Source organism: Pedobacter nyackensis, from assembly GCF_900176505.1.
In the GTDB taxonomy this organism is placed as follows: Bacteria; Bacteroidota; Bacteroidia; order Sphingobacteriales; family Sphingobacteriaceae; genus Pedobacter; species Pedobacter nyackensis.
This window is the reverse complement of record NZ_FWYB01000002.1, coordinates 428,937-544,279: the sequence shown is the minus strand read 5'-3', so window position 1 is coordinate 544,279 and position 115,343 is coordinate 428,937. Positions and strand designations below refer to the sequence as shown.

Genomic DNA, 115,343 nt, shown 5'->3' with positions numbered 1-115,343 from the left:
CGCGAAATCTGGGCAACTACGAGGTGAAACTGGTGTTGTTATCACTCAATACTTCTGATAATACAAGTGATCTGGAAGAGTTTTACAGGTTCCTAAATTACAATGGTTACCTGCTAATTGGGGTAAAGTAGTCAATTCTTGTTAGCTTTGCAGTATGCTGAATTCAGAAACTGCTAACCCCGCTGAGCTTGCGGCCAGATTTGTAAACTATACCTCTAAACATATTTTCCTTACCGGAAAAGCGGGTACGGGTAAAACTACTTTTCTTAGGCGTTTAATAGACCTGACGCATAAAAAGGCTGTAATTGCTGCGCCAACAGGTATTGCTGCCATCAATGCAAACGGGGTAACCATTCACTCTTTATTTCAGCTTCCCTTTGGGGCTTATTTGCCTAAGCAGCCTGCTGCTGATGGCGACCATTACAATCAGCAATACAATACACCTAAGTCAATTGTGCGCCATTTAAACATGACTGCTGCCAAGCGTAAAGTGTTGATGGATATGGAATTGTTGATTATTGATGAGGTCAGTATGCTTCGTGCGGATCTGCTGGATGCTATTGATATGGTGCTGCGGTACATTAGAAGAAACAATACAGCAAGCTTCGGCGGTGTGCAGGTTTTGTTCATCGGCGATTTGCACCAGCTACCCCCGGTAGTGAAATCTAATGAGTGGACCATGCTTGCTCAGTTTTATAATAGTGCTTATTTTTTCGATGCGCATGCATTACACCATGAGCCACCAGTTTATATAGAGCTGGAGAAGATATACCGACAAGCAGATAATGTGTTCATTAATCTGTTGAATAATTTAAGGAACAATGAGGTGACAGCTGAGGATGTGGCTTTGTTGGAAAAATATTATCAGGCTGATTTTAAGCCTTCCTTAAATGAGAAATATATTACGCTGACTACGCATAACAATAAAGCGGATACCTTGAATAAGCAGCGCCTGGAAGAGCTTAAGGATGTCGCTTATCTGTATATGGCTAAGGTTGAGAATGAGTTCAGCGAATATGCCTACCCGGCAGAGCATATCCTGGAGCTTAAAATAGGCGCTCAGGTGATGTTCATTAAGAACGACCCTACAGGCGAACAGCGCTTCTTTAATGGTAAAATTGCAACTGTTGTTGCGCTTAAACCGGATATGATTGAAGTGCAGACTGAAGGTAACAATGAAAAGATTGTACTGGAAAAATATAAGTGGGAGAACATCAGGTATACTACGGATAAAGTAACAGGTGAGATCAAAGAAGAACTGATCGGTACTTTTACGCAGTATCCACTTAAATTGGCCTGGGCCATTACGGTGCATAAAAGTCAGGGTTTAACATTTGATAAGGCGATTATAGATATTGGCAATGCTTTTGCGCCCGGACAAATCTACGTGGCACTATCCAGGTTAAGATCTTTAGATGGGTTGGTACTGACCTCCCTTATTTCGGGCTCCGGCATCAGGCAGGATCAGAACGTAACGTTTTTCTCCAAGAATAAACAGGACCCATCAGCGCTGGAAGGTAGGATTCAACATGAAACGGAAACTTTTTTGAGGTCTTACCTGCTTCAGTGTTTTGACTTAACTCCCCTTGATAATTATGTATACGAACACGTGCATTCTTATACAAAGGATATTAATAAATCGGCCAAGCAAAAGCATGTAAAATGGGCTGCGCAGCTGTTAAAAGATCTGAGTGAAGTAAAGGGAAATGCCAATAAGTTTTTAGCGCAGATTAGGAGGTTGTATGAGGATAAATCTGAAGCAGGCTTACAGACCCTGCTCGACAGGGCAACTGCTGCCGAGAATTATTTTAATCCCTTGCTTTCGGGGTTCTCTAGAAGGATATTTGAGCGTATGGAACTGGTAAAACAGGATAAGCAGGTGATTGCCTTTTTAACCGAGTTACTGGAAATGGAAGCCTTATTCTATGAACAAGTGAAGAAAATCCGCAAGGCTACCGCTTTACTGAGTGCCACCATTAGCGGGAAAGAGTTCACCAAGAAGGATGTAAATGCCTTGTTGAGTCAGGCAGAAAGGGCTGCACAGATGGAGACCGTATTTGCGATGCCGGGTAAGCTTGATTTTACGGAGAAAAAGGGTAAAGCCACTAAATCCGGGACAGCTGCTAAAGCGAAAGCACCAAAGAAAGAGAAGGAGCCTAAGGTAGATACCAAAGAACTGTCGTTAACGCTGCTTAAAGAAGGGAAGACCATTCAGGAAATTGCGGAGGAACGCAAAATGGTGGTTGGAACGATTGAAGGGCATTTGGCACATTATGTAGCGCAGCAAGAGATTTCGGCCAAAGATATTATTGGCGCTAAAAAACTGAGCAAGATTCTTGACGCCATAAAGGAATTAAAAACCCTGCAGATGAATCCTATAAGGGAGCGTTTAGGCAGGGATTATTCATTTGGCGAAATTAAGATCGGTGTGGCAGCGCATCTGGCCGAAAGAGATTAAAGGTTGGGGCTAACCTAAATGGTTACCTCTCCTTCAAAAACCTTTTGTGCGGGGCCGCATAAGAATACATGGGTAAATTGCTTGCCATCGTAATCGAACTCAATGCTTAAATCGCCACCTAATACTTTTACCGGGGTTTTTATGTGTCCGGTTTGGTTTTTATGTTGCGCCATGGATAGGGCTACAGCAGTAACCCCTGTACCGCATGCATAGGTTTCATCTTCAACGCCACGTTCAAAAGTGCGTACAAAGAGATGATCGCCTTTATCTTCTACAAAATTGACGTTAATGCCTTCTTTTTTATAAGTGTCGTTATTCCTGATGGTTTTTCCATGATGGAAAACATCATAATCCTCTAGTCCATTCATTTGAGCAACATAGTGTGGCGAACCTGTGTTCAATACAAAGGCCTCTCCGTCTTTGTTAATGGTATCTATGTCGATCATTTGTAGGTCTACCCAGTCCCCTTTTTCAGAAATTTTGGCATAATGTGGACCGTCAACGGCCAGAAAGTCAGTCTCTTGGTTGATAATGCCCAGGTGTTTGGCAAAGGCGACAATACATCTCCCCCCATTGCCACACATACTGCCCAGATTTCCATCAGCATTAAAATACAGCATTTCAAAATCATAATCAGGGTGATTTTGTAACAGCATCAATCCGTCGGCTCCAATTCCGAAACGCCTGTGGCACAGTTGAAAAACTGTGTTTTTGTCCGTATCTTTAAAAGAAAGATCGCGGTTGTCTATCAAGATAAAATCGTTTCCGGCGCCCTGGTATTTAGAGAAGTGAATTTTCATAGTTTTTTAATGAGCTTAGTCATTTAACATTTTTTAACAGTATTCGTGACTTACTACAGATGCAAATATCGTTGATATGGTATTAAATTTGAACATATCAGTGAAAGAAAATAGCAGGTAGCTAGATAAGTAAAATAAATTTAAACTAATATATAAATGAAAAGGATAGGATTAATAGCGTTGGCTGCATTTATAGGTGGTGCAGCTGCAATTGGTGGCTATAAATTGTTAGAGCCGAAAAATGACGGATTACTGTCATTTGCCGATCAGCAAAAGGTAATTTTTGCGAATAACCCAAAAATCTCTTCAGCGGGAGCTGTGGATTTCGTGGAAGCTGCTGCGGCAGTATCGCCAGCAGTAGTTCATATTAAAACATCATATACAGGTGGTGGGGAAAGCGCAACTAGAGGTCGTCAGTCATCTCCAATGGACATGTTTGAAGATTTTTTTGGTGGCGGTGGTCGCAGGATGCAACGTGCTCCAAGAGCAGCATCAGGTTCTGGCGTGATTTTAACCCCTGATGGTTATATCGTAACGAATAACCACGTTGTAGATAACGCAGATAAAATTGAAGTGATCTTATCTGACAGACGTAAAGTAAGTGCAAAAGTGATTGGTAAAGATCCGAATACGGATTTGGCTTTGATTAAAGTTGAAGCAACTGATTTGCCGGTGGTGAAAATGGGTAACTCTGATAATGTTCAGATTGGTGAGTGGGTATTGGCAGTAGGTTTCCCGCTTGATTTGCAGACTACCGTTACCGCGGGTATTGTGAGTGCAAAAGCACGTAATATAGGTATCCTGGCCAGAGATCAGCAACAGCCTTCGCAAGAAGACTTTGAAGAGTATCAAAGAACAGGAAAAATGCCTGCACGTGCAGCAAATACCAGTATTGAGTCTTATATACAGACAGATGCGGCGATAAATCCAGGTAACAGTGGTGGTGCATTGGTAAATGCTAATGGTGAGTTGATTGGTATCAACGCGGCGATTGCTTCTCAAACAGGTACTAACGTAGGTTATGGATTTGCTATTCCAGTTAACCTGGCTAAAAAAATATTGGATGATTTTAGAAAATTTGGAACGGTTAAACGTGGTTATATCGGTGTAACTTTCTCTGCACTTGATGCGGATGTTGCAGAAAAACTAAATATACAAGATAATTCAGGCTTGTATGTTAATGAAGTGCTTCCTGGTAGTGGTGCAGCAGCAGCAGGTATTCAGAAGGGTGATATCATTAAAAAAGTTGAAGGAAATATCATTTATGACTCTCCTGATTTGCAAGAGAAAATAGGCCGTTTAAGTCCTGGCGACAAAGTACAGCTTACTTATTTAAGAAATGGGCAGATGAAAGATGCGCAGGTGACTTTGAAAGGTGAGGGAGCTACAGTGCAGCCAAATGCAGTGGCAAAAGTAAACAAAGGTGCCAGTATAGAAAAGTTAGGCGCTTCGTTTGCTCCAGCTTCAGCAGAACTTAAAGGTAAGTATGGTGTAAGAAGTGGTGTGGTTGTAACGGGTGTTCAGCAAGGCAAGATCTTCGATTCTTTAGAAATTTCTAAAGGTTTATTGGTTACCGCTGTGAATGGCAGACCGGTAAACAGTGCCAAAGATGTTGAAGCTGCATTGCCACAGTCGAGAAACGGTATGACTACCATTTCAGGTATAAATGAGGAAGGTAAATTTACTTACTCGTTCTAAGCTTTAAATAAAATTTATAAAAAGGCCAGTGTCATCGTGACACTGGCCTTTTTTCATTTTTGCAACCCCCTTAGAGATTTATCATAATATTGTAATCTTAGAATGTTTCTAAATAGCTTATTTATGGATTGAATTAACCGATTAATTCTTTTATTAAATACTTTTGCACATAACAGAAATAAAAAAAAACAATCTAATGGCAAGTTTCGGAAACGCTTTTTCCTCATCAATAGGAAAAAAATTAATAATGGGCATTACGGGCCTGTTTCTCATTTCATTTCTCTTAGTGCACTGTTTTATCAATGCGTTGATATTTGTGAATGACGGCGGGTTAACTTTTAACATGGGTGCACATTTTATGGGTACTAACTGGTTAATCAGGGCTATGGAAATCGTTTTATTCGCAGGCTTACTTGCGCATATTATCCAGGGTTTCAGGTTGGTATTTCAAAACCAGGCAGCACGTCCGGTTAAATATGCGGTTACCAATGGGGCTGCAAATAGCAAGTGGTATTCCCGTTCAATGGGTTTATTGGGTACTTTGCTTTTGATCTTCTTAATCGTCCACATCAACAAGTTCTGGGTAATGTCTCGTTTTACAGGTATCCCTACAACAGATGCAAATGGTAATCACGACTTATTTGCAGTGATGGTTGAAACCTTTAAAGATCCATTGCTGGTTATACTTTACGTATTGGCGATGGTTTCATTGGCTTATCACTTATTGCATGGTTTCTCTTCAGCATTTCAAACTTTAGGCTGGAACCACAAGAAGTATACACCACTAATTAAATCTCTTGGCGTGTGGTATTCAATTATCATTTCTTTGCTGTTTGCTTCTATGCCAATTGCAATGTACCTGGGCCTTATTAAATAATTTTAGATCTTAAAGTTTAAACAACATGGCAGAAATAAATGCTCATATACCTGAAGGAGAGTTAACAGAGAAATGGACTAAATTACGTTCTTCTATGCCATTGGTTAATCCGGCCAATAAAAGAAGCATAGAAATCATCGTAGTCGGTTCTGGGCTGGCAGGTGCTTCGGCAGCAGCAACCCTTGCTGAAATGGGTTATAAGGTTAAATGTTTTTGTTTCCAGGATTCACCTAGAAGAGCGCACTCTATCGCGGCTCAGGGTGGTATCAATGCAGCAAAAAATTATCAGAATGATGGCGATAGTACTTATCGTTTATTTTATGATACCATAAAAGGTGGTGATTACCGCGCACGTGAAGCTAACGTACACCGTTTGGCTGAAGTAAGTGCAAACATTATAGATCAGTGTGTGGCACAAGGTGTGCCTTTGGCCAGAGAGTACGGAGGTTTGTTAGACAACCGTTCTTTTGGTGGTACACAAGTTCAACGTACATTCTACGCTGCGGGTCAAACCGGTCAGCAATTGCTTTTAGGCGCTTATAGCGCTTTGGAGCGTCAGGTAGGTATGGGTAAAGTTGAAATGTTCACCCGTCATGAAATGCTTGAGGTTGTAACAGTGGAAGGTAAAGCACGTGGTATCATTGCCCGTAACTTGCTTACCGGTGAATTGGAACGTCATTCAGGACATGCCGTATTGCTTTGCAGTGGGGGGTACGGAAACGTATTTTACCTTTCTACAAATGCAATGGGTAGTAACGTAACAGCAGCATGGAAAGCACATAAAAAAGGAGCTTTCTTTGGTAACCCTTGTTATACACAAATTCACCCTACTTGTATCCCGGTTTCCGGCGATCACCAATCTAAATTAACCCTGATGTCTGAGTCGTTACGTAACGACGGACGTATTTGGGTTCCTAAAAAGAAAGATGATACGCGTAAGGCTTCGGAGATCCCTGAGGATGAAAGAGATTATTATTTAGAGCGCAGGTATCCTGCTTTCGGTAACCTTGTACCTCGCGATGTGGCTTCTCGTGCCGCAAAAGAGCGTTGTGATGCAGGTTACGGAGTTGGTAACTCTAAATTAGCGGTTTATCTTGATTTTAAAGCCAATACTGAGCGTTACGGTCGTATTGAAGCCAATGTACAGAACATCCATAATCCTGATAAAGAAACCTGCATGCGTTTAGGCCGTGAGGTGATCAAGGAAAAATATGGTAACCTGTTTGATATGTACGCACAAATCACTGGAGAAGATCCTTATGAATTGCCAATGCGTATCTATCCTGCGGTTCACTATACCATGGGTGGTTTATGGGTAGATTATAACTTGATGACAACTGTACCGGGCTTATACGCTTTGGGAGAGGCTAACTTCTCTGACCATGGTGCTAACCGTTTAGGTGCTTCTGCATTGATGCAAGGTTTAGCTGATGGTTATTTTGTAATTCCTTACACTATTGGTGCTTACTTATCTAAAGAATTGTCTACAAAACCAATTCCTCAGGATCACCCTGCATTTGCAGAGGCTGAAGCTAGTGCCAGATCAATCATTGATAAGTTCTTCGCGATTAAAGGAACAAAATCAGTTGATCATTTCCATAAGAAATTAGGAAAGATCATGTGGGAGAAATGCGGAATGGCACGTAATGCTAAAGGCTTAACTGAGGCAATTGCTGAAATTCAGGAACTGCGAAGAGAGTTCTGGAGCGATGTTCGTGTACCAGGAGAAGCGAATGAGTTTAATCCTGAGCTGGAAAAAGCTGGTCGTGTGGCCGACTTTATAGAACTTGGCGAATTGATGTGTATGGATGCATTGAATAGAAATGAGTCTTGCGGTGGTCACTTCAGAGAGGAATACCAAACTGAGGAAGGTGAAGCAATGCGTGATGACGAAAACTATGCATACGTAGCAGCATGGGAATACAAAGAAGGTGTGAAATTTGAGCTGCATAAAGAAGAGCTGAAATTTGAAAACATTAAGGTCGCACAAAGAAGTTATAAATAATAGCTAAGTACTAAAATCTCAATATCATGAGTACAGGAAATATGAATTTAACGCTGAAAATCTGGCGTCAAAAAAATACCAAAGCCAAAGGTAATTTGGTTGATTATAAACTATCAGGGATCTCTCCTGATATGTCCTTCTTAGAAATGTTTGACGTATTGAACGAAGACTTAATTTCTAAGGGCGACGAGCCTGTTGTGTTCGATCACGACTGTAGGGAGGGTATCTGTGGTGCCTGCTCTATGTTTATCGATGGCAGACCTCACGGACCAAAAGACGGAATTACAACTTGCCAGTTGCACATGCGTTCATTTAAAGATGGTGATACCATCGTTGTTGAACCATGGAGAGCAAAGGCTTTTCCGGTAATTAAAGATTTAACTGTAGATAGATCTGCATTTGATAGAGTTATTGCTGCAGGAGGCTTTATTTCTGTAAATACAGGGAATGCACAGGACGCTAACAACCTTCCAATTCCAAAGGTACAGGCTGATTCAGCTTTCGAAGCTGCTGCTTGTATTGGATGTGGTGCTTGTGTGGCTACCTGTAAAAATGCTTCGGCCATGCTATTCGTGTCTGCAAAAATCTCTCAGTTGGCACAATTGCCTCAAGGACAGCCAGAACGTTACCGCAGGGTACAAAGTATGGTTGCTCAGATGGATGCTGAAGGATTTGGTAACTGTACCAATACCGGAGCTTGTGAAGCTGAATGCCCTAAAGGAATTTCTTTAGAGAATATTGCACGTATGAATAGAGATTTTTATTCTGCAAAATTTGTATCTGAGGAAGATATTTAATAGTTTTATAGCTCGAGACAAGGTATTACACGAAGAAACCCGGCCAAATAGGTCGGGTTTCTTTGCTTTTAGGATTTATGGTTATTGCTACTTTTTCTCTTTTGTCTCAGCAGCTTTTTCAGTTCCTTTTCCTGCCTTTGTTGTGATAATGATTACGCCATTGGCTCCTTTTGCACCGTATATCGCTGTAGCACCGGCATCTTTAAGTACAGTGATAGATTCAATGTCATTTGGTTTTATATCCGAGATACCCTGATTTTCCATTATTTTTCCGTCTATTACATAAAGTGGTTGATTTGCTGTGGTGCCGTCGGCAGTTTTTATTTTCCCATTTTCGTCCATAAAGCGGATACCTAAGTTTCCCTGACTAGGGCCTTGGGGTGTTCCGGGCTTGCTTAAGCTGAAGGTGATTGGGATATTGTATTTTACACGTACTGCTTTGCCATTCTGCATCCCCGGAACCCATTTTGGTGATTCAGCTAATACTCTTACGGCTTCTTCATCTGTGCCAGAACCTAAGCTTCTTTCAACTTTAATATTGCTTAGATCACCATCAACTTCAACAACAAAAGAAAGGAATACTTTGCCTTGAACATTATTCTTTTGCGCCTCAATAGGATATTTTACGCTTTTTTGCAAATAGGAATAAAAATTTTGCATCCCACCTTCAAAGCCAGGTTGTTTATCTATGGAAACAAAGTCATAGACTTTTGTTTCATCGTTTGTGCCGTTAGCTACTGTTGGATTTCCTCCATAACCCATTATGACAATGTTATTCAATGCTTTATAACCTTTTACTGTGGGAAAATTCTCGTTCCTTTTAGGCGTATCCGTTTCACTAAGTAAAAAAGTAACCATTAATGTATATTCGCCGTCTTTAATATCCTTATAGTTTTGATAGCTAACAATTACTCTCATTACCTCAGCATCACAACCGCCGCCTAATTTGGTGACAATCGCTGTGTTATCTACCAAACCATCAATCACTTTAAACTTAATTATGGTATTTCCTTGTAGCTTGGCGTCGTGGGCTGCTGCAGGATATCTAATGGATTTTTTTGCATATCTGTAAAAGTCTTCCCAACCAGCTTCAACTATGCCTGTTGTTTGCGCCGTAACGCTGGCCTTTTTTAAAGCTTGCTTTGTAACTGGTGTGTTCATTGACTCCTGCACTACTTCCTTAACCACTTCCAAAGGATTGTTTAAAGGGATTTCATCAGCGATTTCCTTGATATTTTTATTGTTTCTGATGGTGGCTGACGACATCGTTAATGCGATGGCAAATAGCGGAACAAACAGGCCATACTTCAAGATGGCTGCTTTTCTTGATCTTGGTTTGTGCAACATAAAAATTCTTTTTTTGATGAGTGATTTATTGAAAAAACTGTTTGTTAAAGTATTTGCAGGCACACCAAAAGTTGTGCTGAGGAGCAATAAGGCATATTGTTCTTTGTCGCCCTGAATCTTCGCTGCTGCTTCATCTGCCAGATATTCGTGGATGTATTTTATCGAGTTTTTATAGCCATAAATGATGGGATTGAACCAGGTAAATATGGCCAGTACTTCAAATAGGAGTATATCCAAGGTATGAAATTGTTGTATGTGGACCTCTTCGTGTTTATGAATGGTTGGCTGCTGAGGCAAATTGCTGTCCACCCTTTTTTGTCTAAAAAAGGAGAATGCAGCGCCTTTGTGGGTTCTTTCTAATCGTCGGACAACCGAAAATAGCTGCCAGATGAACTTTCCGAGGAAGAATAATACACCCAGGAGGTAAATGAATACAACGACATTGCCTGCACTAAATCTGTCGGTAGGGGCGTCGCCTATCATAACCTGGGTCATCAGGTCGTTTAACTGTTCGGCACCTGCATATAAAGGCTGCGTGGCTTCTTGTTCGGTAAACCATTCGAACCGTAAAAAGGGAATGGCCAGTGAGCAAAGACCGGCTAAGAGCAGATAGATGCGATTCAGGGTGAAATAAGTTTCATTGTCTAACAATAACTTATAGAAGCCATAAAATACCAGGAGGTAAATGTTGACTTGCAGGATGTAATGTGCCCAACTCATCTTGGTCTGTTTTTAATTTTGTTAATCATCTTAAGGATTTCATCCACATCACTCAGGTCTAACTTCTCTTCTTTAACAAAGAAGGAGAACATGCTCTCTACTGAGTTCTCGAAGTAGCCATCTAATAGCTTTTCTGTAGCATGTCGCTTGTAATCATCTTTACTGATGAGGGGAAAGTATTGATGTGATTTGCCAAAAGCTTCGTGGCCTACGAAACCTTTGGTCTCGAGAATACGGATGATGGTCGAAACCGTATTATAAGCTGGTTTTGGCTCTGGTAAAAAGTCCATCACTTCTTTCACAAACCCCTTTTCTATTTGCCAGATGATTTGCATGATTTGTTCTTCAGCCTTGGTTAGATCTTTTAGTTCCATATTAAATTTCGATCAGACGTTGATAATGATTTGTTATTCCGTTTCGTGCGCACTTGGCAGTATAACTAAAATCTTAGTATGAAGTTATAACTAATATTTTAGTTTTCAAAATATTTAGCACTTTTTTATTGAGAAGCTTTTTGGGAGGATATTAAAAACAGGGTGGATGTGGGTATTAACAACAAAAATGGCGGTATCCACCGCCATTTTTGTATTATTAACTAAACTGAAATTTATATGCTGATTACCACTGGCCGGAAGCCAGGAGTAAGGAACAGCCATTTGCTGAGGTAAATGTTACCTGGAAAATGAATTTACTACTTTGGTAAAAGTATTCTTCATCGCTGGAGCTTTTGAAGCCATATTGTCATTTTGCTGATCAGAGCCAGCTGTAACAAATGTCAATAGTATAACGATGAATACCGGAACCAGCAGTAGTAAAAATGGCGATGTATTTGCTAACCTTTTCATAAGTTGGTGAATTGTTTCTTTTTGATGAAACAAATAGAACAAATAAAAACAGGCTGCTAAAATGTTTTAGACCAAGGGGATATTATCCTAGATAAACGGTTAATTCAGGTAGTCTTACCCTAAACCAAGCTAATTCGGGATTTCGTAGAAGAAAAATGCCAGTTTGTCGAAAGTCTGCCTGCTAAAATAATTAGATTTGTGTAATTTGATGGATGACATTTTAGTTTATATTGATGAAAAACAAAGGCCCTTTAGCTGTACACCTCTTTTTTTGGCTGCTTATATTAATCGTATTGCTTTGGGATACATTTAGTGCAGGACAAAAGCCTTCCACATACGAAGTGATGGTAAAGTTTGGTTATTTCGCCATTATCAACCTTTCCATTTTTTACATCAACTATTTCCTGTTGATTCCAATACTGGTGAAGCAAAAAAAGCGATACGGGCTTTACATGGCTTCTATTTTTATGCTCATCGCTATTATGGTGGTCATAAAAACGATAGTAGCCAGCTTAAACAGAGATTTCTTCTTAACTTATTTTAGCGAAGAGACCGGAAAGATCGCATATGTGGAGCTGACCAAGTATGTCGTTTTTGCTATTTTCGTTTCGGGCTTTTTTATAGTGGTAAGTGCGCTTTTAAAGTTTGCTATAGACTGGTCGGGCAGTGAAAGGATACAGCGCGACCTGGTGAGCGAGAAAAGGGATATGGAGTTGCAGTTTTTAAAATCGCAGTTAAATCCTCATTTTCTGTTCAATTCTTTAAACAATATTTACTCACTAGCCTATCAAAAATCGGATAAAACACCTGATGCCATTTTGAAACTCTCGGAGATTATGCGTTATATGATCTATGAAAGCAATGATAGCTGGGTATCATTGCGCAAAGAGATCACTTATGTACAAAGCTATATTGAGCTGCAGAAGCTAAGGTTTAAGGATGGGGCTGCTGTTGAGTTTACCTTGCATGGCGAGATAGACGACCAGCAGGTGGTGCCCTTGATTCTGATCTCTTTTGTTGAAAATGCATTTAAGCACGGGGTGGCCAATGATCCGAAAGATCCCATCAGGATCAATATCATTGCCAACCAGAAAATAATAAACTTTAGTGTAACCAATAAAAAGAGTAAATATAATAAAGATGCAATGGGTGGCGTAGGGCTTAATAATGTGGAGCGTCGCTTGCAATTGCTTTATCCCGACCGGTATAAATTAAATATCGTAAATTCGGCAACTCATTATACTACTGAACTAATGCTAGACCTATGATAAAGTTAAAATGTATAGCTGTTGATGATGAACCTCTCGCACTCGATATCATAGAGGATTACGTCTCCAAAGTGCCATTCCTTGAACTCGTTAAGCGTACCGAAAATGCCATCGAAGCATTGCAAATGGTGCAGGCGGGTGGGATTGATCTGGTGTTTCTGGACATTCAGATGCCGGAACTTACAGGAATACAGTTCTTAAAGATTGCCAACGGAAAAGCCAGCTATATATTAACCACTGCCTATTCTCAGTATGCATTGGAAAGTTACGATCTGAATGTTTCCGATTATTTACTAAAGCCCATTGCATTCGACCGCTTTTATAAGGCTGTAGAAAAGGTGCATAACCAATTGAAAGGTGGCAGTTCAGGGGCGTCCACTATACAGCCTTTAATGGCCGCTGCACCCGCTCCGCAACCGGTTAACCCTATACAAGACTTCATTTTTGTAAAAACAGAGCATAAAATTCAAAGGATAGAACTGGATGATATCCTTTACATTGAAGGACTTAAAGACTATATATCCATCTTTACTAAAACAGAGCGGGTAATTACTTTGCAGAATATGAAAAAGATGGAAGAAACCTTACCTAAGGGGCAGTTCATCAGAGTTCATAAGTCGTACATCATTGCGCTAGATAAAATTGAAAGCATCGAACGTAGCAGGATATCTATATGCGGTAAAATTATCCCGATAGGAGATACCTATAGGGATGAATTTTTTAGACATATTGACAATAAGAATATTTGATTAAGCCGGTTTAACCTGGTTTAACTTTACTCTTATTGCATTTTCGACTTCAAGTACAATCTCTTCCGGGTTTTTATTTGCCGGGTCGATTGGCGACAAAACCGTCCACTTTAACTTCTCGCCGAAGCTTAAAGGGTAAGCGCCGTACTGTACAAGTTTCCATGAGTTTTCAATAGCTACAGGCACAATCAATGCATTGGGAATGATTTTTAACATGGTTGCGATACCGCCCACCTGGAAGGGCTTTATTTGGCCGTCTTTAGCACGTGTGCCTTCAGCAAATATCATGGCCGACCAGTTATGCTCTTTCATTCTGCGTCCAAGCTTTATCAGCTCAGAAACGGCCTGTTTGCTGTCTTTACGGTTTATATTTGCGCCACCTCCGTATTTCAAATTAAAGGAAATAGAGGGAATACCTTTGGTCAACTCAATTTTGGAAATGAACTTTACGTGATATTTTCTAAGGAACCAGATCAAACCCGGAATATCATACATACTCTGGTGATTGGCTACAAAGATGATGGGTTGGTCGGATGGCAGATTCTGATCATTTACAAAAGTAATAGAACTGCCCAGCAACAAATCAGAATAGGTTAAGAAGAAATTAAGCGCATCTACGGATGCCTTATGTGCCTTGTATCCGAAAAACTTGTAACAGATCCATTGTATAGGATGGAAGATAACGAGAGATAACCCAAAGGAGATGTAAAATAATGGACTGAATATATATCCAAAGAACTTGTTCATAGTTTACTGTGCGTGGATGAAAAATTATAAATGACCTTCCAGGATTAATATTTTGGTTTTTAAAATGGCGGCAACGCTCATGCTGTCGGTAATTTCTCCATTGACTACCATCTGATAGGCTTCATCAAAAGGGAGTTTACGTACCACCAACTCTTCTGTTTCTTCAGGCGAGGATTCCCCATGGGTTAATGCTCTTGCCATGTAAATGATGCCAAGCTCATTACTTACAGAGTTAGACAGATGCATGCGCTGTATTTCTATCCATTCAATTGCAGTAAGCCCGGTTTCTTCCAGCAGTTCACGCTGTGCACTCTCCAAAGGATCTGATTCAAGTGGACCTCCGCCTTCTGGAATTTCCCAGCTGTATGCTTTTAAAGGAAAGCGATACTGACCAACGAGCCAGGTGTTGTGGTTTTCATCCAGTACCATGATGCCAATGGCATAGTTTTTAAAATGGACCTCACCATATATGCCTTTGCCGCCTGAAGGGTTGATCACATTGTGTTCAGTTAACCCAATCCAGTTGTTTTCGTAGATTTTATGGCTTTCGATCGTTATCCAGGGATTATGCTCTTCCATGCCCGCAATATACGAATTTCTGATTTCAGCAGAGCTAATTGGCTTTAGGCGGTGTTGGAACTTTTTTAATTTTCGTAAAGCGGTAATTCAAACTCATGGTAACATTACTGGTATTACTGGTCGAGTAGCTTTGCAGACGGAAGTTAATTCCTTCACTAAACAGGGTGTTATTGCGACTGCCAAAAGGATCGGAAATGGTTATCCTGGCGCTCAGCCTGTTTTTTAGGAAAGCCTTTCTCGCGGCCATACTACTCGTTATAGATCCTTTGGTGCGGCCCTGCGCATTCGCATTATTCGCGTAGTTTATATTGGTTTCGAAAGCGGTTCTAAGCGGCAATTGCATGGATAGGCCTAGTGCACTACGTATGCTCAACCCATCTCTGTTTAGTGCACTGTTTAATGAGGAGGTATATTTGCTCTGTGTGAGCGTAAAATTGACGTTGGCCGACAGCTTTTTGCTTGGTCGGTAGTTTCCAATCAATACTATTCCGAAAATATCATTCGAGCCAACATTGAAATAGGTGGTCTCGGAAGTCGCAACTCCGTTTACAACATTTACTGAACGATAACGTTCAATCACGCCGCTACTGGTAGAGTAAGATAAACGAGGGGTGAAAGACCATTTTTCGCCGAATGCACCAAAGCTGATGTCCATCTGATGGGTATAGGCAGGAACAAGCCCTGGATTACCAAATGAGACATTTAGCGTGTCGTTGTTATTGATCTGCGGATTTAAAGCATTTTCTCTTGGTCTGTTTACGCGGACACTGTAGGTGGCGCCGATATTGTATCTTTTCTTAAAAAAATGATTGATCGAAATATTGGGGAATAAGCTTAGGTAAGGCTTGATGTTGTAGCTGTCGCCGGTCGACAAGTCGAAATCTACATCTGTTAACTCTGCCCTGATGCCTGCTTTAACGCCAATGCTTTTCCCTTTGTAGTTGTATGAGGTGTATCCGGCAATGATCCGCTCATTGTAGAGGAATCGGTTACTTAGCTTCTCCGCAATTACATATTCTTGTGTGGCGAAATTAAAATCCCTAACCAGCATGTCGTTGTCGTTCTTGCGCTGATTGTATAAGATGCCTGCCTCAAACTGATCTCGTTTATTAAAAACGGGCCTGTCGTAATCCAGGTTAAAGTTAAGGCCATTGTTGCCTACAGCATCGGTATTTTCACGTAGCGACGGCTTAAGCGTAGTTGGTAAAGTGTAATGCTGATCCAGTAACCTTAAATTATCATTGGCGCTATTGTTATAAGTCAACCCAATAGTTAGCTTGTCACCGCTTTCTTTTCCCTTCAGACTATAATCAGCATTAAACACTACATTATGACTGCTTCCGTTGCTCGTACTCAGTTGGTTACGTACCCGTTTTAAGGCAAGTTCTTCACTTAAGAAATTAAAATCAGTACCGGCGTTATTATGACTGTTGTTGGTGTTGAAATTGGTGCTTACGCGAAGGTTCTGCTGGGGGGTAATGTCCCAATCCAGGCCTCCTCTAAAATTCCCTCCATTACTATTGCTTCTGTTGCGGCCGTAATTGTCGTAGTAAAAGGTGGTGTCTTTAACCAGGTCGAAGTTTTCCCTATAGGAGTGAGACGTGCTTCTGCCAATATTAGTTCTGTAAGCTGCACTACCGGTTAGCGAGTAGTTTTTGCTACGGTAGGAAGCGTTGGTGTTTGTATTGGTGTTACCTTGTAAACCAGCCGTGATACCTGCATTACCATTAAAGCCAATTGCAAAACCTTTTTTCATGACAATGTTGATGATTCCTTCGCCATCGCCGGAATATTTGGCCGGCGGATTGGTCATGACTTCAATCTTCTCAATCGCATCGGATGGCAGAACATTCAAAAGGTCGGAGATATTGGAAGTCATATAATCTGATGGTTTACCATCAATAAATATCCTGGTCGACCGCTTCCCTGCGATAGTAGCTTTACCATCAATATCCACCTGTACCATGGGTACATTTTTTAGAATGTCTGTTGCAGTGCTTCCTTCGGCCAGAATAGATTTATCTACGTTATAGGTGATCTTATCGGCAGCAAACTCTATCACAGGTTTTTCGGCTGTAATGGTCACTTCACTCAGGTTGTTCTGTTCGCTGCTCAGTTTCAGTGTGCCCAGGTCACGTTCAAAGTCCTTTTGCGTAAGGATAACCTCCTTAACGGTGAGACTGGTAAAACCGACATAGCTTATTTTTACCTTATACGTGGTCAGCTTTAGGGCATTAAATTTGAAAAAGCCATTCTCATCTGTCGACGTGGTAAGGAAAGGGCGTTCAGAATCGGCCTCGTAAACAGCTACAACAGCAGAGGGGATAGGTAATGCCCCTACTTCTTCAATTACTTTACCTGTGATGATACCTTTTTCGGCAGCCGCATATAAATCAGTGGTACTGATGAGTAGGAGCAGACTAAAAATGAGTGTTAATTGTTTTTTCAATGCCTGGTTATGTTGGTGATGGTGTGTTTAAAATGATTCTTCGTCAGAACGCATTTCCTGATCGGATTTTTTACTTTTTTTCTGGAAGGTTGTTTTTCCGAAACGATAAGAGAAGGTAAGGTTTCCTACAGGACCGTATCTTCTTCTTTGAAATTCTGTTTTGGTATTATCATCATCAAACTCCATACTCCATTTACGGGTATTGAAGACGTCTCTTACATTAAAACTAAGGGATGCTTTTTTACCAGGGAAGTCATATTTTGCACCTGCATCTGCAGACCAGTTGGCATTTCTCTTTCCCTGAGCCATTACCTCATCAGATTCGTATTCACCCTTAACCTGTAGTGTAATGCTGTATGGTAGGACAAAGTTGTTCGTTACATTGGCATTCCAGCTAAAGCCTGAGTTGCCCCTGATATTGTAAGCTGGGACAGCAGCGATATCACTATGGTATACATTCACATTTGTGGTGAAGTTCCAGGCTTTCAGGACATCCACTTTACTTATAAATTCAAATCCACTCGATAGCTCTCTTGTTAAATTCTGAGGCGTGGTGATAATAACTCCTTCATCATTCGCGCTTGATCTTACCCTTTGAATCAGGTCATTTGTACGACGCATATATGCTGTAGAAATTAAGGTTACTTTAGGCCAGAACTTGCTATAGCTCAATTCAAAGGAATGTACGTCTTCTGGAAGCAGGTTCGGATTACCACGGCGCCAGTTAAATCGGTTGGAATAGTCTGTAAATGGATTGGTATCCCAAGCTCGGGGTCTGTTCACTCGTCTGGAGTAACTTCCCTGTAACTGCTGTTCTCCTTTAAATTTCTGAGTCAGGTAAATGCTAGGATATAAACGTTGGTAAGAGATTTTTCCAGGTGTATAGCTGATATTCCCGTCGTTGTCGTATCCACCAGAGTTGGTGTTCAATAATGCATCTTCTCCTCTGAATCCGATCTGGTAGCCAAAGTTTTTATACTGGTTCTGATAGTTTAAGTATAAGGCATGAACCTGATCTTTGCTATCGAACAAATTAGACAGGGCATAATTTGCGTCATACATGCCTGTGCTGCTGTTAAACTCAGTAGCTTGCGAATTATTATCTGAATAGCGTATCTGACTGCGGTAGCCGGCCTCCATTTTTCCTAACTTACCCAGTGGCAATGTATAGTCGGTTTGGATATTGTAGTTGCTATTGTTACCATTATTAATATTTCTCAGCAATTCAGTCTCTTCAGAAACGGGTATTCCTCCACGATCATAAACAGATGTGCTGTAATCCTGAAATCTATCATTATTACCAGTAGAATAACCGAAGTTGAAGGTTAATTCTTCCCCTTGCGTTTTAAATTTATGGCTGTAATCGAAGTTCAGGTCGTAGCTATTTCCGGAACCAGAGTTACTGGTGTTTCTGGTGCTGAATTCAAGCGGGTTTCTTTGCGGTCCATATTCGTAAATCATGGCCAGGTCACTTTCTGTCTGATTTCTGCTGTTGAAACCTCCTGATAAGCTTAAAATGTCTTTTGCGGTAAGGTAATAATCAATACCTGCTTTAGCATTGTGACTTTTGTCTAATCCTGCAGACTCCATTGTCTGATCGGCGAAGGTCAGATTCGTTATCGAATTAGGCTTTTTATAAGTAATGTTGTTAAATCCACCTCCTGGTCGGTTACCATAGCGGTAGCCATAATTTCCATAGAGATTAACTTTGTTATTCTGGAAGCTTATGCTGGCGTTGCCATTGTAATTGTCCCTATTGCCCGCTGTTAAGCCTACATTGCCATTTAAACCAAGTTTCTTATTTCTTTTTAACACGATGTTGATGATACCCGATTGCCCTTCAGCATCATATTTTGCTGAGGGGTTAGTGATAACTTCCACAGATTCAATAGAACTTGCCGGTATAGATTGGAGGATCTGCGCAATGTCGCCACCCGCAATTAATGAGGGTTTACCGTCTATCAGAACTTTCACCCCGGTAGATCCTCTTAAACTTACATTCCCGTCTACATCGGTCTGTATGGAGGGCACATTCTGTAAAAGATCTGATGCTGAGCCTCCTTCAGATACCAGACTCTGATCTACCGAGAATACTTTTTTATCTATACCCAGCTGCATCGTACTTTTTTGCGCGGTAATGGCTACTTCCTTTAATGCGGTTCCCTTAGCTGGTTTCATTTTAACAGTACCCAGGTTGATGGCGTTTTGCGCAGCGGAGATAGAAACGGAATCTCTAACCATGGTTTGGTAGCCCACATAACTCACTTTAAAGGTAAACACGCCATTTGGCAAGCCTGTTATGGCTAAATTTCCATTTACATCAGCTTGTATACCTTTTACAACAGCTTTGGTCTTACGGTCTATGACAATGGCAGAAGCAAAGGGAATGGTTTCATTATTTTGAGCATCTGTAACCTTTGCGGTTATCTTTCCATCGTTAGTGGTTTGTGCATTGATTTTTACAGTCGTAATACAAATAATAAGGGTTAAAAGCAGTACTTTGTAGTAGAAATTAGTCATTAAGGAATTCTTTTGTGTGTGGTTTGTTTTAGTTTGGACAAATAAACGACTAGGAAGTTTAAAAAACGTGGCGTAACTATTTTATTACAGGGAATATGGTCAATTATAACAATATTTTTAATACCGAAGGATTGAGCTATTCAGCTTATAGAAACTTAATAGATGAGCTTTTGGCAGCAGGTAAAACTACTGGGGTAGATCATTCTGATGCGATGTTACATTATACCAAGATGAACGTGCAGAGAATGAGTCGGCTAGATAAAACGGTTCATCTTCGTAAAGAGGTGTTATGTGCTTTAGATGCCGTACGTGATAGTTACCGTTTGCTGGTAATTTCTGAGGGATGGTGTGGTGATGCTGCGCAGATTGTGCCTGTATTTGATAAGGTTGCAAGAGCCTTCCCCACTAAGCTTGAATTGAAATTTGTGCTGCGGGACACCAATCTTCCTCTAATTGATCGGCATCTTACTAACGGAGGTCGAGCAATCCCGGTATTATTGGTGTTGGATAGTAATGGAGATGTTATCGCTAAATGGGGACCAAGGCCGCAATTGTTACAAGAGCTATTGGCAGAATGGAAAAGTGCAGAAAGTGATCCGATGGCACTTGCAGAAAAACTTCACGGATGGTATGCTAAAGATAAAACCCTAACCACACAGCAGGAACTTGCTGTATTGTTCGGCAATGGGAAAATAAAATAGGAAATTTTAAAAGGGTTATTCTACAGAAACGGTTAACCCCTCCTGTTTTAAAATCTTGCGATACACTTCCATTTCAGTAAAAGAGCCCTCAAGTACTGCACATTTTCCTTTATTGTGCACTTCCCATGCAATTTTCTCGGCCTGACTTTCGGAATAATCCAGGTATTTCATCATGCAATGAATTACATGATCAAAAGTGTTCACATCATCGTTCCAAAGTATTAAACGATGAACAGTTTTTAATGAAGTAAGTATTTCTTCTAGTGTAAATGTTTCCTCTTTTGTTTCTGTGGACATCCCGCAAATTTAAGCTAATTTCAAAATAATGTTGTAGTTAAAGTTATTTTTGCTTAAAATTATTCATAAAGCCAAGTATTATGCAGCGTTCAAAGATTGCCGGAATAGGTTATTACGTTCCCAAAAATGTTTATACCAATACTGATTTGTCGCGTTTCATGGAAACTAGCGATGAATGGATACAGGAACGCACCGGAATTAAGGAGCGTCGGTTTGCTGATCGTTTGGGTGAAACCACGACGACCATGGGAATCGAAGCTGCAAAAATTGCTATCGAACGGGCAGGCATTACAGCTCAGGATGTTGATTTTATCATTTTTGCCACGCTAAGTCCGGATTATTATTTCCCAGGATGTGGCGTATTACTTCAACGCGAGATGAAGATGAAAGAAATAGGTGCATTGGACATTCGTAACCAGTGTTCGGGATTTGTATACGCTTTATCTGTTGCCGATCAGTTTATCAAAACCGGTATGTATAAAAATATATTGGTTGTTGGGAGCGAGAAGCATTCCTTTGCTATGGATTTTGAAACGCGTAGCCGCAATGTTTCTGTGATTTTTGGAGATGGTGCTGGTGCTGTGGTACTACAGCCAACGCAAAAAGAAGGACAAGGTATTCTGAGTACGCATTTGCATAGCGATGGAGCAGATGCAGAATTACTGGCTATGTTTTACCCGGGTTCAAATGCTAATAAATGGTTAAAAGATAAGCCCGGTTATCCGGATCAGGAGCTTGGCGGGTTATTCATGACTGCAGAGCAACTGGAAGGTGGTGCTGCATTGCCTTATATGGATGGACCAGCAGTATTTAAAAAGGCTGTAGTGAAGTTTCCTGAAGTGATCAATGAAGCTTTAAAGGCGAACAATTTAACTGCTGCCGATATTGATCTCTTAGTGCCACATCAGGCCAATTTGCGGATTAGTCAGTACGTACAACAATTGCTTGGACTGCCTGATGAGAAGGTGTTCAACAATATTCAGAAATACGGTAATACTACTGCTGCTTCGGTACCTATAGCACTTTGCGAAGCCTGGGAATCGGGCAAAGTAAAAGAAGGCGACCTGGTTTGCCTGGCCGCCTTTGGTTCTGGTTTTACCTGGGCTAGTGCCTTAATCAGGTGGTAAATATTAACTTCCTTTAGCTGATCGCGTCATTTGCTCAAAAGCATCCCACATCTCATTAGGTATGGCTTCGAGGCCATTAAACTGACCTGCACCCTGTAGCCATTCACCGCCATCAATGGTGATGACCTCGCCATTGATGTAGCCTGAAAAATCGCTGACCAGGAAGGCGGCTAAATTTGCCAGTTCCTGATGCTCGCCAACACGTTTTAGAGGTACACGGTTTTTAAAATCGAACTTTTCAGCCAGATCGCCCGGTAATAATCGTTCCCATGCTCCTTTAGTAGGGAATGGTCCAGGTGCAACAGCATTAGTACGGATCCCATACTTGCCCCATTCAACCGCTAAAGAACGGGTCATGGCCAATACACCTCCCTTCGCACATGCCGATGGCACTACATAGGCCGATCCGGTAAAGGCGTAAGTGGTTACTATATTTAAAATGCTTGCCGCTTGTTTTTCTTTTATCCAATGCTTGCCAAAAGCCAGTGTACAATTCACAGAACCTTTCAATACAATGTCGATAATGCTGGAAAAGGCATTGGCCGATAAGCGTTCGGTAGGTGAAATGAAATTGCCGGCTGCATTGTTCAATAGGCTGTCGACTTTACCAAAAGCTTTTATACTTTCTGCAAGCACATGTTCTACCTGTTCGTACTCCCTTACATCACAAGCTACGGCAAGTACTTTACCTCCGGTTGCCTGCTCCATTTCCAATGCTGTTTTTTGCAGCACATCAAGTTTTCGGCTGGTAATAACCAGGTTGGCACCTAATTGAAGGAAATAAGTGCCCATTGCTTTTCCAAGCCCTGTACCGCCACCGGTAATTACAATGGTTTTACCTTTTAAGGCGTCGTCTCTTAACATCGGTTGATTAAACATGGCTTATTTCTTTTGCAGGTTATCAATAATTGTCTTTAATATATTCCTGGTTGCAGGTGCCCACCATTGTTTTAGCATAACCGCCAGGGCTTCGCTTTGATCGGCGCTGGTGCTCGCAATCAGATCTTTTCGGATACTTAATTTGCTTTGTTCCCAGGTATTGCGTTCCATAGCCATGTACTTTCTAATTTTGCGCTCTGCTGCGGTAAGGATGCTTGCCGGATTTACCAGCTCGTCTACCAGACCTACCTGTAGTGCTTCGTCCGGGCTAAAAAGTTTTCCTTCTAACAAGCTGCGGGTAGCAGCAGCCTGGCCAATCCAAAAGGCATATAGGTTGAAGATGCTGTTGGGCACAATGATACCTACAGGCACTTCATTTAAACCAATGATATATTTGCCTTCAGCCATTACGCGGTAGTCGCAGGCCAAAGCAATTACGCAGCCCCCGGCAGGACTATGCCCGTTTATTGCCGCTACCAAAGGTTTTCTAAAAGAGGTAATATTGGCTACGAAATTTAAAAACAGGTGCCAAAAGGATTCTGCTTCGGCTTCATTGTAATTGTAGAGTTCTATAAGGTCTAATCCGGCCGAAAAGAAAGGTTCTTTTCCTGTAATGATCACTCCCGCGATGTTTGGGTCGGAAGCTATGTTGTTCAGCATATCATTCAGCTCAGTGATCATCTCCCTGTTCAGGGCATTAGATTTACCTCTGTCTAAGGTAATCAGGCTTAAGTTGTCTTTTATGGTAACTTTTATAGTATTCATTAGTCGATGTTTATTTTACTTCATAAGTGTATACGGCTCTTGCAAGGTGGCCCATTACGTCAATACCTTCCACAACCACCCTGTAGGTTCCTGCTTCATCAGTATTGAAAAAGCTGAATGCGGCCTTGCCTTCAGTGTTGGTAACGATGTTTGGCTGCCAGTATACGGTGCTGCGCAGATCAGGTTGGGTACCAGGGCTTGTAGCGTCGTATTTTGGAGAATAGAATTCGCGGATGAGGTTGTAGCCTTTAGGATTATAGGTGATGATACCAGGTACAAAACGGGATCCTGAAGCACCGTTCCCTGTTTTGGTGGTGATCACTAATACGCCACCGCCGCCTTGTGAGCCATAGATTGCCGTATTTCCAATAGATTTTAAAACCTCAATACTTTGCACATCAGTAGGCATGATATTATCCAGGAAGTCGGGTTCCACGCGCATCCCATCTAATATGATCTGCATGGGCTGCTTTCCGCCGAGAGACATGCTTCTCATCAGGTAGGCTGTCCCATTTTCTATCATTAAGCCCGCTATCCTGCCTTGTAAACATTGGGAAAGGGTAACGCAGTTTTCCAACATCTCTGCAGTTACCACAAAGTCGGCCCTACCAGAGCCATTTAAGTTTGCCGAATTCGGTACAGCGTCCCTTTTTTTTACAATATTTACCTCATTCAGAATGATACTGCGCTCCAGCAAGCCGCGTTTGGTTAGTTCATCAAAATAATTATTACTGCTTTTTAAATATCCCGATAAGGCTTCATTAACGTTTATTTCTATATCGCCGGTGTTTTTGTTTTTTGTTACAATCTGCCCGGGTACAGCATCCAGTTTAATCTCTACATTTTTTTTGTTTTTAGCGGTTCTCCCTTGTACCAGAAACTTAGTGCTGTCGGTAAAGATCAGGTTATCGAAATTAAAACGTCCCTGAGCATCAGTTAAAGTATCGATAGCAAAAAAGCCACCCGAAGAAGAAAATAAGGATACTTTACTGTTTGGAAGTGGTTTGCCCCCATAACTGGTTAGGGTACCGCTGATAGCCAGAGATTTTTCTGCTTTAAATGGAGCGGCCGGCATTGAATTGTTGATGACATTTTTCCATGAAAATCTGCGCCATCCCTGAGTTAACAAGAGCTCGTCCAGATCTTGAGCTGTTTGCGCGTCATTTTTAAGAAAATAATGGTTGGGTTGCTCTACGTATCCGGCAAGGTCGGACTTAAGTAACATGGTGCTAAGAATGTTGGTTTCATTTTCAGGATCCGGTTTTACCACTGCTGTATTGGTAACGGCAACAGAAAAGCTGCCCCGGGAAACTTTATTGTTAAACTGGCTATTTAGGTTGATATCCACCTTTCCTCTTTTTGCATAGCTTGGCTGTAAGTTTTCTATGGTCGTTTTAATGCGGTCTTCTATATTGTTCACAAATGCCAGTCTTTCACAAACCGGTACATTGGCGCCATTAAATAAGGTAAATTGTATGATGCCGGAAGGCAATTCTTTTTTAGGAATGGAGGCGGTAATGATTTGTTTTTGTGACGCTGGCTTGGTTACAAAATATACGGTTCCACTATGTTGTGCCACTAGTTTCAATTCCGTAGGGCCTGTTAAATCAGGACTCATCATTATTTTAAGACTAACCTTTTCAGGGTCTTTGTTGTTTACCGATAAAATATAACCACTCAGCTGCGTTTTGGGTAAGTTGAAAGTTTGTGTTGAGCCATCTTTAAACTGAACTTTTGCTACATAGGTTTTGCCCGGTTGCGGATTGATGATAAATGTTCCCATACCCAGATGTCTGCTTTCAAACCGGTTTACTTCTGTACCGTCGCTATCTGCGATTGTTCCCGTTACGTCTACACCAAGGCCTGCGGCATTTACAGCTTTTATGGCAACCTTATTAGGTAGCGACTCAATGAGGTTACCTCCCTCAGGGAAAAATTGTACATCAATATTGTTCGATGCAGCTGTGATAGGAATGCTTTTTACGATTTTTTCTTTGTTGTTCAACGTAATTGTCGCAATGATTTTTCCTGATTTGTAGAGGGCAGGCTGGGGATTGGAAAAGTTGATGCTCACTTCGCCATTGGCATTGGTGGTTGCTTTGCCTTTGTCTATGTTTTTGGCGTTCATCTGAACTTCATAACTTACCTCACAATTGGGGTATGGCTGATTGTTTTTGTCAGTGAATTTAATTTGAGCACTTACACGATCAACAGTTTTTTCTTTACTATAATTATAAGTGGTCGCAGCAAAAACTTTATTGGCCCATGAGTTCCCTATTTTGATGGTTTTATCGAAGAAGTATTCCGGGCCTGCATTCCGCATCAATTGGGTGTAAGCGCGTATGCGGTAATTTCCTTCGGTTAAGGTATCAGGTAGTTTGAAATCTCCCCAGGTTATTCCCCCGCTCATGGGTAATTTTAAATGAGTTTTTACTGCATCTTTTTCATTAATCAGGTCAACATATAGTACTTTACTAATATCAGTTGGCTCATTGGTTTGCGTGTTGATGATATAGCCTTTAAACCAGACATCGTCGCCAATAGCATAGTAAGGCTTGTCGAGATGCAGGTGTACCTTTTCCTGAGGATGGTTTTTGTTATATTCCTGTAAGCGGTTGATTAAAATGGTAAAAGGATCGTCGGCTAATTTATTGATGAATGAAAAGCAGATGCAAAGCATCAATAAGGCAGGAACGATAAGTTTAATTTTCATAGTGTGAGCATAAATAACAAAGCCTCAATATACAAATATTGAGGCTAAATGTTATAAATTAATAACTTACACGATGTTGTTAGAATTTATTCTTCCACATCATACTTTCAACCGGTTTGGTTGTTTTGTTATTGTATTTCGCATTGTTTTTTGCGTTGTACATGGTTTCGATACTACCTTCAACAACAAAATAGATCAACTGGCCTATAGGCATACCTGCGTAAATACGGACGGGCTGTGCGCAGGAGATTTCGAGGGTCCAGGTGTTGCAGAAGCCGACATCGCCTTTTCCGGCGGTAGCGTGGATGTCGATACCCAAACGACCGGTGCTTGATTTACCTTCCAAAAAAGGCACATGAGCATGAGTTTCCGTATACTCGAGCGTTACACCCAGGTATAATGTGCCAGGTTGTAGTACATAACCATCTTTAGGGATCTCGAAATGTTCAATCTTATTGTGTGTTTTTGCATCAAGTACTCTGTCTTTATACGTAGCAAGGTATTTACCCAGGTGAACATCGTAAGAGTTGGTTCCAAGGCATTCAGGCTTAAAAGGTTCAATTATTATTGTGCCTTTATCTATTTCTTCTAAAATTCGTTTGTCAGACAGGATCATTATTATAATTAGTATTTGGACGAAATTATGATTAATTTAAGATACTTTTGCATTGTTTTCTAAAATAGAGATGCCTGTAGTTTTTAATAAAAATATCGACGAGGATACCATACTAGCAGTATGGAAAATCGAGGAAACTGAAGAGCAGCTGCTTTCAGCCTTACAGCTGAAACAACATGAGCTTGATGTGATCTCTTCCTTAAATAATGGCAAACGCCTACTGCACTGGTTAAGCACCCGGGTCCTCCTTAGGACGATGTTGAACACCTCTGAGTATATTGATTGTCAGATGGATGAACACGGCAAGCCCTATCTCCCTAATCTTGGGTATCATATTTCCTTAAGCCATTCTTATGATTATGCTTCAGTGATTATTGGCAAGACCAAAAAAGTAGGGGTTGATATTGAATTGATCAAGCATAAGATAAAAAGCATTAAGCACAAATTTCTTTCAGATATTGAGTTGGCACAACCACAAGTTGGCGATAAGATTGACGGTTTATATGTTTGCTGGTGTGCCAAGGAAGCTATTTTTAAATGGCATGGTCGTAAAGGCCTGGAGTTTAAAAGGGATATTTATATCAAGCCCTTTAAATTGAAAAACGAGGGTAAGCTAACTGCTCTGGTGTCGTTGCCTGAAGGTAATCAGGAACTAACTGTTCAATATTTTAAAACCCAGGATGGTTATATGTTGGGTTACGTGGTAGGTTAATTGTTTCAAAAATGAATAAGAAAGTTGAATTTATAGATTGGGGTCTTGTGGATTACCAGGAGGCATGGCCTAAACAGGAGGTTATTTTTGATCAGACTGTTGCGCTAAAAACGCAGAACCGTACCAATAATACTCAGCTTGAAACTCCTAATTACCTTGTTTTTTGCGAACACCCGCATGTGTACACACTGGGTAAAAGCGGTAAACCCGAAAACCTGTTGCTTGATGAACAGGCATTATTGAATAAGCAAGCTACTTATTATAAAATTAATAGGGGTGGCGACATTACTTACCATGGCCCCGGGCAAATTGTAGGTTATCCGATTTTAGATCTTGATAATTTCTTTACAGATATTCATTTGTATTTGAGAACCCTGGAGGAAGCTGTTATTTTAACACTTGCCGATTATGGCATTGCCTCAGGCAGGTACGATGGATTTACAGGTGTATGGCTGGATGCCGACAATGACAAGGCCCGCAAGATTTGTGCAATGGGGGTAAGGTGCAGTCGCTGGGTAACCATGCATGGTTTTGCCTTTAATGTTAATACTGATCTTGATTATTTTAAAAATATTGTTCCCTGCGGTATTGATGATAAGGATGTGACTTCTATGCAAAGGGAGTTGGGTTATAAACTTGATATGGAAGAAGTAAAGGGGAAATTGAAACAGCATATTGCTGCGTTGTTTAATATGGAATTACACTAATTTTCTTAAAACAAGAAAACTAATATAGTTTTGATTTTTAATTACATATGTTATATTTACATATTAACTACTTAAAAAACAAACTATGGATTACAACTCTGACTACTCATCGGTCGGCACAGGTTTTAGTGCCGGAATGATCTTTTTTTGGCTTGCACTTATGGTGCTTGTCTATGCCTCAATGTGGAAAGTATTTGTTAAAGCGGGGAAACCAGGCTGGGCAGCAATTATTCCTATTTACAACTTAATTGTTCTTATTGAAATTGTAGGTAAACCAACAATCTGGATACTTTGGTTGCTTATCCCTTGTGTTAACATCGTGTTTGCCATTTGGTTGATGAACTTAGTGAGCAAAAGCTTTGGTAAATCTGAAGGCTTTACCGTAGGATTGGTGATTTTACCATTTGTGTTTTATCCTATTCTAGGTTTTGGTGATGCTAAATATTTAGGTCCATCAGCTGCGGAAGCTCAAAATGGCTTTAATAACCCTTTCGGTTCAAACAATCCATTCAATAAACCGAATGATCCCTTTAATCAACCTCCAACAACACCAAACGTTTAATTGTTGTTGCTAAACACATATATACTATCCGTCTGGTCTTTTTTATTAGATCAGGCGGATCGTTTTTTTCTGACCTGTCCGTTTAAAGCAATCACAGGTTTTGATTGCCCAGGTTGTGGCTTTCAACGCTCAGTCCTGGCATTGCTGAAAGGCAATTGGCATGATAGTTTCCATTTGTATCCCGCCACAGTTCCCTTATTGCTTACTTTTATCATCGCCGTTCCTGCTCATTTCTTTACAAAAAAAGACCACCCTGTACTGATTAAAACCTTGTATTTAATTACAGGGACAATTATTCTGGTCAGTTATCTGTTTAAAATCTGCTAAAGCAGAACCTGCGATAAAAACCTAGCCTTCTTTTTTCGAGTAAGTGGATTTATGAAATTCTTTGCGATAATTCTTTCAATAATGGTATTATTGGGCTTCAAAAAAACAGTAATCCTTATGAGTAACCTTGAAACATCTGCAGCGATCAATACTGAACATAAAATAAGCTATCTGGCATTGGGCGACTCCTACACCATTGGGGAGTCGGTACCTCTGGAAAGTAATTTCCCATATCAGTTGAGTGCTAAGCTAAATAATAATGGCCTTGATGTTGCTAAGCCTCATATCATTGCTGTAACCGGTTGGACAACCAGCGAGCTACAGGCTGCGATTAAAGCAGAATCTCTGAAGCAAAAATTTGGCTTGGTTACCTTACTGATTGGTGTCAATAATCAATACCGCGGGGAGTCTTTAGATACATACCGCAAGGAATTTAAGGCATTATTGCAAACGGCTATTGATTTTGCCGATGGCAATAAAGCACATGTGTTTGTGGTGTCAATTCCAGATTGGGGTGTTACTCCCTACGGACTGAGTAGTGGCCGTGACCTGAAAGCTGTGGCCGATGAAATAGATGCTTTTAATGCCATTAATAAGGAAGAAACACTAGCGGAAGGCATTAGCTATACAGATATTACCCCCGCATCTAGAAAGGCATCAACAGCGCCTGATCTGATTGCAACCGATGGCTTACATTATTCGCCAAAAATGCATGCTGAATGGGTAGATAGTTTGACCCCTGCGGTTGTTAAAGCATTGAAATAGCTATATAGCAATCGCGGTTTGGTGATTATAATCTTTAATTACTGTTTTTAAGAACTCCATTTCATTCATGCCTGTTGGGATACTTACTGAAAGGTGCGCTGCTACTTTTGCCGACATGGTGTAGATCAGTTCGGTGTTGTATGTTTTGTAATAAGTACTAATCACTTCGTGAATTAGTTCAACATCTCCATCAGTAAGGATATTTACCTTGTCGAAAACAGGAACGTAATCTTCTTCCACCGGATGAAACGCAATATGGTCATAGTTCGTATAGGGGACGGTTTTGATTACTGTCGTTCCTGCTACGATGTCGCCGATTCGCTGTTTCTTTTCTGATATAGCAACACAAATCAATCCACCAAGCTGAGCAGTAAGGGGAAAGTCGACCAGACGGAATAGCCATCTGATAAAATATTGACCTATACTAGGCTTGCTGCCATCCAAACTAATCACTTTTATTTTCATTAAACGCTTTCCTATACACTGACCATTCATGAAAATTTCGCAAATGAGGTTGTAGAAAATATAGCTTGCAGCGAAAATGCCAATCATTGCATAAAGAAGGTATGGAGTACTTTTTAGGTTAGCCGAAAGGCCGGTAGATATAAACAATAGTGCTAAGATTGAATATAAGACCAAGAACATACCTAAGTCTATCAGTCTTGCCGCCAGGCGTTCACCCAAACCTGCAACAGGATAATCAATATCTACATGCTGACTCGTATTTACTTTTATTGTCTCCATAGTTATTCAAATATAATGTTGATGTTGAATTAATTATTGTAAAATGTTTTTTTGTTTCTATTTTAACAGAAAATTATATTCTTACTGAATTTATGAGAGAAGCGTTGTTTGTTAAACAGAATTCAGGGAAATGGAAATCCTATGAACAGTTGCAGACAAGCAATCCTGATGAAATTGCCGAGCGTTTTATAGATATTACCAATGATTTGGCTTACGCCAAGACATTTTATCCCAAATCTAAGACGACGGCTTACCTGAATGGGCTGGCTTCCGTGCTACATCAATCTATTTATAAGAATAAAAAAGAAGACACCAATCGTTTTGTCACCTTCTGGAAATTTGAATTGCCGGTGTTGTTTTATACTTATCGTAGGCAGCTCTTATATGCATTCCTATTCTTTACTATATCCTGCGCAATAGGTGTACTGTCTGCCAAATATGATGATGCCTTTGTAAGGCTTATTTTGGGTGATAGCTATGTGAATATGACCAACGAAAATATCGCGAAGGGCGATCCTTTTGGGGTTTATAAAAAGGAAGGACCTATTGGTATGTTCGTAAGGATTGCCATCAACAATATCTATGTTTCTTTTTTGTGTTTTTTAAGTGGCATATTTTTAGGTATTGGCCCTGTTTTCATGTTGCTTAGAAACGGGGTTATGCTGGGTTCATTTGAGTATTATTTTTTTAGCAAAGGCTTAGGTGTTGAATCTGTGCTGGTGATATGGATTCACGGTACTTTAGAGATTTCGGCAATTATCATAGCTGGTGCAGCAGGACTGGTTATGGGGCATGGTTTACTTTTTCCTAAAACTTATACCCGTTTGCAGGCCTTTAAAAACAGTGCAAAGGATGGAACCAAAATTGCTCTGGGCATTGTGCCCATCTTTTTTGTAGCAGCTTTTTTTGAAGGTTTTATTACACGTTATACCAGTATGCCTTTGTGGCTAAGCATAAGTATTTTAGGAGGCTCACTGATGTTTATGATCTGGTACGTGATCATCTATCCTTTACAATTAATTAAACGCATTCAAAACAGTCAGCATGATAGAAAAACTGGAATTTAAAAAACTAAGGGAATTTGGTGAGATTATTAATGATACATTTTTATTTATCAGGCAAAATTTCAGGCCCCTATTAAAGGTATTTGTTTACTTGTGCGGCTTTTTTATCCTGGCCGGAATGATCGCTGGTATTATGTATCAGTTAGGAGTGAAAACGTCGGTTAATAGCCCCGGTGGTGCTTCAAGCTTTGGTAAATTGAACCAGGTTTTTACCTTTAACTATTTCCTGGTTGTTGTTTTTTCTATATGTAGTTATGCTGCAATGATGGTTAGTACGCTTAGCTTCATTGCCTTATACATAGAGAAGGGAAAAGTGGCACCAACTCCTGAGGAAGTTTGGGCTTATTTTAAATATTACTATTTCAGGGTGTTCCTTAGCTGCATCTTTAGTTTGCTTTTTATATCGTTGGGCTTTGTGTTTTGCTTAATACCCGGTATTTATTTGTTCCCGGCCATGTCCTTGTTTTTCCCGATCATGGTATTGGAAAATACGGACTTTGGCTATGCTTTCAGCCGCTCGTTTAAATTGCTGAAAAACCAGTGGTGGACAACTGCAGGAGCCATCTTTGTCATTTGGGTAATTGCGTATGCCTGTTTGAGTTTTGCCAGTGTTCCAGCTATGATTTTGACAATGGCAGGTACGTTTTTACCGGGACTGGAAAATTGGAGTCAGATTATGATTATCATCGGTACCATTATTCAGTATTTAAGCCAGGTATTTCTTATGATTCCTGTGATAGGAGTTGCCCTTTGCTACTTTAACCTCACTGAAGTACAGGAAAGCCCGGGTTTGACGGATCGAATTAATCAATTTGGAGAAGGGAAAGCCCATACTCCCGGTCTAGAAGAATATTAGCATGTATAGAGCGCTCATTGTATTTTTATTGATTTTTATAACTGCCAATGGCTTTTCAGGGACTTTTCCTGAACGTAAGCCTGTGAAAAATATACCCTTAAAAAACGATACGACCAGAGTTTCAGTCAGGAATTTTGATCTGCAAAAAATAAAAGAGTATAGCAGTCAGCAGGACTTTAGATATGACGATGCTGCTCCGGTTGAGATGAGTTGGTGGGACCGATTCTGGAGATGGTTCTGGAATTTGTTTAGTAGTGTCTTTAGTGGCAAGTATTCAGGGTCCTTTTTAAAATATGCCGTCATTTTTACAGTAGTTGGTCTGGTTATTTTTGCCGTCATTAAGTTGATTGGACTCGATATAAAAATCTTTGCCGGAAAATCTAAGGCTATTGATGTTCCTTATAATGAATCGCTGGAGAATATTCATGAGATCAATTTTAATGAGGAGATAGAAAAGGCAGTTGCAAAGGGTAATTACAGACTGGCAGTACGCTTGCTGTACCTGCTCTCGCTAAAATTATTGAATGATAAAGAATTGATTAACTGGCAGCCTGAAAAAACCAATCATACTTATATTAGTGAAATCGCTGATCCCGATAGAAAGCGGGAGTTCAGTGCCCTCACCCTACAGTTTGAATACATCTGGTATGGCGAATTTTTTATTGATAAAGATAGCTTTAGTACAGTTAAAGGTAGTTTCGAACGGTTTAACGTAAAGTCGCTATGAGAGGATTGAGGCTATACTTAATAGGTAGTGCAGTGGTGATGCTGTTGTATTTAATTGCACAATACTATAAACCAAAACCAACAGACTGGAATCCCTCTTATCTAAAGGAGGATAAAATCCCTTTCGGAACCTACATTTTGTACAATGAATTAGGAAGCATTTTTCCTAAAGCATTGATTACTCCATCAAGGTTGCCTGTCTATAATGCTTTAAAGGACCAGAATTTTGAGCATACCAACTATTTGCTCATTGCCGGTGAAGTAAAAATGGATGGATACGATTATGGGGAACTTGTTAAATTCATGGAAAGGGGGAATAATGTATTTATTGCGGCTTATCAACTAAGTAATACTTTAACTGATACCCTTAATCTGCAGATGAACTCTGTCTTTCAGAATATGAAGGAAACTCCTGTTAATTTTGTGAATCCGGATTTAAAGGAGAAGCGGAATTATGTTTTTAATAAGGGGCTCGGAGATCAGTATTTTAGTAAGGTGGATACCCTTCGGGCTACTGCGTTGGGAAGAAATGCTGCTGGAGAAGTTAGCTTTGTTAAATACGCTTTTGGCAAGGGAGCGCTGTATATTTTGCCAAGTCCGAAATTGCTAAGTAATTACAATCTGCTAAATCCTGCAGGGGCAGCCTATATTGCTAAAGTGCTTTCTCATTTGCCTGCTGCCGAAAGGGTGATCTGGGATGAGAACAATACCAAGGGAAATGTAGATGATGAATCTGTGCTTCGGGTGCTGTTGAGACATGATTCTTTGCGTTGGGCCTATTACCTGGCATTAACTGGTTTGCTGATATTTATCCTCTTCGAAATGAAGCGCCGGCAACGCATCATTCCAATCATAGCGCCTTTAAAAAATACGTCCGTAGACTTTGTTAAAACTGTAGGTAAGGTTTATTATCAGCAGCGAGATAACAGGGATATTGTGCAGAAGAAGATCAATTATTTTTTGGAGCATGTACGGATTAACTATCGTCTGAAAACGACTAAGCTTGATGCTGAGTTTAGGGCAGACCTGGCCCTTAAATCGGGCGTAAATGAAGCTGTTGTGCAGCCATTGATAGAAATGATAAACAAGGTGAATAATGCAGCCGCGGTTAATGACCAGGACCTGATTAACCTGAATAAATTAATAGAGAAATTTTATAAGCAAGCCCAATAAATTATGGAAGTGGAAATGTTTAACACAAGAACCGACCTTACGCAATTAAATACTGCAGTAGAACAGATCAGACTATCGTTGGGTAGTATTATCGTAGGGCAGAAAGATACCATTGATTTTTTAATTGCCGGACTGCTTGCCGATGGTCACGTTCTTTTAGAGGGGGTGCCGGGCGTAGCCAAAACGTTAAGTGCGAAGTTAGTCGCTAAAAGTATCGATGCCACTTTCTCCCGTATTCAGTTCACGCCCGACTTAATGCCTTCGGACGTAATAGGTACCTCCGTTTTTGATCCAAGGTCTTCGGTTTTTGAATACCGTAAAGGACCGATATTTGGTCACATTGTACTGGTAGATGAAATCAACCGGGCACCTGCAAAAACACAGTCGGCATTGTTTGAGGTGATGGAGGAAAGGCAAATTACAGTGGATGGCCATACTTACCTGATGGATGAACCATTTATGGTATTAGCTACTCAGAATCCAATTGAGCAGGAGGGGACCTACAGGCTGCCTGAAGCGCAGTTAGACCGCTTTCTATTTAAGATTGAAGTGAAGTATCCAACTTTGGAAGAGGAAACCGCAATCTTGTTAAATCAACATCAACGTAAACTGGATGATGAGTTGAAAGCAGTTCAGGCTGTATTAAGTATTGAGCAGATTAAAGCCTGTCGCGCCATTATAAAAGCATTGCATGTGGAACCTAAGTTGATTGAGTACGTAGCAAAGATCACTCATGAAACAAGACACAATAAATCTCTTTATTTAGGAGCTTCACCTCGTGCTTCTTTGGCTATGATAAATGGCGCAAAGGCATTTGCTGCTATGCAGGGCCGTGATTTTGTGACTCCTGAAGACATTATAAAAGTAGCTGCCCCAGTATTGTCGCACAGGATTATGCTTAGTCCGGATAAGGAGATGGAAGGCCTGACCACCCATGATATCGTAGCACAGATTATTCAGAAAATAGAAGTACCCAGATAAAAACCAGGGATATTGAGACACTTTTTTAGAAAATACTACAGAGACCTTTTTCTGGGCAAAATATTTTTTGCCGGAATAGGTTTATGCGTAAGCTTATTTCTTTTTTCTTTCTTTCTTCCATGGCTTGGCGACTTACCTTACCTCTTTTTGGGGGTGTTTGCTTTATTGGTGCTGATAGATCTGGTATTGTTGTATCGTACAAACCGCGATGTTTTTCTGCGTCGAGATGTACCTGAACGCCTGAGCAATGGAGACGACAATGAACTTCAAATCTACGTGGAGAACTTTTATTCATTTGGGATCCATATCGGTATCATTGATGAAATTCCTTTTCAGTTTCAAAAAAGAGACCTCTGGTTTAAAAGCAGTTTAAAATCAGGTGAGCGTAAAACGATTTCCTACCTGTTAAGGCCAATCAAAAGAGGCGAATATGTTTTTGGTCAGATACGTATATATGTGCAGTCGCCATTGAGGCTGGCAATCCGAAGGTTTAACTTTGGGGAGGAGGTTACTGTGCCGGTTTACCCTTCTTTTTTACAACTGCGTAAGTACGAACTGATGGCGATATCGAACAGGCTGAGTGAATTTGGGATTAAGAAGATCAGACGGATTGGCCATAGCATGGAGTTTGATCAGGTAAAAAACTATGTGAAGGGTGATGATTACCGCACCGTGAATTGGAAGGCCACAGCCCGAAAAGGGGAACTGATGGTAAATTCTTATACGGATGAAAAGGCACAGCATGTATATTGTATTATTGATAAATCAAGATCAATGAAGATGCCTTTTGAGGGAATGAGCTTGCTTGATTATGCGATTAATGCGAGTCTGGTCCTTTCGAATGTAGCGCTGGTAAAGCAGGACAAAGCGGGCTTGATGACCATAGCGGAAAAGACCGGCGCTATTGTTCCTGCAGATCGCAGGCCGGCGCAGCTTGGTAAAATAATGGAGGTTTTGTATAAGGAAAAGACCCGTTACCTGGAACTCAATATGGAAGCCATGTATACAAGTGTGCGCGCGACATTAAGACAACGCAGCCTGGTGGTGTTATTTACTAATTTTGAAAGCATGTCGGCTTTGCACAGGCAGCTGCCATTTTTAAAGCGCATTGCCAAATTCCATTTGCTGCTGGTGGTATTTTTTGAGAATACAGAACTTAAAGTACTTACAGAAAAACCGGTGCGGGATGTAGAAGATATTTACATCCAAACCATTGCCAATAAGTTTGCTTATGAGAAGAAGCTAATGGTAAAGGAACTGGCTATGCATGGCATCCTCAGCGTTCTAACACCACCAGAAAAATTAACAGTAAATGTGGTAAACCGGTATTTAGCGATTAAGGCACAGCAAAAAATCTAATTGATATTTCTGCTGTGCTTATATTAACATTCAGGTAAACTGATCGGGATGTTTGTAGCCAAACCTCCATCAGATGTTTCCTTATATTTCGAGTTCATATCCAGTGCCGTTTCCCACATGGTGTTTACTACAGCATCCAGACTAACTTTAGCTTTATCCGGGTTACTTTGCAGGGCCAGCTGACTGGCAGTAATCGCTTTGATAGCGCCCATGGTATTCCTTTCGATACAAGGGATTTGAACCAAGCCCCCTATAGGGTCGCAGGTTAAGCCCAAATGATGTTCCATGGCAATCTCTGCCGCCATCAGCACTTGTCGCTGTGAACCGCCTAAACACTCTGTTAAAGCTGCGGCTGCCATGGCTGATGATACACCGATCTCAGCCTGACATCCACCCATTGCAGCGGATATCGTAGCCCCTTTTTTAAAGATACTTCCGATTTCAGAAGCACAGGCGATAAACTGGGTGATCTTTTCATCGGTATAGCCATCGCAGAAAGCGATGTAATATTGCAGTACTGCAGGGATAACACCTGCCGCACCGTTAGTTGGCGCTGTAACAACCCTGCCAAAAGAAGCATTTTCTTCATTTACGGCGAGTGCAAAGCAGCTCACCCAATCCAATATGTAGTTAAAGCCATTTCCACCATTTCTGATGGCCATGATCCAGCTGTTATAATCATGATATACGCTGCTGCCTATCAGTCTTTTATTTAAAGCAGAAGCTCTCCTGCCAACATTTAGGCCCCCAGGTAAAAATCCTGAGGTATGACAACCCCTGTAGGTACAATCTTTCATTACAGTGAAGTGCTGCATGATGCCTTTTCGTGTTTCAGCTTCTGTACGCCAGGAAAGTTCGTTTTCCATTACGATTTCAGAAACTTTCAGACCGGTAGATAAGCACCAGTGAAGTAGTTCGCTTGCTTTTTCAACTGGAAAAGGTAAATCAACCTGTTCTTTCTCGCTTCCGTTTTCACCTTCTTTTACCACAAAACCACCACCTATTGAATAGTAAGTTTCGGAGAATGCTTTTCCGGTACTTAAAAAAGCTTGAAAAGTAACTGCATTGGGATGGAATGGCAGGCTTTCGAAGAAAAGAAAAACCATATCCTCATCGTAATTGAAAGAGACGGTTTTTTCCCCGGCAAGGGATAACAACTGATCTTCTTTAATTGAAGCAATGGTTGTGTCGATGGCATTCACATCAAAAGTAACAGGATCAGCACCGGTAAGTCCCAACATTGTCGCTACGTCTGTTCCGTGTCCTTTTCCGGTTTTGGCCAGAGAACCATATAAAAGGATCTTTACCTGCTCAACCTGAGCCAGCAGTCCATTTTGCTTAAGCGAAGCTGTAAATTGTTGTGCTGCTCTCCATGGACCCAACGTATGTGAGCTTGATGGGCCAATACCTATCTTAAAAATGTCGAATACCGAGATCTGTTCCCTTTGCATAATACAAAGCTACTATAGTTTCCTCATATAGTAAACATCCTGATTAAGGAAACCGCTTAAAAATCAAAAGCAATGATGTTTTTGTCCTGCAGCATGCGGTCGACAAATGTTTTATGTTTCTCGGGACTGCCAATTGCAATCCATGTTCCGCTGATGATGCCATTTGCGAGTTCCTGCTTGCCTCTGATTAATTTTAGCTTAGAGGTTTTAATGTGTTGCTCGTATTTTTCAAGACTTTCGCCATCGTATCGTTTTACAATGCGGTAAACCCGCTTGGTATACCTGCGCTCCAACATATTTTCAAGAAAGGGAAAAACAAGCAAGGAGGCCAGTACGACTATGGTTACGCCGATGGCCTGCTCCATATAGCCAGAACCGATTGCCATGCCTATGGCAGCAACGATCCAGATAACGCAAGCTGTTGTTAGCCCTTTTACCTGATTGTCTTCTTTGAAGATAACACCAGCACCTAAAAAACCAATTCCGGTTACGATGTTGGAAGCAATGCGGTCGTGACTACTCAATCCGATTTTAATAGACAAGATCGTAAACAGGGTTGAACCCAGACCAATCATGATCATGGTTTTTAATCCCGCCTGCTTACTTCTAAACTCTCTTTCGGCACCAATGAGTCCGCATAATAGCGTAGCCATTAAAAACTTATTTACCTCACTCTGGGTAAGAAAATGATTGGTGTCGATAATGTTTTGCATAGCCTGTATAAACAATCTAATATAACATTTCTTTTATGATTGTTATATCATTTAGTAGAAATCATAGCACCTCAGGCCATTAAATTTATTGTAGCCGGAACTATTTGGGAAATACTTTTCGTACCCAATGCTGGCTTCGGTAGTACCACCGGTATTGGTATAGTTAATTTTTGAGGTGGTGGCGTCATGGCTTAGCCCTAGCCTTAGTTTTTCACCATTTTTATTCCCTTTAAACAAATCGAATATCAGGGAAACCACAACGGCATCCGGACCACCTTCTCCGGCGCTACGGTACCATATCCCGGCATTTAAGCCCCTATGCTTAAACTGCGCACCTGCGCTGAGTGAAGTAGAGCTGGCTTGCTTATAATACACTACAGAAGGGATCAGGTAGGAGCCTTCATCCTGGTTATAGTCAAAATACGGACTTAAAGGAATTCTATAGCTTGCATTTGCGGTAATGCGCATGGGTAGTTTAGCTACTGTTCCACTAAAAGATTCATCAGGTTTGTTGATGTGGTGAAGCGCTACACCCGCCATCAGGTTTCGAAATACGATGTTGGTGCCGGCAGCTGCATCCAGGTAAAACTTACTATCCATCTCCGGTGGTTGTGCTGATGATATACTTCCGGGGATATAACCCAGGCGCATATCTATCTGATCAGAGAAAACGAGTTTACTCCAGTCTATCTGGCGGTTGGTGAAACCGGCCTGTATACCAAAGGAAGCGACAAAGTCGTCGCCACCTACGCTATAAGAATAGGTGGCTGCGGCGTTATTTTTAACGAGGTAAGCTGTTCCTTCACTGCTGCGGGTAAACATCAGACCTACACCCCCGGCAAATTTAGAAATGTTCAAATCTGCAGAGGCTGTGATATAAGACAGGTCACCGCTTAAGCCCGACCATTGATTCCTGTAAATTAGGTTCATCCGGATGTCGCCCTCAAACTGCCCAGTTAAAGAGGGGTTAAGGTAGATGGGCGCATTAAAAAACTGCGAATAAATATGATCCTGCGCTATTGCCGAAACGCTAGCCATTACCATTAATAACATTAATTTATATCTCCCGCTCATCCTTATCTGATTAAATGTATTGGTCCTGTTCGTTTTGCCGGAGCGTTGTCGTAGGTCATACCTTTCCATTCTGACCCGTTAACCATCTGGACATCGATTTTCCAGTAGTATACGCCCTGCGGCATTGGCTCTCCTTTGAAGGTTCCATCCCAGCCCTCTGCAGGTCTTCCTTCTTCCAGTTTCGTAGTTTCCCAAAGTACCTGTCCCCATTTGTTGAATATGCTGAATCGCCAGCTTAGGATGCCTGATCCCTTGGCACGGAACTCGCGTAATTCAGGCTGCGGATTTCCAGGGATGAAAGAGTTAGGTACAAATAGGTATCCTGGTACCCCTTTAATGGTTACGTTCTTAAATGTTGTTGTAAAACAGCCTTGCTGATTTGTTACTTTTAAAGTGACTTTATAAGTTCCTGTATCCAGGTAAGTGTGGTTAGGGTTTTTTAAAGCAGAAGTCATCCCATCACCAAAATCCCATTCCCAAATAGTAGGTCCGTTGGTACTTTCGTCCTCGAACTTGAAGGTATAATTCGGTATGCTAATCAGTGTTGAAGGATTCACGTTAAAAGCTGCAATTGGTGGCGGTACAACACGGATGAAATCAGTTTTCGTAACAGTATCTGAGCAACCAAGATTGTTGGTTGCAATAAGTGTTACAGTGTAGTATTCCTGATCTCCTTTGTAAATGTGATGAGGGCTTACCTCACTTGATTTCGGTGAACCATCGCCAAAATCCCATACATAACTAATGCCACCTTGAGTAGTGTTTTGGAGATGAACATTAAGGTCTGCACAACCTAGTCTTATATCAGAGGTGAAGGAAGCTTTTGGTTGTGCCAGAACAGTAATTGTCTCTGTTGTGCTGCGGGTAGAGCAACCGTTTGTCGCTGTTAAAGTCACCACATAAGTTCCGTCCGTGATAAAAGTATGTGTAAATCTTTCCGGGGAGGTGATAGATTGTCTTGGCGTCGTACCATCATTGAAGTCTACCGTAAAGGTGGTTGCACCTGTTGAGTTGTTGTCAAAAGTTACGGTAAATGGCGCACAGCCAATGAGCTGATTGCCGTTGACCACCAATTCTGCGTTTACGGTGTTTGGTCTGACCACAATGGCATAAGGCTGTGTAGTTACCGTTCCGCATTGGTTTTGAGCGGTAAGTGTTGCATTGAATGTTTGTGTATTCGTAGTTGTTCTGTAGATATGTGTTACCGTTCTTCTGTCGTTAGTTTCTACAGGTTGGGTTCCGTCTCCAAAGTTAAAAGTATACGTTATACCTGCCTGAAGCGGAGAATTATTAGTGAAATTAACGGTTAGATCTGAACAGCCGCTAGTTGTACTTGGAGAGAATACAGGTTTTGGTGGTGATTTGACAAGTACGGTTCCTTTAGCGGAGTCAATACCACAGGTTGTTGCAGAATAAAGTGTAACAGTATATGTAGTGTCTTTTCCTGATGGGTCGGGCTGGAAAGTAATGGCCGGTGGATTCGCACTGTTCGAAGTTCGTCCATTTCCAAAGTTCCATCGGAATGTTGCCCCCGTTGTTTGCAGGGAGGTGTTTACAAAGTTGATGGTTAGCGGTCCGCAATCTGAAGTAGTTACAGGTGTAAATGAAGCTGGAACAGCCTGGTTAGTGCTGAAGTCATGTGGTAATTCGGCAGATGCGCATCCCAGGCTACTTGCCACAGCCAATCTGATGGTTACTCTTTCATTACTGTTTTGAATAGTATATCCGGGGAATGTTGTACCAGTCCCAATCTGTACACCGTTGGCAAACCAGGTGTAGGTTGCATTTCTGTCAGGATAAGGAATGGTAGTGATCTGTAACGGGAATGGGGCACAACCTGTATCTGCGAGCCAAGTATACTCAGCTCTTGCATTAGGATTGATTGTAATTTGAATGGTATTGCTGATATTTTGAAAATTGCCTGCACAGGCAGCAGTACTTACCAGGCGTCTGTAATAGGTTGTTGTTGTAAGTGTCAGTGGCTGATAATCTGGTTGCTGAGCGCCGGTAACATCAGTCCAGTTTGTGTTGTCTGTACTGGATTGCCACTGATATACGAATTGGTCGTTTCCGCCGGTAAGCGTGCCAGTACCCGTGAGTAAAGCTGGTGCAGTTCCGCTGCAAATGGTCTGGTCTGCAGCTATTGTGTTGCCTTGTATTGGTGGCTGTACAGTTACGATATTCTCATTGCTTGTGGATGTACATCCGCCGCTGTTCACGATTCTTCTAAAGCCGATATTCCCTGTGGTAGTTAGTGTGATGGTCAGGTCTTCCCCGGTTTGTCCGGTGATTACTGTCCATGTTCCTCCGTTCGTGTTAGTTTCCCATGTGTAAGTATACGGTGCGCCGGCGCCACCTATCGGTAGGCTACCATCCACAACCAGCTGTTGTCCATTACAAACAATTGCAGATGTTGTAATCGTATTTAGGTCAACCGCGGGATTATTTCTGAGAATAATATCATCAAACGTGGGTCCGCAGGCTGACGGTCCTGTAATAGTCCATCTAAAGGTATAAATTTGCCCGGCTACTAAATCCTCTACAATAGTGGTTGGGTTTGTTGGATTCAATATGTCTACGGTAGGATTGGCAGGATTAGCCGGAATAAGTGTCCAAAGTCCAGTTTCGCCTGGTTTTAACGGCGTACTGCCATTAGCCTGTAAAGTGACACTTGTTTCATCACATAATGTTCTGTCAATTCCTGCGTCTGCCCGTGTATCAGCTGGTGTGGCAGTAATAATTGTTGGAGTTGAATTTTCAATTGTACATCCTCCATTCTGAACAACGGCACGAAACTGAGTAGATTGAGTGAGGTTATTAAAGGTATAAGTTGTTGTGGTATTAGTGTTTGCAGCTGTGCTCCAATTTGTGCCGTCCAGACTACTTTCCCATCGCAGCACGTTCCCCAGATTTCCGGATAACGTGATTGTCCCAGTATTGCTGTTTGCACAAACAGTTGTTACAGTTGTAGCAGTTGTACCAGGAATTGTCGGTTCATTTACTGTAATTGTAACTTCATCAAATACGGGAAAACAAGCACTCATTGCGTCAATTGTCCATCTAAAGGTATAAGATCGTCCCGCGACCAATCCGTTAACAGTGGTCGTTGCGAGATGTTCATCCGCAAAGGTAACAGGTCCGTTTGCTGAAACTAATGTCCAGGTGCCGGTTCCGACTACTGAAGGATTCCCCTCTAGCGTGTAACTATTTGTTGAGCAAATACTCCTGTCTGTTCCTGCCCTGGGCTGTGTTAAAGCAGGATCTACATTTATTGTAATGTCTACCGGGGTTCCCGGGCAGCCTGTTTGAGAATACGGAATAATTGTGTAAGTGACAGTTCCCTGCATTGTGCCCGAATTTGTCAACGGATCATTGATTGATGTAACTGCCGTACGTGTAGGATTGATTGTATTTCCTGAGACACCGTTCGAGGAACTCGTCCAGGTATAGGTTGTGGAGCCAGGCGTGTTAGTAACAGATAGGTTGATGGCAGAAGATTGCCCGCTACAGATAGTTGCACTGATTGCGGTGGCGGTAAGTGTTGGTCGCGGATTGACCGTTACAATAAACTTGAATACTTCGCCATCGCAACCGTTCGCTTCAGGTATAATTGTGTATTCGACGACAGCTGGTTGGGTCGTACTATTGTTTGTAATATTGTTATTGATATTTCCCGTACCGCTTGCGCTGAACCCCGTAGCAGTTCCTGAAGTAACTGCTGCAGTCCACCTAAAAGTGCTTTCTGTTACAAACGAGGAAGGAGTAAAAGTTGCCGGATCACCAGAACATATTTCTTGCGATCTTGATGGAATCGGATTTGTGCTGATATTATTTGGATATATCACAACCGAGATGTCGGCGAAAATTACAGCGCAAGTTCCTGTGATGCCCGTTGAGACTCGAAGCCTGATGTTTGCTACTCCTGCTGTTCTTTCTGATGGCGTAGGTGAATAGGTCGTAGTCAGATCGTTTGATGGTGAGAAGGTTCCCGCTCCCAACCATTGAAAGGTAGTGTTTGTGGTCGGATTTGTAATTAGACCGGTCAGATTTATATTGTCATTAAAGCAAACGGCATTTGGAGTGGCTGTTATGCTGGCTGTTGGTGATTGGGTGAAGGTTAATACTTGTGAATCGGTTATCGTATTACAATTATTTTTGTGTGTTAGGGTTACCGTATAAGTTCCAAAATCTTGAAAATTAATGGTTGGATATTGTGAATTTGCCGTGCTTGGTGAAACAAATGTATAGCCACCCGCACCGGAGACCGTCCAGGTATAGGTGTCAGCTAAAATTTCGGTTGTTCCACTTACCGTAGTATTTGTTGCCGAGCCATTGGGAGCAAAGGTGTAATCACCACGGGCACATAAATTTGCATCACCTGATAACAGTGCCTGTGGAGGACTGTTCACTACAACTCTTTGCGCTTGTGTAGAAACAGAACATGTACCTGATCGGATTGAAAGAGTGATATTATAAGTCCCTGTTTGCGCAAATGAAAAATTCGGGTTTACATCATTTCTATTGAATGTAACTCCAGCCGTGGGTATGACAGACCAAGTATATACCGGAGTATTCGGACATGTATTGTCCAAAACAGAGGAGCTGCTATTTGCGTTGATTGTAGGTGAGGAGAGACAGACAAGGTTACTCGAGAGTGTAAAGGCTGGTCGTGGTGGATCTTGTACGCAGACAGTGTGTTCTATCGGATCCGCTTGACACTCTCCGTCACTATTCGATGTGAGCCGGACGACATGGTTACCTTTGGTAAGAAAGGTGTATCTAAAGATAAAATTTCTGGAGACATCCATCGCAGAAGCAATGGGGACACCATCAACCCACCATGTGTAAGTGACAGTATTATCAGAGCAGCCATTACTATTTGAATTGGGACGTTGCCCCGCAATGGATTCATTAGCAAAAGTAGCCTGATCTCCTAGACAGATAATTGGTGGATAAGTGAAGATGTTAATTGGCCTTCCTACAACACGTGCGTTTGCGAAGAGTGGTGATCCGATTTCACCACAAGTAAAAGGGCTTAAAGCCTGGACATTAACTTGAAAAGCATTATATACAGTTCCATTAGAAACGCCGCAAGAAGATCTATCGTAAGTATGTGAGACTTTGTTGTTCAACTTAACAATCTCACAATAAGTATAGGTGTCTTCTCTTCCGTCTCCCCATCTTATCCGGTAAATATTCCCGGGGAAGTTTACCGCTATACTGTTAGCGCCATCAACAGTTACAGCATACTCGAATGCCCCGGTAGGAAAGCAAACCGTTTCGGATCCCGTGGTTGCAAAGGCAGTAACGACCCTGTTATTTACCAGAAAATACGCACGAGTACCAACAGTCCCATCAGGCATTTCTGCTCTTACAAAAATGGTATAATGGGCAAGACTGGCGGAAAAAGATTTCACATCGTTTACTGAAGTATAGACTAAAGTGGTTTGAGGCTCTGCTGTGAGTTGGTTCGTAATTGTAGCTGATACATTTCCTGTATTGGACGTGTTAACAAAATTGTATGGAAAATTAGCAGAAGCATTGCACTTTCCGAAAGTTACAGGGTTTAAAACATTACCTGGTGAATTGATGGTTGCATTAGCTGGTATTGCTCCTGCAGATATGGTGAAGGAAGTTGACAATGCAGACTCTAATACCGGATTCGTAGATCGGATTTTAACTCTATAGCCCGCACCGGGTATAGTCGTAGTAGGAATTGTTCCATTTACAAAAGCTGAGTAGAATCCTGTGTAAGTCCCAATTGAAGTTTCTACATTACTTGGAGAAACCAATATCAAATTAAAGTCGTTGTTTCGACCGATACAATCTGTATTGCCTATTGCAAAAGTCGCCGCTATACTCGACCCCGGTGTATATGGCCCAGCATCAACCGTACCGATAGTAATCTGAGGAAAAACTACAGTTATCTGTAAAAAAAAGAGAGTAATCGTTAAAAGGAGTAAACGTTTTACCATATATACAGGGATGCTGTATAAAAGTAACTAATTTTTTGTTTCAATTAAAAATATTGGACCCAAATGCACTTAAATAAGAAAACCACAGACGGATATCCGTCTGTGGTTTTCTTTAAATTCAATAAAGGGGTTGATTACATCATTCCACCCATACCGCCGCCGCCCATTGGAGGCATACCGCCACCAGCAGCAGCTTCTTCTGGATCATCAGCTAAAACAACTTCTGTTGTTAACAACATCGCTGCGATAGAAGCTGCATTTTCCAACGCTACACGACCAACTTTAGTTGGATCGATAACACCAGCAGCAATTAAGTTCTCATATACATCTGTACGGGCATTGTAACCGAAGTCACCTTTACCTTCTTTAACTTTTTGTACAACGATAGAACCTTCAATACCTGCATTCTGGCAGATTTGACGTAATGGCTCTTCGATAGCACGACGAATGATCTGGATACCAGTAGTCTCATCATCGTTTGATCCTTTCATACCTTCTAATGCCTCAATAGCACGGATGAAAGCAACACCACCACCAGCAACAATACCTTCTTCAACCGCTGCGCGAGTTGCATGTAAAGCATCATCAACACGGTCTTTCTTCTCTTTCATCTCTACTTCAGAAGCAGCACCTACGTAAAGAACCGCAACACCGCCAGCTAATTTAGCCAAACGCTCTTGTAATTTTTCTTTATCGTAGTCAGATGTAGTCGTCTCGATTTGAGCTTTGATCTGGTTAACACGAGCTTTGATATCTTCAGACTGACCAGCACCGTTGATGATAGTTGTATTGTCTTTATCAACAATAACTTTCTCAGCAGTACCTAAATAAGTAAGGTCAGCATTCTCTAATTTATAACCTCTTTCTTCAGAGATAACAGTTCCACCAGTTAAGATAGCGATGTCTTCTAACATTGCTTTTCTTCTGTCACCAAAACCTGGAGCTTTAACAGCAACAACTTTCAGTGAACCACGGATTTTGTTAACTACTAACGTAGCCAATGCTTCACCATCTAAATCTTCAGCAATGATCAATAAAGGCTTACCAGTTTGAACTTGTTTCTCCAAAACAGGTAATAATTCTTTCATGTTGCTGATCTTTTTATCATAGATCAAAATGTAAGGGTTTTCTAATTCCGCTTCCATTTTATCAGCATTAGTTACAAAGTATGGAGATAAGTAACCACGGTCAAATTGCATACCTTCAACTGTTTTAACTTCAGTTTCAGTACCTTTTGCTTCTTCAACAGTGATAACACCATCTTTACCAACTTTACCCATTGCTTCTGCAATTAAAGCACCAATAACCTCATCATTGTTAGCCGAAATAGAAGCTACTTGTTTGATTTTCTTATTGTCTTCACCTACAGTCTGCGACTGAGCTCTTAAGTTTTCAACGATTGCAGTAACCGCTTTGTCGATACCACGTTTCAAATCCATTGGATTTGCACCAGCAGCAACGTTTTTAATACCAGCAGTAACAATTGCTTGTGCCAATACAGTAGCAGTTGTAGTTCCATCACCTGCGATATCTGCAGTTTTAGAAGCTACTTCTTTAACCATTTGAGCACCCATATTTTCAATTGGGTCTTTCAACTCAATCTCTTTTGCTACAGTTACACCATCTTTAGTAATTGCAGGTGAACCAAATTTCTTGTCAATAATTACGTTACGTCCTTTCGGACCTAAAGTTACTTTTACTGCATTAGCCAAAGTATCAACACCTCTTTTCAGGGCGTCACGGGCTTCTACATTATATTTTACTTGTTTTGCCATTGTTGTTTTAGTAGTTAGTATTCGTTAATTCATGTCAGCATAGCATGCTGATACTTAATTAATACCGTTGTTTCTAATAATTTTGTTTGCTTTTTTCTCGATACCAGAAATGGTATCTTGATACTAATATCTAGCCTAATACAGCGTAGATATCGCTTTCACGCATGATCAAATAGTCTTTACCGTCAATAGGAAGCTCAGTGCCACCATATTTACCGTAAAGTACAACATCACCTACCTTAACAGTTGGTTTTTTACCTTCTGAATCTTCGTCTGAAACAGATACAACAACTCCTTTAGATGGTTTTTCTTTTGCAGTGTCAGGAATGTAGATTCCAGATGCTGTCTTTTCTTCTGCCGCAGCAGGCTCAACAATAACTCTGTTTGCAGAACCTGAAATGGGTTTAAGGTTTAAAGCCATAACTTGATATTAATTTATTTTTTAAGTTAAAATTTAAAATCGTATTAACTACGTACGTTCCCTACAACAGTTTTTATGCCAATACAAGTATGCTTGACAAATTTGCACAGCCTTGTCAGCTATGTGATCACCTAAAGTGAATTTGTGTCAGAGTGGCAGAACGCAAAAAAAGCCCGGTATGATTTATACCAGGCTTTCTATTAACCTTAAAAGGTTTATTTTTTTGTTGTATCAGTTGCTGCTGGTGCAGGAGCCGGAGCTGTTCTGCTTCCAATTGGAGATGGCGCAGGTGTTTTATCCAAATGTTGTTGGATTTTTGAAGCCTCACCTGTTGAAGAACCTCCTGATTTAGCTATTGTAGTAATCGATAAAGTAAGTACAACTACCAACGTTAATAATACCCAGGTGCCTTTTTCAAGAACGTCACCTGTACGTTGAACGCCGAACATGTTGCTGCCTCCTCCACCGGTAGCTAAACCACCACCTTTAGGATTTTGTATCAAAACAAATAGCCCTAAAGCAACGCAAACAATGATTAATAAGATGATTAAAAATAGCATAATATGTTATGTTGTTAAATTTTCTTTTCTATAGATTGAATAAGATCGGCAAAGTAACGTCTTTTTTCTGGAAACTTCAAACTTAATTTTTCATAAGTTTCTATGGCCTTGTCGTATAGCATTTGCTCAATGTAAATCTTAGCTAAAGTTTCAGACACAAGGTCGTTGTGGTCTTCTGCACTCTTTTTTGCCTTGTTTTCATTGTCAATCTGCTCTGGTTTTGGCGGACTGATCTGAGGATCGTTTTTAATGAAACTCTCAATGATCTCATTGCCCTTGCTCGTGCTCCTGAAGTTGTCAGTATTGTAACCTTCTTCTCCTTCAGCATCAAAAGGACTTTGTAAGTGGAAGATGTGCTCTACATACTGTTGCTGTAATTCATTAGGCCTTTGAACAGAAGCCGCTTTATGCTCATCGTTTTGATTGCTCTTTCTCGGAGATGCATAGGGCTGGAATATCTGCTGATGTTCTTTCCTCGTTTTTGCCAGCCACCACAAAAAGGTATAAGGCAACTGATCATCATCGTACTTGCTGATCACAACAGGCTCTTCTGGTTTTGGCGCGTTTTGTAATAAAGAAGCTTTAAAATCAGGCTGTTCCTGATCAGGGATTACAGTTTCTGCAATGAAACTCTCTTGAAACGCAAAGAAATCTGAAGCTACAATGTTTTCAATAACCAGGTCGTCCTCCGGTTTTGCCGGTGATTCGGATGATTTGTAATCCTTGATGTTGATTTCACTGATCTCCTCGAAAACCTCCTGCTCATCAATATTATTTGGAGCATCTGCCGGTTCGGAAGGGACTTCATTTATCGTAGAGACCTCAATCGGTTCCGGTTGAGAATTCGATTGATCTGTCGCCGCATAAATAACATTAAAATCTGTTTGAATGCGATCCTCATCTCCATGCAGGAGTTGATGAAGTACTTGCCCATTGGTGTACAACGCAGCGGTTGCCAGCTTCTCATTTTGTCCTGGCTCCTGTAACGTTGCCTTAGCCAGTAAAAGGTGTAATGGCTGAAAATAAGGATAAAGCAACGCTAAATCTTTTAACATAGGAGCATCTTTCCTACTTACCTTTTCAGGGGTTGAAAGCCATTCTCCCAGTTGTTGTTTAATATCTAATTCCTGCTCCACGTTGCTAAGTTAATAATTGATCTCCGCTTTAGCCTACCATTGTGCAAAAGCTCTGTTAAAAATATCCTCAGTCAACTGTGCAGTGACGTCTTTTATCAGACCCTGCTCCATAGACTGCAAACTGCCAACTAACTTAAATACCTTATAGCGCTCAAAGGTTTCCTCAAAGCTCTGTTTAGGGTTAAGGTTATTTGTGTATTTTACACGTATGCTTATGGTCAATCTGTTAGCGTCGGCCGTAGGTCTGTTGTTGTCTACAATCGCTTCCGGAGTAACACTATAACCGGTAATGTTTCCTGAAAAAACACCATCAGGATCATTTTGTGAAATCGCTAAACGGGTTTGGTTTCTGATCCTTGTCTTTAACTCCTCCGTAAATTGAGAACTCAGGTAAGGTACTACCAGCGGGGCATTGTTTTCAAAGACCTGTACGTTCACTGTTTTCATCCCAACAGTAGAAGCTCCGTCTAGTGATATTTTGCAACCACTCAGCGCAAAAAACAAAACACATAGTATAGATAGTTTTTTCATTAGTTTAGATTCAGTTCTTTAATTTTTCTGTATAGCGTACGCTCTGAGATGCCCAGTTCCTGTGCTGCAAATTTACGTTTGCCCTTATGTTTCTTCAGCGCCTTTTTAATCAGGTCAGACTCTTTGTCGATTAATGATAATGACTCCTCAATCTCTTCTGCCTCCTGGGTATAGTTGTAATCCATCGGAGAGTTTTGAGAAGGGTTTTTGATGGTTAGCGTGGCATCGTGACTCATCGGTTGCTCTACATCCTGGTAAAGCTGGTTGATATAGTGTGGATTGTCAGCTATAATATGAGCGGTATTTCCTCCACTTTGAATGATCTCGGCAACCAGTTTTTTCAACTCCATCATGTCCTTCTTCATGTCGAAGAGCACTTTGTACAGAATATCGCGTTCTGTATAATCTTCCTTAGTGCCACTGTTAATGGCCATAGGTAAATTGTTTGCACTTTCGTTAGGGATATAATTCAGCAATGCAGCTCCTGTTACATTTCTGTCTTTTTCCAATACACAGATTTGCTCCGCTATATTTTTCAGCTGCCTCACATTTCCCGGCCAGCTGTAATTGCTCAGTATCTGAATCGCATCAGGCTCAAGTTGTATACCTGGACTCCTGTATTTGTCGCTAAAATCAGCAGAGAATTTTCTGAAAAGTAGGTAAATGTCCTCTTTACGTTCGTGCAATGCAGGAATGCGCAAAGGCACTGTGTTTAATCTGTAATAAAGATCTTCACGGAACTTGCCCGATTTTACTCTGTTGTATACATCAACGTTAGTAGCCGCGATAATACGTACATCGGTTTTCTGAACTTTTGATGAACCCACTCTCAGGTATTCGCCACTCTCCAGAATCCTTAGCAAACGTGCCTGCGTACCCAAAGGTAATTCAGCTACCTCATCAAGAAATATAGTACCACCATTGGCAACTTCAAAATAACCTTTACGGGCTTCATGAGCACCTGTAAATGAGCCTTTCTCATGGCCAAATAACTCCGAATCAATAGTCCCTTCAGGTATTGCACCACAGTTTACTGCAATGAATGCACCATGCTTACGTGTGCTCAATTGATGGATGATGTGAGAAAAAACCTCTTTACCACTACCACTTTCACCGGTAATCAATACAGACATGTCAGTTGGTGAAACCTGCCTGGCTATATCTATCGCACGGTTTAGTAGTGGAGAGCCCCCTATAATCCCAAAACGGTTTTTAATATCTTGTATATCCATTTATCTGTATGTGAGGAGCAAGGATACTCCTTAATCCTTACTCTAATTAACAACCGTACCCAATAAGGTAGCAGATGTACAACGATCAATATGTACGTTTACATATTGGCCGGCTTTAATTCCTTCGGTCACAGGGAAAACAACCATCGCATTCTGGTCATTTCTTCCACAAAAATCTTTATCCGATTTCTTAGAAGTACCCTCCACCAAAATCCTAACAGTTTTTCCAACAAATTGTTGTAGCCTGAATAGCGACGTTTGCTGTTGCTTCAATAAAATCTCCGCAAGCCTGCGTTTTTTTACCTCTTCAGGGATGTCATCTGCCAGTTTACGCGCAGCTAAAGTTCCCGGTCTTTCCGAATAGCTAAACGTAAATGCAAAATCATAACCTACGTAATCCATTATGCTTAATGTTTCCTGATGCTCCTCTTCCGTTTCTGTACAGAAACCTGCAATGATATCCGAAGAAATAGCACACTCGGGAATAATTCTCCTGATGGCATCAACCCTGTTGATATACCACTCACGGGTATAAGTTCTGTTCATCAGTTCCAGTACTCTTGTACTGCCCGATTGAACAGGTAAGTGAATATAATTACAAATGTTATCGTATTTCGCTATCGTATATAAAACCTCGTCGGTAATGTCTTTAGGGTGTGAAGTAGAAAATCTAATTCTTAATTCCGGACTGATCAAAGCGACTTTCTCCAGTAACTGAGCGAAATTTACTTCAATTTCTGCGGTTTCTTCTGCATCAGCACCCTTCCATTTATAAGAGTCGACGTTTTGCCCAAGCAGTGTTACCTCTTTATAACCTCTGTCAAACAGATCCTGTGCTTCAGCTAGTATCGAATATGGATCGCGACTTCTTTCACGGCCCCTTGTAAAAGGTACCACACAGAAAGAACACATATTGTCGCAGCCACGCATAATAGAAATAAAAGCAGTAATGCCATTTCCGTTTAAGCGAACCGGACTGATATCAGCATAGGTTTCCTCACGGGATAACAATACGTTAATGGCCTTATGTCCGCTTTCTACCTCACTTAACAATTGAGGAAGTTCACGATAAGCATCAGGACCAACAACAACGTCTACTAACTTTTCTTCCTCCAGGAATTTTGATTTCAGACGCTCAGCCATACAGCCCAAAACCCCAACAATCAGTTTAGGATTTCTACGTTTCTCTGCACCAAATTGTGATAATCTGTTGCGTACTCTTTGTTCCGCATTTTCACGGATCGAGCAAGTGTTAATAAACACCACATCAGCTTCTTTGTAGTCGCCGGTGGTCTCAAAACCCTGGTCAAGCAAAATTGAAGCAACAATTTCACTATCTGCAAAATTCATCTGGCAGCCATAACTTTCAATATACAGCTTTCGTCCATTACGCACTAAAGGTGCATCAATAACCAAAGCCTCTCCCTGGCGCTCTTCGTCGTGTGTTTTATCTGTCAGCTGTAAATCAATCATAAATGGTCAACATTATTATGGGCTCCAAAAATACGGAATTTAATTTACAAATGACAGATTGGCAGAAAGCGAAAAATAATAAAAAGTCATATGCACTAAAGATTACATTCAGACGTCATTTCCCGGCATTATCCAAAATTGGTAAGTAATTCGTTTATTTCAGAAGGAAAGTAGATAAAGTGTAAGGCAAATATTGTGGCGCTGAAATTGTTATATTTAATATATGCAAAAGATCATACCCAATCATAAAGCAAATAAGCATAAAGTTTGGAAATGGATAGGCGGCATTTTAGCGGTACTTATCCTTATTGGCCTTGGTCTTGGGCTTTACTTAAATGCAAGGTGGAAACCTATTCTTACAAAAAAGCTAAAAGAAGGAGTCCGCAATCGTTCCCTAAAGCTTTATAAACTGGATTTTAAGGACATCACAATTAATCCTTTTACAGGAAGTGCGGCATTATATCAGGTATCACTTACACCGGATACTGTTGTCTATAATCAATTAAAAGCAAATCAGCTAGCTCCGGCTAATATATTTAAAGTGAAGTTAGCAAGGCTTCAAATAAGCAGAATAGCCTTGTTAAGGGCTTATTTTAAGAGAGAGATCGACATGAAAGCTATTGTGCTCGAACAGCCCTCTATTCAGATGATTCATTATAAAGTTAAGCCACGTCCTGAAGTAAAAAAAGAAGCACTAACACTCTACCAGATGATCTCCAATCAGCTTAAATCCATCAATGTTAGGGCTATCAAAATCATTGATGCCGACTTTGATTATGTCAATGGTGAAACATCGCAAACATTGAATTCAGTAAAACATTTAAGTATCAATGTTAAAGATTTCCTGGTTGATTCCCTTTCTCAGTTCGATACCACCAGGTATTATCACGCTAAGGATATCGGTTTTCAATTAACCGGATATAAGTCCATCGGCAAAAACAAAATGTATACGATAAAGGTCGATACGGTTAGTGGTACCGCTTCAGGAAAAAACATCGTTGTTAAGGGGGTTCAAATTATTCCTATGTATCCCGATCTTACCTTTACACGTAAGTATACCTATGGAAAGGATCGCTATGATCTAAAGTTTAATCAAATCAGTTTTACCGGAGTTGATTTTGCAAGGTTAGACAGTGAAGGTAGTCTTCATGCCGAGGCCCTGAAAATAGGCCCTGCAAAAGTTAATATTTTTGTAAACAGAGAACTGCCCGCTCCACCTAAGCTGGATAAGGTTCGAAACTTCCCGCATGTAGCACTGAAACGCTTACCCTTTCAGGCAATTGTAGACACCATAAAACTTAATAATGTTGATGTAGCCTACACGGAATACAATCCCATCAGTCAGAGAAGAGGAACGGCCTATTTTCAAAATCTTAGTGGCCGCATCCTCAACGTAACCAATGATTCCCTGCAACTCGCTAAAAATAATCATGCAATAGCGAATTTGTCGGCATTGGTTATGAAAACCAGCAGAATTGATATTCGCATTAACTTTAACCTTACCGATAAGAACGCTGCCTTTAGTTACAAAGGGACAGTAGGGCCAATGAACATGTTAACCCTAAACCCTATGGCAAAAAACATGGGACTCATTGAAATTGAAAGCGGAAAAATGCAAAAAATAAACTTTAATATACAAGCGAATGCTAAAGGATCATCCGGTACCGTACATTTTTACTATACGGATCTGAAAATAAAGCTGCTTAAAGAAGGGGAGGATGGAGCCGCACCGAAGAGAAAAGGCTTTTTATCCTTTCTAGTCAACACCATCCTGATAAAGAATGCAAATCCGGATAAGAATGAAGCGCCAAGAACGGCAAATGTAACTTTCCAGAGAACGCCTGCAGCTTCGTTTTTTAATCTGCTGTGGAAAGGTGTTTTTTTGGGAATGCGCGAAACGGTTGGTATAGGAGCTGTGCCTGTTAAGACTCCGGAGGAATCAATGAAGAAGATAAAGGCTAAAAAAGAAGAACGTAAAAAGGAGCAAAGAGAAAAGAATAAAGATTAAGACATCCTTCATCCTAGTTCCTTTATGTGTATATTAGGCTAAACTACATTGTTGCCTATGTCTGTAAGCGTCGGAAAGAAATATGTCATCCTAAGGTGGTTTGCTGCAGCGCTGCTGTTCGTTGCGGTAATGCTAACCGCATTAACCTGGTATCTGGGCGCCAAGCTTAAACCCATTATAACTTTTGAATTAAAAGAACTGGTGCTAAAAACAACTGACAATCTATACCGGATTGAGTTTTCTTCAGTTAGTACAAATGTTTTAACCGGAGTGTCGTCTTTAACCGATGTGAAGATTACACCGGATACCAATGTTTACCAAAAACTTATCCTTTCCAAACAAGCTCCAAATAACCTTTACCATATCAGGCTTAAAAAATTAGCTATAAGAAATTTCCACCCTATTAGGCTATGGAGAAAGAAAAAATTAAATATCGATCAGCTGTTGTTTGATAATCCTTCTATTGAAATGACCAACAGGCAATTTGATTTTAATGACGAAAATCGTCCAAACTCCAACAGATCGCCTTATGATTACATCTCAAAATACCTTAAAGAGTTACGTGTTAAAACCATAGACTTTAAGAATGCCAGCTTTAAATACATCAATAACAACAATCCCGGTAAGCCAGAAATTGATGCCATTGCTAATTTGAATATTACGCTTAAAGATTGGTTAATAGATGCGCATTCTTCCGCTGATAAAAGCAGGCTTTATTTATTAAAGGATGTGATTATAAACCTGAGTGATTACAGTTATGCGACACCCGACAGTTTATATTTTGCTAAATTCGACCATCTCAACTTCGCCGCTTCCTCAGGTAAGTTAAACGTCAATAATTTCAATCTTGAGCCCCGCTACAGCGAGTTGAAGTTTGGAAGTACATTTGGCTATGCTAAAGACAGGTATAGCATACAGATGGCCGATATAGATTTTTCGGGAATAGACCTCCGGCTGTATATACTGAAGCAAGAACTTTTTGCTAAGGAAATGAATATTGCCAACGGGACACTGGCTGTAGTAAATAACAATACCCTACCTAGAAAAGTAGAGAACAAAATAGGGCAGTATCCGCATCAGCAATTGCAGAGCGCAGATCATAAACTAACCGTAGCTAAATTAAACGTAAATAATCTCGATATCAGCTATGCTGAGTTCGACAAAGACGGTAAATACAAGGGGGTCATTACTTTTGACCAAACCTGGGGCGTCATTTCTAATGTGACAAACGTGGAGAAAGCCAAAGCTAAAAATCCGTTCATGGTTGCTGCACTCACTTCCTATGTGATGGGTTCAGGAAAGCTGGATGTGAATTTTAAATTCAATTTGACGGCCAAAGATGGAGCATTCTCTTATTCAGGGGCGCTCGGTAATATGGAAGGGAGAGCTCTGAACAGGATCACTAAACCGTTGGGATTGGTAAAGGTAAATAGCGGTCATATCAATAAGCTGGCATTTAATATTGAGGCAAATGATCATCTGGCTAAAGGAACAGTTAGTTTTGCTTACAACGATCTTTCTGTGGCGCTAATGAAGAAGGTTAAAGGAGAGGACCGCCTGGTAAAGCAAGGCTTGATTTCATTTCTCGCCAATGCATTGATCATCAATTCTGATAATCCTGATGCGGATGGAGTATTTGTTACTGCACCGATTAATAACAAAAGGGTCGAAACCGCTTCTTTCTTTAATTTCATCTGGAAAACCCTGTTTCAGGGTGTTAAGTACAGCGTAGGACTCACACCTCAAAAAGAACAGGAAGTTAAAGACCAGATCGCCAAATTTGAAAGAATGAAGGCGGATAGGAAGGAACGTGTTAAACGTAGGCAAGCAAGGAAGCGTAGGTAGCGATAGGGGATAAAGATTAAGGAGCAAAGGATTAAAGATTGGATGCTTAATCTTTAATCCTTGCTCTTCACTCTTACTTCAACAACTCCTCCGGTACCGGTTTATTCAACAGGTTTTGATAGTAGAATCTGATCCGCTCAGCTTTATCATGTGGAGTTTTAACACCTCCCCAGCCATGTCTGCCTCCCGGATAAATCATCAATTCAAAGTGCTTGTTGGCATTTTGTAACTTATCAATCAGCTGGATGGTATTTTGCATATGCACGTTATCGTCCATATCACCATGCATAACACGCAACAAGCCTTTGTAGTTGTTCACGTACGTTAATACAGAACCTTTTTTATAGCCCTCAGGGTTTTCCTGTGGTGTGTCCATAAAACGTTCCGTATAATGCGTGTCGTACAACTCCCAGCTGGTAACAGGTGCGCCTGCATAACCGAAGTCAAAGTCATCGGCACCCATGGTTAAAGCCATACAAGTCATGTAACCGCCATAGCTATGTCCCGTAATTAATAGTTTCTTATTGTCAACAAATGGTTTCGCTTTTAACCATCTTGCAGCAGTGGTGTAATCCTTCATTTCCCATTTCCCCAGGTTGCGGTGCATTAAAGCAACACCCGCTTTACCAAACTGTCCTGAAGCGCGGTGATCTACAGCGATCTGTATGATCCCCTCATTTGCCCACCATTGGTTGGCTACGCCTTTCCAGGTATTGCTTACTGTACCTGCATCCGGACCTCCATATATGCTCATTACTACAGGATATTTTTTGGTCTGGTCAAAGTTTGTAGGATAAGTAATCACAGCAGGCAGGTTATAGCCGTCATCCGTAGGAATGGTGATCATTTCTGTTTTACCAAAAATATATTGATCAAAATCAGCAGCCTTGCTATCTCCCAGTTCTTTAATTACTTTTCCTGTATTATCCAGCAAACTGCGCTTCTGTGGGGTAGAAACATTAGAGTAAGTGGTGATGAAATAAGATCCGTTTGGCGACAACTGAACCTGATGAGTATAATCGCCAAAGGTTAAACGCTTTAAGTTTTTACCGTTATAATCAACGCGATATAGGTCGCTGCGGGTAGAAGCCTCTTTGCGGGCCGTAAAATAAACAGTCTTATTCTTTTCGTCAACATGCATCAGGTTGGTCACCTGCCAGTTGCCATTTGTTATTGGGTTTACCAGTTTACCTGCTAAGGTATATAGGTAAAAATGTGCCCAACCCGTTTTGTCACTTTTAAGAATGTAGTGCTTTTTGTCCTGTAGATATTCAATTCGGCCATCATGATCAAGGTTTATCCAGGAAGATTGCTGTTCATGATATATTTCTTTTTTTGCACCTGATACAGGGCTTACTGAGTAAAATTTCAGGTTGTCCTGTCCGCGGTTCATCCATTGAACCATTAAATTACTGCCGTCATAGCTCCAGTATGGCGTGCCGAAATACTGATCGTCTTTCTCATTAAAATCAGCCCATACGACAGGTCCGCCAGTGGTTTTTACAAAGCCGACCTTTACCTCTGGATTTGGATCTCCGGCTTTAGGGTAACGTGTTTTTTCCAGATAGCCATGCTGACCTGTTGAACCATAAATAGGAAACATCGGAACTTTTGTATCGTCGAAGCGCAGGAAAGCAATGTGTTTGCTGTCGGGCGCCCACCAGAAAGCCCGATAGTTTGTTGCCCTGCCTAAAATTTCCTCATAATATACCCATGACGACCAGCCATTATAAATAACATCTGTAGCATCATTGGTGTATCTGATTTCCTTGCCACTCTCTGTATCCACAGCAAAAAGATCATTGTTGCGGGTAAAGGCGATATACTTTCCGTCTGGTGACAATACTGGATTCTTCTCCTCATCTTTGTTATTGGTTAAGCGTTTAGGCTCATCTTTTCCATATTTGATATAAATATCATTCCGATCTACAGATACATTTACATTGCTTAGGGCAGGAGGGGTGTAAGGGCTTCTTGCTCCTGATTTGATGTCGACAGCATATAACTTTCGGTCCTGAGCGTTCATTTCGATATAGTGGTTATCGTCGCTCCATCCAGTTATTACATTCATTGGTTTGGTTAGTGAGGGCTTCCCTGCAAATATTTGTTGCTGGTCTAATTTTTTAAGCTGTGCTTGTCCAGGAACGCTAAGGAGTAATGCGCCTGCTAAACCCAGAATTAAGTTTGATTTCATCTAGATGTTATAGTTGGTTTATGATTTGACAATAAAAAGGCGCCCTTAATAAAGGCGCCTGTATTATATTTTAAAGCTAATGTAAGTATTACAATACCCAGTTCCAGCCAAACTCATCAGGAACAAGTCCGTAGCGAATGTCGTTCAATGTTTTTGCAATACCTGCAGAAACAGTACGTGTTGCAGGATCAGTTAGGGTATAAGTTTTACCCAGATAACCAATTTCACCGATCGGTGTAACGGTAGCTGCGGTACCTGCTGCAAATGCATCAGTAAGGGTTCCGTTTTCGATTCCTTCGATTACTTCTTTTACGCTTACACGTCTTTCTTCAACTTCAATGCCTGCTTTTTTAGCAAGTTGAATAATCGTATCACGGGTTACACCGTCTAAAACTGTACTTCTTACCGAAGGCGTTACCAGTTTACCATTGATCACAAAGATCAGGTTAGCTGTTCCGGCTTCTTCAATATATTCATGTGCAGCAGCATCAGTCCAGATCAATTGATCAAAACCTTCTTTTTGTGCTTCAGCAAAAGGATATAATGAACGTGCATAGTTACCTGCAGTTTTGGCATAACCAACACCACCATCATCAGCACGGGTGTATTCCATCTCGATTTTCACTTTCAATGCTTTGCTATAGTAAGGACCGGTAGGAGTGGTTAGTAAAGCAAAAATATATTTGTCAGATGGTTTAACACCTAAATATGGGTCAGTAGCAAACATTACCGGACGGATGTATAATGAATAACCGTCTTGTGCAGGTACCCATTTCTCATCAATATCAATTAATGCAGCAATACCCTGCATAAAGATCTCTTTAGGCACAGCAGGCATAGACATACGATCTGCTGATTTATTGAAACGCTCAAAGTTTTTCTCAGGTCTGAAAACACTGATCTTACCGTCAGCCTGGCGATAAGCCTTCATCCCTTCAAAAATCGCTTGTCCGTAGTGTAAAGCAGAAATTGCCGGGCTCATTGGAATCGGACCGTAAGGAAGAACCCGCAGGTTAGACCACTGTCCATTATCATATTCAGCAATAAACATATGGTCAGAAAATACCTTCCCAAAAGGTAACTGAGAAAAATCAGTTACTGTAAGCCTGCTGTTTTCAGCTTTCGTGATTGTTATATCAAGTGTATCATTCATTGTAGTAATATTACCTGATGCAAATTTAAGAAAAAATGCCCTTCCAGTGGTTTTTATTTTTGATTATTAAAATGTTTAATCCTCATTTTTAAGTGTTTTCAATCAAATAGGGGGGCTAAATGGTCTCCATTTTATCCTTAAAACAATTTTAAGTAGGTTTGTCTCATCCATAACCTTAACCCTTATGACTCCTAAAATTGCAATAATTGGTGACGGAAGTTGGCCAATAGCTATCACCAAGAAGACATGCTTCGCATATCGAAATGCACCTGTTTACCGAAAAACTCAGGTAGAATAATTATGCCGGTTTTTCAAACAGAATCAAGCAGTCTGCATTATCATGAATACGGAAGTGGCGACCAAATCCTACTCGCTTTTCATGGTTTTGGCATGCGCGGTACGCAGTTTAAGGTGCTGGAAGAAGCTTTTGAAAAAAAATATACTATCATTAGTTTTGATTTGTTCTTTCATGGTGAAACACAATTAAATGATAATTCGGTTCAGTATATACGCAAAGGACTTCAGTCTAAACTTTTTTCGGATCAGATTGATCAGTTTCTCATTGCCAAATATCCGGATATAGCTAAAGTTTCGCTGTTGTCTTATAGTATCGGAACGAGGATGGCGCTCTGCTTAATCGAAAATTTGCCCCAAAGAATAGCAGAAACTTATCTTATTGCGCCTGATGGAATCGAGCCAAATAGGCTATTGCGAATGGGTGGTGCCAACTACGTTGTCAACAGAATCTTTTATAAGCTGGTTTATAGCCCTAAAACGGTTAATTTTCTCTTAAATTCGTTGTTAAAACTGAATTATATTGATGATGCTATCCATCGAATTTTAAAGGCAGAATTTGGTACTACGGCGACTAGGCTAACCTGTTACAATACGATTACTTACTATGCCCAATTAGATTTTAATAGAAAGCAAATTGCCGAAGCAATCAACAGGCATAACATCAACTGCCATTTGTATTTTGGGAAAAAAGACAAGCTTTTTCCAAGTAAAATAGGCGAGAGATTTAGTACATTGCTAAATGAACCAAACATCCATGTATTTGATGATGGGCATGAATTGGTAAATGCACATATGAATAATTATTTGACCACCCAATTGCAACAATAGAATGATTAAGGATAGACCGATAAGATTTGTACAATGGCTAATGCTGGCGACAGAGAAATATTTGTTAGCCAAATTTTCTAAAATAGCCTTTTTGAATGCTCCACAAATTAATCGAGAAGTGGCAACTTTGCTGTTAATGAACCATTATAGCTTTAATGACGGCCCTTTGATGCATCTATTATGCAGGAAGGTGCTAAAAAAAGAGTTTAAAGTGATGGTGCTCGAAGAGCAGATGCACAATTTCAGGCCACTAAAATACATAGGCTGTTTCTCGGTTAACAAAAAATCAAAATCGATTGTTGATTCACTAAACTATGCAGCCTCCTTATTAAAGGATCCAGAAAATATGTTGGGCATTTTCCCGCAGGGCGGAGTTTATTCGCAACATCTGGATCGGATCCACTTTGAACAAGGGTTAGACCGGATTTTAAAGAAGAACAAACAACCAATACAAGTAGTATTCGCTGTAGTTCTTTTGGATTTTCTGGCAAATTTTAAACCCAAAGCCAATGTTTATTTGATGGATTATTCAGGCGAGCAGGATTCTGTAAAGATGGAAAAAGCGTACAATATATTCTACCAATCTTGCAAACAAACCCAACGGAAACAGTATAATCCTCCTGCGCACACACTAGATTAATTGAGCCAATTATGGTTTTCTTGTTATATTCCGCTAGTGAAGGTTCTTTAAAACACTAAGCACCCAGCCTTTACCCCATTCTTCAATTTGCTCTTCTGTCCACAAAAACGGATAGAAGATTCTTTTCTGAAAGCGCGGAGGCAAATACTTCTGCCAGTTGGTTCCACCTGTAGCAGCGATGTCTACTGGATCACGCTCAAGATATCTTACGGCAGATTTATAATGTGACAACGGCCATTCCACATTTACATAAAGATCCAGCTTTCTCAATTCGTTAGCCAGTTCAGTAACATCATGACCTTCGCTGGCCAGTTTAAGGTATAAAGCGGAGAAGTTGGTCTCTTTTCTATCTTTTATCAATTGTAAAAACTGACCTGCATATTTATTGATGAACTGTTTTAGTGTAAGTGTTTGCTTACCTGTAGCTAGTTCAGTCGCACCAAATTTCCAGTAGATATTTTCAAACTGCTCCTCTAAACTAGCGTTTGCCAATTCTTCTCTTTTACTTTTATCTATAAGTTGTGTAAAGTTCGTTGCCGAGATTTCAATCATGCGGTATTGGCCCGATTGGAAACCACTTGCCGGCAATAGCGACATACGGAATTTTAAGAATTGATCTTTTTCCATGCCGTTTACCATCACCTCAAACGAAGTGGTTAAAGCATGGAAATAAGCATTGATGCGTTTGATTCTTGCGGCAAAAAACTCAACAGTTAAGGAAGTATGCTGAGCAATCTGTTTGCATTCATGCAGGGAAAGTTTAAAATAAAGCTCCGTAATCTGGTGGTACATGATGAAAATCTCTTCATCCGGAAATGGAGTTTTAGGACTTTGTAAGCTTAACAGGGTATCCAGATGGATATAGTCCCAGTAAGTTAAAAAGTCCGCATACAAAAGCCCGTCAAGATAAGCCGCCATATCCTGCCCCATGGCAGCATACTTCTCCTGCAGCTTATCCAGCTTCTCTTTTATTTGTGGGGTAAGTTCCATTATTAAGTTCGTTTACCACAAATGTAATTAAAGAAGGTTGTTCCTGTTAATACAATACCCTAAATTTTATGGTATGCTCAATCTTTTTTAGGAATTTAAACAGTTGCTTATCGTATTGGGCATTGATATCGGTAATTACATAACCGATGCTCGAATTGGTCATTAGAAACTGACCTACGATGTTGATGTCGTGATAGGCAAAGGCAGTATTGATCTTTGCCATAATTCCCGGAACGTTTTTATGAATATGGATCAGGCGGTGAGACTTATCGATCCTTGGCAATTGAAGGTTTGGAAAGTTGCTGCTCAGGTGCGTGGTGCCCGTATTCATAAAGTCGATCATCCTTTTCGGAATAAAAACATTGTTGCGGGGATTGGCTTTCATATCCTCAAAAACGACAATCCCCTGCTCCGTACATTTCTGCAGGTCTATCTTGTTTTTTGCACTTCCAAGATAACCGATGGTCTTTAGTGTAATTGCTCTTTGCAGCTGGTCATCCGTTATTTTCTCTCCATCAGCAAGCAGCATCATATGCACATCTGCTACATACTTCTCTTCGAAGGTTGTTTTATGGCGTATGGAGAAACCATCCTTTTTCAACATTTCGATGCTTTTAGGGTCCACATCACCAATGACCAGGCATAAGATCCTGTTTTTTGGGTAAGATATCGCCCTTGGCAAATTGTTTACATAAAGGAATTCGTCGAAGCTTGGGGTAACATGGTCTGCTTTTTTAACAATGCTTTCCCTGGCAATATTCTCTGTAAAAGCATAGAACTTCTTGATCAGTCCGCTTTCGCGAAGCTGAAAGTCTGAATAGCCATCGCCTATACCGTACAGGTCACCTTCGAGGTTCATCTGTTGCATCAGCTTTACCTTTCCACCTTCTTCACTTAAAGGATTGGAATGGTCGTAATCTATAATCTTGCCATCTCCTGTGGTTACAAAAGTATTGGCATAAATGTTTTCTTTTTTAATGTGATACTGGCTCACTACAGGAGTGATGAACTCTTTAAAACCTCCTGAAACGATCAATACTTCATCCGCATGTTTTTTAAAGAACGCCGCATTACGAGAGAAAGAAGCAGATACTTTTTTCTTCAGTACTTTGATCAGCTGTTTCAAATGATCTTCCGTAGCTTCCAGTAGTTTTACCCTTTGGGCCAGACTCTCGCCAAAGGAAAGCTTTCCTTCCATCGCAAGATTGGTGTACTCTTCAATTTTTTGAAAAATGGCCTCCTTCTCAGGGTGCTTTTTAAGGGAAATTCGTGCCAGCTCATCTAAAGCTTCAACTTGAGTGAAAGTGCTATCAAAATCAATGATGTAAAAATTCTTTGGCTTCATCCGTTTAGAAGTGTGAAATTTAGGTCGTTACGTTGTTAATAATTGATTCAAATATACGAAATCATTGTCATTTTATCAGTTATACGGCAGAATGATTAGAAAAATCGTAATTACTGCTTGCAGACTTCCGCAATACTTTGTTTTAAAGGCTTAAACTCGATCCCAATGGTTTTTTTTATCTTTTCATTGCAGTACAAGCTTTCATTCAAACTGCTCCTGGCAGCATCGCTGGTCAGTGCCGCAGGCTTTCTTGTAAGTAAGGAAGCCAGTTTTGCCGTGCGCCAGGCAATAGCCAGCATCCAGGGTTTTGCTTCCTTTGCAGGGGCTTTTATACCGTAACCTTTCGCTATTTCTTCAAAGAAGTCTTTATAATGATAGTTCTCAGCTGAGATGGTAAATCTTTCAGCCGTTTCGGTACTGTTCATCAGCGCGATCATGCTTTTTGCTACATCGCTCACGTCAACAATTCCTGTCGCACCTTTGGTGTAAAAGGCCAGGCCATCCTTAACCAGTTTAAAAATAGCTCCGCTGCCTTCAAAGCCAGCGCTTTTACCGATGATTACCGAGGGATTAACAATTACCGCATCAAGACCTTCAGCTATACCCCTCCATACTTCCATTTCACCTTCGTATTTGGAAATGGCATAACTATGCGCTTTAACATCGTACTCCCAAAAATCTTTTTCCGTAATCAAAGCGCCCTTTTTAGCATTGCCTAAAGCAGCAACAGAACTTACATGCAAAAGTCTTACGCCAAAAGCTGTGCAAAGACTAACCACGTTGCTGGTGCCTTCAATGTTAATTCTTAATAGGGCAGCCTTATCTTTTGGATTAAATGAAACCAGAGCGGCACAGTGATACACGTTAGTAATGCCTTCAAAAGCATCTTCCAGGTCAGAAAGATCGTTAATGTCGGCAACTACCCATTCAATCAGGGGATTGTCCTTAATTAAATCCGGAATAACAGACTGTTCCCGTTTCAATGCCCTGAGCTTAACCCCTTGGCTGGTTAACAGATAGATGAGTTCGGATCCTAAAAACCCAGTAGCACCGGTAACCAATATCATTTCATTTTTTTTAGGATGTTCATTAATATATGCGGTCAAAAATAGATATTTGAGGTCATACATTATATCACAATATGTCTTTATCAGATTTTTTTTCTCCGGTAAACCCCGATAAATTTACGCCAAAACAGGGATTCTATACCAGTCAGCTAGGTTTAAAGGCTAGTTTTTATACCGATAAATTTCCAGAGCTGGATGAAAAACAGTATGATATTGCCATTTTTGGTGTGCAGGACGATCGTGCTGCGGTAAATAATGAAGGCTGTGCACTGGCCCCCGACTATTTCAGGTCGCAATTTTATACACTTAATGAAGGGGCTTTTACGACCAGAATTATTGATCTGGGAAATATTAAAGCAGGAGCAAACATTTCGGATACCTATGTGGCCCTGAAAATGGTGGTTTCTGAATTGATCAAACTGGATATTGTGCCGGTGATTATTGGCGGTGGTCAGGATCTTACCTATGCCCAATATCTGGCATACGAAAGCCTGGAGCAAAAAGTCGACCTGGTTGTGATCGACAATAAATTCGATCTGGATGAAGAGGATCAGGAAGGTTTGGCTGCGAAGTCCGACACCTATCTGAATAAGATTCTTTTACATCAGCCCAATTACCTGTTCAACTTTAGTAATGTTGGCTACCAAACCTATTTTGTAAATCAGGATAGTCTGAAGGTCATGAGCAAGCTCTATTTTGATGCACATCGTTTGGGCGAGTTTGCTAAAGACATTACACTGGCGGAACCTATTATCCGTAATGCCAGTATGATCAGCTTTGATATTGGTGCCATACGTTCTTCCGATGCCGGTGCGAATGCTAATGCCGGACCGAATGGCTTTTATGGTGAACAAGCCTGCGCCATTACCCGCTATGCAGGGATGAGTGATAAGTTAACTTCGATAGGCTTCTATGAGTTTAATCCTGCCTTTGATCAAAACGGTCAGACGGCTATGCTGCTTGCTCAAATGGTATGGTATTTTGTAGATGGATTCTACAATCGCAAAAAAGATTTTCCGCTTACGCCAAAATCGCAATATCTTATTTACAGGGCTAGTTTAAACGATGGTTCGGCAGAAATGTTATTTGTGAAGAGTAAAAAATCGGATCGCTGGTGGATGCAAGTGCCCTATCCTACAGGTATTTCGAAGAATGAAAGGTATCATCTGGTCCCTTGCCGTTATGATGATTATACTACAGCAGTAAATGGTGATATGCCTGATTTGTGGTGGCGCACCTTCCAAAAGCTACTATAATATTACATTAAACCTTGCGTTATAATTTTCGTCTATTGATTACATTTGGACCACAGTAACCAAACTTATTATTCAAAAAAAATAGAAAATTATGAAAAGGATCGCATTGATCGCTGCTTGTTTATTGCCTGCTGCCGTTATGGCGCAAGGCCAAGGTAAATTTACCATAACAGGTAAAGTGGGCAACTTAGGCTCACCGGCAAAAGCTTTTTTACATTCTGGAACAAGGGCAAACCCAGTTACCGACTCTGTAAATATTGTTGGTGGTAAATTTGTATTCACTGGACCGGTGACCGGAATCAGCCAGGCTACCATCAGAATTAAGCATGATGCTGCTCCTGCGGTGCGTGGTGCTGCTGGTGATGTATTCAGTATTTATCTTGAGCCTGTTGCAATGCAAGTTGTATCGGCAACAGATTCAGTAAAACATGCTGTTGTAAAAGGTTCAAAAGTAAACGAGGATAATGCTAAATATAAAGCATTAACTAAATCGGCTAACGAGAAAGCAGCCGCTTTAATGGCTGAGTTCCGTGCCAAAGGACCTGATGCGCGTAAAGATGAAGCGTTCATGAAAGGAATTATTAGCCGTGATGAAGCCATCAGAAAAGAATTAGATGCAATCAACAAGTCATTTGCTGCAGCAAACCCTAACTCTTATGTTGGTTTAGTGGCGTATAAGGAAACTATGGATCTTGATGCTGATCTTAAAGGTACTGAAGCTGGATTCAATAAATTCTCGGCTACTGTAAGAGCAACAGATCTTGGTACTAGCATTACCAAAGAAATTGAGGCAGCTAAAAAAACAGGCGTAGGTCAAATGGCTATGGATTTCACTCAAAATGACGTGAATGACAAACCGGTTAAATTATCTGACTTCCGTGGAAAATATGTATTGCTTGATTTCTGGGCTTCATGGTGTGGACCTTGTCGTGCAGAAAACCCTAACGTGGTAAAAGCATACAATGCATTCAAAGACAAAAACTTTACAGTTTTAGGTGTTTCTTTGGATAACCCAGGTAAAAAACAAGACTGGTTAAACGCAATCGAGAAGGATGGTTTAGCGTGGACTCAATTATCTGATTTGCAAGGATGGAAAAATGCTGCGTCTACAATGTATGGCGTACGTGGTATCCCTGCAAACTTCTTAATCGACCCTACAGGTAAAATCATCGCTAAAAATGTTAGAGGTGAAGAATTACAGAAAAAACTTGCTGAGGTTTTAGGACAATCAAAATAAAAGAGAAAATAACCGTTCTCTTCAAGAGCTGCATGATTCGCTGAAAAAGCGAATAACGCTGAGGCTCTTTCAGAGAAGGTAATTTTCTTGGTCACAGATGCAACAAAAAAAGGGCGAATAGGTCGGGTTAACCGGTTTATTCGCCCTTTTTTCGTTGGTACGAATGTTGTGAGGTGGTTTAAGGCTAGAAAGCGTGGGATCCGACACTGATAAGCGGGGCTAATAAGTTGGGGATATCTTGCAGATAAGTTGCGGGTAAATAGCGGGTTGCTTTACCCTTGGCTTACCCTTCCTTTACCCTTGCCTTACCCTTGGTTTACCCCTGGGGTATAGCAACCCTAACGCAAGGGTAAAGGAAGGGTAAAGCAACCCGCAACTTATCCGCTACTTTACCTCAACTTTTTGGCTAATTATTCCAAAGGCAGATAAAACGGAGACAAGGCTGTTCTATGCCTCGGGCGCCAGGTAGAAGCCCGATTTTGTTTTTCATTGGGATAATCTTTAAATTGCGCAGATAGAAGGACATGATTATGAAAGGATATATTTTAGCTATAATGCTGTTACTAGGTGTTAATTCGTTAACAAAGGCACAACAAAAAATGCCTACCCCTCAGGAAATGACGGTTAAAAACGTAGAGGAGTTAGAGAAAAGACTAAAATTGAGTCCAACCCAGAAAAGTGTGATCCACAATTATGTATTCGACATGTCGAAGCTACAGCTGGAAATGATTAAAAGACAGCAGGCGGGAACATCTAACGAAGATGATGTGACGAAGTTTTACAAAGTTCAGAATGAAACCAACGATAAGATCAGAACCATTTTAAAGGGCGATCAGTTACCTGAATTTGAAAAAGTACTGGAAGATCGTCTGAACGGTGGTACCAAAAAGAAGAAAAACAAAAAGGGCAAAGGAAAAGAGGATGAAGAAGTGGTTACAGGAATTTCCGGATTGAAATTGGAAACAAAGCCGTAGTAGATTTAGATACGAACAAAAAAGGAGCCTCATCAATGATCAGGCTCCTTTTTTTATGCTGTAGTTGCAATATTATACCAGATCGAAACCGATATCTTCTCTGAAGTATTTGCCATCGAAGTAAATGCGGGAAGCATCAGCCGTTGCTGATTGTAATGCTTCAAACTGGTTGTCTTGTAAGCTCGATATGGCTAAAACACGACCGCCATTGGTTTTTACGACGCCGCCATCAAGTGCTGTTCCTGCATGGAATACCAATGAATCACGAACGTTTTCAATTCCGCTGATTGATTTTCCTTTTTCATAGTCACCAGGGTAACCACCCGCAACAACCATCACAGTTGCCGCATTTTTAGGACTGATGTTTAATTTATAGTCTTTTAGTTTCTTCTGAGCCGTAGCCATGAAAAGTTCTACCAGGTCATTCTCTATCCTTAGCATAACACTTTCGGTCTCAGGATCACCCATACGGCAGTTGTATTCAATAATCATTGGTTTATCACCAACCTTAAACAAGCCGAAGAAAATAAAACCGGTATAATCGATTTTATCTTTCTTTAAGCCATTAATAGTAGGTTTTATAATGCTTTCTTCTACAGCGTCAAGGAATTTCTTGTCAGCAAAAGGAACCGGAGAAACAGAACCCATACCACCGGTATTCAATCCTGTATCTGCCTGACCAATTTTTTTGTAATCTTTAGCTTCAGGTAAGATGACATAGTTGTCGCCATCAGTAAGTACAAATACAGATAGCTCAATGCCAGTCAGGTATTCTTCTATGACTACCAATGATCCTGCAGCGCCAAATTTGCCACCTAACATGAGTTCTAACTCCTCTTTAGCCTCAGCTACAGTCTGGCAAATTACTACGCCCTTGCCTGCTGCCAGTCCGTCTGCTTTCAATACAATTGGTAAGCTATGGTTATCCAGGTAAGCTAAGCCTTGCTGTAAAGTATCATTGGTGAATGATTCAGAGCCTGGAGTAGGGATGCCATGGCGTGCCATAAATTGCTTAGAGAAATCTTTACTTCCCTCAAGGATAGCACCTTCTTTTTTAGGACCGATTACCGGAATTTTTGCCAGCTCGCTATCGTTTAAAAAGAAGTCGTGAATACCGTTTACAAGTGGCTCTTCAGGACCTACAACTACCAGGTCAATATTTTCTTTAAGTACCAGCGCTTTTACAGCTTCGAAGTTGTTGGGGTTGATGTTTACGTTTTTCCCGTAAGCATTTGTACCGCCATTACCCGGTGCGATAAACAGTTGTGAGCATTGCGAAGATTGGCTGATCTTCCAGGCAAAAGCACTTTCTCTGCCGCCGGAACCTAATAGTAAGATGTTCATCTATGTCTGATTTTATTTAAACTGTACGATGGAGCGTCTATCGTTCAGCAAATATACCGCTTTAGCTAAATTATCACAGCTTAAGTTTAAATAATGAGTTTGGGGTACTTTAGGTTGCCCATGTGATAATGGTCCAAAGGCTTACGATTGATATAAATACCCATAAAACCAGGCCTTGAACCAGTGGACTAATGCCAACTGATTTTAAAGTTTTGAAGGAAAGTCCTGATCCGATAAGAAAGAGAGTTAAAGTCAGTCCGGATTTGGCAACACTTACCACATATGGGGATACTTTCGCGATAAATGGGAGGTAAGTGTTGGCCAGAATAGCCAATATGAATAAAGCAATAAAATAGGGGATCTGAATTTTTGTTTTGTCGGTTTTAAAGAAACAAGCTGCAGCAAAAGATACAGGTACAATCCACAATACACGGGCGAGCTTAACGGTAGTTGCGATTTGCAGGGCCTGCTCGCCGTATTTACTTGCTGCGCCTACAACTGAACTGGTATCGTGAATAGAGATCGCGCACCATAAGCCAAATTGTGATTGAGAAAGATGTAGCCAATGACCAATTGCGGGAAATAGGAATAAAGCAACCGAATTGAGCATAAATACGGTTCCTAAGGCGACGGATATTTGTTTTTCATTGGCTTTCAGGACTGGGGAAAGGGCTGCAATGGCACTGCCTCCACAAATTGCGGTGCCTGCAGAAATAAGAGATGACGTTTTGAAATCTATTTTAAGGAGTTTTCCGATAAGGTAGCCGATGGACAGTACAGCGAATATAGAAGCAATGGTAAATAGGATGCCTTCTTTTCCTGCTTTAATCGCACTAAAAAAGTTCATGCCGAAGCCAAGACCAATAACAGAGAGTTTTAGCAATAAATGCGTGGCTTTTTCACTGCTTACTGCATAAGGGTTATCCATAAGCTGAGCGAAAGCTAATCCCATAAGTAATGCCAATGCCGGAGATATAAATGGAAGTAAGGAAAGAAGGGCTGCTGATAAGAATATGATTTTATGAATAAGTACGCTTTTGGGATTTTCCATGTGTCATGCTTTTGTTTCTTTGCGAAATTACCCTGGTTAACCCGGCAATTGTTATTCCGATTACTTATCCAGCATTACTTCAGGTTATAATGGAGTTTAGCGAAGCGGATTAGTTTTTCCGCTAAAGGGTCTGGTTTTCCTTGAAGATGAGTGAAATAGAAGTTTCGGGTTATGTTCAGGTCTTTAACATCAATAATGCGTAAATCACCGCTAAGGAGCTCTTTATTTATCGCATGTATGGACAAGAAAGCTAATGCATTGGAATGCATCAGGTAGGATTTGATGCTTTCTGTGTTGCCCAGCTGTATCTCTACCGGTAAATCGGAGATGCTAAGTCCGACATCTTTTAAAGCGTGATCGATAACCTGACGTGTGCCAGAGCCTTGTTCGCGAATGATAAAGCGATAGGCTTTAAGCGACGAAGGGTTGATTTCATTCGCTTTTGCTAAAGCGTGATTTTTATTGCAAACAAGCACAATCTCATCTTTCAGAAAATCAGAATAACTGATCTCCTGGTTTTTTGACCGACCTTCAACAATGCCGAGCTCAATTTCCTTATCGATTAGTGCTTTTTCTATTTGTGCCGTATTTCCGGTAATCAATTTTAATTCTATTTCCTCGAACTTCTTTTTAAAACCTGCAAGGATAGGCGCAATGAGGTATTGCGATATGGTGGTGCTCGCGCCGAGGTTTAACAGGCCTTTATGCTTTTGAAGCAAGGCGTTCATGTCGAATTCTATAGCACGGTAAATAGTAAAGAGGTCTTCGGCATGACTAAGTAATATTGCGCCTGCGGGGGTAAGCCGGATCTTATTTCCGTTACGGTCAAATAACTTGTTATTGTATTGCTGCTCCAGTTCACGGATATGTTTGGTAACCGCAGGTTGCGTGATGTACAGTTCTTCGGCAGCTTTGGTAAAGCTGAGTCTTTTGGCTACAGTGTAAAAAACTTCTAAACGAAAATCAGACATACAGTACTTATTGGGTTATCTGGATAGTGCAAATTAGTTAATTTTATCAAATGTGTAATTTTTATCTAGCCTTTGCGACTTATTGTGCAAATTGAAATATGATGGAGCATGCATTTGTCGAAATGATAAACATACATCGTGGAATTATATACAAAGTCTGCAATTTATATGGCTTGGATCAGGAGGATAAAAATGATCTGTTTCAGGAAGTCGTGTTGCAGCTTTGGAAAGCCTTTCCTTCCTTCAGGCAGGAATCGAAACAGAGTACCTGGATGTATCGGATCGCATTGAATACGGCTATTACTAATTTCAGGAAAGCAAGCAGGAGGCCAGAAAGCAGGGGGATTTCAACGGATGAGTTTCAAATCCCTGATCTGGGGACTTATCCTGAAGAAGATGAACAGATGTCTTTGCTTAAACGGGCTATTAACTGCTTAACAGAGATAGAAAAGGCGATCATCCTATTGTATCTCGAAGATAAAACCTATGACGAGATTAGTGAGATCATCGGGATAAGTAAAAGTAACGCCGGGGTTAGGATCACCCGGATTAAAAACAAACTGGAAAAAATAATTAAATCAGATCGTTATGAACTTAGATGAGTTGAAAACAGCATGGCGGGAGTATGACAGCAGGTTGGCGGCCACAGAAGAAATTAACCAGAAGGTGATTGCAAGTATGATCAGGGAAAGATCTGTTTCGAGGATAGCCAGGATTAGAAGACATTATACCGGGATGATATGCCTTTTTTTGTTTTATACGGTATTCCTTGCATTTTGCTTTTTCGGGAATCCTTTTGATTATACCTCGAGGGCACAGTACATACCGCTGGCGGCTTTAATGCTAAGTTGTATAGTGATGGCGATTTTTTTGTTCAGGGCACGTATAGCACTTAAAAAAATAAGTCTGGACAAGCAAAACTTACAGGAATCGCTGCTGCAGATAATTGCCGTTTATTTAAAATACAGAAGGTTTTTTAGATACACAGTCATATTTATGTTCTCTTCTTCTGTACTAATCTCTTTTGGGCGTATTATAGTTGATATACCCAAATATGGAATAGAGTCAATAGTTTTTTCCGCACTGGTTTTCTGTGCACTGCTCGTTTTTTCATTTTATTACGCCGGGAAGAAACCGGAATGGCCTAATTTGGGGAAAGAAGAAAAAGGCCTCCGGGCAGATCTTGAGGAGCTGAAGGAGTTAAATCCTCAATAAATGATTGGGTTTAGTGGGTATGGAATGTAATTTCTCAGTCTTGAATTTCATTATTTAAAAGATTAAAATTAGATTTGAGGGCTGGAGCATTGCATATTAACTAATTTTTGCCGCCAACATGAAACATATTGTTACGCTATCGTTAGTCTTTTTTAGTTTGACCAACCTCGCAAAGGCTGATCGGATTGAAGGATTGCGCCTGGTAACGAAGTTTTGTAATAGTCAGCAGGTAAACAAAGATGCTACATCTGTCAGGTTGAATTTGCCTGATGACCAGAGACATCCTTTCTTCTTGTCTGCCAGTGAATTGACCTCCATAGGGATATTGCCTGAGCAACGCATCGAAAAGAAACGGATTGAAAATTATATCATTGTTGATCTGGCCATAAAAGAGCAGACTAAAAACAACAGTCCCTAGCGCTTCCCATTTTTAATAGATTTATTCTAATCCGCCAGGTACAAGATATTTGTGCTTTCAGCGCCCCTGCAACTGACATTGTGGCTTAATCAGCTACATGGCTTGGTTGTTGTAATTTGATCATTTTAAGAAATACATAAACACAAAACATAGCATGTTAGGATTTTTAACCAAAATATTTGGAAGCAAATCAGAAAGAGATATAAAGGCATTACAGCCAATAGTTACTAAAATAAACGAGGAGTACGCAAAATTAGCTTCATTAAGCAATGATGAGCTGCGTGCCAAAACCGTATACTTTAAAGATGTTATTGCGAAAGCATTGGCGGATATTGATGGTAAAATTAGTGGCTTAAAGGCAGATGCTGAAAATCAGGAATTGTCGCTGGCTGAGAAAACTGCACTCTATGAGCAGATCGATGCATTAATCAAAGATCGCGATAAAGAGCTTGAGGTGGTTTTGCAACAGATCCTACCGGAAGCCTTTGCAGTAATTAAAGAAACTTCAAGACGTTTATCTGAAAATGAAACATTGGAAGTTACGGCTACACAACATGACCGTGACTATGCTGCACGCAGAAAAAATGTAGTGATTCAGGGCGATAAAGCACTTTGGGCTAATCGTTGGGATGCTGCAGGCGTTGAGGTCGTATGGAACATGGTGCATTATGATGTGCAGTTGATCGGTGGTATGGTGTTACACAGTGGTAAAATCGCAGAGATGGCCACGGGTGAGGGTAAAACGTTGGTAAGTACATTGCCGGCTTACCTGAATGCTTTAGCCGGACAAGGTGTACACATCGTAACCGTGAATGATTACCTTGCACGTCGTGACTCGGAGTGGAATGGTCCGTTGTTCGAATTCCACGGAATTAAGGTCGACTGTATCGATAAGCATGAGCCGAATTCACAGGAACGTAGAAATGCTTACCTGGCAGATATTACTTATGGTACCAATAATGAGTTTGGTTTCGATTACCTGCGTGACAATATGTCGCAGACTCCGGACCAACTGGTACAGCGCAAATTGCATTTCGCAATGGTGGATGAGGTCGATTCAGTTTTAATTGATGATGCCCGTACACCTTTGATCATTTCCGGTCCCGTTCCTTTTGGCGATCAGCATGAGTTCCATGAACTGAAACCAAGAATTGAACGTCTGGTAAATGCGCAGAAAGAATATGTGACAAGAGCTTTAAATGAAGCTAAGAAATTAATTAATGATGGTAAAGCCGGAACCGAAGAAGGTGAAGGTGGTTTAGCACTTTTACGTGCACACCGTGGTTTGCCTAAAAATAAAGCCTTAATCAAGTTTTTAAGTGAGGGTAGTGTGAAACAAACCCTATTGAAAACTGAAAATCATTATATGGCTGATCAGTCGAAGAACATGCCTAAGGTAGATTCGGAACTGTTCTTCTATATTGATGAGAAAAACAACCAGGTTGAGCTTACTGAAAAAGGTATTGAGCTGATCACCAAATCAGGTGAAGATGCGCACTTCTTCGTATTGCCTGATGTAGGCACTGAGATTGCTGAGATAGAGAAATCATCGTTAAGCAGCGAAGATAAGATTGCTCAGAAAGATGCTTTAATGCGCGATTATTCAATCAAAGCGGAACGTATCCACTCTGTGAATCAATTGTTAAAAGCTTATACTTTGTTTGAGATTGATGTTGAATACATCATCGACGAAGGAAAGATTAAAATTGTAGATGAGCAAACTGGCCGTATCATGGATGGTCGTCGTTACTCGGATGGTTTGCACCAGGCTATTGAGGCTAAAGAGAATGTGAAAGTAGAAGATGCTTCACAAACTTATGCTACAGTAACTTTGCAGAACTTCTTCAGGATGTACCACAAACTTTGCGGTATGACTGGTACAGCGACTACAGAAGCAGGTGAGTTCTGGTCGATCTATAAACTGGATGTGGTTGAGATCCCTACAAACAGGGTGATTTCAAGAAAAGATCATCAGGATTATGTATACCGTACAGTACGTGAAAAATACAATGCAGTAGCAGAAGAGATTGTAAAATTAACAGAAGCAGGCCGTCCGGTATTGGTGGGTACAACTTCAGTTGAGATCTCTGAATTATTGAGCAGAATGTTGAAGCTTCGTGGTATTAAGCACAATGTGTTGAACGCGAAGATGCACCAGAAAGAGGCTGATATTGTTGCTGAAGCTGGTCAGACAGGTCAGGTTACCATTGCTACCAACATGGCTGGTCGTGGTACGGATATTAAATTAGGCCCAGGCGTTAAAGAAGCCGGAGGTTTAGCGATTGTTGGTACTGAGCGTCATGAGTCTCGTCGTGTAGACAGACAGTTACGTGGTCGTGCAGGTCGTCAGGGAGATCCAGGTTCATCTCAGTTCTTCGTGTCACTGGAAGATAACTTAATGAGGTTATTCGGATCTGAAAGAATCTCTAACATCATGGTGAAAATGGGTATTGAGGATGGTGAAGTAATTCAGCATTCAATGATCACAAAATCTATTGAGCGTGCACAGAAGAAAGTTGAAGAGAACAACTTCGGTATCCGTAAGCGTTTGCTGGAATATGATGATGTAATGAATTCACAGCGTTCTGTGATCTATGCTAAACGTAAAAATGCCTTGTTTGGCGATCGTTTAGATGTAGACATGAGCAATATGACGTTTGACGTTGCTGAAGATATCGTAACGGAATATAAAGAAGAAGGAAATTACGAAGGGTTTAAACTGGAAGTAATTAAAAACTTCTCTGCAGATACATCTATCGATGAAGCAGAATTCACTTCAAGAGGAATTCACCATTTAACTGATAAATTATTTGAAGAGGTAACGGCTTTCTATGCAAGAAAATCGGATGCCATCATTGGTCAGGCGATGCCGGTATTACACCAGGTATTTGAAGAACGTGGTGAGCAGATTGAACAAATCGTTGTTCCGTTTACTGACGGATTACGTAGCATTCAGGTTCCGGTTAGCCTGAAGAAAGCGATCGACAATCATGGCCGTGAGATTACTAAATCATTCGAGAAAACAATTGTACTTGCCTTGATCGATGAGTCATGGAAAGAGCATTTGCGTGAGATGGATGAATTGAAGCAATCTGTACAAAATGCGGTTTACGAGCAGAAAGATCCATTAATCATTTATAAAATGGAAGCCTTTAACTTGTTTAAAAACATGTTGAATGCAGTGAACAAAGAGGTAGTAAGCTTCTTATACAAAGGTGGAATTCCTGTACAGGCAGACCCTAATGATATCAGGGAAGCACAGGCACCAAGACCTGCTCAGCCAAAATTGAAGATGTCTAAACCAGAGTTTTCACAATCAAGCAGCACTGCTGATGTGATGGATGATACTCGTGAACTTGCACCTCAGCAGCCTATACGCAAAGAGGTAACGACAAGTCGTAACGAGCCTTGCCCTTGCGGAAGCGGCAAGAAATTCAAAAACTGTCACGGAGCAGGGTTGTAATTTGTAATAAACATATAGAATGCCGAGTTTTGTAAAAAGAATTCGGCATTCTTTTTTTATATCCACTCATGAAGAAATTTTTAACTGTTGTATTGTGTTGTTTTTCTGCTGTTGCATTGGCCCAGACAAAAGGCGTGGTTTCGGTAGTGAAAGATCCTATGATAGACAGTTTAATTGCCAAACGTATTGAACTGAGTAGTAAGGCGGCCGCGGGCGCTCCCGGAATCTTGAGTACCGGTAAGCCGGGAACAACCATTGTTTCTCAAATGGGCTACCGTGTACAGATTTTTTATGGATCTGATAGGCGCGAGGTGTATAGTGCACAGAGCAAATTCAACTCCAGCTACCCTGAACTCAATACTTACATTACTTATAAGCAACCAAACTATTATTTACGGGTAGGGGATTTCAGAACGCGGCTCGAAGCACAGCGTTTAATGAATGAACTGAGACTGATATTCCCTACTTTATTTATTTTCAGGGAAAAAATAAATGCACCTAATTTAAACTATAACAATGATTAAAGACAAGATCCAGGCACTTTCCGGTGATATATTTGAACAGGTTGTTGGTTATCGCCAGCATTTGCATGCTAATCCGGAGCTTTCTTTTAAGGAATTCCAGACTTCAGCCTATATTAAGGGTATTTTAACGGAATGGGGCATTCCTTTTACTGAAATGGCTGATACGGGTATTGTGGGATTGATTACAGGTGAGCTTCCTTCTGATAAAATTATCGCTTTGCGTGCCGATATGGACGCCTTGCCAATATTAGAAGCGAACGTTAAGCCCTATACGTCTAAAAACCCAGGTGTAATGCATGCTTGCGGACATGATGTACATAGCTCGTCGTTATTAGGTACTGCCTATATTTTAAATAGCCTGAAGGCCGAATTTGGTGGTGTTGTAAAGTTAATCTTTCAACCTGCAGAGGAGATCTTACCTGGTGGAGCAAGCATCATGATTAAAGAAGGGGTGTTAGAGAATCCTAAGCCTCAGCATATCGTTGGGCAACATGTAATGCCTTTGATTGACTCTGGTAAGGTTGGTTTCCGCTCAGGTATTTATATGGCCTCTACAGATGAGTTATATGTAACAGTTCGTGGTAAAGGCGGACATGGCGCACAGCCACATCAAAATATAGATCCGGTATTGATCACTTCACATATTATTGTTGCCTTACAGCAGATTGTGAGCAGAAATGCTGACCCGCGTTTGCCATCGGTACTTTCTTTTGGAAAGGTGATTGCCAATGGTGCAACGAATATCATTCCTAACGAAGTAAAGCTGGAAGGTACTTTCAGAACACTGAATGAAGAATGGCGTAAAGAAGCGAAACGTTTGATGAAGAAAATGGCAGAAGGCATTGCAGAAAGCATGGGTGGAAGCTGTGAATTTAACATCATGGATGGCTATCCTTATCTGATCAACGAGGAAAAACTGACGGCTAATGCACGTGCTTTTGCTGTAGATTATTTGGGTGAAGAGAATGTGCTTGATCTGGATATCTGGATGGCTGCGGAAGATTTTGCCTATTATTCGCAAATTACTGATGCCTGCTTTTACAGATTAGGTACAGGAAATAAAGAGAAGGATACTTATTATTCGGTGCATACGCCTAACTTCGATATCGATGAGGATGCTTTAAAGGTCTCGACTGGCTTAATGGCTTATATAGCGCTTAAGCAGTTGGGAAATTAATGAGTAAAGTATTTCGTTATTGTTTTTTTGTGCTGTTGCTGGTTTACGGAACTGTGGATGCGCAGGTTATTCCCCGGTTCAACCCGGATACCCTGCAAACCATCCAGCTGGATTCTGCCGTAAATATTACTGCTGAGCGGTTAAGTGTAGAGACTTTTATCAGAGCTGTTACTGCTGATACGAGTTTTTATCAGGCTTTTCGCAATATGAAGAAGTATGCTTTTACTGCCGAAAACAGCATTTATTCTTACGATAAGAAGAACAAGGTAAACGGACGCTTATATCGTAAGGTTAAACGCGAGAATAGTGCCCCCTGGCTGGAATATCTGGTGAAACAGGATACCGGCAGGATGTTTAAGAAAAACGGGAAACATGAGCTGTATACGGTAGAGATGTTCGACTATATTTTCATGAATGCTTACCAGTCGGCTCATTCATCAAACTCCTTTGGTGGAGGGAAAGCCGATAACAGCAATGCCAGTTATAAAGAGAAACTTAAAACACTGATCTTTTCGCCGGGCCGACCGGTTAAGGGCTTGCCATTTATTGGTAGTAAAACAGAGATTTTTACAGCCAATATGCGGCAGTATTATGATTATAGCTTTCATAGTGGAACCTATCTGGATTCCATTCCTGTTTATCGTTTTAAGGTTGTTGTAAAACCTGATTTGAGCAAATGGACTAAGGATGGCCTGATGATTAAGGAGCTTACTACGATTTTTGATAAGCGTAATTTCGAAATACTGGGCAGATACGTAGACATGAAGTATAGTAATATGCTTTTTGATTTTAATGTGCAGATGAACATTGAAATGCGTTATTTTGGGGAAGAGAAGCTACCCGCTAAAATCAGTTACCAGGGCAATTGGAATGTTCCGATGAAGAAACCGGAAAGAGCTAGTGTGCTGGTTTTGCAAAGAGATTATCATCAGGGAAAGGGAAAAAATAATTAAATTGGGAGGAAAGCGCGTATGATTAATCAGGAGACCATAACAAAAATAATGGACACTGCCCGTATTGAAGAGGTGGTGGGTGACTTTGTTGCGCTAAAAAAGCGGGGTTCAAGTTTAATCGGGAACTGTCCTTTTCATAATGAGAAAACGCCATCGTTTAATGTTTCAGTAACCAAAGGAATTTATAAGTGTTTTGGTTGCGGTAAGGGGGGAGACTCGGTCCATTTTATTATGGATCACGAGAAGTATTCCTACCCGGAAGCACTGAAGTACCTGGCGCAAAAATATAATATTGAAGTTGAGGAGACGGTACAGTCGCCCCAAAATATTGAAGCCCAAAACGCCCGGGAAAGTCTTTATATCGTTTCGGAATATGCAGCTAGTTTTTTCTCTAATGAGTTGTGGACCGGCACCGATGGCCGTGCAATAGGTTTGAGCTATTTTAAGGAGCGTGGTTTCCGGGAAGATATTTTAAAGAAATTCCAGGTCGGTTATTCGCCCGATGTATGGGATGCACTGATCCAGAAGGCCGTTGTTAGCGGTCATAAGGAAGAGTACCTGGAGAAAACAGGATTGGCCATCAGAAATGATAAGGGCAAACTGTACGACCGCTTCAGGGGCCGGGTAATGTTTCCGATCCATAACTTTACCGGTAGGGTAATTGGTTTTGGTGGCCGGACATTAAAGACGGATAAGAATGTTCCCAAATATGTAAACTCTCCGGAGAGTGATATCTACCACAAATCCAATGTGCTTTATGGTTTGTACCATGCGAAAAAGGCCATTAGGGAGTTTGATAATTGCTACCTGGTAGAAGGTTATGCCGATGTATTGGCTGTGCACCAGGCAGGGATTGAGAACGTAGTGGCCTCGTCAGGTACCTCGTTAACCACTGAGCAAATCAGATTAATTGGCAGGTTTACGGAGAATGTGACCATCCTTTATGATGGTGATGCTGCGGGAATCAAGGCTTCCTTACGTGGATTGGACATGATCCTGGAGGAGGGGCTAAACGTTAAGGTTGTATCATTTCCGGATGGACATGATCCGGATTCTTACATGCATCATGTAGGTTCGGGGGAGTTTAAAAAGTATATAGAAAACAACCGCAGGGATTTTATCCTGTATAAAGCCAATATCCTGCTTAAAGAGGCTGGTACTGATCCGATAAAACGGGCCGGTATCATCAGGGATATTATAGAAAGTATTGCCAAAATCCCTGATGAGATTAAGGCTGCTGTTTTTATAAGGGAATGTAGTGGGTTGTTACAGGTTGAGGAAAGAACATTGCTTTCGGAACTCAACAAAATGAGGGTTGCAAAGTTTAAGAAAGCTTCGGCAAATAACCCAAGTCCACAAACGCAGTCTTTTCAGAAACACCAGAACAATCAAGGTAATGCTTATCAGCCTTATGAGGATGGGCCGCCCGATAATCTGTTTGAAAGCTCCGGGCCATATGAGGCTCCGGCTCCTTCGGAACCACCACCTAGCCTTGATCAGACACAGGAAAGGGAGATTGTGCGCTTATTACTTGGCTATGGGCATGAATTGGTGAATTGGGATGGTATAGATAACATGTATATCGGGTCTTTCATCATTCAGAATTTAACAGATGTTGACTTTGAGGACAAGCTTTGTGGGGCTATCATTAAAAGCTATAGGGATGAAATTGATAACGGGCATTTGCCTGTTGCCAGTCAGTTTATCAATAGTCAGGACCGACAAATTGCGGATCTGGCGATTACGCTTTCTACCTCTCCATATGCTTTGAGTGAGAACTGGGAAAATAAGCACAATATTTATGTGAAGGACGAATCGGAAAATCTGAAGAAAACTATTTTAGGAGGATTATTTCACCTGAAAAAGGCAAAGATTGCCGGAATACTTATAAGCATTGCCAACGAAATCAAAACAGAGGCAGATCCGGTAAATCTTGAAATTCTGATGCAGCGATTTGTGGCAATGAAAGGGGTGGAAAGAGAAATATCCAAACATTTGGGGATTACAATCTTAAAATAGCAATGGCAATACACAACGATCTGGGCACATGGGGCGAAAAAATCGCAGTAGCATATCTGGAAAGTTGTGGTTACCGTATTTTAAATACCAACTGGAGATGTGCGAGAGCAGAAGTTGATGTGATTGCGGATCAGGAAGGAACTATCATTTTTGTAGAGGTGAAAACGCGCAGTTCTGTTGATTATGGCCATCCTGAGGATTTTGTGAGCTATAAAAAGGAGAAACAACTTGAGTTTGCTTCCTCAGCTTATATAGAAATGAGGCAACACCAGGGGGAGATTCGTTTTGACATTATTGCAATTGTTTTTGAAAATAAGGACATTTATCAAATTAATCATATAAAAGATGCATTCTGGCCAAGTTAAAAACACGTTAAGTAAAGCAATGCCTGTAATTTGCTTGTTGTTTAGTTTATCATTTGTGATCTCCTGCAAGGAGAGATCATCAATTCCGGGTTTTTCATTTAAGTTCCCTGAACAGGGACAGGCCGTTGGTTTGGGGGAAGAATTAAAAATTGAACTCGATGTTCCGGAAGGAACAAATGTTGCTAATGCCACTTACTTATTAGATGGCAAGCAGGTAGGCGTAAAAAATAATGCGGAAGGGATTTCAGTTAGTACTGCAGGCCTTTCTTTGGGTTATAAGCTGATTACGGCGGTGGTAGATAACGGTGCAGAAAAAGACACACTGACGATTAATATCGAGCTTAAATCGAAGCTAAAGCCTGAATTATATAGTTATCAGGTGGTGAATACTATGCAGCATGATACCTCGGCCTATACGCAGGGCCTGGAATACCATAATGGCAGGTTTTTAGAAAGCACTGGTCAGGAGCAGCATTCTACCTTGCGTTGGGTTGACGTAAAATCAGGCAAAGTGTTGCAGCAAATTAAATTGGAAGATCAGTATTTTGGAGAAGGATCGAGTTTAGTTGGTGATAAGGTGATTATGCTAACCTGGCAAAGCCGTATGGGGCTGGTGTTTGATGCAAAAACGTTTAAGCAGTTGTCGACTTTCCCTTATCAGTCGAGTATGGAAGGCTGGGGGCTTTGTTTCGATGGTAGCCAGTTGATCAAATCAGACGGAACGAATAAGCTTTGGTTCCTGAATAAAGATTCTTATATAGAGGAACGCGCCATAGAGGTATATGATAACAATGGCCCGGTTGATTCGCTGAATGAGTTGGAGTACATTGATGGTAAGATTTATGCCAATGTTTATACCAAGAATATTATTGTTGTGATTGACCCTAAAACAGGGGTTATAGAAAAGCAAATCGATTTTACGGGATTGTTGCCGGTTGATTACTTTAAAGACGATGAGGAGCGCGCAAATAACGTGTTGAATGGTATTGCCTGGGATAAAGCAGGGAAGCGTCTGTTTGTTACGGGCAAAAAATGGCCTAAAATGTTTGAAGTTAAGCTTCAGGCTAAGAAATAAAGCACATAAAAAAAACGCCTTGCAGATCTGCAAGGCGTTTTTTTTATGTTTTATCGTCATCCTGCAGGATGATTATTTTTGTTTCTTTTCTTTTGGCTCACTCATGTATCCATTAAAAGTGATGGGTTGCCTATTGTTGCTGTTTACATTTAGGGTAGCATAGCCATTCTCAGAAACATTCAAGGTCATCGATTGGACGTCTTTGGTGTCTTTAAAATTCATGGTAATTAACCAGGAACCTTTCTTTTTCTTGTCGGCTTTGTATGTAAATTTTTTAGACTTGAATTTAATTCCTGATTCATCAGGGTTCACGCCAATTGTAGCGGTGTATGCTCTTCCGTAATAAGGCAGGTAAGACTCTACGCTATCTTTGGTCACAATAAGTTGATATTGTGAACCTGAAAGCTGGATTGTACCACCTCCACCTCCTCCAGGCATTCTACTGAGTACTTTACTTACCTCGTAACTGGACATAGGCAACGCAGAGGATGCATTGAATACATAGTTTTGGTTGTTAATTATCTTTATTGTTGTCTCCTTATCCGTTTGCGCGTTTACCTGCATTGCAAACAGCAATGTGGCAAGTACTAAAATGCTCTTAATTGTTTTCATCAGATGTGTTTTTTAATTTTATAAATAAGATGCCTGCATCAACGGTTTTCCATAAAAGATGCAGGAATCAGTATCTAATTTATTGTGTTAGAACAATGTATATTTAAAAAAGTTTAATTCGATGCTGCTGGAAACAAGTAACATTTTTTTTACCTCCAGCTTTTATACTGATTAATAAGGCCATTGGTTGATCCGTCATGTGAGGTCACCTCATCGTTGTTGTCAAGCTCAGGAAGTATGCTTTTAGCCAGCTGTTTACCCAATTCTACACCCCACTGATCGAAACTAAATATATTCCAGATGATGCCTTGTACGAAGATCTTATGCTCATAGATGGCAATCAGATTTCCCAGACTGTAAGGGGTAACCTTTTTCAAAAGGATAGAATTGGTAGGCCTGTTTCCTTCAAATACTTTGAAAGGAGCCAGTTTTTCAATCTCTGCCTCAGATTTACCGTCTTTTTTAAGTTCTGCCACCACCTCTTCTTTGGTTTTTCCGTTCATCAGGGCTTCGGTTTGCGCGAAGAAATTCGATAACAGGATAGGATGATGGTTACCTAGTGGGTTTAAGCTTTGCGCCGGAGCGATAAAATCACATGGGATAATACGTGTTCCCTGGTGAATCAGTTGATAAAAAGCATGTTGTCCATTGGTTCCTGGCTCACCCCAGATGATTGGACCTGTTTCGTAAGCCACATCGTTTCCATTGCGGTCTACGTGTTTACCATTGCTTTCCATATCTCCCTGTTGGAAATAGGCCGCAAAGCGATGCATGTACTGATCGTAAGGTAAAATAGCTTGTGTTTCTGCGTCAAAGAAATTGATATACCAGATGCCGATTAAGGCCAGGATTACCGGTACGTTGATTTCGAATTCAGCGGTTTCAAAATGCTGATCTGCAGCATGTGCTCCGGCAAGTAACTGTTTAAAGTTTTCATAACCGATGCTTAAAGAGATAGGTAAACCGATGGCACTCCACAAAGAGTATCTGCCGCCAACCCAATCCCAGAACTCAAACATGTTCTCTGTATCAATACCAAAAGCTGATACATCTTTGGCATTGGTAGATAATGCCGCAAAGTGTTTAGCGATATCTTCTTTTTTAGCGCCTTTTTCCAGGAACCAGTCGCGCGCTGAATTGGCGTTTGTCATGGTTTCCTGAGTGGTAAAGGTTTTAGAGGCAATCAGGAATAAGGTAGTTTCCGGATCAACTTTTTTCAGTGTTTCAGCAATATGCGTCCCGTCAACATTGGAAACGAAGTGCATATTAAGGTGGTTTTTATAAGCTTTTAAAGCTTCTGTGACCATCACCGGGCCTAAGTCAGAACCTCCGATACCGATGTTAACTACGTCGGTAATGGCTTTTCCTGTATAGCCTTTCCAGTTCCCGGAAATGATTTGGTTGCTGAATTTTTCCATTTTATTCAGAACATTGTGCACCTCAGGGACAACGTTCTTTCCTCCCACAAGAATCTCTTCAATGATTGGACTGCGCAATGCAGTATGTAATACTTCTCGGCCTTCTGTCTGATTGATCTTTTCTCCGCTAAACATTGCAGTAATGGCTTCTTCGAGTTTACACTCTCTGGCCAGCTGAATCAGCAATGCAATAGTGGTGTCGTCTATTCTGTTTTTAGAGTAGTCGACCAGGATATCCTCAAATAAAAGAGAGAATTTGTCGAATCGGGATTCATCTTCTGCGAAAAGTTGTTTAATGCTTTTCTTGTTGATGTCGATGAAGTGATCGGCAAGATATTTATACGCAGCGGTTTCTGTGAAATTTATTGTAGGAAGCATAAGAAAATGTTATATTTATTCAAACGATACAAGATAGTAAAACCTTTAAAAAAGACACCTATGTTAGAAAATTTAAATCAACTGGTAAAGGAAAATGTTCAGGAGGCTATTGTAAATAACACGGCGATCCCTAACGAGCAAAATGAAGCTGCTATCTCTGCTGCTTCGGGGTCAATTATTGACGCACTTAAGCAGCAATTGTCGTCCGGGAATATTGGGAATCTTGTGGATGCCTTTAAGGGCGGTAATGCCGAAGGTAGTGCAGTTGCACAAGAGGCGGCATCTGGTTTTACAGATAAGCTGGCTGCGATGGGTATCAATTTGGATACCGCTAAAAATATAGCTGCTTCAGTTATTCCATCTATTGTCGGGAAATTTGTAAATAAAACCAATGATCCGAATGATAGTTCTTTTGATATTCAGGATATTGTAAGTAAAATTTCAGGACCTGATGGTAAGTTCCAGGTGTCGGACATTACTAATCTTTTTGCAGGTAATGAAGATGGAAAAGAAGGTGGAGGAATCGTTGATAAGTTAAAGGGACTTTTTAACTAGGATAATCATATAGTTTTATAACGCGGCTGTATCAAAAGTACTTTTGATACAGCCGCTTTTTTTGTTTTATATGCTATATTTGTGATTATGACAAAAGAACAAATTCAGGATTTAAGGGACAGAGTAGCGTCGCTGAGGAGGTATCTTTGACGTTGAAAACCGACTAGAAGATATCCGTATTGAGCAGGAGCTTACCCTGCAGCCCAATTTTTGGGATGATCCTAAGAAAGCAGAAAAACACATAGCAGAGATTAATTCGAAAAAGGTGTGGACTGATGCCTGGCAAAAGGCAAACAGTTTACTGGAAGATACGCAGGTACTTTTTGATTTTCTACAGAGCGGAGACGTCTCTGAGGAAGAGATGCAGGAGCAATATGAACTGTGTTTGAAAGCTGTAGAAGATCTGGAGCTTAAAAATATGTTGAAGAATAAGGAGGATCAGTTGCCTGCTGTGTTGCAGATTACTGCGGGTGCAGGTGGTACAGAAAGTTGCGACTGGGCTTATATGCTAATGCGGATGTACATGATGTGGGGGGAGAAGAACGGTTATAAAATTACTGAGCAGGATTACCAGGAAGGTGAGATTGCGGGTGTAAAATCTGTTACGCTTCAGTTTTCCGGTGAATTTGCCTACGGCTACCTGAAAGGGGAGAATGGGGTTCATCGTCTGGTAAGGATTTCTCCTTTCGATTCGAATGCCCGGAGGCATACTTCTTTTGCTTCGGTGTATGTTTACCCATTGGTAGATGATACGATTGAAATTGAGGTGAAGGATTCTGAGATTGAGTTTGAAACTTTCCGCTCTGGTGGTGCAGGTGGACAGAATGTAAATAAAGTAGAGACTGCCGTGCGTTTATATCACAAACCTTCGGGGATTGTGATTAAAAACCAGGAGTCGAGATCGCAGTTACAAAATAAGGAAAATGCCATTCGTTTATTGAAATCTCAACTTTATGAAGCAGAAATGCGTAAGCGCATGGAGGCTACTGCATTGATTGAGGGTAATAAGAAGAAAATTGAATGGGGATCACAAATCAGAAGTTATGTGCTGGATGACCGGAGGGTTAAAGATCACAGGACAAACTTTCAGTCTTCAAACCCGCAGGCAGTTCTGGATGGGGAGTTGAATGACTTTCTGAAAGCATATTTAATGGAATTTTAAGAGATGAAATATTTAAGCGGACTATTGATGACGTTTGTTCTATCAGCAAATAGCCTTATGGCTCAGGAAGTTTTACCGCTCTATCCGGGAAGTATTCCGGGGGCAAAGCCAACGCCTGCAGATTACCAGGAAAACACCATAATGCGTGAAGGTAGGGGGCCGGGTATAACAAAGGTATCGGTGCCAACACTTAAAGTATACCAGCCAGCTAAGGATAAGGCAAATGGTACTTCGGTGATCATTTGTCCGGGTGGTGGCTATTCTGGATTGGCGATAGGTCATGAGGGCTACGATGTGGCTGAGAGGTTTGTGTCAATAGGGGTAACTGCTTTTGTATTAAAATACCGTTTGCCTAGTGATGCGATTATGGAGGATAGGGCTTTAGGCCCCCTACAGGATGTACAGCAGGCGATGTATATGGTGAGAAAAGACGCTGCAAAATGGGGCGTCGATCCTTTAAAGATTGGAATCATAGGTTTTTCGGCAGGTGGTCATTTGGCTTCGAGCTTAACAGTGCATTATAAAGATGTGAAAATTGAAAACAAGGAGTGGTTAAGCCTTCGTCCGGATTTTTCAATTTTACTTTACCCTGTAGTTTCTTTTACCGAATCGGCTCATGCCGGATCTGTTAGAAACCTTGCAGGAGATAACGAAACCCTAAAAGACTATTTTTCGAATGATAAGCATGTAAACGAAGAAACACCTCCGGTATTTATGGTTCATGCCAACGATGATCGTTCGGTTCCTGTGCAAAATAGCATTTTGTTTAACCAGGCGCTTGTAAAAGCAAAGGTTAAGAGTGAACTGCACATTTACCAGGCGGGGGGACATGGCTTTGGCCTGAAGAATAATACCACTAAAGAAGATTGGTTTAAGACGCTGGAGAATTGGATGAAGGAGAATAAATTTTTATAGGTTATCGTTATTCAGGATTTCCTGAAGCTCCTTTAATTCTACAACTTTTTCTACTGATCCAAGGTTCTCATAAGCAGAAACCAGGTTACGGATAATGCGTTTGATGATCTCGACATTACTGCAAGGTGCATAAAAGCCGGGCAGGGGATCGAGGTTAAGCTGACGAAGAAACTGGTCTACATCGTGCTTGCCAAAAATGGCACCTTTGTTAAAGGCATTAATGTAAAAGAGCACACCGAATTCATTTTCCTCCTCGCGCTTACTTTCATCAACATAGCCCAGAATGAAGTGCTGAGGCAGATTTACTCCATATACAGGGATATCAAGCTTTTGGGCTAAGGTTGAATAGATAATAGCCAGTGATATCTGATTTCCTTTTTTGCTTTCCAGTACCTGACTGATGTAGGAATTCTGTGGGTCGTGATGGTTTTTGGTGTTTCCGCTAAAACCATATACATTGTAAAAAACATGGTTGATGAGTTTTATTTTTTCAATAGAACTCATTTCGTATTGCAGGCTCAACCAGATTTCTCTTTTCATTTCCTCTATCTGAAGGATGAGCTTTTGTTCGTCCAGATCAGGATATTGGTATCGGTTAACTACGAGCGCACCCTGTAGCAGGTCGAATGCTCCACTGTGATACCATAGGTTGAGGTCTTCTTTTACACTATTAAATTGGATTTTGTGCACGATGTTTTCAATGCGCTGTTGGAGCAGGCTATCAAGCGAGTGTTCCCACTCGTTTTCCAGGTAATCAACCACCTGAGGGCCATATTCAAGCAGGCGTTTTTCAACATGTTCGTAGACTTCGAGATCAGGATCGTCAAGAAGTCTTACCAATGCATTTATTTCTTTACTATTTTCCATTAAACATGCAAATTTGAATGCCTATTTTTGCGGCTATGGTTTTTAATTTTATCAGTGACTTTCTGACCCATCGTTTTACTGCAAAAAGCAGACACGGTACACATTCCCCATTTGTATATAAACTTACAGATGAGGTAATTTACGATTTTAACTCCAAAAATGACTATAAAAGTATTGAAGCGCAGCGAAAAAAACTTTTAAATGACGAATCATTAATCACTGTAACTGACCTTGGGGCAGGTTCTCACCTGAATAAGAACAGAACCAAGAAGGTAAAGCAGATTGCTAAGAATGCATTGAAAAGTCCACGATTGGCTCAGTTGATTTATAGGTTGGCTAAGGCTGCACATCCTTCAAATATTATTGAGTTAGGTACATGTCTGGGGATTACTACTGCTTACTTGTCTAAGGCTTGTCCTGATGCTGATGTGGTTACCATTGAGGGCTGTCCTGAAACCGCTAAAGTGGCTCACCGTAATTTCCGGGAACTGGATTTGGATAATGTAGAACTGCAGGTAGGTAATTTTGATGTGTTATTGCCAGGTGTAATAGACCATGCTAAACAGCTGGATTTTGTTTACATTGATGGGAATCATAGAAAGGATGCTACCTTAAACTATTTTAAATGGTGCTTGCCTAAAGTGCATGAAGGATCCTTACTGATATTTGATGACATTTACTGGAGTAAGGGGATGAAGGAAGCCTGGGAAGAAATAAAGAGCCATCCGGATGTTACCGTTACGATTGATTTGTTCTGGATAGGCCTGGTTTATTTTAGAAAAGGACAGGTTAAGGAACACTTTAAGATTAAATTTTAGCCTGATTGCTAAGATATATTAAAAAGACTCCGCCAGGCTGATGTAAAATCCGGTCTGGCGTTTTTCATTTGCGCGTTTCTCGCCAATTCCATAATCCAAACGCATACTTAAGCCTTTTTCCGGATCGAAGAAATATCTGCCTCCTGCACCATAGGAAGGTTTAAAGTTTTTTGCCGCAAATCCACCGTTGTTAAACACCTGTCCAGCTCCGCCAAATAATACAGCGCCGAAGCGGTGGTTATAGCGATACCTGAGTTCGGCCTGAGCGGCAAGTAGGTTTCTGTCGCGGTACCTGCCTGTATAGTATCCTCTCATCATTTCATCATTGCCCATTTGCGGTAATAAATAGAATGGTGTGTTTTCGCCCTGAATGGTATGGAAGAGTCCGTTTACACCCAAAACAAATTTTGGAGATAGGGACCAGAAATTGCGGACATTGAATTTAATGAGACTGCCGGTAAAATTATCCCCACCCCAAAAATCCGGAGCATATTGGTAGGTAATCCTTCCCATAAAACCTTTGGTGGTATAATTACTGTTGTTTCGCGTGTCGTAGCTTTGTGATAGGCCTGCATAAATTACACGGCCACCTGTTTTTTGTGATGCAGCTTGTTTGGTAAATATTCCGCCGGTTACCAGGTCTTCAAATTCGTAATGTTCAAATCCCAGAGATAGGCCACTGTAAAGATTTGGAGCAAGTCGCTTTTCAGCTTCCAGTACGATTTTTACCTGATCCTGGCTTAGGCGATCCTCGTCTGTCAGGAGGGTTTCGTTACCTATCCCATAAAAGTTAAAAGGCATGCGTCTGAATCTTACCTCAGCAATATAATGGTGTTTGTTTTGTTTAGACCATATGTCGCTTTTTAAGGATATATTGTATTGTCCTTTTGTTGAAGCTGATATTATTCCTGAAAAGTTAGAACTTCGGTTGGTTAGGTCTTTTTTATCCATATAAACCGAATAAAGCGCGCCCAGACCAAATTCAACGCCTATTTCCTGTGTGTATCTGAATACCGGGATTGGCATGAAGCTGGCTCTGCGTGTAGAGTCTGTTTTATTTGATAAGTACTTTTCTATCAGTTTCTTTTGCCCGAATGCGTTTGTTGCAATGATTACGAATATGGTGCAAATGGAAAGTCTCTTCATCGGGCTAAAATAGGGGTAAAATTTAGTTGTTCGCAACACAAAGCAAGTTTAAGGCCATAATTATGGAATACATGATTTAATTGACGGCTTAGTAGAAAAAGCGTTACATAGGCTACTTATCTGATATCCCGTTGATCTTTTTATGGGAAGCTATGATTAAATAGCTATTTTTGCGGCAAATAATAAAAAATTAAATCAAAATGAGTACAACAAGAGGACCGATATCTCAATTTATGGAGCGCAATTATCTCCATTTTAATGCGGCAGCCATGATGGATGCAGCTAAAGGATATGAAACACATTTAGATGAAGGTGGTAAAATGATGATTACCCTTGCTGGTGCAATGAGTACAGCAGAATTGGGAATTTCATTAGCTGAAATGATCCGTCAGGATAAAGTTTCTATCATTTCATGTACTGGTGCCAACCTTGAAGAGGACATTATGAACCTTGTTGCGCACTCACATTATAAACGTGTTCCTAATTACCGTGATTTGAGTCCGCAGGATGAATGGGACTTGTTAGAGAATCACTATAACAGAGTAACGGATACTTGTATCCCGGAAGAGGAAGCTTTCCGTAGATTGCAAAAGCACATCAATAAAATCTGGAAAGATGCAGAAGAAGCTGGAGAGCGTTATTTCCCACATGAGTTCATGTATAAGATGTTATTGAGTGGAGACCTGGAGCAATATTATGAAATTGACCCTAAAAACTCATGGATGCTTGCAGCAGCTGAGAAAAACCTGCCAATTGTAGTTCCGGGATGGGAAGATTCGACCATGGGAAACATCTTTGCTTCTTATGTGATGAAAGGTGAAGTAAAAGCAACTACTGTAAAAGGTGGTATTGAATATATGGGTTATTTGGCTGACTGGTACATTAAGAACAGTTCAGGTAAAGGAATTGGCTTCTTCCAGATTGGTGGTGGTATTGCAGGAGATTTCCCGATCTGTGTAGTGCCGATGCTTTATCAGGATATGGAAATGCCTAATATTCCATTCTGGAGTTATTTCTGCCAGATCTCTGATTCGACAACTTCATACGGTTCGTACTCCGGTGCAGTTCCTAATGAGAAGATTACATGGGGTAAGCTAGACATCGACACACCTAAATTCATTGTAGAATCTGATGCAACGATTGTAGCTCCGCTCATCTTTGCATGGATATTAAAAATGTAATTTAAAATTGCAAATACGGTAATCATATGGTGCCGTTTGAGGATCACCGATTTTTGTCAAAAATTGGTGATTTTCTTTGTTTAAAGCATCAAAATGACATTATTTAGATTGATTATAAATTGTATTTACTGTCATTTCTTTGTCATTGGTACGTTAATAAATTTTACTTTTGTGGACGTTTTGGTGAAGAACGCGAGTTTAAACATCAATTACGGTTATAAAGTTTTTTAAAAAATAGCATAAAATACTCATTATGAGGGATATCTCATTGATCATTAGAAGAGTTTGGAAGTCGGCATTCATGTTTACGGCTCTATCTGTTTTAATCGTTTCTGCAACACAAGCGCAAGATGTAGTGGAGGGAAGAAAATTATTTAAGGATAAATGTGCTTCTTGTCACCAATTAGACCGTAACAGTACCGGGCCTGCATTAACTCCTAAACTGACAGAGCTTGATGAAGCTTTTGCCATTAAATGGATAAAAAACTGGAAGTCATTAGTTGACGCCGGTGATAAGACAGCAATCGAAGCTGCGAAGTTTTCTCCAGCGGAGATGACGACGTTTCCAACGTTGACTGACGATCAGATTAAAAGCATCATCGCTTACGCAAAAGCTGGTGAGCCAAAGAAAGCTGAAGACGCTACTGCTAAGGTAGGAGCGGGTTCTGACGAGGTTTCATCTTTCTCCATATTAGGGATTGGATTAATTATCCTGATCTCTATAGCTGTATTGGTTGTTTTAGGCCGTGCAGTGAAAATGTTGGAGCGTTTGATCCTAAAGAAACAAGGTGTTGAAGTTGTAGAGGAAGAAAGTCTTTCTTTCGCAGCTGGTACACGTAGAATGTTTAAAAACAAGAAGTTTGTATTCTTCTTTATCCTATGTCTGATTGTAACCTTAGGTTCATTTGGATGGATGGGTATGTGGAACACAGGTGTTCACACAGGTTACCAACCGGTACAACCGATTAAGTTCTCTCACGAGTTACACGCTGGCGTGAATCAGATCGACTGTCAATACTGTCACTCTGGAGCATTTAAATCTAAAAATGCTTCTATACCATCGGTTAACGTTTGTATGAACTGCCACAAATCAGTACAGGCAACTGAAAAATACAACGGTGAGATTTCTCCGGAGATCCAAAAAATCTATACAGCTATAGGTTACGATCCTAACACGCTTACTTACGACAAGTCGAAAGAGAAGCCTGTTGAGTGGGTGCGTGTACACAACTTGCCTGACTTCGCTTACTTTAACCACTCACAACACGTTGTAGTTGGTGAAGAAGCGATCAGAAAAGAGAAAGGTTTAAAACCTAACGAGCCAGTATGTTTTGCATGTCACGGTCCGGTAGATACAATGGAAGAAATTTATCAGTATTCTCCACTAACCATGAAATGGTGTATCAACTGTCATAAAGACGCTGAGATTTCAGGTAAGGACAATGCATTCTATACTAAGGTGATTGAAGCGCATGAGAAAATCAAAAAAGGCGAAAAAATCACTCCTGCATTGTTGGGTGGATTAGAGTGTGGTAAGTGCCACTATTAATAGAGTTTAATAACAAAGAACGTTCGATAACAGTAATATAGCTTAAATGGAAAGCAATAAAAAATACTGGAAAGGCTTAGAAGAGTATAACAACACTCCGGATTTTGTTGAAAACAACAAGAACGAATTTGCTGAGCCACTTCCAATAGAAGATGTTTTAAATGAAGCAGGGTTAAGTACCGTAACTCCGCGCCGTGACTTTTTAAAGGCCCTGGGCTTTGGATTAGGTGCGGTGACGCTTGCGGCTTGTCAGACTGCCCCTGTTCATAAGGCAATTCCTTATGTAATTAAACCTGAAGAGGTTGTTCCGGGTATCCCGAACTATTATGTTTCAAGTTTTAATGGTCAGCCTGTTTTGGTTAAAACCAGAGAAGGTAGGCCAATTAAGATTGAGGTAAATACAAATGGAGGTATGTTTAACCGTGGTACTGATGCGCAAGCACAGGCTTCGGTACTTGATTTGTATGATGTATCTAAATTAAAGTCACCTGTATTAAAAGAAAACGAAACTACCTGGGCAAAGGTGGATGAGTTTGTAAAAGGTGAGTTGAATAAGGCTCAGGCTTCAGGAAAGAAAATCCGCGTGGTTTCTTCTTCTGTAAGCAGTCCGTCGACAAAAGCAGTTATTGCTGACTTCGCTGTAGCTTATCCTAATGCAAAGCATGTACAATACGATGCTATTTCTTATACAGGTATTATTAAAGCGAATGAGAATAGCTTTGGTAAAGCTGTTGTTCCTAAATACAATTTTGATAAAGCAGACCTGATTGTTAGTTTCGGTGCTGATTTCTTAGGTACCTGGATTAGCGGTGAGGAGTTTACTGCTCAATATGTATCTAACAGAGATCACAAATCTTTGAAAAACGGCAAAATGTCCCGCCACTTCCAGTTTGAGGCAGGCATGAGCTTAACAGGTACAAATGCTGATACCCGTGTTCCGGTAAAATTATCGGAAGAAGGTCCTGCATTAATTGCCTTATATAATGCCATTACAGGTGCTAATTTAGCTGGTGCTGCATTACCTAATAACGTTACTGCTGATAAAGCATTGAAATTGGTTGGTAAAGAGCTTTTACAGAATAAAGGTAAAGCGCTTGTAGTTTCTGGTTCAAATGATGTTTCTACTCAAATCCTGGTAAATGCCATTAACTCTGCTATCGGTAGTTATGGTACTACTATCGATTTAGATAATCCTTGCAAGCGTTATGCTGGTAATGATGCTGAGTTTGCAGAATTGATCAATGAAATGAACAGAGGCGAAGTTGCTGCTGTTTTCTTCCTGAATAGCAATCCTGCTTATGATGTAGCTAATGCGAAAGCCTTTACTGATGCTTTAGCGAAAGTTGCCTTGAAAGTGTCATTCTCAGATCGTAAGGATGAAACTTCTTCTTTATGTGATGTAATTGCAATCAACCACAACTATTTAGAGTCGTGGGGAGATGCAAGCTCATACGAAGGTGTTTACTCTATTATTCAGCCAACAATCAACCCTGTGTTTAACTCACGTCAGGCAGAGGAGAGTTTATTGATCTGGTCTGATAATGCTGTTAAAGAATACTACCAGTATGTGCGTAACAACTGGGAGAAAAATATATTACCTGCAGTAGGTTCTAACTGGAAAGAAGTATTGCAAAAAGGTGTAGTTGCGAATGCAGCGAAACCTGCCGGAACTTATACTTTCGGTCTTTCATTAGCTTCTGTTGTTCCTTCTGTATTAAACAGCAGCAAAGCTTTAGCAAAAGATATCGAGCTTCAGGTTTACGAAAGTGCTGCGATGCGTGATGGTAGATATGCGAACAATGCATTCCTGCAAGAGCTTCCTGATCCGGTTTCGAAAGTAACCTGGGATAACTTTGTTGCTATCGCACCTAAGTATGCTGAGAAATTAGGATTTAAAGAATTTGATATTGTTTCTGTAAAAGCGGCTAACGGTTATACTGTTGAGCTTCCTGTGTTAATCCAACCTGGACAGGCACAAGGAACAGTATCTATCGCCTTAGGTTACGGTCGTACTAAAGCTGGTAAAGCAGGTGATAATGTTGGTAAAAATGCTTATCCATTTGTAAGCTTTACTAACGGTACTTTAAAATATGCTACAACGGTTCAGTTAACTGCTACCGGTGGAAGAGAAGAACTTGCTCAAACACAAACACACCACTCTTTTGAAGGTAGAAATGTGATTCGTGAGGCTACTTTTGCCGCTTACCAAAAGAATCCGGCAGCTGGTTCTGGAAATGACCATGCTAAGCATAAAACTTACGATTTATGGGATAAGTTTGAGAAACCAGGTAACAACTGGGTTATGGCAATCGATTTGAATGCTTGTACTGGTTGTGGTTCTTGTATCGTTGCCTGTAACGTAGAAAACAACATTCCAGTTGTAGGTAAAGAAGAAGTACGCAAGCGCAGAGAGATGCACTGGTTACGTATCGACCGTTACTATAGCTTTAATGTTGAGGCTGATGCGCATGCAGATCATGGTGCTCATGGCCATAGTAATGGTATCAACTCTGTAACTAAAGAGAAAGAAATAGCTCATCTAGAGCAGATGGATAATGTATCGGTTGTTCACCAACCAATGCTTTGTCAGCATTGTGATCACGCTCCATGTGAGACGGTTTGTCCGGTATTGGCAACAGTACACTCATCTGACGGCTTAAACCACATGGCTTATAACCGTTGCGTAGGTACACGTTACTGTGCAAACAACTGTCCATATAAAGTACGTCGTTTCAACTGGTTCAACTACTGGAATGATTCGCGTTTTGACAACTACCTGAACAACGAATTTACTCAGTTGGTACTTAACCCTGATGTAACTACCCGTTCAAGAGGTGTGATGGAAAAATGCTCGATGTGTATTCAACGTATCCAGGCAGGTAAATTACAAGCTAAAATTGAAAAACGTCCGTTGAAAGATGGCGATATCAAAATGGCTTGTCAGCAAGCTTGTTCTGCAAATGCCATCATCTTTGGTGATGCCAATGATCCGGAATCAGAAGTTTCTAAAGCATTACGTAGTGAGCGTATTTACTATGTTTTGGAGGAAATTAACGTACAACCGGGTATAGGTTACATGACGAAAATTAGAAATACAGATACAACAGTACAAGCGTAATTGCGTAAGCTGATATTAAAAGAAATATAAATTATGTCAGGACATAACGAATCAATATTAAGAGAACCACTTATCACCGGTACAGATATCACGTATGCAAAGATTACGGATGATATTTTAATGCCGGTTGAGAACAAGCCAAACAGGGCATGGTGGATAGGATTTATCGTCGCACTGTGCGGAGCTTTACTATGGGTAGTAGCAGTAAGTTACACCTTCTGGTTTGGTATCGGTGCTTGGGGATTAAATAAAACAGTTGGATGGGCATGGGATATCACCGGTTTCGTATGGTGGGTAGGTATTGGTCACGCAGGAACGTTGATTTCTGCAGTACTTTTACTCTTCCGTCAGAACTGGCGTAACTCCATTAACCGCTCGGCAGAGGCAATGACAATTTTTGCCGTTATTTGTGCGGCAACGTATGTAGTATCTCACATGGGTAGACCATGGTTAGCTTACTGGGTGCTTCCATTACCGAATCAGTTTGGTTCATTATGGGTAAACTTTAACTCACCGCTGGTTTGGGATATGTTTGCGATCTCTACTTACTTCTCGGTATCACTATTATTCTGGTATACAGGTTTATTGCCTGATATCGCGACTATCCGTGACCGTGCAACAGGTGTGAAACGTAGAATCTATTCTATCCTTTCGTTCGGATGGGCAGGAAATGTGAAAACATGGCAACGTTTTGAGGCTGTATCAATCATTTTGGCTGGTATATCTACACCACTGGTACTTTCGGTACATACGATTGTATCCATGGACTTTGCTACCTCGGTAATTCCGGGATGGCACACTACGATCTTCCCTCCATATTTCGTGGCTGGGGCGATCTTCTCAGGATTTGCGATGGTGTTAACCTTATTATTGGTTGCACGTAAAGTATTAGGTCTTGAGAACTACATCACCATGTTCCACATTGAGTCGATGAATAAGATCATCATCTTAACAGGATCTATTGTAGGTGTAGCTTATATTACTGAGTTCTTCATTGCATGGTATTCAGGTTCTGAATATGAGCAATATGCCTTTATCAACCGTTCAACCGGTCCTTACTGGTGGGCATACTGGATGATGATGACTTGTAACGTGATTTCTCCGCAGTTGTTGTGGTTTAAAAAGATCCGTACGAGCATCCCTTTTACCTGGATCTTATCTATCGTAGTAAACATCGGTATGTGGTTTGAGCGTTTCGTAATTATCGTAACTTCATTACACCGTGATTATATTCCTTCAAGTTGGGCGATGTTCTATCCATCTTGGGTTGATGTGAGTGTATTCGTTGGATCGATTGGTTTGTTCTTTACTTTGTTCTTATTGTTCTTAAGGGTATTACCTTCAATTGCAATAGCAGAGGTTAAATTGTTGCTGAAAAGCGCAAGTGAGCAGGCTAAACTTAAGCAGATTAAAGAAGGTCATTTGGATCAGATACACGTTTCAGAATACGTGGAGTCTTTAGAGAAATTTGATAGTGTTAAACAAGAAGAATACGCAAAAATATAACAATGAATAATATCAAATATATTTTAGGCAGTTTTGGTGATCCTGATGAAATGATGCATGGCATCGATAAATTGCAGGAAAACAACATTAAGATACATGATGTTTACACACCAATGCCTATTCACGGAATAGAGGCTAAGTTAGGGGTTAAGCGTTCAAGGTTAGATATTGCTGCGTTCTTTTTTGGAATCACAGGAACATGTACCATGTTAACATTTGTATATTTTGCAGCTGCTTACGATTGGCCTATAAATATCGGTGGTAAGCCACACTTTGCTTTACCGGATTTTATCCCAATTACTTTTGAGTTGACCATTTTGTTTTGTGCTTTTGGTTTAGTAGGTTCTTACTATGCATCAAGTCACTTATTCCCTGGCAGAGCGCCAAGAGTAATGGACTTAAGAGCGACAGATGATCGATTTATTATTGCAATTGATGCAAAAGAAAATACTGACCACAGTAAGATTGACGATTTATTAAAGGAAGCTGGTGCTTTGGAAGTAAAGCATAATGAAAGGAAGTATATTAGCTATGAATAAGAGTAGAGTAGTTTTAGCCTCGTTTTGTATCCTTGCAAGTGCTGTTGTATTTTCAGCGTGTAAAGACAAAAGAAGTACAGGTTTAGAATACGCCAGGAATATGTATGATCCACTAGGATACAATCCGGATCAGCCGAACAAGAATTTTGCAAACGGCCAAACGGCACAAACTCCTCCGCCGCATACCACTCCGGTAGGGTTTGATAAATATGATTACCCAAATACAAAAGAGGGTTATGAAGCAGCTAGCGCTGGTTTAGTAAATCCACTTGCTTTAACTGAAGCAAACCTTGTATCTGGTAAACATTATTTCACTGTATTTTGTGCTCCATGTCATGGTGAAAAAGGAGATGGACAAGGTCACCTTGTTAAGATTGAAAAGGTGAGTGGTATTCCTTCATACCATGGTGATGCAACTTCTTCCCGTGGTGGCGCAATGAAAGATTTAACAGCGGGAAAAATTTATCATACAATTATGTATGGTTTAAATAATATGGGATCACATGCCTCTCAGCTATCTCCTGAAGAAAGATGGAAAGTAGTGATGTATGTTCAACAATTACAAAAAATACAATAGAAAAATATAAATGGGAACTCACAATTATAATTTTACTGAGCAGTTTGAGTTTACAGGTAAAGCTAAAACTTTAAGCATAATCGCTATTGTAATAGGTATAGCGGCTATAGGTTATGGTTTTTCAGCAGAGGCGCTTCATGAGCGTACTTTTGCAAACTTGTTGCTGATGGCTTATTACTTCGCATGTGTTTGCATGTCTGGAGCTTTCTTTCTTGCTGTTCAATTTGTAGCACAGGCTGGTTGGTCTGCTTCAATATTAAGGGTGCCTGAGGCTATGGCTAAAGTGTTGCCTATCGCAGTGATCATCTTGCTTATAGTAATGGGCGCAGGTTTATATACTCACAATTTGTATCACCACTGGCACGCTGATGGATTAACTGATCCCAGCAGTGCTAACTATGATAAATTAATCGACGGTAAGTCGGCATTCCTTAATGTTCCATTCTTTATGGGACGTCAGGTTGTCTTTTTAGCGATCTATAGCTTTTTTGCTATGTATCTGGCTAAATTATCGAACAATGAAGATTTAGAAGGTGGTTTAAACTCTTACAGAAAGAGCTTTAAATATTCATGTATCTTCCTTGTAATCTACGGATTTACTACACCTATCTTTGCTTTTGATACCGTGATGTCATTAGAAGCACACTGGTTCTCAACTATGTTTGGCTGGTATAACTTTGCCGCAATGTGGGTAAGCAGTTTGGCTACTATAGCTATCATTCTGATCCTGTTAAGAAAAGCAGGTTACATGAGCTGGGTAAATAACAGTCACTTGCATAACTTAGGACAGTTTATCTTCGGATTCTCTATTTTCTGGACTTATGTATGGTTCTGTCAGTTCCTTTTGATCTACTATGCAAACATGCCGGAAGAGACTGTATACTTCTACAAGAGATTTGAGCACTATGAGTTCTGGTTTTACCTGAACCTTGTATTGAACTTCTTAGCCCCTGTATTGCTGTTAATGGACAGAGATAACAAGAGACATGAAAACATTTTACTGGCAGTGTCGATAGTTGTTTTATGTGGACACTGGGTAGATTATTACCAAATGATTATGCCAGGTACCGTTGAAGAACACCATGCATTTGGTTTTATTGAGATAGGTATTGCAGTAGGTTTTGTAGGATTATTTACTTTTACGGTTTTAAATACGTTAAGTAAGAAACCTTTAATCCCTAAAAATCATCCGTTTTTACAAGAAAGTTTGAATCACCACTTGTAATAGGTGATCAATAAAGCGTATAATAAAATAATAGTATAATAGAAGTACAGCGTTACTACTTTTAAGGAAATGAGTTTAAGAAAATTTATAAGTAACAAATCAATAGCGGCACTAGCAGTAATTATGACTGCATTTGCAAACACCAGTGCTTTTGCACAGGCTGCAGTCGCTGAGACCGCTAAGAAGCCCGTAGATATGGGGCCGGTTTATAAATCGGCAATATTTTATGCCCTGGCCTTCCTGCTACTTTGCTTGTTTATAGCAATAATAGGAAAAGCATTAAAGGTATATGAATTGACCCGTGAGGCTCAGGATAAACCAAAAGGTATCAACTGGAATACAGTTAACGCTGTACTTTTTGCCTTGTTCCTTATTGTAGGTTTATATGGTGTGTATTGGGAATATACAGTTCATGGTAATATGATTTTACCTGAGGCTGCATCTGAGCACGGTAAGAAGATCGATCAAATGTTTAACATTACATTGATCCTTACTACCATAGTTTTTATTGCTACACACATTCTTTTATTTGGTTTCGCTTATTACTACAAATATACAAACAAGAGAAAAGCATATTACTACCCGCACAACAATACCATCGAGCGTGTATGGACAATCGTTCCAGCGTTGGTTTTAACCGTTTTGGTATTGATGGGTTTCCTTACCTGGAGATCAATTTTCTATAAGATAGAAGATCCTAATAACAAGCCTATCAGCATTGAGGTAACTTCATCTCAGTTTGCATGGGCTATTCGTTATGCAGGTGCTGATGGTGTAGTAGGTACTAAGAACTTCAAACTGATCAACTCTATCAACGCATTAGGTATCGATTTTAAAGATAAAAATACTTTGGATGATCAGTCAGCTGATGAAATGGTTATCCCTGTAAATAAACCAGTACGTTTGATCCTGAACAGTAAAGATGTGATCCATAGTTTTTTTATGCCACACTTCAGAGTTCAGTTGAATACTGTACCGGGTATGACTTCTTATTTTGAGTTTACGCCTACAATCACTACTGAAGAGATGAAGGCTAAAACAAATGACCCGACTTTCAAATATTTGTTCTTATGTAACAAGATCTGCGGAGACGGTCATTATAAAATGCAGAAAGAAGTTAAAGTTGTTTCTATCGCTGAGTATGAGGCTTGGTTAAAAGAGCAACCAACATATTTAACTGATGATTTAAGAAAGGAATTTAACCTTCCTGTAACTCCGGTAGCTCCTGCTCCTGTAGATGCAGTTGCTGATACTGCAGCAGTTAAAACAAACCAATTAGCTTTAAAAAATTAATAATACTGGAATAGCACATTATGTCAACTATATCATTACACGATACACATAACCACGATAACCATGACGATCATGGGCATCACAAAGAGACCTTCTTAACGAAGTATGTCTTTAGTCAGGATCACAAGATGATTGCTAAGCAGTTCCTGATAACAGGTATTATTATGGCTGTTATTGCGATGGGCTTATCTATCTTGTTTCGTTTACAATTGGCCTGGCCTGATAAAGATTTCCCTATTTTAGAAACTTTTTTAGGAAAATGGGCTGAAGGAGGTCGTATCAAACCCGATTTCTATCTTGCCTTGGTAACGATACATGGTACCATCATGGTATTCTTTGTACTAACTGCAGGATTGAGCGGTACTTTTAGTAACTTATTGATACCACTTCAGATCGGTGCAAGGGATATGGCTTCGCCATTCCTGAACATGCTTTCTTACTGGTTCTTCTTCGCTGCTTGTGTAATCATGATGAGTTCATTCTTTATACAAACAGGACCTGCAAGTGCGGGATGGACAGTTTATCCTCCATTATCTGCATTGCCAACTGCAATCAGCGGTTCTGGTTTAGGTATGACTTTATGGTTAATCAGTATGGTACTTTTCGTTGCATCATCTTTAATGGGTGGTATCAACTATGTAAGTACAATCTTAAACATGCGTACTAAAGGTATGGACCTTTGGAAAATGCCTTTGACGATCTGGGCTTTCTTCCTGACTGCAATTCTGGGTGTATTATCTTTCCCTGTTCTTGTAGCTGGTGTTGTATTATTAATATTTGACAGAAGCTTTGGTACCAGTTTTTATCTTTCTGATATTGTTATGGGTACTCAGATCCTTCCTAATGAAGGTGGATCGCCAATTTTATGGCAGCATTTATTCTGGTTCTTAGGTCACCCTGAGGTATATATCGTAATTATGCCGGCGATGGGCTTGTCATCTGAGATCATGTCTGTAAATGCCAGAAAACCAATCTTTGGTTACCATGCGATGATCTATTCACTAATCGGTATTACCATCCTTTCGTTTATCGTTTGGGGTCACCATATGTTCGTGACTGGTATGAATCCGTTATTGGGTGGTGTATTTATGATCACTACGTTGATTATTGCGGTTCCTTCGGCGGTAAAAACCTTTAACTGGTTGGCTACATTATGGAGAGGTAACATCAGGTTTACTCCTGCGATGTTGTTCGCTATCGGTATGGTATCATTCTTTATCTCTGGTGGTTTAACAGGTATCTTCCTTGGTAATGCTTCATTGGACATCAACTTACATGATACTTACTTTGTAGTGGCTCACTTCCACCTGGTAATGGGATCTGCAGCTATCTTTGGTATGCTTGCCGGTGTTTATCATTACTTCCCTAAGATGTTTGGCAGATTGATGAGCAGCAAATTAGGTTATCTGCATTTCTGGATCACTTTTGCTTGTGCATATTTAGTATTCTTCCCTCTACACTTCTTAGGTTTAGATGGTGTTCCACGTCGTTATTATGCATTTACTGAATTCGAATTCATGCAGAAATGGGTTACTGTGAACATATTAGTAACATGGGCTGCAATCATCGCAGCGTTAGCTCAGGTAGCTTTCTTATTCAACTTCTTCTATTCGATATTTAAAGGTAAAGTATCTTCTCAAAATCCTTGGGGTGCAAATACATTAGAGTGGACTACTCCTGTTGAGCGTATCCATGGTAACTGGCCAGGAGAGATCCCAACAGTATACCGTTGGCCATATGATTATAGCAAGCCTGGTGCGGATGCAGATTTTATCCCTCAGACTGTGCCTTTCTCACAAACAATGGGTTCAAACATGCCTCATGATTTTGAGGGTAACACTGAATCAGAACGTATACAAAGAGAGTGGGAAGAAGCTAATCCTTCTTCAGATGCGTCAAAATAGACAAATACGTAGAATCTAATACGATGAGGTATCTGCAGTAGGTAAATACTTACAACAGATACCTCATTTTTTTTAAACACACACACCATGGTTCCTAAATCTGAAACGAGATTTATCAGGCTAAACCTCATCACTATAATTGTAACCTTATTGCTGATTTTAGCGGGAGGGATAGTACGAAGTACTGGTTCTGGTATGGGGTGTCCGGATTGGCCTAAGTGTTTTGATCAATATATCCCACCTACATCTGCCTCACAACTTCCTGCTGATTATAAAGAAAAGTACGTAGCTGAGCGCATAGCTAAAAACGAGCGTTTCGCAAAAACGCTCGATAAGATGGGGAAAGGGCATCTTGCTGATAGCATCCGACACGACGAAAGCATTCTTATGCCGGAAACTTTTAATGCGGCAAAAACCTGGACAGAGTACATCAATAGGTTGATGGGCGCAACAACAGGTTTTCTATTACTTGGCCTTCTGATATTTTCATTCACTTATAAGCATAAGGCAAAAAGAATTATCATTCTGAGTATACTTAATCTGTTTGTAGTGGCATTTCAGGCCTGGCTTGGGTCGATTGTAGTCTCAACTAATCTGATGCCATGGATCGTTACAGTACATATGTTATTTGCCCTGGTTATTCTCGGGATTTTGGTTTATACCTATAACTACGCGATTCAGTTGCATAAACAGCCTACAGTTATTATGGGTAAGTTAGTTTGGCTTAAGATTTTAATTTTCGGCTCAATTGTATTAAGTGTGATACAAATTGTATTGGGTACGGAGGTTAGGGAAGCCATTGATGCCATTTCAAAGCAGATGTTGTATAATGGCCGAAGTACCTGGGTTGCAAAGGTAGGTGACATGTTCTCTTATCACCGTGATCTTGCGATATTTGTGTTGATCCTGAATATTGTTATTTATAAGATTGTAAAGGATCAGTTTAATGGAAAAGCGACTGCATTAAGGGTAGGCAGTTCGATTGGAATAGTTTTGATTATTCAGATTGCAACGGGATTAATATTGTCTAACTTTGCGCTTCCACCGTATGCACAGGCAATGCATATTTTGTTCTCAACGCTTTTGTTTAGTTTACAATATTACCTGTATTTACTGGTTTACAATACAAGTACTTACAGTCAACAGAATTAATTATATATAAATTGAAACAGTTTTTTTCAGATTTCTCTAAACTTATAAAATTCAGGTTAACATTCCTGGTTGTGTTCTCTGCGTCAGTTACATTTTTAATTGGCTCTCAGGTACCGATAGATGGAGTAATCCCTGGGATCAACTGGACTAACTGGTTGATTTTAATTATAGGGGGCTTTTTGGTTACTTCAGCAGCGAATTGTTTCAATGAGGTGATTGAGGTAGATCTTGATAAATTAATGACGAGGACTAAGGATCGTCCTATGCCTGCAGGGCACATGACTACCGGTCAGGGTTTGGTTTCGGGGCTTGTAATGGGCTTGCTGGGCACCTGGTTGCTAGGTAAATTAAATATTGAGACGGGTTTACTTTCTGTTTTTTCTATTTTCCTTTATGCCTTTGCTTATACGCCTTTGAAGAGAAAATCTCCAATAGCAGTATTTGTTGGCGCAATTCCGGGTGCTTTACCTCCACTGATTGGATATGTAGCGGCACATGGCAAAATTGATAAGATAGCAGTTATCTTATTTTTGATTCAGTTTGTTTGGCAGTTCCCGCATTTCTGGGCCATCGCCTGGGTATTGGATGATGATTATAAGAAGGCTGGATTTAGACTTTTGCCGACGACAAAAAGAGATAAATTAAGTGCTTTTATAACATTTTTAAGCACACTGATATTAATCCCCGTAAGCTTATTGCCTACCATCGATGGTTTCGGAGGTTATTATATTGCAGGCGTTTCGCTGGTTGCGGGCCTTGTATTTGCCTGGTTTGGATTTAAGTTGTGGGTAAAGATGGATTTGGATAGTGCCAGAAAGGTAATGTTCGGTTCATTCTTCTACTTGCCCCTGGTTCAGCTGGTTTTATTGTTTGATTTAGTAATTAAATAAATTTTAAATGGTACACACATTAAAGGAAGAGGATTTAAAAGGGGACATGGCTTTTAATGCTAAGCCTAGGAAATTCGTAGTATGGTTATTTGTGGTTTCATCAACGATTATGTTTGGTGGACTTACAAGTTATTATATCGTTTTTGCTGCATCAAAAGGCAAAGGCCATGGTTTGGTATTACCCGATGTTTTTATTTACAGTACAGCTATATTAATCGCCAGTAGCATTTGTCTTTTTCTGGCTTCTAAAGCTTTACAGAAAGCTAATTTTACGAGTCAGAAATTATTTTTATGGGGTACTTTAGTATTGGGCGGTGTTTTTGGTTATTTACAGGTTGATGCCTGGAGTACCTTGTTTCATACCGGTGCTGCTTTTGTGAACAACAACGCAGCCATTTCTATGATTTATGTGGTATCGGGACTTCACCTGCTACACATTTTTGCAGGCTTTTGCTTTGTTTTAAGTAGCTTAATTGGTGCTTATACAGGCCTTTCTTTAGAAAAGAGCAAATTCCGTATGGAGATTGCTTCTATATTTTGGCATTTTATAGATATATTATGGATATATCTGTATGTTTTTTTACTTTTGAACAGTTAGACTTTTTAACAAACTATTACAATTTATAAAATGAGTTCATTATCACAATTAGATCAGGTAAAAACCACTCCATGGAGCGGAGGCCGCTCGCCGTGGTCTGTAGAGTACGGCAAATTAATGATGTGGTTTTTCTTGCTTTCTGATGCATTTACTTTTTCATCATTATTGGTTTATTACGGAGCGCAACGCTTTACAAAATTCACATGGCCTGATCCGGATCTGGTTTTCCAGTCTATCCCGGGCATAACCGATAGTGGTGCTCCTTTAGTGTTTGTGGGTCTGATGACATTTATTTTGATCATGAGCTCTGTAACGATGGTATTAGCTGTAGAAGCTGGTCACAGACGTTCTAAAAGAGAAGTGATCTGGTGGATGGTCGCTACCATTATTGGTGGTTTCATGTTCCTGGGCTGCCAGGCTGCAGAATGGACGCATTTGTTCCACGAAGGTTTTGGATGGGGTAAAATCCCTAACACTGAAACATTAAAACATTTGTTTACCGGTGAGATATCAACTGTGTCTGCATTACAGTTTTCAAACTTGTTTTTCACGATTACAGGATTCCACGGTTTCCACGTATTCAGTGGTGTAATCATTAATATCATCATTTTATGCATGACCATTAATGGTACATTTGAGAAACGCGGTCACTATTTAATGGTAGAAAAAGTAGGTTTATACTGGCACTTTGTTGATTTGGTGTGGGTATTCGTATTTACATTCTTCTATTTGGTTTAATTATTTAAGAAAGATATTATGTCAGAAATACATACTACAGAGCACGCTCATGATGAGCATGCAGGTTTAAGCAAGAAGAAGATTTGGCAGGTGTTTGGTGTCCTGTTGTTGATCACTGTAATTGAGTTTATCATCGCTTTATGGGTAATTCCAAACAAGCACATGTCTCAGCATATCGGTAATTATGTTTACATCGTTTTAACCTTGATTAAAGCATATTACATTGTTGCTTATTTCATGCACCTTAAATATGAAAAATTAGGATTGCAATTAACATTAACAGTTTCATTCATATTTATACTTTATTTTATTGTATTGATGTTGATTGAGGGTGGTTATTTGCATCTTCACATGCCACTGGTTTAATGAAGTCTACTTCAATAAAAAAAATATTAATCCTGGTAACCATTTTAGCGTTGCCAGGATTTTTATATAATATCCTAAAGGAAGAAGGTAAAAACAGATATAAGCCACTGCCGGTTTTTGGCCCTAAAAAAGTAGCTTCTACCTTCCATTCTGTCAGAGGAGTACAGGTACCGGATACGATATATCACACGCCGGCTGATTTCAAATTGATAAACCAGGCTGCAGACACCATTACTTTGAAGGATTATGATGGACGAATCCAGATCATCAGTCTTTTTTATACTAAGGGGAATACCGTGTCTGTGCAGATTGCCAATAAAGCCATGAAGGCACTTGAAACTACTTACGGTAAAAACAAGGTGGTTAGTTTCGCAAGTCTGAGTATAGACCCGGAAAATGATACTCCGGAAGTATTAAAGGGCTATGCTGAGCAAATTGGTGCTAAAGCTGGTAAATGGAATCTGTTGACCGGTGATAGTACAAGCATTTACAATCTGATTAATAAAGGATTATTAGTGGATGCGCATAAAGAAAAGGTAGGTGCTGAACAGAAGTTTGTGTACAGCAATATGTTTGTTTTGCTAGACTACCAACACCGTATCCGGGGTTACTATGAGGCCACGAGCGATGAAGATTTGTCTAAACTGGACGATGAGATCAAAGTATTGATCATAGAAGAATTAAGAAATAATAATGACGGACGTTAGTTCGGTTGATGATATGAAAGCGAATAGCAGCGAGATAGAAAAAAAATACAATAAGTGGATCATATTACTTTCTGTGGTGATCCCAGTGGCGGTTGCATTGTTGTTTGTTGTTAAAATTCCTAATGCTACCCCGCTTTCCTTTTTACCACCAATATACGCCACTATAAATGGGATAACAGCTATTTTACTGGTTGTTGCGGTTTTGGCGGTTAAAAATGGCAAGCGTAAGCTGCATGAGTTGTTAATGAAGTGTGCTATTGGTTGCTCATTGTTGTTTTTGGTGATGTATATTGCCTATCACATGACTTCAGAATCTACCGCCTTTGGTGGAGAGGGAAACATTAGATATGTTTACTATTTCATTTTGTTAACGCATATCCTGTTATCTATAGCCATTATTCCATTGGTATTGATTACTTATGTAAGGGCATTGGCTGCGCGTTTTGACAAGCATAGGAAAATTGCTAAGATCACCTTTCCATTATGGCTATACGTTGCTGTAACAGGTGTGATTGTTTACCTGATGATCTCTCCGTATTACATTCATTAATCAATAATTCTTTCCTTATATTTGCAGCATGAAAAGGATCGCATTCGTCTTCGTTTTTATAGTGCTGTCTACCATAGCATTAAGTAATACTGCCAGTGCACAATGTGCTATGTGCTCTGTTAATGCCGAGCAAAGTGTTAAGAATGGCAATACTCAGGGTAAAGGCTTAAATACCGGTATTTTATATTTGCTGGCTATTCCATATGTTTTACTTACCGGAATTGGCGTTTTATGGTATGTAAAATACCGTAAAGGAACAACCGCACTCTGATCCTATGCAGAAAACATCCAAGCTTTATGCTTTAGTACACGGAAAATGTCCTCATTGTCGCAGAGGCGATATCTTTACAGGGAGCTTATATGGCTTTAATGTACAACGCACCAATACCGTTTGCCCGAATTGCACACAACGCTTCGAAATAGAACCGGGATATTTTTATGCAGCCATGTATGTAAGTTATGCTATGAACTGCGCTGAAATGATTACCCTTGGAATAGCTACTTATATTTTATCTGGTGGTTACCTGGAGTTTGATTCTTTCTGGCTTTACCTCGGGGTAATTTTTACAGGATGTTTACTTTTATCGCCATTCAATTATCGCTATTCACGCGTGATTTTATTACATTGGCTTTCTCCAAAAATAAAGTATAACGCCTATTACGATAAGCCATGATTAAGCCCGAAACATTTGCCTTTATTGCAGACGTAGCAGAAAATAATAACCGCGAATGGTTTGCTGAAAATAAAGGACGGTATGAAATTGCGAAAGCTGATGTGTTGGCCTTTATTGATCAGCTGATTCCTGAGCTAGCTGCTGCTGATCCGGAATTCTCTTTAGAAACCCAGTCGAAGAAATGCCTCCTGCGTATTTATAGAGATGTACGTTTTAGTAAAAATAAGGATCCTTATAAAAACAACTTCGGAATTTCTTTTAGCGTAAAGGGCAAAGGAGTAAATGAGCCCGGTTATTACCTGCACTTACAGCCAGGTAGTTGTTTCTTTGCTGCCGGCTTTTGGATGCCTGAGGCTGCAGATCTGAAAAGAATAAGGGAAGAGATCGATTACAATACATCTGAATTTCTGGATATCATCAATCATAAAAGCTTTAAGGACATCTTTACAATGAGTCAGGAAGACAAGTTGAAAAAGGCTCCCAAGGGATATGATACAGATCATCCTCAGATAGAGCTCCTGAAGCTGAAAAGCTTTATAGCTTCTTTTCCAATTAAAGATGATGCGTTTTTTAAACCTGGAATCGTTAATAAGTTGAAAAATGCTTTTGAAAGCGTTTATCCCTTTATTGTATTTTTGAGAAGAGCCGTTGAGCAATAGTTTTTGCTTCGGAACCGTTTAATCCCTAAAACACAAATGAATCATGGTCTGCGCGCTCTAAATCGGGCAAAGCAGACTTATAATCCTTAACAATCAATATCAGAATGAAGAAAATCAGTTTATTTTTATTTGTCGGGTTGTTTGCCAGTGCATTCAGTTCCTGCGTCGTATTGTCGCCGCAAAAGTACAAGTCTTTATTAGCTAAGCAAGATTCCTTAAGCAAAGGTTGGAGTGATTCACAACAGATGAATGGAGACCTGGAAGGACTAATTGCCAAGCTGCGCAAAGACACGACTGGATTAAGCAGTGCATTAAGCGATTTAAAGGGGCGTTACTCTGAAATGGATAACAACTATGCCACATTGCGTAGTAACAGCTCCAGCGAGATTAATAAGCTGTCTTCCGACTTAAAGAAACGTGAGCAGAGACTAAAGGAAGTAGAAGAGATTTTGCGTAAACGCGATGAGGCTACCAATCAGTTAAAGGAGAAGTTACAACAGGCATTGCTTGGCTTTACTAAAAACGGACTTACGGTTGAAATTCGTAATGGCAAAGTATATGTTTCATTGATGGATAAATTGTTGTTCCCATCGGGTAGTATTATCATTGATGAAAAGGGAAAACAGGCATTGAGTCAACTTGCTAATGTATTGAAATCTCAACCTGAGATTAATATCGCGGTTGAGGGTCATACCGATTCTCAGAAAATATCAAATCTTGGACAGATTAAGGATAACTGGGATTTGAGTGTGTTGCGTTCTACTTCTGTGGTAAGGTATTTAACAGAAGTAAGTAAAGTAGAAGCGGTTCGTATGACGGCAACAGGTAAAGGTGAGTTTCAGCCATTGGGGCCAAATACTTCTGCCGAGGCAAGGAGTAAAAACCGCAGAATTGAAATTGTACTTTCTCCGAAGTTAGATGAGTTGTACAATCTGATTAAGCAATAAGTAATTAAACAGGTCTTGAATGACCTTATATGAAAAGCCTGTATCATCCTCAAATGATACAGGCTTTTATATTTTCAGGGAATTCTTTATTTAAAAAGGGCTTTTAAAATCTTTAAATTGAGAAAGCACCTGGTCTTTATCTGATAATAAGAATTCAGATTCAGGGATATCTCTGCTCCATTGAATGTTCAGGTCCGGATCGTTCCACATTACACCTATTTCCGAGTCTTTATCGTAGTAGTTACTTACTTTATAGGTGAAAATAGTTTGATCTTCAAGTGTTAAGAATCCATGTAGAAATCCTGCGGGAACCCAAAGTTGTTTGTGGTTCTCTTCACTTAGCTCAATGTCGAAATGTTGTCCGTATGTAGGGGAATCTTTTCTAATGTCCACAGCAACATCCATAACTGCACCTTGCAGCACGCGTACTAATTTTCCTTGTTCAAAAGGTTGGGCTTGTGCATGTAATCCGCGCAGTGCTCCTTTTTGTGAAAAGGACTGGTTATCCTGAACAAAATTTACATTGATACCTGCTTCTGCAAAGAGCTTGGCGTTATAACTTTCGTAAAAGTAACCACGGTTGTCTCTCCATACTTTAGGCTCGATGATTAAAAGTCCTTCTATTGGTGTTTTTGTAATTTGCATAGTTAATTAAGCGATATATTCCATTAAAGTACGAAAGGCAACAAGTTTGTTTTCGTAAAGCGCTGTAACTTCAGCCTGTAGTGCAGGTGCAAAGTTATCCTGATAATCCAGGTAATCTGCCATATGTTCAACAACATATTGGGCGCAATAGGTTACGCCTTCATTGGGCGAATCAAGCACCCTTAGCAGGCGGTAGGATACGAATTTTCCTGAAGCCATAACGTTAGGAATATGCACATCTTCCATCCATTTCAGCCAGCTATCTGCCGCTGCGTCTTCAATTATTGTGGTTACATTATATAATAGCATTTTGCAAAGATAATACTAAGTGCCAATATTATCGCCGCGAAGTTTACGGAAGCGTTTACGTGCTTCGGCAGCGAACATACTCCCCGGATAATCATTAATTAATTTCTGATATAGTTTTTTGGCCTGCTCAGTATCTTTCAAATCTTTCTCGTAAATGTCGGCAAGCGTAAATAGCGCGTCATCTGCCCAAATGCTGGTTGTTTGTTGCTCTGTAAGCGCTTTAAGCGCGGTTACGGCATTACTGATGTCATTGTTTTTAATGTAGATTTTTGATTTTGCCATCAGGATATCATCAACCAGGCTGTTTTTGGGAAAATCGATGTCAATGCTATCCAGTTTTGCCAGCGCTTGTTTGGGTTGGTTTCTAAACTGCAGCATTTCTGCATCGGCATACATTTTAAGTGCATTGCTATCTACCGGCGATTGCAGGTTATCCGATAGGAGCAAGCTTAGATTTAGGGCGTCGTTGGCAATTAACTGCGAAGTGGAGGCTTTTAGTACGTCCGCCTGCGATTTGGCATAGGCGAAATTGCCCTGGTAAAAGGAAAGTCTGGCCGAACGGTATCGGGCCTCATTGCCTATGTCCTGATTTTCGAACTGCTTGGCTACCTGTTCATAAATTAAAAATGCTTCCCATGGCTGCTTGGTTAAAATGTAAACATCACCAAGTTCTAGTTTCAGCTGTCCGGTTTCTGTTGCCGAAAGACCTGATACAGTTAACATATTTTCAAGTGCATTTTCTGCCTTGCTGAGGTCGTTAAGGTAATAGGCCTGTAGGTTGGCAAGTTTCTTTAATGCAAAAAGGGTTTGACGGTTTTTGCCATATTCATCAATGATTGACTGGTATTCTGTTGCCAGTTCTGTCATAGCCTTTTTATCGTACTGTCCTGCAACAACGAGCTGGTATTTGGCATTAATCATTTCGACTTTTGCCGGCAGATAGTATTCGTTTTGCTTGCCTTTGGTTAGTAAGTATTCGTAAGCTTTGATCGCTACCGGATATGCTTTATTGTCGAGGAAAATATTAGAAGTGTTAAAGAGTATAGCGCCATCGTCTTTTAGGCGTTTGTCTTGCGCTATAAGCTGGCGTAAGGCCATGTCGTATTCCTGTTGCTGCAGGTATTGCCAGATGAGCAATTTGGTATAAATCTCTGTCTGAGGTTCCTTTTGTATCTTTTTTAGCAAGGCAGATTGCAGAATCTGATAATCTGCATTGTCTTCAAAAATGGTAGCCAGCACACTTTCAGCCTGTGGCAGCAGTTGCGGTATTTCAGGTAAAGCGTTCAGGTATTCCTGTACCAGCATATTTTTGTCTTTCTTGTATCTGTAAATGCTCAATAACTCATAGGTGAACGGCTTGGGGTCGTTTAATAGCTTTCGTCCTTGTAAAAAGGCTGATATGGCGAGGTCATAAGCCTGGATGTTGTAAAAGATGTTGGCTATTTCTCTGATCTTGAATTCATCGGCAGGGAGGTTATTGATCACCTGCATATATTGTTTATTTGCAGCCTCTATTTGGCCTTTGTCCTGATAAATCCTGGCCAATGAAATGCCATACTCCAGGTTTTTGCCATCCTGTTTCTTGAACTTTTTCAGCAGCTTTTCGGCCTCATCAAATTTTTTTAGTTTTAAGAGCGTATTGAAGTAAAGCTCAAAATGGGCGTCGCTTTTCGTTTTGTTGAATAGTTTTTCGAGCAATATAGCCGCCTGTTGGTATTGACCCTGTTGATAGTATTGGTAGGCCAATGCATCGTCCACACTGTCTTGTGCCTGGCAAAGGATACTTGCAAAACAAAATAAAAGGATTACATATAATTTCTTCATTGTAGGGTTCCAGTGTATAAAATTAACGATTTAAAGGTTAATTCAAGTATTGCGGTTGTATTATAGGAGGATAATATTTTAAGATAATGAGCGTGTTAAATAGAGGTTATGTTACTGTTATTAAGGCATATAGATGTCATTTGGTGGTAAGTTAAACGTAATATTTAGGTTTTAAAGTAACAATATTGGTGTATAGCCTCCATACAAAGTCTGTGTTGTGTAGCTTTGCAGGCGAGTAAATGATATGATTGGATTAAAAAAATACTTTTTCCTTATTCTGGTAGTTTTTGCTTTCGCTTGTCAGCGTCAGAAAGAGCCCAGAACAATACCTGTAGAAGACTTCTTTAAATCGCAGAGTAGAGTAGGTTATAGGATATCGCCTGATGGCAAAAACCTGTCTTACCTTAAATTGGAAGGTAAAAACCGGAATATTTATGTGGAAGATATTGAAACCGGGAAGGGTAAGAGTATTACTCATCTGGAAGGGATGAATATTGTGTTTTATTTCTGGGTAAGTAGTAATGAACTGATTTATTATAAAGAGATTGATGCGGCGACCAACCAGTCGGACATATTCATTGTTGATAAAGAAGGAAAGAATGAGCGGGCACTGGTGAGCAATGAAAAGAGTAGGTTGAGGGTTATTGAAGATCAGCTTATAGACGATAAGTACCTGATGGTCTCATCCAATAGAAGAGATTCGACGGTTTTTGATGTTTATCGTTTAAATGTACGCGATGGTGGAATGGAAATGATCGCTAAAAATCCTGGGAATATTGTCGACTGGAGAACTGATTCTGAGGGGAAGCTAAGATTGGCTACCAGCAGTGATGGCGTT

Annotated in this window: 103 protein-coding genes (2 of these 103 cut by a window edge); 63 read left to right on the top strand and 40 right to left on the bottom strand. The window is 40.5% G+C overall.

Going from position 1 to position 115,343, the window contains the following annotated elements; all coding sequences use genetic code 11:
• On the top strand, nucleotides 1-131 hold the 3' end of the coding sequence (locus tag B9A18_RS06520; RefSeq protein ID WP_084288369.1) for a DUF4153 domain-containing protein. Its footprint begins 1,672 nt before the window's first position; the window shows 131 of its 1,803 coding nt (coding positions 1,673-1,803); its start codon lies beyond the left edge, outside the window; its stop codon occupies nucleotides 129-131.
• Between the two features lie 23 nt (nucleotides 132-154).
• Nucleotides 155-2,458, top strand: coding sequence for a helix-turn-helix domain-containing protein (locus tag B9A18_RS06515; RefSeq protein WP_084288367.1), 2,304 nt, complete (start codon nucleotides 155-157; stop codon nucleotides 2,456-2,458).
• A gap of 14 nt (nucleotides 2,459-2,472) precedes the next feature.
• Here the strand turns inward: B9A18_RS06515 and dapF are convergent, their stop codons facing one another.
• Nucleotides 2,473-3,258, bottom strand: a complete 786-nt coding sequence (gene dapF / locus B9A18_RS06510) for a diaminopimelate epimerase (protein WP_084288365.1) — start codon at nucleotides 3,256-3,258, stop codon at nucleotides 2,473-2,475.
• Nucleotides 3,259-3,414: 156 nt separating this feature from the next.
• Between dapF and B9A18_RS06505 the strand changes: the two genes are divergently transcribed.
• The 4 genes from B9A18_RS06505 to B9A18_RS06490 all read left to right on the top strand — a co-directional run bounded on the left by B9A18_RS06505 (nucleotide 3,415) and on the right by B9A18_RS06490 (nucleotide 8,635).
• Nucleotides 3,415-4,956 carry a trypsin-like peptidase domain-containing protein gene (locus B9A18_RS06505; RefSeq protein ID WP_084288364.1) on the top strand — a complete coding sequence of 514 codons (1,542 nt, stop codon included), beginning with the start codon at nucleotides 3,415-3,417 and terminating at the stop codon, nucleotides 4,954-4,956.
• 196 nt (nucleotides 4,957-5,152) lie between these two features.
• Nucleotides 5,153-5,833: a succinate dehydrogenase cytochrome b subunit gene (locus B9A18_RS06500; protein WP_084288362.1), complete on the top strand. Its 681-nt coding sequence runs from the start codon at nucleotides 5,153-5,155 to the stop codon at nucleotides 5,831-5,833.
• Between the two features lie 25 nt (nucleotides 5,834-5,858).
• Complete coding sequence (locus B9A18_RS06495; RefSeq protein WP_084288360.1) at nucleotides 5,859-7,838, top strand: fumarate reductase/succinate dehydrogenase flavoprotein subunit; 1,980 nt, start codon at nucleotides 5,859-5,861, stop codon at nucleotides 7,836-7,838.
• 26 nt (nucleotides 7,839-7,864) lie between these two features.
• Nucleotides 7,865-8,635, top strand: coding sequence for a succinate dehydrogenase/fumarate reductase iron-sulfur subunit (locus B9A18_RS06490; protein WP_084288358.1), 771 nt, complete (start codon nucleotides 7,865-7,867; stop codon nucleotides 8,633-8,635).
• 87 nt (nucleotides 8,636-8,722) lie between these two features.
• On the opposite strand, the gene B9A18_RS06485 is transcribed toward B9A18_RS06490, so the two are convergent.
• From B9A18_RS06485 to B9A18_RS25145, 3 genes are all read right to left on the bottom strand, one after another.
• A complete protein-coding gene (locus tag B9A18_RS06485; protein ID WP_084288357.1) occupies nucleotides 8,723-10,702 on the bottom strand; it encodes a TonB family protein in 1,980 nt (659 codons plus the stop codon).
• Nucleotides 10,699-11,076: a BlaI/MecI/CopY family transcriptional regulator gene (locus tag B9A18_RS06480; RefSeq protein WP_084288355.1), complete on the bottom strand. Its 378-nt coding sequence runs from the start codon at nucleotides 11,074-11,076 to the stop codon at nucleotides 10,699-10,701. The genes B9A18_RS06485 and B9A18_RS06480 overlap by 4 nt, the downstream gene beginning before the upstream one ends.
• 297 nt (nucleotides 11,077-11,373) lie before the next feature.
• Entirely contained in the window at nucleotides 11,374-11,547 is a 174-nt protein-coding gene (locus tag B9A18_RS25145) for a hypothetical protein (protein ID WP_159452615.1), read from the bottom strand.
• Between the two features lie 233 nt (nucleotides 11,548-11,780).
• Between B9A18_RS25145 and B9A18_RS06475 the strand changes: the two genes are divergently transcribed.
• The gene (locus B9A18_RS06475; RefSeq protein WP_084288353.1) at nucleotides 11,781-12,815 is read left to right on the top strand and encodes a sensor histidine kinase; all 1,035 of its coding nucleotides are present in this window, start codon (nucleotides 11,781-11,783) and stop codon (nucleotides 12,813-12,815) included.
• Entirely contained in the window at nucleotides 12,812-13,564 is a 753-nt protein-coding gene (locus B9A18_RS06470; protein ID WP_084288351.1) for a LytR/AlgR family response regulator transcription factor, read from the top strand. Before B9A18_RS06475 ends, B9A18_RS06470 begins: the two co-directional genes overlap by 4 nt.
• On the opposite strand, the gene B9A18_RS06465 is transcribed toward B9A18_RS06470, so the two are convergent.
• Genes B9A18_RS06465 through B9A18_RS06450 form a run of 4 tightly spaced genes read right to left on the bottom strand, consistent with a single transcriptional unit; the run spans nucleotide 13,565 to nucleotide 19,859 of the window.
• Nucleotides 13,565-14,311 carry a lysophospholipid acyltransferase family protein gene (locus B9A18_RS06465; protein ID WP_084288349.1) on the bottom strand — a complete coding sequence of 249 codons (747 nt, stop codon included), beginning with the start codon at nucleotides 14,309-14,311 and terminating at the stop codon, nucleotides 13,565-13,567.
• 24 nt (nucleotides 14,312-14,335) lie between these two features.
• Nucleotides 14,336-14,890 (bottom strand): NUDIX domain-containing protein, encoded by a 555-nt coding sequence (locus tag B9A18_RS06460; protein ID WP_084288347.1) that lies wholly within the window; start codon nucleotides 14,888-14,890, stop codon nucleotides 14,336-14,338.
• A gap of 34 nt (nucleotides 14,891-14,924) precedes the next feature.
• Nucleotides 14,925-17,339 (bottom strand): TonB-dependent receptor, encoded by a 2,415-nt coding sequence (locus B9A18_RS06455; RefSeq protein WP_084288345.1) that lies wholly within the window; start codon nucleotides 17,337-17,339, stop codon nucleotides 14,925-14,927.
• Between the two features lie 27 nt (nucleotides 17,340-17,366).
• A complete protein-coding gene (locus tag B9A18_RS06450) occupies nucleotides 17,367-19,859 on the bottom strand; it encodes a TonB-dependent receptor (RefSeq protein ID WP_084288343.1) in 2,493 nt (830 codons plus the stop codon).
• A 95-nt stretch (nucleotides 19,860-19,954) separates the two neighbouring features.
• Here B9A18_RS06450 and B9A18_RS06445 point away from each other — a divergent pair, with 95 nt between their 5' ends.
• The gene (locus tag B9A18_RS06445; RefSeq protein ID WP_084288341.1) at nucleotides 19,955-20,560 is read left to right on the top strand and encodes a thioredoxin family protein; all 606 of its coding nucleotides are present in this window, start codon (nucleotides 19,955-19,957) and stop codon (nucleotides 20,558-20,560) included.
• Between the two features lie 15 nt (nucleotides 20,561-20,575).
• Here B9A18_RS06445 and B9A18_RS06440 read toward each other — a convergent pair whose 3' ends face one another.
• Nucleotides 20,576-20,857 carry an ATP-dependent Clp protease adaptor ClpS gene (locus B9A18_RS06440; RefSeq protein ID WP_084288339.1) on the bottom strand — a complete coding sequence of 94 codons (282 nt, stop codon included), beginning with the start codon at nucleotides 20,855-20,857 and terminating at the stop codon, nucleotides 20,576-20,578.
• A gap of 80 nt (nucleotides 20,858-20,937) precedes the next feature.
• On the opposite strand from B9A18_RS06440, the gene B9A18_RS06435 reads away from it, so the two are divergent.
• Nucleotides 20,938-21,984, top strand: coding sequence for a 3-oxoacyl-ACP synthase III family protein (locus B9A18_RS06435; RefSeq protein ID WP_084288338.1), 1,047 nt, complete (start codon nucleotides 20,938-20,940; stop codon nucleotides 21,982-21,984).
• A 3-nt stretch (nucleotides 21,985-21,987) separates the two neighbouring features.
• On the opposite strand, the gene B9A18_RS06430 is transcribed toward B9A18_RS06435, so the two are convergent.
• The 4 genes from B9A18_RS06430 to dcd all read right to left on the bottom strand — a co-directional run bounded on the left by B9A18_RS06430 (nucleotide 21,988) and on the right by dcd (nucleotide 26,957).
• Entirely contained in the window at nucleotides 21,988-22,863 is an 876-nt protein-coding gene (locus tag B9A18_RS06430; RefSeq protein WP_084288336.1) for an SDR family oxidoreductase, read from the bottom strand.
• A gap of 3 nt (nucleotides 22,864-22,866) precedes the next feature.
• Nucleotides 22,867-23,628 (bottom strand): enoyl-CoA hydratase/isomerase family protein, encoded by a 762-nt coding sequence (locus B9A18_RS06425; RefSeq protein WP_084288334.1) that lies wholly within the window; start codon nucleotides 23,626-23,628, stop codon nucleotides 22,867-22,869.
• A 10-nt stretch (nucleotides 23,629-23,638) separates the two neighbouring features.
• Entirely contained in the window at nucleotides 23,639-26,341 is a 2,703-nt protein-coding gene (locus B9A18_RS06420) for a carboxypeptidase-like regulatory domain-containing protein (RefSeq protein WP_084288332.1), read from the bottom strand.
• Nucleotides 26,342-26,420: 79 nt separating this feature from the next.
• Complete coding sequence (dcd, locus tag B9A18_RS06415; protein ID WP_084288330.1) at nucleotides 26,421-26,957, bottom strand: dCTP deaminase; 537 nt, start codon at nucleotides 26,955-26,957, stop codon at nucleotides 26,421-26,423.
• Nucleotides 26,958-27,027: 70 nt separating this feature from the next.
• On the opposite strand from dcd, the gene B9A18_RS06410 reads away from it, so the two are divergent.
• From B9A18_RS06410 to B9A18_RS06390, 5 genes are all read left to right on the top strand, one after another.
• Nucleotides 27,028-27,669 (top strand): 4'-phosphopantetheinyl transferase family protein, encoded by a 642-nt coding sequence (locus B9A18_RS06410; RefSeq protein WP_084288328.1) that lies wholly within the window; start codon nucleotides 27,028-27,030, stop codon nucleotides 27,667-27,669.
• Nucleotides 27,670-27,680: 11 nt separating this feature from the next.
• The gene (lipB, locus tag B9A18_RS06405; RefSeq protein ID WP_084288327.1) at nucleotides 27,681-28,376 is read left to right on the top strand and encodes a lipoyl(octanoyl) transferase LipB; all 696 of its coding nucleotides are present in this window, start codon (nucleotides 27,681-27,683) and stop codon (nucleotides 28,374-28,376) included.
• A gap of 85 nt (nucleotides 28,377-28,461) precedes the next feature.
• Nucleotides 28,462-28,938, top strand: a complete 477-nt coding sequence (locus B9A18_RS06400) for a DUF5684 domain-containing protein (protein ID WP_084288325.1) — start codon at nucleotides 28,462-28,464, stop codon at nucleotides 28,936-28,938.
• Complete coding sequence (locus B9A18_RS06395; protein WP_317048220.1) at nucleotides 28,939-29,265, top strand: DUF2752 domain-containing protein; 327 nt, start codon at nucleotides 28,939-28,941, stop codon at nucleotides 29,263-29,265.
• A gap of 117 nt (nucleotides 29,266-29,382) precedes the next feature.
• Nucleotides 29,383-30,030, top strand: coding sequence for an SGNH/GDSL hydrolase family protein (locus tag B9A18_RS06390; RefSeq protein ID WP_235005251.1), 648 nt, complete (start codon nucleotides 29,383-29,385; stop codon nucleotides 30,028-30,030).
• On the opposite strand, the gene B9A18_RS06385 is transcribed toward B9A18_RS06390, so the two are convergent.
• On the bottom strand, nucleotides 30,031-30,774 hold the full coding sequence (locus B9A18_RS06385; RefSeq protein ID WP_084288321.1) for an RDD family protein: 744 nt from the start codon (nucleotides 30,772-30,774) through the stop codon (nucleotides 30,031-30,033). It abuts the gene before it with no gap.
• 92 nt (nucleotides 30,775-30,866) lie between these two features.
• On the opposite strand from B9A18_RS06385, the gene B9A18_RS06380 reads away from it, so the two are divergent.
• Genes B9A18_RS06380 through B9A18_RS06355 form a run of 6 tightly spaced genes read left to right on the top strand, consistent with a single transcriptional unit; the run spans nucleotide 30,867 to nucleotide 36,933 of the window.
• A complete protein-coding gene (locus tag B9A18_RS06380; protein WP_084288319.1) occupies nucleotides 30,867-31,841 on the top strand; it encodes a stage II sporulation protein M in 975 nt (324 codons plus the stop codon).
• The gene (locus B9A18_RS06375) at nucleotides 31,819-32,694 is read left to right on the top strand and encodes a hypothetical protein (RefSeq protein WP_084288317.1); all 876 of its coding nucleotides are present in this window, start codon (nucleotides 31,819-31,821) and stop codon (nucleotides 32,692-32,694) included. The genes B9A18_RS06380 and B9A18_RS06375 overlap by 23 nt, the downstream gene beginning before the upstream one ends.
• A gap of 1 nt (nucleotide 32,695) precedes the next feature.
• Nucleotides 32,696-33,421, top strand: a complete 726-nt coding sequence (locus tag B9A18_RS06370) for a DUF4129 domain-containing protein (RefSeq protein WP_084288315.1) — start codon at nucleotides 32,696-32,698, stop codon at nucleotides 33,419-33,421.
• Nucleotides 33,418-34,593, top strand: a complete 1,176-nt coding sequence (locus tag B9A18_RS06365; RefSeq protein ID WP_084288313.1) for a DUF4350 domain-containing protein — start codon at nucleotides 33,418-33,420, stop codon at nucleotides 34,591-34,593. Before B9A18_RS06370 ends, B9A18_RS06365 begins: the two co-directional genes overlap by 4 nt.
• Before the next feature lie 3 nt (nucleotides 34,594-34,596).
• Nucleotides 34,597-35,574, top strand: coding sequence for an AAA family ATPase (locus B9A18_RS06360; RefSeq protein WP_084288312.1), 978 nt, complete (start codon nucleotides 34,597-34,599; stop codon nucleotides 35,572-35,574).
• 12 nt (nucleotides 35,575-35,586) lie between these two features.
• Nucleotides 35,587-36,933 (top strand): DUF58 domain-containing protein, encoded by a 1,347-nt coding sequence (locus B9A18_RS06355; protein ID WP_084288310.1) that lies wholly within the window; start codon nucleotides 35,587-35,589, stop codon nucleotides 36,931-36,933.
• Between the two features lie 23 nt (nucleotides 36,934-36,956).
• Here B9A18_RS06355 and B9A18_RS06350 read toward each other — a convergent pair whose 3' ends face one another.
• The 11 genes from B9A18_RS06350 to miaB form a co-directional block, all read right to left on the bottom strand.
• Nucleotides 36,957-38,384, bottom strand: a complete 1,428-nt coding sequence (locus B9A18_RS06350; protein ID WP_084288308.1) for an L-serine ammonia-lyase — start codon at nucleotides 38,382-38,384, stop codon at nucleotides 36,957-36,959.
• A gap of 56 nt (nucleotides 38,385-38,440) precedes the next feature.
• Nucleotides 38,441-39,097 carry an MgtC/SapB family protein gene (locus tag B9A18_RS06345; RefSeq protein WP_084288307.1) on the bottom strand — a complete coding sequence of 219 codons (657 nt, stop codon included), beginning with the start codon at nucleotides 39,095-39,097 and terminating at the stop codon, nucleotides 38,441-38,443.
• Between the two features lie 51 nt (nucleotides 39,098-39,148).
• Nucleotides 39,149-40,171, bottom strand: coding sequence for a PorP/SprF family type IX secretion system membrane protein (locus tag B9A18_RS06340; protein ID WP_084288305.1), 1,023 nt, complete (start codon nucleotides 40,169-40,171; stop codon nucleotides 39,149-39,151).
• A 2-nt stretch (nucleotides 40,172-40,173) separates the two neighbouring features.
• Nucleotides 40,174-46,146 carry a PKD domain-containing protein gene (locus B9A18_RS06335; protein WP_084288303.1) on the bottom strand — a complete coding sequence of 1,991 codons (5,973 nt, stop codon included), beginning with the start codon at nucleotides 46,144-46,146 and terminating at the stop codon, nucleotides 40,174-40,176.
• A 134-nt stretch (nucleotides 46,147-46,280) separates the two neighbouring features.
• Entirely contained in the window at nucleotides 46,281-47,921 is a 1,641-nt protein-coding gene (gene groL / locus B9A18_RS06330) for a chaperonin GroEL (protein WP_084288301.1), read from the bottom strand.
• Nucleotides 47,922-48,051: 130 nt separating this feature from the next.
• Nucleotides 48,052-48,342, bottom strand: coding sequence for a co-chaperone GroES (locus B9A18_RS06325; RefSeq protein ID WP_084288299.1), 291 nt, complete (start codon nucleotides 48,340-48,342; stop codon nucleotides 48,052-48,054).
• Between the two features lie 215 nt (nucleotides 48,343-48,557).
• Complete coding sequence (secG, locus tag B9A18_RS06320) at nucleotides 48,558-48,902, bottom strand: preprotein translocase subunit SecG (protein WP_084288297.1); 345 nt, start codon at nucleotides 48,900-48,902, stop codon at nucleotides 48,558-48,560.
• A 14-nt stretch (nucleotides 48,903-48,916) separates the two neighbouring features.
• Entirely contained in the window at nucleotides 48,917-50,038 is a 1,122-nt protein-coding gene (locus B9A18_RS06315) for a hypothetical protein (protein WP_084288295.1), read from the bottom strand.
• Between the two features lie 33 nt (nucleotides 50,039-50,071).
• Nucleotides 50,072-50,569, bottom strand: a complete 498-nt coding sequence (locus B9A18_RS06310; protein ID WP_084288293.1) for an LptE family protein — start codon at nucleotides 50,567-50,569, stop codon at nucleotides 50,072-50,074.
• Nucleotides 50,569-51,801 carry a sigma-54 interaction domain-containing protein gene (locus B9A18_RS06305; RefSeq protein ID WP_084288291.1) on the bottom strand — a complete coding sequence of 411 codons (1,233 nt, stop codon included), beginning with the start codon at nucleotides 51,799-51,801 and terminating at the stop codon, nucleotides 50,569-50,571. Before B9A18_RS06305 ends, B9A18_RS06310 begins: the two co-directional genes overlap by 1 nt.
• Before the next feature lie 42 nt (nucleotides 51,802-51,843).
• Nucleotides 51,844-53,274 (bottom strand): tRNA (N6-isopentenyl adenosine(37)-C2)-methylthiotransferase MiaB, encoded by a 1,431-nt coding sequence (miaB, locus tag B9A18_RS06300; RefSeq protein ID WP_084288289.1) that lies wholly within the window; start codon nucleotides 53,272-53,274, stop codon nucleotides 51,844-51,846.
• Between the two features lie 223 nt (nucleotides 53,275-53,497).
• Here miaB and B9A18_RS06295 point away from each other — a divergent pair, with 223 nt between their 5' ends.
• A complete protein-coding gene (locus tag B9A18_RS06295; protein ID WP_235005250.1) occupies nucleotides 53,498-55,282 on the top strand; it encodes an AsmA family protein in 1,785 nt (594 codons plus the stop codon).
• A 57-nt stretch (nucleotides 55,283-55,339) separates the two neighbouring features.
• The gene (locus B9A18_RS06290; protein ID WP_084288287.1) at nucleotides 55,340-57,127 is read left to right on the top strand and encodes a hypothetical protein; all 1,788 of its coding nucleotides are present in this window, start codon (nucleotides 55,340-55,342) and stop codon (nucleotides 57,125-57,127) included.
• A gap of 73 nt (nucleotides 57,128-57,200) precedes the next feature.
• Here the strand turns inward: B9A18_RS06290 and B9A18_RS06285 are convergent, their stop codons facing one another.
• On the bottom strand, nucleotides 57,201-59,321 hold the full coding sequence (locus tag B9A18_RS06285; protein WP_084288285.1) for a S9 family peptidase: 2,121 nt from the start codon (nucleotides 59,319-59,321) through the stop codon (nucleotides 57,201-57,203).
• Nucleotides 59,322-59,409: 88 nt separating this feature from the next.
• Complete coding sequence (locus tag B9A18_RS06280) at nucleotides 59,410-60,474, bottom strand: branched-chain amino acid aminotransferase (RefSeq protein WP_084288283.1); 1,065 nt, start codon at nucleotides 60,472-60,474, stop codon at nucleotides 59,410-59,412.
• Between the two features lie 300 nt (nucleotides 60,475-60,774).
• Here B9A18_RS06280 and B9A18_RS06275 point away from each other — a divergent pair, with 300 nt between their 5' ends.
• Together B9A18_RS06275 and B9A18_RS06270 are read left to right on the top strand one after the other, a co-directional pair.
• A complete protein-coding gene (locus B9A18_RS06275) occupies nucleotides 60,775-61,599 on the top strand; it encodes an alpha/beta fold hydrolase (protein ID WP_084288281.1) in 825 nt (274 codons plus the stop codon).
• A 1-nt stretch (nucleotide 61,600) separates the two neighbouring features.
• Nucleotides 61,601-62,239: a 1-acyl-sn-glycerol-3-phosphate acyltransferase gene (locus B9A18_RS06270; RefSeq protein ID WP_084288279.1), complete on the top strand. Its 639-nt coding sequence runs from the start codon at nucleotides 61,601-61,603 to the stop codon at nucleotides 62,237-62,239.
• 33 nt (nucleotides 62,240-62,272) lie between these two features.
• Here B9A18_RS06270 and B9A18_RS06265 read toward each other — a convergent pair whose 3' ends face one another.
• The 3 genes from B9A18_RS06265 to B9A18_RS06255 form a co-directional block, all read right to left on the bottom strand.
• Nucleotides 62,273-63,229 carry a tryptophan 2,3-dioxygenase family protein gene (locus B9A18_RS06265; protein WP_084288277.1) on the bottom strand — a complete coding sequence of 319 codons (957 nt, stop codon included), beginning with the start codon at nucleotides 63,227-63,229 and terminating at the stop codon, nucleotides 62,273-62,275.
• 46 nt (nucleotides 63,230-63,275) lie between these two features.
• Nucleotides 63,276-64,574 (bottom strand): HAD-IB family phosphatase, encoded by a 1,299-nt coding sequence (locus B9A18_RS06260; RefSeq protein WP_084288275.1) that lies wholly within the window; start codon nucleotides 64,572-64,574, stop codon nucleotides 63,276-63,278.
• A gap of 110 nt (nucleotides 64,575-64,684) precedes the next feature.
• The gene (locus B9A18_RS06255; protein WP_317048219.1) at nucleotides 64,685-65,680 is read right to left on the bottom strand and encodes an NAD-dependent epimerase/dehydratase family protein; all 996 of its coding nucleotides are present in this window, start codon (nucleotides 65,678-65,680) and stop codon (nucleotides 64,685-64,687) included.
• Between the two features lie 35 nt (nucleotides 65,681-65,715).
• Here B9A18_RS06255 and B9A18_RS06250 point away from each other — a divergent pair, with 35 nt between their 5' ends.
• From B9A18_RS06250 to B9A18_RS06240, 3 genes are all read left to right on the top strand, one after another.
• The gene (locus B9A18_RS06250) at nucleotides 65,716-66,897 is read left to right on the top strand and encodes a formimidoylglutamase (RefSeq protein WP_084288273.1); all 1,182 of its coding nucleotides are present in this window, start codon (nucleotides 65,716-65,718) and stop codon (nucleotides 66,895-66,897) included.
• A 91-nt stretch (nucleotides 66,898-66,988) separates the two neighbouring features.
• Nucleotides 66,989-68,134 carry a TlpA disulfide reductase family protein gene (locus tag B9A18_RS06245; protein ID WP_084288271.1) on the top strand — a complete coding sequence of 382 codons (1,146 nt, stop codon included), beginning with the start codon at nucleotides 66,989-66,991 and terminating at the stop codon, nucleotides 68,132-68,134.
• Between the two features lie 530 nt (nucleotides 68,135-68,664).
• Nucleotides 68,665-69,108, top strand: coding sequence for a hypothetical protein (locus tag B9A18_RS06240; protein WP_084288269.1), 444 nt, complete (start codon nucleotides 68,665-68,667; stop codon nucleotides 69,106-69,108).
• Nucleotides 69,109-69,180: 72 nt separating this feature from the next.
• Here the strand turns inward: B9A18_RS06240 and purD are convergent, their stop codons facing one another.
• The 3 genes from purD to B9A18_RS06225 form a co-directional block, all read right to left on the bottom strand.
• Nucleotides 69,181-70,452 (bottom strand): phosphoribosylamine--glycine ligase, encoded by a 1,272-nt coding sequence (purD, locus tag B9A18_RS06235; RefSeq protein ID WP_084288267.1) that lies wholly within the window; start codon nucleotides 70,450-70,452, stop codon nucleotides 69,181-69,183.
• A gap of 109 nt (nucleotides 70,453-70,561) precedes the next feature.
• Nucleotides 70,562-71,503, bottom strand: coding sequence for a YeiH family protein (locus B9A18_RS06230; RefSeq protein WP_084288265.1), 942 nt, complete (start codon nucleotides 71,501-71,503; stop codon nucleotides 70,562-70,564).
• Between the two features lie 74 nt (nucleotides 71,504-71,577).
• Nucleotides 71,578-72,474, bottom strand: a complete 897-nt coding sequence (locus B9A18_RS06225) for a LysR family transcriptional regulator (protein WP_084288264.1) — start codon at nucleotides 72,472-72,474, stop codon at nucleotides 71,578-71,580.
• A 98-nt stretch (nucleotides 72,475-72,572) separates the two neighbouring features.
• On the opposite strand from B9A18_RS06225, the gene B9A18_RS06220 reads away from it, so the two are divergent.
• The 10 genes from B9A18_RS06220 to B9A18_RS06175 all read left to right on the top strand — a co-directional run bounded on the left by B9A18_RS06220 (nucleotide 72,573) and on the right by B9A18_RS06175 (nucleotide 83,683).
• Nucleotides 72,573-73,076: an RNA polymerase sigma factor gene (locus B9A18_RS06220; protein ID WP_200816317.1), complete on the top strand. Its 504-nt coding sequence runs from the start codon at nucleotides 72,573-72,575 to the stop codon at nucleotides 73,074-73,076.
• Nucleotides 73,063-73,689, top strand: coding sequence for a hypothetical protein (locus B9A18_RS06215; protein WP_084288262.1), 627 nt, complete (start codon nucleotides 73,063-73,065; stop codon nucleotides 73,687-73,689). The genes B9A18_RS06220 and B9A18_RS06215 overlap by 14 nt, the downstream gene beginning before the upstream one ends.
• Before the next feature lie 118 nt (nucleotides 73,690-73,807).
• Nucleotides 73,808-74,107 carry a hypothetical protein gene (locus B9A18_RS06210; protein WP_084288261.1) on the top strand — a complete coding sequence of 100 codons (300 nt, stop codon included), beginning with the start codon at nucleotides 73,808-73,810 and terminating at the stop codon, nucleotides 74,105-74,107.
• Nucleotides 74,108-74,261: 154 nt separating this feature from the next.
• A complete protein-coding gene (secA, locus tag B9A18_RS06205; protein WP_084288259.1) occupies nucleotides 74,262-77,570 on the top strand; it encodes a preprotein translocase subunit SecA in 3,309 nt (1,102 codons plus the stop codon).
• 68 nt (nucleotides 77,571-77,638) lie between these two features.
• On the top strand, nucleotides 77,639-78,094 hold the full coding sequence (locus B9A18_RS06200; RefSeq protein ID WP_200816316.1) for an SPOR domain-containing protein: 456 nt from the start codon (nucleotides 77,639-77,641) through the stop codon (nucleotides 78,092-78,094).
• Nucleotides 78,087-79,271 carry a M20 metallopeptidase family protein gene (locus B9A18_RS06195; RefSeq protein WP_084288257.1) on the top strand — a complete coding sequence of 395 codons (1,185 nt, stop codon included), beginning with the start codon at nucleotides 78,087-78,089 and terminating at the stop codon, nucleotides 79,269-79,271. Before B9A18_RS06200 ends, B9A18_RS06195 begins: the two co-directional genes overlap by 8 nt.
• Nucleotides 79,271-80,224, top strand: coding sequence for a hypothetical protein (locus B9A18_RS06190; RefSeq protein ID WP_084288255.1), 954 nt, complete (start codon nucleotides 79,271-79,273; stop codon nucleotides 80,222-80,224). Before B9A18_RS06195 ends, B9A18_RS06190 begins: the two co-directional genes overlap by 1 nt.
• An 18-nt stretch (nucleotides 80,225-80,242) precedes the next feature.
• The gene (gene dnaG / locus B9A18_RS06185) at nucleotides 80,243-82,243 is read left to right on the top strand and encodes a DNA primase (protein WP_084288253.1); all 2,001 of its coding nucleotides are present in this window, start codon (nucleotides 80,243-80,245) and stop codon (nucleotides 82,241-82,243) included.
• Between the two features lie 2 nt (nucleotides 82,244-82,245).
• The gene (locus B9A18_RS06180) at nucleotides 82,246-82,608 is read left to right on the top strand and encodes a YraN family protein (protein ID WP_084288250.1); all 363 of its coding nucleotides are present in this window, start codon (nucleotides 82,246-82,248) and stop codon (nucleotides 82,606-82,608) included.
• Nucleotides 82,589-83,683 (top strand): glutaminyl-peptide cyclotransferase, encoded by a 1,095-nt coding sequence (locus B9A18_RS06175; RefSeq protein ID WP_084288247.1) that lies wholly within the window; start codon nucleotides 82,589-82,591, stop codon nucleotides 83,681-83,683. The genes B9A18_RS06180 and B9A18_RS06175 overlap by 20 nt, the downstream gene beginning before the upstream one ends.
• Before the next feature lie 72 nt (nucleotides 83,684-83,755).
• On the opposite strand, the gene B9A18_RS06170 is transcribed toward B9A18_RS06175, so the two are convergent.
• The gene (locus B9A18_RS06170) at nucleotides 83,756-84,295 is read right to left on the bottom strand and encodes a DUF4251 domain-containing protein (RefSeq protein ID WP_084288244.1); all 540 of its coding nucleotides are present in this window, start codon (nucleotides 84,293-84,295) and stop codon (nucleotides 83,756-83,758) included.
• A 149-nt stretch (nucleotides 84,296-84,444) separates the two neighbouring features.
• Nucleotides 84,445-86,091: a glucose-6-phosphate isomerase gene (pgi, locus tag B9A18_RS06165; protein ID WP_084288242.1), complete on the bottom strand. Its 1,647-nt coding sequence runs from the start codon at nucleotides 86,089-86,091 to the stop codon at nucleotides 84,445-84,447.
• Between the two features lie 60 nt (nucleotides 86,092-86,151).
• Between pgi and B9A18_RS06160 the strand changes: the two genes are divergently transcribed.
• The 3 genes from B9A18_RS06160 (at nucleotide 86,152) to B9A18_RS06150 (ending at nucleotide 88,723) form a co-directional block, all read left to right on the top strand.
• The gene (locus B9A18_RS06160; RefSeq protein ID WP_084288769.1) at nucleotides 86,152-86,646 is read left to right on the top strand and encodes a hypothetical protein; all 495 of its coding nucleotides are present in this window, start codon (nucleotides 86,152-86,154) and stop codon (nucleotides 86,644-86,646) included.
• An 87-nt stretch (nucleotides 86,647-86,733) separates the two neighbouring features.
• Nucleotides 86,734-87,808 (top strand): peptide chain release factor 2 gene (gene prfB, locus B9A18_RS06155; RefSeq protein WP_144009411.1). Its coding sequence is split into 2 segments (ribosomal slippage): nucleotides 86,734-86,793 and nucleotides 86,795-87,808, totalling 1,074 coding nucleotides; the frame shifts between segments, so codons are not numbered across the junction.
• A gap of 3 nt (nucleotides 87,809-87,811) precedes the next feature.
• Nucleotides 87,812-88,723, top strand: a complete 912-nt coding sequence (locus B9A18_RS06150; protein WP_084288237.1) for an alpha/beta hydrolase — start codon at nucleotides 87,812-87,814, stop codon at nucleotides 88,721-88,723.
• Here B9A18_RS06150 and B9A18_RS06145 read toward each other — a convergent pair.
• Nucleotides 88,718-89,590, bottom strand: a complete 873-nt coding sequence (locus B9A18_RS06145) for a transglutaminase-like domain-containing protein (protein ID WP_084288235.1) — start codon at nucleotides 89,588-89,590, stop codon at nucleotides 88,718-88,720. The two genes, B9A18_RS06150 and B9A18_RS06145, sit on opposite strands and share 6 nt — an antisense overlap.
• Nucleotides 89,591-89,607: 17 nt before the next feature.
• On the opposite strand from B9A18_RS06145, the gene B9A18_RS06140 reads away from it, so the two are divergent.
• Nucleotides 89,608-90,408, top strand: coding sequence for an O-methyltransferase (locus B9A18_RS06140; protein ID WP_235005248.1), 801 nt, complete (start codon nucleotides 89,608-89,610; stop codon nucleotides 90,406-90,408).
• Nucleotides 90,409-90,426: 18 nt separating this feature from the next.
• Here B9A18_RS06140 and B9A18_RS06135 read toward each other — a convergent pair whose 3' ends face one another.
• Nucleotides 90,427-91,554, bottom strand: coding sequence for a BamA/TamA family outer membrane protein (locus B9A18_RS06135; protein WP_084288232.1), 1,128 nt, complete (start codon nucleotides 91,552-91,554; stop codon nucleotides 90,427-90,429).
• A 200-nt stretch (nucleotides 91,555-91,754) separates the two neighbouring features.
• Here B9A18_RS06135 and B9A18_RS06130 point away from each other — a divergent pair, with 200 nt between their 5' ends.
• The 20 genes from B9A18_RS06130 (at nucleotide 91,755) to B9A18_RS06035 (ending at nucleotide 111,727) form a co-directional block, all read left to right on the top strand.
• A complete protein-coding gene (locus tag B9A18_RS06130; RefSeq protein WP_084288229.1) occupies nucleotides 91,755-92,735 on the top strand; it encodes a deoxyhypusine synthase family protein in 981 nt (326 codons plus the stop codon).
• Nucleotides 92,736-92,988: 253 nt separating this feature from the next.
• On the top strand, nucleotides 92,989-94,284 hold the full coding sequence (locus B9A18_RS06125; protein WP_084288226.1) for a c-type cytochrome: 1,296 nt from the start codon (nucleotides 92,989-92,991) through the stop codon (nucleotides 94,282-94,284).
• Between the two features lie 46 nt (nucleotides 94,285-94,330).
• Entirely contained in the window at nucleotides 94,331-97,402 is a 3,072-nt protein-coding gene (locus B9A18_RS06120; protein WP_084288223.1) for a TAT-variant-translocated molybdopterin oxidoreductase, read from the top strand.
• A gap of 33 nt (nucleotides 97,403-97,435) precedes the next feature.
• A complete protein-coding gene (gene nrfD / locus B9A18_RS06115; protein WP_084288220.1) occupies nucleotides 97,436-98,908 on the top strand; it encodes an NrfD/PsrC family molybdoenzyme membrane anchor subunit in 1,473 nt (490 codons plus the stop codon).
• A 2-nt stretch (nucleotides 98,909-98,910) separates the two neighbouring features.
• The gene (locus B9A18_RS06110) at nucleotides 98,911-99,447 is read left to right on the top strand and encodes a DUF3341 domain-containing protein (protein ID WP_084288217.1); all 537 of its coding nucleotides are present in this window, start codon (nucleotides 98,911-98,913) and stop codon (nucleotides 99,445-99,447) included.
• Complete coding sequence (locus B9A18_RS06105; protein ID WP_235005247.1) at nucleotides 99,440-100,024, top strand: c-type cytochrome; 585 nt, start codon at nucleotides 99,440-99,442, stop codon at nucleotides 100,022-100,024. Before B9A18_RS06110 ends, B9A18_RS06105 begins: the two co-directional genes overlap by 8 nt.
• Nucleotides 100,025-100,034: 10 nt before the next feature.
• Entirely contained in the window at nucleotides 100,035-101,249 is a 1,215-nt protein-coding gene (locus tag B9A18_RS06100; RefSeq protein WP_084288212.1) for a quinol:cytochrome C oxidoreductase, read from the top strand.
• 69 nt (nucleotides 101,250-101,318) lie between these two features.
• Nucleotides 101,319-102,542, top strand: coding sequence for a cytochrome c oxidase subunit II (locus tag B9A18_RS06095; RefSeq protein ID WP_084288210.1), 1,224 nt, complete (start codon nucleotides 101,319-101,321; stop codon nucleotides 102,540-102,542).
• A gap of 20 nt (nucleotides 102,543-102,562) precedes the next feature.
• Nucleotides 102,563-104,446 carry a cytochrome c oxidase subunit I gene (locus B9A18_RS06090; protein ID WP_200816315.1) on the top strand — a complete coding sequence of 628 codons (1,884 nt, stop codon included), beginning with the start codon at nucleotides 102,563-102,565 and terminating at the stop codon, nucleotides 104,444-104,446.
• Nucleotides 104,447-104,533: 87 nt separating this feature from the next.
• Nucleotides 104,534-105,598 carry a COX15/CtaA family protein gene (locus B9A18_RS06085; protein ID WP_084288204.1) on the top strand — a complete coding sequence of 355 codons (1,065 nt, stop codon included), beginning with the start codon at nucleotides 104,534-104,536 and terminating at the stop codon, nucleotides 105,596-105,598.
• Between the two features lie 11 nt (nucleotides 105,599-105,609).
• Complete coding sequence (gene cyoE, locus B9A18_RS06080) at nucleotides 105,610-106,488, top strand: heme o synthase (protein ID WP_084288201.1); 879 nt, start codon at nucleotides 105,610-105,612, stop codon at nucleotides 106,486-106,488.
• A gap of 7 nt (nucleotides 106,489-106,495) precedes the next feature.
• Nucleotides 106,496-107,086: a cytochrome c oxidase subunit 3 gene (locus tag B9A18_RS06075; RefSeq protein ID WP_084288198.1), complete on the top strand. Its 591-nt coding sequence runs from the start codon at nucleotides 106,496-106,498 to the stop codon at nucleotides 107,084-107,086.
• A 30-nt stretch (nucleotides 107,087-107,116) separates the two neighbouring features.
• Entirely contained in the window at nucleotides 107,117-107,824 is a 708-nt protein-coding gene (locus B9A18_RS06070) for a cytochrome c oxidase subunit 3 (RefSeq protein WP_084288195.1), read from the top strand.
• An 18-nt stretch (nucleotides 107,825-107,842) separates the two neighbouring features.
• Nucleotides 107,843-108,190 (top strand): cytochrome C oxidase subunit IV family protein, encoded by a 348-nt coding sequence (locus B9A18_RS06065; protein WP_084288192.1) that lies wholly within the window; start codon nucleotides 107,843-107,845, stop codon nucleotides 108,188-108,190.
• Nucleotides 108,190-108,897 (top strand): SCO family protein, encoded by a 708-nt coding sequence (locus B9A18_RS06060; RefSeq protein ID WP_084288189.1) that lies wholly within the window; start codon nucleotides 108,190-108,192, stop codon nucleotides 108,895-108,897. The genes B9A18_RS06065 and B9A18_RS06060 overlap by 1 nt, the downstream gene beginning before the upstream one ends.
• A complete protein-coding gene (locus tag B9A18_RS06055; protein WP_235005246.1) occupies nucleotides 108,884-109,447 on the top strand; it encodes a DUF420 domain-containing protein in 564 nt (187 codons plus the stop codon). The genes B9A18_RS06060 and B9A18_RS06055 overlap by 14 nt, the downstream gene beginning before the upstream one ends.
• A gap of 28 nt (nucleotides 109,448-109,475) precedes the next feature.
• On the top strand, nucleotides 109,476-109,718 hold the full coding sequence (locus B9A18_RS06050; protein WP_084288187.1) for a hypothetical protein: 243 nt from the start codon (nucleotides 109,476-109,478) through the stop codon (nucleotides 109,716-109,718).
• A 4-nt stretch (nucleotides 109,719-109,722) separates the two neighbouring features.
• A complete protein-coding gene (locus B9A18_RS06045) occupies nucleotides 109,723-110,121 on the top strand; it encodes a DUF983 domain-containing protein (RefSeq protein WP_084288184.1) in 399 nt (132 codons plus the stop codon).
• Nucleotides 110,118-110,780, top strand: coding sequence for a DUF2461 domain-containing protein (locus B9A18_RS06040; protein WP_084288182.1), 663 nt, complete (start codon nucleotides 110,118-110,120; stop codon nucleotides 110,778-110,780). Before B9A18_RS06045 ends, B9A18_RS06040 begins: the two co-directional genes overlap by 4 nt.
• Nucleotides 110,781-110,884: 104 nt before the next feature.
• Nucleotides 110,885-111,727, top strand: coding sequence for an OmpA/MotB family protein (locus tag B9A18_RS06035; protein ID WP_084288179.1), 843 nt, complete (start codon nucleotides 110,885-110,887; stop codon nucleotides 111,725-111,727).
• 90 nt (nucleotides 111,728-111,817) lie between these two features.
• Here the strand turns inward: B9A18_RS06035 and rfbC are convergent, their stop codons facing one another.
• From rfbC to B9A18_RS06020, 3 genes are read right to left on the bottom strand one after another with little or no spacing between them, the layout of a single operon-like run.
• Nucleotides 111,818-112,372 (bottom strand): dTDP-4-dehydrorhamnose 3,5-epimerase, encoded by a 555-nt coding sequence (gene rfbC / locus B9A18_RS06030; RefSeq protein WP_084288176.1) that lies wholly within the window; start codon nucleotides 112,370-112,372, stop codon nucleotides 111,818-111,820.
• A gap of 6 nt (nucleotides 112,373-112,378) precedes the next feature.
• Entirely contained in the window at nucleotides 112,379-112,681 is a 303-nt protein-coding gene (locus B9A18_RS06025) for a DUF4286 family protein (RefSeq protein WP_084288173.1), read from the bottom strand.
• 15 nt (nucleotides 112,682-112,696) lie between these two features.
• Nucleotides 112,697-114,505 (bottom strand): tetratricopeptide repeat protein, encoded by a 1,809-nt coding sequence (locus tag B9A18_RS06020; protein ID WP_084288171.1) that lies wholly within the window; start codon nucleotides 114,503-114,505, stop codon nucleotides 112,697-112,699.
• A 244-nt stretch (nucleotides 114,506-114,749) separates the two neighbouring features.
• On the opposite strand from B9A18_RS06020, the gene B9A18_RS06015 reads away from it, so the two are divergent.
• Nucleotides 114,750-115,343: the beginning of a S9 family peptidase gene (locus B9A18_RS06015; RefSeq protein ID WP_084288169.1), read on the top strand. The gene runs 1,299 nt beyond the window's last position; 594 of the gene's 1,893 nt are visible here — the first part of the coding sequence; its start codon is at nucleotides 114,750-114,752; the stop codon falls past the right edge of the window.

Bases quoted from the DNA above. Each gene is read 5' to 3' on its own strand.
- B9A18_RS06135 (WP_084288232.1), bottom strand. From the start codon at position 91,554: ATGAAGAGACTTTCCATTTGCACCATATTCGTAATCATTGCAACAAAC.
- B9A18_RS06210 (WP_084288261.1), top strand. From the start codon at position 73,808: ATGAAACATATTGTTACGCTATCGTTAGTCTTTTTTAGTTTGACCAAC.
- B9A18_RS06105 (WP_235005247.1), top strand. From the start codon at position 99,440: ATGAATAAGAGTAGAGTAGTTTTAGCCTCGTTTTGTATCCTTGCAAGT.
- B9A18_RS06490 (WP_084288358.1), top strand. From the start codon at position 7,865: ATGAGTACAGGAAATATGAATTTAACGCTGAAAATCTGGCGTCAAAAA.
- B9A18_RS06495 (WP_084288360.1), top strand. From the start codon at position 5,859: ATGGCAGAAATAAATGCTCATATACCTGAAGGAGAGTTAACAGAGAAA.
- B9A18_RS06295 (WP_235005250.1), top strand. From the start codon at position 53,498: ATGCAAAAGATCATACCCAATCATAAAGCAAATAAGCATAAAGTTTGG.
- B9A18_RS06190 (WP_084288255.1), top strand. From the start codon at position 79,271: ATGAGTAAAGTATTTCGTTATTGTTTTTTTGTGCTGTTGCTGGTTTAC.
- B9A18_RS06260 (WP_084288275.1), bottom strand. From the start codon at position 64,574: ATGAAGCCAAAGAATTTTTACATCATTGATTTTGATAGCACTTTCACT.
- B9A18_RS06290 (WP_084288287.1), top strand. From the start codon at position 55,340: ATGTCTGTAAGCGTCGGAAAGAAATATGTCATCCTAAGGTGGTTTGCT.
- B9A18_RS06340 (WP_084288305.1), bottom strand. From the start codon at position 40,171: ATGAGCGGGAGATATAAATTAATGTTATTAATGGTAATGGCTAGCGTT.
- B9A18_RS06140 (WP_235005248.1), top strand. From the start codon at position 89,608: ATGCCTATTTTTGCGGCTATGGTTTTTAATTTTATCAGTGACTTTCTG.
- pgi (WP_084288242.1), bottom strand. From the start codon at position 86,091: ATGCTTCCTACAATAAATTTCACAGAAACCGCTGCGTATAAATATCTT.
- B9A18_RS06325 (WP_084288299.1), bottom strand. From the start codon at position 48,342: ATGGCTTTAAACCTTAAACCCATTTCAGGTTCTGCAAACAGAGTTATT.
- B9A18_RS06285 (WP_084288285.1), bottom strand. From the start codon at position 59,321: ATGAAATCAAACTTAATTCTGGGTTTAGCAGGCGCATTACTCCTTAGC.
- B9A18_RS06305 (WP_084288291.1), bottom strand. From the start codon at position 51,801: ATGGATATACAAGATATTAAAAACCGTTTTGGGATTATAGGGGGCTCT.
- B9A18_RS06025 (WP_084288173.1), bottom strand. From the start codon at position 112,681: ATGCTATTATATAATGTAACCACAATAATTGAAGACGCAGCGGCAGAT.
- B9A18_RS06180 (WP_084288250.1), top strand. From the start codon at position 82,246: ATGGCAATACACAACGATCTGGGCACATGGGGCGAAAAAATCGCAGTA.
- B9A18_RS06370 (WP_084288315.1), top strand. From the start codon at position 32,696: ATGTATAGAGCGCTCATTGTATTTTTATTGATTTTTATAACTGCCAAT.
- B9A18_RS06280 (WP_084288283.1), bottom strand. From the start codon at position 60,474: ATGAATGATACACTTGATATAACAATCACGAAAGCTGAAAACAGCAGG.
- B9A18_RS06220 (WP_200816317.1), top strand. From the start codon at position 72,573: ATGATGGAGCATGCATTTGTCGAAATGATAAACATACATCGTGGAATT.
- secG (WP_084288297.1), bottom strand. From the start codon at position 48,902: ATGCTATTTTTAATCATCTTATTAATCATTGTTTGCGTTGCTTTAGGG.
- B9A18_RS06425 (WP_084288334.1), bottom strand. From the start codon at position 23,628: ATGAATACTATAAAAGTTACCATAAAAGACAACTTAAGCCTGATTACC.
- B9A18_RS06055 (WP_235005246.1), top strand. From the start codon at position 108,884: ATGACGGACGTTAGTTCGGTTGATGATATGAAAGCGAATAGCAGCGAG.
- B9A18_RS06420 (WP_084288332.1), bottom strand. From the start codon at position 26,341: ATGAAAATTAAACTTATCGTTCCTGCCTTATTGATGCTTTGCATCTGC.
- B9A18_RS06085 (WP_084288204.1), top strand. From the start codon at position 104,534: ATGGTTCCTAAATCTGAAACGAGATTTATCAGGCTAAACCTCATCACT.
- B9A18_RS06130 (WP_084288229.1), top strand. From the start codon at position 91,755: ATGAGTACAACAAGAGGACCGATATCTCAATTTATGGAGCGCAATTAT.
- B9A18_RS06435 (WP_084288338.1), top strand. From the start codon at position 20,938: ATGCAGCGTTCAAAGATTGCCGGAATAGGTTATTACGTTCCCAAAAAT.
- B9A18_RS25145 (WP_159452615.1), bottom strand. From the start codon at position 11,547: ATGAAAAGGTTAGCAAATACATCGCCATTTTTACTACTGCTGGTTCCG.
- B9A18_RS06120 (WP_084288223.1), top strand. From the start codon at position 94,331: ATGGAAAGCAATAAAAAATACTGGAAAGGCTTAGAAGAGTATAACAAC.
- B9A18_RS06040 (WP_084288182.1), top strand. From the start codon at position 110,118: ATGATTAAGCCCGAAACATTTGCCTTTATTGCAGACGTAGCAGAAAAT.
- B9A18_RS06375 (WP_084288317.1), top strand. From the start codon at position 31,819: ATGATAGAAAAACTGGAATTTAAAAAACTAAGGGAATTTGGTGAGATT.
- B9A18_RS06065 (WP_084288192.1), top strand. From the start codon at position 107,843: ATGTCAGAAATACATACTACAGAGCACGCTCATGATGAGCATGCAGGT.
- B9A18_RS06175 (WP_084288247.1), top strand. From the start codon at position 82,589: ATGCATTCTGGCCAAGTTAAAAACACGTTAAGTAAAGCAATGCCTGTA.
- B9A18_RS06400 (WP_084288325.1), top strand. From the start codon at position 28,462: ATGGATTACAACTCTGACTACTCATCGGTCGGCACAGGTTTTAGTGCC.
- B9A18_RS06345 (WP_084288307.1), bottom strand. From the start codon at position 39,097: ATGCAAAACATTATCGACACCAATCATTTTCTTACCCAGAGTGAGGTA.
- B9A18_RS06480 (WP_084288355.1), bottom strand. From the start codon at position 11,076: ATGGAACTAAAAGATCTAACCAAGGCTGAAGAACAAATCATGCAAATC.
- purD (WP_084288267.1), bottom strand. From the start codon at position 70,452: ATGAACATCTTACTATTAGGTTCCGGCGGCAGAGAAAGTGCTTTTGCC.
- B9A18_RS06365 (WP_084288313.1), top strand. From the start codon at position 33,418: ATGAGAGGATTGAGGCTATACTTAATAGGTAGTGCAGTGGTGATGCTG.
- B9A18_RS06245 (WP_084288271.1), top strand. From the start codon at position 66,989: ATGAAAAGGATCGCATTGATCGCTGCTTGTTTATTGCCTGCTGCCGTT.
- B9A18_RS06410 (WP_084288328.1), top strand. From the start codon at position 27,028: ATGCCTGTAGTTTTTAATAAAAATATCGACGAGGATACCATACTAGCA.
- B9A18_RS06095 (WP_084288210.1), top strand. From the start codon at position 101,319: ATGAGTTTAAGAAAATTTATAAGTAACAAATCAATAGCGGCACTAGCA.
- groL (WP_084288301.1), bottom strand. From the start codon at position 47,921: ATGGCAAAACAAGTAAAATATAATGTAGAAGCCCGTGACGCCCTGAAA.
- miaB (WP_084288289.1), bottom strand. From the start codon at position 53,274: ATGATTGATTTACAGCTGACAGATAAAACACACGACGAAGAGCGCCAG.
- B9A18_RS06380 (WP_084288319.1), top strand. From the start codon at position 30,867: ATGAGAGAAGCGTTGTTTGTTAAACAGAATTCAGGGAAATGGAAATCC.
- B9A18_RS06465 (WP_084288349.1), bottom strand. From the start codon at position 14,311: ATGAACAAGTTCTTTGGATATATATTCAGTCCATTATTTTACATCTCC.
- B9A18_RS06195 (WP_084288257.1), top strand. From the start codon at position 78,087: ATGATTAAAGACAAGATCCAGGCACTTTCCGGTGATATATTTGAACAG.
- B9A18_RS06045 (WP_084288184.1), top strand. From the start codon at position 109,723: ATGCAGAAAACATCCAAGCTTTATGCTTTAGTACACGGAAAATGTCCT.
- B9A18_RS06200 (WP_200816316.1), top strand. From the start codon at position 77,639: ATGAAGAAATTTTTAACTGTTGTATTGTGTTGTTTTTCTGCTGTTGCA.
- B9A18_RS06475 (WP_084288353.1), top strand. From the start codon at position 11,781: ATGAAAAACAAAGGCCCTTTAGCTGTACACCTCTTTTTTTGGCTGCTT.
- B9A18_RS06275 (WP_084288281.1), top strand. From the start codon at position 60,775: ATGCCGGTTTTTCAAACAGAATCAAGCAGTCTGCATTATCATGAATAC.
- B9A18_RS06360 (WP_084288312.1), top strand. From the start codon at position 34,597: ATGGAAGTGGAAATGTTTAACACAAGAACCGACCTTACGCAATTAAAT.
- B9A18_RS06090 (WP_200816315.1), top strand. From the start codon at position 102,563: ATGTCAACTATATCATTACACGATACACATAACCACGATAACCATGAC.
- rfbC (WP_084288176.1), bottom strand. From the start codon at position 112,372: ATGCAAATTACAAAAACACCAATAGAAGGACTTTTAATCATCGAGCCT.
- B9A18_RS06125 (WP_084288226.1), top strand. From the start codon at position 92,989: ATGAGGGATATCTCATTGATCATTAGAAGAGTTTGGAAGTCGGCATTC.
- B9A18_RS06450 (WP_084288343.1), bottom strand. From the start codon at position 19,859: ATGACTAATTTCTACTACAAAGTACTGCTTTTAACCCTTATTATTTGT.
- lipB (WP_084288327.1), top strand. From the start codon at position 27,681: ATGAATAAGAAAGTTGAATTTATAGATTGGGGTCTTGTGGATTACCAG.
- B9A18_RS06350 (WP_084288308.1), bottom strand. From the start codon at position 38,384: ATGCAAAGGGAACAGATCTCGGTATTCGACATTTTTAAGATAGGTATT.
- secA (WP_084288259.1), top strand. From the start codon at position 74,262: ATGTTAGGATTTTTAACCAAAATATTTGGAAGCAAATCAGAAAGAGAT.
- B9A18_RS06150 (WP_084288237.1), top strand. From the start codon at position 87,812: ATGAAATATTTAAGCGGACTATTGATGACGTTTGTTCTATCAGCAAAT.
- B9A18_RS06335 (WP_084288303.1), bottom strand. From the start codon at position 46,146: ATGGTAAAACGTTTACTCCTTTTAACGATTACTCTCTTTTTTTTACAG.
- nrfD (WP_084288220.1), top strand. From the start codon at position 97,436: ATGTCAGGACATAACGAATCAATATTAAGAGAACCACTTATCACCGGT.
- B9A18_RS06430 (WP_084288336.1), bottom strand. From the start codon at position 22,863: ATGTTTAATCAACCGATGTTAAGAGACGACGCCTTAAAAGGTAAAACC.
- B9A18_RS06145 (WP_084288235.1), bottom strand. From the start codon at position 89,590: ATGGAAAATAGTAAAGAAATAAATGCATTGGTAAGACTTCTTGACGAT.
- B9A18_RS06020 (WP_084288171.1), bottom strand. From the start codon at position 114,505: ATGAAGAAATTATATGTAATCCTTTTATTTTGTTTTGCAAGTATCCTT.
- B9A18_RS06160 (WP_084288769.1), top strand. From the start codon at position 86,152: ATGTTAGAAAATTTAAATCAACTGGTAAAGGAAAATGTTCAGGAGGCT.
- dnaG (WP_084288253.1), top strand. From the start codon at position 80,243: ATGATTAATCAGGAGACCATAACAAAAATAATGGACACTGCCCGTATT.
- B9A18_RS06060 (WP_084288189.1), top strand. From the start codon at position 108,190: ATGAAGTCTACTTCAATAAAAAAAATATTAATCCTGGTAACCATTTTA.
- B9A18_RS06505 (WP_084288364.1), top strand. From the start codon at position 3,415: ATGAAAAGGATAGGATTAATAGCGTTGGCTGCATTTATAGGTGGTGCA.
- B9A18_RS06445 (WP_084288341.1), top strand. From the start codon at position 19,955: ATGGTCAATTATAACAATATTTTTAATACCGAAGGATTGAGCTATTCA.
- B9A18_RS06390 (WP_235005251.1), top strand. From the start codon at position 29,383: ATGAGTAACCTTGAAACATCTGCAGCGATCAATACTGAACATAAAATA.
- B9A18_RS06050 (WP_084288187.1), top strand. From the start codon at position 109,476: ATGAAAAGGATCGCATTCGTCTTCGTTTTTATAGTGCTGTCTACCATA.
- B9A18_RS06485 (WP_084288357.1), bottom strand. From the start codon at position 10,702: ATGAGTTGGGCACATTACATCCTGCAAGTCAACATTTACCTCCTGGTA.
- B9A18_RS06240 (WP_084288269.1), top strand. From the start codon at position 68,665: ATGAAAGGATATATTTTAGCTATAATGCTGTTACTAGGTGTTAATTCG.
- B9A18_RS06385 (WP_084288321.1), bottom strand. From the start codon at position 30,774: ATGGAGACAATAAAAGTAAATACGAGTCAGCATGTAGATATTGATTAT.
- B9A18_RS06460 (WP_084288347.1), bottom strand. From the start codon at position 14,890: ATGGAAGAGCATAATCCCTGGATAACGATCGAAAGCCATAAAATCTAC.
- B9A18_RS06265 (WP_084288277.1), bottom strand. From the start codon at position 63,229: ATGGAACTTACCCCACAAATAAAAGAGAAGCTGGATAAGCTGCAGGAG.
- B9A18_RS06225 (WP_084288264.1), bottom strand. From the start codon at position 72,474: ATGTCTGATTTTCGTTTAGAAGTTTTTTACACTGTAGCCAAAAGACTC.
- dcd (WP_084288330.1), bottom strand. From the start codon at position 26,957: ATGATCCTGTCTGACAAACGAATTTTAGAAGAAATAGATAAAGGCACA.
- B9A18_RS06500 (WP_084288362.1), top strand. From the start codon at position 5,153: ATGGCAAGTTTCGGAAACGCTTTTTCCTCATCAATAGGAAAAAAATTA.
- B9A18_RS06070 (WP_084288195.1), top strand. From the start codon at position 107,117: ATGAGTTCATTATCACAATTAGATCAGGTAAAAACCACTCCATGGAGC.
- B9A18_RS06100 (WP_084288212.1), top strand. From the start codon at position 100,035: ATGGGAACTCACAATTATAATTTTACTGAGCAGTTTGAGTTTACAGGT.
- dapF (WP_084288365.1), bottom strand. From the start codon at position 3,258: ATGAAAATTCACTTCTCTAAATACCAGGGCGCCGGAAACGATTTTATC.
- B9A18_RS06440 (WP_084288339.1), bottom strand. From the start codon at position 20,857: ATGTCCACAGAAACAAAAGAGGAAACATTTACACTAGAAGAAATACTT.
- B9A18_RS06515 (WP_084288367.1), top strand. From the start codon at position 155: ATGCTGAATTCAGAAACTGCTAACCCCGCTGAGCTTGCGGCCAGATTT.
- B9A18_RS06230 (WP_084288265.1), bottom strand. From the start codon at position 71,503: ATGGAAAATCCCAAAAGCGTACTTATTCATAAAATCATATTCTTATCA.
- B9A18_RS06215 (WP_084288262.1), top strand. From the start codon at position 73,063: ATGAACTTAGATGAGTTGAAAACAGCATGGCGGGAGTATGACAGCAGG.
- B9A18_RS06250 (WP_084288273.1), top strand. From the start codon at position 65,716: ATGTCTTTATCAGATTTTTTTTCTCCGGTAAACCCCGATAAATTTACG.
- B9A18_RS06470 (WP_084288351.1), top strand. From the start codon at position 12,812: ATGATAAAGTTAAAATGTATAGCTGTTGATGATGAACCTCTCGCACTC.
- B9A18_RS06075 (WP_084288198.1), top strand. From the start codon at position 106,496: ATGGTACACACATTAAAGGAAGAGGATTTAAAAGGGGACATGGCTTTT.
- B9A18_RS06310 (WP_084288293.1), bottom strand. From the start codon at position 50,569: ATGAAAAAACTATCTATACTATGTGTTTTGTTTTTTGCGCTGAGTGGT.
- B9A18_RS06170 (WP_084288244.1), bottom strand. From the start codon at position 84,295: ATGAAAACAATTAAGAGCATTTTAGTACTTGCCACATTGCTGTTTGCA.
- B9A18_RS06270 (WP_084288279.1), top strand. From the start codon at position 61,601: ATGATTAAGGATAGACCGATAAGATTTGTACAATGGCTAATGCTGGCG.
- B9A18_RS06035 (WP_084288179.1), top strand. From the start codon at position 110,885: ATGAAGAAAATCAGTTTATTTTTATTTGTCGGGTTGTTTGCCAGTGCA.
- B9A18_RS06110 (WP_084288217.1), top strand. From the start codon at position 98,911: ATGAATAATATCAAATATATTTTAGGCAGTTTTGGTGATCCTGATGAA.